General features: G+C 60.1%; 76 protein-coding genes and 1 pseudogene (1 of these 77 only partly in view). 40 read left to right on the top strand and 37 right to left on the bottom strand.

Features of this window, described 5'->3' with window-relative positions; genetic code table 11:
* Window positions 1–167 precede the first annotated feature (167 nt).
* From ABEH28_RS17885 to ABEH28_RS17865, 5 genes are all read right to left on the bottom strand, one after another.
* On the bottom strand, window positions 168–869 hold the full coding sequence (locus ABEH28_RS17885; RefSeq protein WP_192171555.1) for an ABC transporter ATP-binding protein: 702 nt from the start codon (window positions 867–869) through the stop codon (window positions 168–170).
* Entirely contained in the window at window positions 870–1,637 is a 768-nt protein-coding gene (gene livG / locus ABEH28_RS17880) for a high-affinity branched-chain amino acid ABC transporter ATP-binding protein LivG (RefSeq protein ID WP_122536637.1), read from the bottom strand.
* On the bottom strand, window positions 1,637–2,899 hold the full coding sequence (locus tag ABEH28_RS17875) for a high-affinity branched-chain amino acid ABC transporter permease LivM (RefSeq protein WP_192171554.1): 1,263 nt from the start codon (window positions 2,897–2,899) through the stop codon (window positions 1,637–1,639). The genes livG and ABEH28_RS17875 overlap by 1 nt, the downstream gene beginning before the upstream one ends.
* Complete coding sequence (gene livH, locus ABEH28_RS17870) at window positions 2,896–3,822, bottom strand: high-affinity branched-chain amino acid ABC transporter permease LivH (RefSeq protein WP_172609396.1); 927 nt, start codon at window positions 3,820–3,822, stop codon at window positions 2,896–2,898. Before livH ends, ABEH28_RS17875 begins: the two co-directional genes overlap by 4 nt.
* A gap of 215 nt (window positions 3,823–4,037) precedes the next feature.
* Complete coding sequence (locus tag ABEH28_RS17865; protein ID WP_192171553.1) at window positions 4,038–5,165, bottom strand: branched-chain amino acid ABC transporter substrate-binding protein; 1,128 nt, start codon at window positions 5,163–5,165, stop codon at window positions 4,038–4,040.
* Between the two features lie 328 nt (window positions 5,166–5,493).
* Between ABEH28_RS17865 and ABEH28_RS17860 the strand changes: the two genes are divergently transcribed.
* Complete coding sequence (locus tag ABEH28_RS17860; protein WP_192171552.1) at window positions 5,494–5,793, top strand: DUF2288 domain-containing protein; 300 nt, start codon at window positions 5,494–5,496, stop codon at window positions 5,791–5,793.
* Window positions 5,794–6,066: 273 nt separating this feature from the next.
* The gene (locus tag ABEH28_RS17855) at window positions 6,067–7,422 is read left to right on the top strand and encodes an MFS transporter (protein WP_346630699.1); all 1,356 of its coding nucleotides are present in this window, start codon (window positions 6,067–6,069) and stop codon (window positions 7,420–7,422) included.
* A 206-nt stretch (window positions 7,423–7,628) separates the two neighbouring features.
* On the opposite strand, the gene rapA is transcribed toward ABEH28_RS17855, so the two are convergent.
* Window positions 7,629–10,475, bottom strand: coding sequence for an RNA polymerase-associated protein RapA (gene rapA / locus ABEH28_RS17850; RefSeq protein WP_346630698.1), 2,847 nt, complete (start codon window positions 10,473–10,475; stop codon window positions 7,629–7,631).
* A 206-nt stretch (window positions 10,476–10,681) separates the two neighbouring features.
* Here rapA and ABEH28_RS17845 point away from each other — a divergent pair, with 206 nt between their 5' ends.
* The 3 genes from ABEH28_RS17845 to ccoM all read left to right on the top strand — a co-directional run bounded on the left by ABEH28_RS17845 (window position 10,682) and on the right by ccoM (window position 11,507).
* A complete protein-coding gene (locus ABEH28_RS17845) occupies window positions 10,682–11,029 on the top strand; it encodes an aspartate-semialdehyde dehydrogenase (RefSeq protein WP_192171549.1) in 348 nt (115 codons plus the stop codon).
* 66 nt (window positions 11,030–11,095) lie between these two features.
* Entirely contained in the window at window positions 11,096–11,257 is a 162-nt protein-coding gene (locus ABEH28_RS17840; RefSeq protein ID WP_192171548.1) for a hypothetical protein, read from the top strand.
* A gap of 133 nt (window positions 11,258–11,390) precedes the next feature.
* Entirely contained in the window at window positions 11,391–11,507 is a 117-nt protein-coding gene (gene ccoM / locus ABEH28_RS17835) for a cytochrome c oxidase subunit CcoM (protein ID WP_342345355.1), read from the top strand.
* 111 nt (window positions 11,508–11,618) lie between these two features.
* Here ccoM and ABEH28_RS17830 read toward each other — a convergent pair whose 3' ends face one another.
* Both ABEH28_RS17830 and ABEH28_RS17825 read right to left on the bottom strand, forming a co-directional pair.
* Complete coding sequence (locus ABEH28_RS17830; RefSeq protein ID WP_192171547.1) at window positions 11,619–12,089, bottom strand: MaoC family dehydratase; 471 nt, start codon at window positions 12,087–12,089, stop codon at window positions 11,619–11,621.
* A 40-nt stretch (window positions 12,090–12,129) separates the two neighbouring features.
* On the bottom strand, window positions 12,130–13,074 hold the full coding sequence (locus ABEH28_RS17825) for a lysophospholipase (protein ID WP_346630697.1): 945 nt from the start codon (window positions 13,072–13,074) through the stop codon (window positions 12,130–12,132).
* Between the two features lie 226 nt (window positions 13,075–13,300).
* Between ABEH28_RS17825 and fadD2 the strand changes: the two genes are divergently transcribed.
* The 4 genes from fadD2 to ABEH28_RS17805 all read left to right on the top strand — a co-directional run bounded on the left by fadD2 (window position 13,301) and on the right by ABEH28_RS17805 (window position 22,989).
* Window positions 13,301–14,989, top strand: coding sequence for a long-chain-fatty-acid--CoA ligase FadD2 (fadD2, locus tag ABEH28_RS17820; protein ID WP_346630696.1), 1,689 nt, complete (start codon window positions 13,301–13,303; stop codon window positions 14,987–14,989).
* A 357-nt stretch (window positions 14,990–15,346) separates the two neighbouring features.
* Window positions 15,347–17,044 carry a long-chain-fatty-acid--CoA ligase FadD1 gene (fadD1, locus tag ABEH28_RS17815; protein ID WP_192171544.1) on the top strand — a complete coding sequence of 566 codons (1,698 nt, stop codon included), beginning with the start codon at window positions 15,347–15,349 and terminating at the stop codon, window positions 17,042–17,044.
* A 684-nt stretch (window positions 17,045–17,728) separates the two neighbouring features.
* On the top strand, window positions 17,729–21,640 hold the full coding sequence (hrpA, locus tag ABEH28_RS17810; protein ID WP_346630695.1) for an ATP-dependent RNA helicase HrpA: 3,912 nt from the start codon (window positions 17,729–17,731) through the stop codon (window positions 21,638–21,640).
* Between the two features lie 227 nt (window positions 21,641–21,867).
* Entirely contained in the window at window positions 21,868–22,989 is a 1,122-nt protein-coding gene (locus ABEH28_RS17805) for a beta-ketoacyl-ACP synthase III (protein ID WP_346627522.1), read from the top strand.
* A gap of 256 nt (window positions 22,990–23,245) precedes the next feature.
* Here the strand turns inward: ABEH28_RS17805 and ABEH28_RS17800 are convergent, their stop codons facing one another.
* A complete protein-coding gene (locus tag ABEH28_RS17800; protein WP_346630694.1) occupies window positions 23,246–24,565 on the bottom strand; it encodes a putative porin in 1,320 nt (439 codons plus the stop codon).
* Window positions 24,566–24,857: 292 nt separating this feature from the next.
* On the opposite strand from ABEH28_RS17800, the gene ABEH28_RS17795 reads away from it, so the two are divergent.
* Complete coding sequence (locus ABEH28_RS17795; RefSeq protein ID WP_346630693.1) at window positions 24,858–25,982, top strand: GNAT family N-acetyltransferase; 1,125 nt, start codon at window positions 24,858–24,860, stop codon at window positions 25,980–25,982.
* A 159-nt stretch (window positions 25,983–26,141) separates the two neighbouring features.
* On the opposite strand, the gene ABEH28_RS17790 is transcribed toward ABEH28_RS17795, so the two are convergent.
* From ABEH28_RS17790 to ABEH28_RS17780, 3 genes are all read right to left on the bottom strand, one after another.
* Entirely contained in the window at window positions 26,142–27,974 is a 1,833-nt protein-coding gene (locus tag ABEH28_RS17790; RefSeq protein ID WP_346630692.1) for an ABC transporter ATP-binding protein, read from the bottom strand.
* Between the two features lie 189 nt (window positions 27,975–28,163).
* The gene (locus ABEH28_RS17785) at window positions 28,164–28,721 is read right to left on the bottom strand and encodes a peptidylprolyl isomerase (RefSeq protein WP_192171538.1); all 558 of its coding nucleotides are present in this window, start codon (window positions 28,719–28,721) and stop codon (window positions 28,164–28,166) included.
* A gap of 234 nt (window positions 28,722–28,955) precedes the next feature.
* Entirely contained in the window at window positions 28,956–29,882 is a 927-nt protein-coding gene (locus ABEH28_RS17780; protein WP_346630691.1) for a LysR family transcriptional regulator, read from the bottom strand.
* Between the two features lie 50 nt (window positions 29,883–29,932).
* On the opposite strand from ABEH28_RS17780, the gene ABEH28_RS17775 reads away from it, so the two are divergent.
* The 3 genes from ABEH28_RS17775 (at window position 29,933) to ABEH28_RS17765 (ending at window position 31,892) form a co-directional block, all read left to right on the top strand.
* On the top strand, window positions 29,933–30,247 hold the full coding sequence (locus ABEH28_RS17775; RefSeq protein WP_065992674.1) for a 3-phosphoglycerate kinase: 315 nt from the start codon (window positions 29,933–29,935) through the stop codon (window positions 30,245–30,247).
* Window positions 30,248–30,636: 389 nt separating this feature from the next.
* Window positions 30,637–31,503: a carboxylate/amino acid/amine transporter gene (locus tag ABEH28_RS17770; RefSeq protein WP_346630690.1), complete on the top strand. Its 867-nt coding sequence runs from the start codon at window positions 30,637–30,639 to the stop codon at window positions 31,501–31,503.
* A gap of 152 nt (window positions 31,504–31,655) precedes the next feature.
* Window positions 31,656–31,892: a hypothetical protein gene (locus tag ABEH28_RS17765; RefSeq protein ID WP_237254428.1), complete on the top strand. Its 237-nt coding sequence runs from the start codon at window positions 31,656–31,658 to the stop codon at window positions 31,890–31,892.
* A 71-nt stretch (window positions 31,893–31,963) separates the two neighbouring features.
* On the opposite strand, the gene ABEH28_RS17760 is transcribed toward ABEH28_RS17765, so the two are convergent.
* Window positions 31,964–32,308: an antibiotic biosynthesis monooxygenase gene (locus ABEH28_RS17760; protein ID WP_192171533.1), complete on the bottom strand. Its 345-nt coding sequence runs from the start codon at window positions 32,306–32,308 to the stop codon at window positions 31,964–31,966.
* Window positions 32,305–33,462 carry a cytochrome P450 gene (locus ABEH28_RS17755; RefSeq protein WP_346630689.1) on the bottom strand — a complete coding sequence of 386 codons (1,158 nt, stop codon included), beginning with the start codon at window positions 33,460–33,462 and terminating at the stop codon, window positions 32,305–32,307. The genes ABEH28_RS17760 and ABEH28_RS17755 overlap by 4 nt, the downstream gene beginning before the upstream one ends.
* A 74-nt stretch (window positions 33,463–33,536) precedes the next feature.
* On the opposite strand from ABEH28_RS17755, the gene ABEH28_RS17750 reads away from it, so the two are divergent.
* Window positions 33,537–34,250: a helix-turn-helix transcriptional regulator gene (locus ABEH28_RS17750; protein WP_346627528.1), complete on the top strand. Its 714-nt coding sequence runs from the start codon at window positions 33,537–33,539 to the stop codon at window positions 34,248–34,250.
* A gap of 13 nt (window positions 34,251–34,263) precedes the next feature.
* On the opposite strand, the gene ABEH28_RS17745 is transcribed toward ABEH28_RS17750, so the two are convergent.
* Complete coding sequence (locus ABEH28_RS17745) at window positions 34,264–35,553, bottom strand: mechanosensitive ion channel family protein (protein WP_346627529.1); 1,290 nt, start codon at window positions 35,551–35,553, stop codon at window positions 34,264–34,266.
* Window positions 35,554–35,733: 180 nt separating this feature from the next.
* On the opposite strand from ABEH28_RS17745, the gene ABEH28_RS17740 reads away from it, so the two are divergent.
* Window positions 35,734–37,086 (top strand): DEAD/DEAH box helicase, encoded by a 1,353-nt coding sequence (locus ABEH28_RS17740; RefSeq protein ID WP_074891698.1) that lies wholly within the window; start codon window positions 35,734–35,736, stop codon window positions 37,084–37,086.
* Between the two features lie 125 nt (window positions 37,087–37,211).
* Entirely contained in the window at window positions 37,212–37,535 is a 324-nt protein-coding gene (locus ABEH28_RS17735) for a transcriptional regulator (RefSeq protein ID WP_346627530.1), read from the top strand.
* Between the two features lie 17 nt (window positions 37,536–37,552).
* Here the strand turns inward: ABEH28_RS17735 and ABEH28_RS17730 are convergent, their stop codons facing one another.
* The 4 genes from ABEH28_RS17730 to ABEH28_RS17715 all read right to left on the bottom strand — a co-directional run bounded on the left by ABEH28_RS17730 (window position 37,553) and on the right by ABEH28_RS17715 (window position 40,245).
* Window positions 37,553–38,425 carry a DUF6279 family lipoprotein gene (locus ABEH28_RS17730; RefSeq protein WP_346627531.1) on the bottom strand — a complete coding sequence of 291 codons (873 nt, stop codon included), beginning with the start codon at window positions 38,423–38,425 and terminating at the stop codon, window positions 37,553–37,555.
* A gap of 63 nt (window positions 38,426–38,488) precedes the next feature.
* Window positions 38,489–39,232 carry a TorF family putative porin gene (locus ABEH28_RS17725; protein ID WP_192171527.1) on the bottom strand — a complete coding sequence of 248 codons (744 nt, stop codon included), beginning with the start codon at window positions 39,230–39,232 and terminating at the stop codon, window positions 38,489–38,491.
* Between the two features lie 161 nt (window positions 39,233–39,393).
* Complete coding sequence (locus ABEH28_RS17720) at window positions 39,394–39,879, bottom strand: hypothetical protein (RefSeq protein ID WP_346627532.1); 486 nt, start codon at window positions 39,877–39,879, stop codon at window positions 39,394–39,396.
* Between the two features lie 186 nt (window positions 39,880–40,065).
* The gene (locus tag ABEH28_RS17715; protein ID WP_037012170.1) at window positions 40,066–40,245 is read right to left on the bottom strand and encodes a hypothetical protein; all 180 of its coding nucleotides are present in this window, start codon (window positions 40,243–40,245) and stop codon (window positions 40,066–40,068) included.
* Window positions 40,246–40,385: 140 nt separating this feature from the next.
* Here ABEH28_RS17715 and ABEH28_RS17710 point away from each other — a divergent pair, with 140 nt between their 5' ends.
* Together ABEH28_RS17710 and ABEH28_RS17705 are read left to right on the top strand one after the other, a co-directional pair.
* Window positions 40,386–40,523 (top strand): hypothetical protein, encoded by a 138-nt coding sequence (locus ABEH28_RS17710; protein WP_346630688.1) that lies wholly within the window; start codon window positions 40,386–40,388, stop codon window positions 40,521–40,523.
* A gap of 105 nt (window positions 40,524–40,628) precedes the next feature.
* Entirely contained in the window at window positions 40,629–41,465 is an 837-nt protein-coding gene (locus tag ABEH28_RS17705; protein ID WP_346630687.1) for a S1-like domain-containing RNA-binding protein, read from the top strand.
* Window positions 41,466–41,527: 62 nt separating this feature from the next.
* On the opposite strand, the gene ABEH28_RS17700 is transcribed toward ABEH28_RS17705, so the two are convergent.
* Window positions 41,528–41,908: a hypothetical protein gene (locus ABEH28_RS17700; protein WP_346630686.1), complete on the bottom strand. Its 381-nt coding sequence runs from the start codon at window positions 41,906–41,908 to the stop codon at window positions 41,528–41,530.
* Between the two features lie 476 nt (window positions 41,909–42,384).
* Between ABEH28_RS17700 and ABEH28_RS17695 the strand changes: the two genes are divergently transcribed.
* The 3 genes from ABEH28_RS17695 (at window position 42,385) to def (ending at window position 44,442) form a co-directional block, all read left to right on the top strand.
* On the top strand, window positions 42,385–42,576 hold the full coding sequence (locus tag ABEH28_RS17695; protein ID WP_192171522.1) for a CsbD family protein: 192 nt from the start codon (window positions 42,385–42,387) through the stop codon (window positions 42,574–42,576).
* A 267-nt stretch (window positions 42,577–42,843) separates the two neighbouring features.
* On the top strand, window positions 42,844–43,842 hold the full coding sequence (locus ABEH28_RS17690; protein WP_192171521.1) for a YihY/virulence factor BrkB family protein: 999 nt from the start codon (window positions 42,844–42,846) through the stop codon (window positions 43,840–43,842).
* A gap of 60 nt (window positions 43,843–43,902) precedes the next feature.
* Entirely contained in the window at window positions 43,903–44,442 is a 540-nt protein-coding gene (gene def, locus ABEH28_RS17685) for a peptide deformylase (protein ID WP_346630685.1), read from the top strand.
* Window positions 44,443–44,672: 230 nt separating this feature from the next.
* Here the strand turns inward: def and ABEH28_RS17680 are convergent, their stop codons facing one another.
* The gene (locus ABEH28_RS17680; RefSeq protein WP_346630684.1) at window positions 44,673–45,503 is read right to left on the bottom strand and encodes a methyltransferase; all 831 of its coding nucleotides are present in this window, start codon (window positions 45,501–45,503) and stop codon (window positions 44,673–44,675) included.
* Between the two features lie 111 nt (window positions 45,504–45,614).
* Window positions 45,615–46,031 carry a GNAT family N-acetyltransferase gene (locus tag ABEH28_RS17675; RefSeq protein ID WP_346630683.1) on the bottom strand — a complete coding sequence of 139 codons (417 nt, stop codon included), beginning with the start codon at window positions 46,029–46,031 and terminating at the stop codon, window positions 45,615–45,617.
* A 123-nt stretch (window positions 46,032–46,154) separates the two neighbouring features.
* Here ABEH28_RS17675 and ABEH28_RS17670 point away from each other — a divergent pair, with 123 nt between their 5' ends.
* The 7 genes from ABEH28_RS17670 (at window position 46,155) to ABEH28_RS17640 (ending at window position 51,518) form a co-directional block, all read left to right on the top strand.
* Window positions 46,155–47,096, top strand: a complete 942-nt coding sequence (locus ABEH28_RS17670) for a fatty acid desaturase (protein ID WP_346630682.1) — start codon at window positions 46,155–46,157, stop codon at window positions 47,094–47,096.
* A gap of 15 nt (window positions 47,097–47,111) precedes the next feature.
* Window positions 47,112–47,891 (top strand): PhnD/SsuA/transferrin family substrate-binding protein, encoded by a 780-nt coding sequence (locus ABEH28_RS17665; protein ID WP_346630681.1) that lies wholly within the window; start codon window positions 47,112–47,114, stop codon window positions 47,889–47,891.
* 117 nt (window positions 47,892–48,008) lie between these two features.
* Complete coding sequence (locus tag ABEH28_RS17660) at window positions 48,009–48,518, top strand: sigma-70 family RNA polymerase sigma factor (RefSeq protein WP_346630680.1); 510 nt, start codon at window positions 48,009–48,011, stop codon at window positions 48,516–48,518.
* Window positions 48,519–48,591: 73 nt separating this feature from the next.
* Window positions 48,592–49,605, top strand: coding sequence for an ABC transporter substrate-binding protein (locus tag ABEH28_RS17655; RefSeq protein WP_282366775.1), 1,014 nt, complete (start codon window positions 48,592–48,594; stop codon window positions 49,603–49,605).
* Window positions 49,606–49,685: 80 nt separating this feature from the next.
* Window positions 49,686–50,237, top strand: coding sequence for a GNAT family N-acetyltransferase (locus ABEH28_RS17650; RefSeq protein ID WP_346630679.1), 552 nt, complete (start codon window positions 49,686–49,688; stop codon window positions 50,235–50,237).
* Window positions 50,238–50,500: 263 nt separating this feature from the next.
* The gene (locus tag ABEH28_RS17645; protein WP_346630678.1) at window positions 50,501–51,019 is read left to right on the top strand and encodes a hypothetical protein; all 519 of its coding nucleotides are present in this window, start codon (window positions 50,501–50,503) and stop codon (window positions 51,017–51,019) included.
* A 61-nt stretch (window positions 51,020–51,080) separates the two neighbouring features.
* Window positions 51,081–51,518, top strand: coding sequence for a nucleoside deaminase (locus tag ABEH28_RS17640; RefSeq protein ID WP_192171511.1), 438 nt, complete (start codon window positions 51,081–51,083; stop codon window positions 51,516–51,518).
* 6 nt (window positions 51,519–51,524) lie between these two features.
* Here the strand turns inward: ABEH28_RS17640 and ABEH28_RS17635 are convergent, their stop codons facing one another.
* The 3 genes from ABEH28_RS17635 to ABEH28_RS17625 form a co-directional block, all read right to left on the bottom strand.
* Entirely contained in the window at window positions 51,525–52,526 is a 1,002-nt protein-coding gene (locus ABEH28_RS17635) for a diaminopimelate epimerase (protein ID WP_192171510.1), read from the bottom strand.
* Window positions 52,527–52,592: 66 nt separating this feature from the next.
* Window positions 52,593–53,195: a LysE family translocator gene (locus tag ABEH28_RS17630; RefSeq protein ID WP_192171509.1), complete on the bottom strand. Its 603-nt coding sequence runs from the start codon at window positions 53,193–53,195 to the stop codon at window positions 52,593–52,595.
* Between the two features lie 54 nt (window positions 53,196–53,249).
* Complete coding sequence (locus tag ABEH28_RS17625) at window positions 53,250–54,086, bottom strand: AraC family transcriptional regulator (protein WP_192171508.1); 837 nt, start codon at window positions 54,084–54,086, stop codon at window positions 53,250–53,252.
* 260 nt (window positions 54,087–54,346) lie between these two features.
* Between ABEH28_RS17625 and ABEH28_RS17620 the strand changes: the two genes are divergently transcribed.
* The 6 genes from ABEH28_RS17620 (at window position 54,347) to ABEH28_RS17595 (ending at window position 61,612) form a co-directional block, all read left to right on the top strand.
* Window positions 54,347–54,688: a hypothetical protein gene (locus ABEH28_RS17620; RefSeq protein WP_192171882.1), complete on the top strand. Its 342-nt coding sequence runs from the start codon at window positions 54,347–54,349 to the stop codon at window positions 54,686–54,688.
* A gap of 40 nt (window positions 54,689–54,728) precedes the next feature.
* Window positions 54,729–55,895 carry a PQQ-dependent sugar dehydrogenase gene (locus ABEH28_RS17615; protein WP_346630677.1) on the top strand — a complete coding sequence of 389 codons (1,167 nt, stop codon included), beginning with the start codon at window positions 54,729–54,731 and terminating at the stop codon, window positions 55,893–55,895.
* A gap of 538 nt (window positions 55,896–56,433) precedes the next feature.
* Window positions 56,434–58,605: a TonB-dependent siderophore receptor gene (locus ABEH28_RS17610; RefSeq protein WP_346630676.1), complete on the top strand. Its 2,172-nt coding sequence runs from the start codon at window positions 56,434–56,436 to the stop codon at window positions 58,603–58,605.
* Window positions 58,606–58,720: 115 nt separating this feature from the next.
* Window positions 58,721–60,040 carry an MFS transporter gene (locus tag ABEH28_RS17605; RefSeq protein ID WP_346627546.1) on the top strand — a complete coding sequence of 440 codons (1,320 nt, stop codon included), beginning with the start codon at window positions 58,721–58,723 and terminating at the stop codon, window positions 60,038–60,040.
* A gap of 392 nt (window positions 60,041–60,432) precedes the next feature.
* Entirely contained in the window at window positions 60,433–60,705 is a 273-nt protein-coding gene (locus tag ABEH28_RS17600; RefSeq protein WP_192171504.1) for a LuxR C-terminal-related transcriptional regulator, read from the top strand.
* 187 nt (window positions 60,706–60,892) lie between these two features.
* Complete coding sequence (locus tag ABEH28_RS17595) at window positions 60,893–61,612, top strand: hypothetical protein (protein WP_346630675.1); 720 nt, start codon at window positions 60,893–60,895, stop codon at window positions 61,610–61,612.
* A gap of 19 nt (window positions 61,613–61,631) precedes the next feature.
* Here the strand turns inward: ABEH28_RS17595 and ABEH28_RS17590 are convergent, their stop codons facing one another.
* A complete protein-coding gene (locus ABEH28_RS17590) occupies window positions 61,632–62,723 on the bottom strand; it encodes a diguanylate cyclase (RefSeq protein WP_192171502.1) in 1,092 nt (363 codons plus the stop codon).
* Window positions 62,724–63,028: 305 nt separating this feature from the next.
* On the opposite strand from ABEH28_RS17590, the pseudogene ABEH28_RS17585 reads away from it, so the two are divergent.
* Window positions 63,029–63,663 (top strand): annotated as a pseudogene (locus ABEH28_RS17585) (LysE family translocator).
* A gap of 105 nt (window positions 63,664–63,768) precedes the next feature.
* Window positions 63,769–64,938: an RsiV family protein gene (locus ABEH28_RS17580; RefSeq protein ID WP_192171500.1), complete on the top strand. Its 1,170-nt coding sequence runs from the start codon at window positions 63,769–63,771 to the stop codon at window positions 64,936–64,938.
* A 78-nt stretch (window positions 64,939–65,016) separates the two neighbouring features.
* On the opposite strand, the gene ABEH28_RS17575 is transcribed toward ABEH28_RS17580, so the two are convergent.
* Entirely contained in the window at window positions 65,017–65,601 is a 585-nt protein-coding gene (locus ABEH28_RS17575; RefSeq protein WP_192171499.1) for a polyribonucleotide nucleotidyltransferase, read from the bottom strand.
* A gap of 394 nt (window positions 65,602–65,995) precedes the next feature.
* Between ABEH28_RS17575 and ABEH28_RS17570 the strand changes: the two genes are divergently transcribed.
* Window positions 65,996–67,672, top strand: a complete 1,677-nt coding sequence (locus ABEH28_RS17570) for an NAD-dependent malic enzyme (RefSeq protein ID WP_192171498.1) — start codon at window positions 65,996–65,998, stop codon at window positions 67,670–67,672.
* 62 nt (window positions 67,673–67,734) lie between these two features.
* Here ABEH28_RS17570 and ABEH28_RS17565 read toward each other — a convergent pair whose 3' ends face one another.
* From ABEH28_RS17565 to ABEH28_RS17555, 3 genes are all read right to left on the bottom strand, one after another.
* Entirely contained in the window at window positions 67,735–68,499 is a 765-nt protein-coding gene (locus tag ABEH28_RS17565) for a 2-keto-4-pentenoate hydratase (protein WP_346630674.1), read from the bottom strand.
* Window positions 68,500–68,591: 92 nt separating this feature from the next.
* Complete coding sequence (locus ABEH28_RS17560) at window positions 68,592–69,890, bottom strand: MFS transporter (RefSeq protein ID WP_346630673.1); 1,299 nt, start codon at window positions 69,888–69,890, stop codon at window positions 68,592–68,594.
* A gap of 123 nt (window positions 69,891–70,013) precedes the next feature.
* Entirely contained in the window at window positions 70,014–71,225 is a 1,212-nt protein-coding gene (locus ABEH28_RS17555) for an aminotransferase class V-fold PLP-dependent enzyme (protein WP_346630672.1), read from the bottom strand.
* Between the two features lie 164 nt (window positions 71,226–71,389).
* Here ABEH28_RS17555 and ABEH28_RS17550 point away from each other — a divergent pair, with 164 nt between their 5' ends.
* The gene (locus tag ABEH28_RS17550; RefSeq protein ID WP_346630671.1) at window positions 71,390–72,115 is read left to right on the top strand and encodes a GntR family transcriptional regulator; all 726 of its coding nucleotides are present in this window, start codon (window positions 71,390–71,392) and stop codon (window positions 72,113–72,115) included.
* A 36-nt stretch (window positions 72,116–72,151) separates the two neighbouring features.
* Window positions 72,152–73,480 (top strand): glycine hydroxymethyltransferase, encoded by a 1,329-nt coding sequence (locus ABEH28_RS17545; protein ID WP_346630670.1) that lies wholly within the window; start codon window positions 72,152–72,154, stop codon window positions 73,478–73,480.
* A gap of 315 nt (window positions 73,481–73,795) precedes the next feature.
* Here the strand turns inward: ABEH28_RS17545 and ABEH28_RS17540 are convergent, their stop codons facing one another.
* A complete protein-coding gene (locus ABEH28_RS17540; RefSeq protein WP_346630669.1) occupies window positions 73,796–74,764 on the bottom strand; it encodes a restriction endonuclease in 969 nt (322 codons plus the stop codon).
* A 363-nt stretch (window positions 74,765–75,127) separates the two neighbouring features.
* On the opposite strand from ABEH28_RS17540, the gene ABEH28_RS17535 reads away from it, so the two are divergent.
* Entirely contained in the window at window positions 75,128–75,418 is a 291-nt protein-coding gene (locus ABEH28_RS17535) for a hypothetical protein (protein WP_192171491.1), read from the top strand.
* Between the two features lie 65 nt (window positions 75,419–75,483).
* Here the strand turns inward: ABEH28_RS17535 and ABEH28_RS17530 are convergent, their stop codons facing one another.
* The 6 genes from ABEH28_RS17530 to ABEH28_RS17505 all read right to left on the bottom strand — a co-directional run.
* On the bottom strand, window positions 75,484–76,380 hold the full coding sequence (locus ABEH28_RS17530) for an HNH endonuclease (RefSeq protein WP_346630668.1): 897 nt from the start codon (window positions 76,378–76,380) through the stop codon (window positions 75,484–75,486).
* Window positions 76,381–76,537: 157 nt separating this feature from the next.
* Window positions 76,538–77,071, bottom strand: coding sequence for a transposase (locus tag ABEH28_RS17525; protein WP_192171489.1), 534 nt, complete (start codon window positions 77,069–77,071; stop codon window positions 76,538–76,540).
* A 248-nt stretch (window positions 77,072–77,319) separates the two neighbouring features.
* Window positions 77,320–78,567 carry a ribonucleotide-diphosphate reductase subunit beta gene (locus tag ABEH28_RS17520; RefSeq protein ID WP_037012114.1) on the bottom strand — a complete coding sequence of 416 codons (1,248 nt, stop codon included), beginning with the start codon at window positions 78,565–78,567 and terminating at the stop codon, window positions 77,320–77,322.
* 607 nt (window positions 78,568–79,174) lie between these two features.
* Window positions 79,175–79,798, bottom strand: coding sequence for a putative adenosine monophosphate-protein transferase Fic (locus tag ABEH28_RS17515; RefSeq protein WP_346630667.1), 624 nt, complete (start codon window positions 79,796–79,798; stop codon window positions 79,175–79,177).
* Window positions 79,798–79,968 (bottom strand): YhfG family protein, encoded by a 171-nt coding sequence (locus ABEH28_RS17510; protein WP_108120523.1) that lies wholly within the window; start codon window positions 79,966–79,968, stop codon window positions 79,798–79,800. Before ABEH28_RS17510 ends, ABEH28_RS17515 begins: the two co-directional genes overlap by 1 nt.
* Window positions 79,969–80,081: 113 nt before the next feature.
* On the bottom strand, window positions 80,082–81,506 hold the 3' portion of the coding sequence (locus ABEH28_RS17505) for a ribonucleoside-diphosphate reductase subunit alpha (RefSeq protein ID WP_346630666.1). 1,491 nt of this gene lie beyond the right edge of the window; only the last 1,425 of its 2,916 coding nucleotides appear in the window; its start codon lies beyond the right edge, outside the window; the stop codon is at window positions 80,082–80,084.

Raw genomic sequence — 81,506 nt, 5'->3', positions numbered from 1 at the left:
TGTCCGTTCGGCGCGGGCCCACGGAGCGAGACCGGAGTGAAGGAACCCTGACGAAGGAAGGGCCCAACCAGGAGCACAAAGCCCTTGGTTACTTGGGGCTTTATCAAGTAACTCGCCGAAGGCGAAACGTCTGCCCTCAGGCAGACGCTCTTGATTTTGCTCCAGATTTACCCGCCCAGATAAGCATCCCGCACTTTCGGATCGACCAGCAACTCCGCCCCCGACCCCTGCATCACCACCCGGCCATTCTCCAGAACATACGCACGATCAGCGATCTTCAACGCCTGATTCGCATTCTGCTCCACCAGAAACACCGTCACACCATCCCGCCGTAACTGCTCAACAATCTCGAAAATCTGCTGAATAATAATCGGCGCCAGACCCAGCGAAGGCTCATCCAGCAACAACAGCTTCGGCTTGCTCATCAACGCACGCCCTATCGCCAGCATCTGCTGCTCACCGCCGGACATCGTGCCGCCGCGCTGATTGAAGCGCTCCTTCAGACGCGGAAACAACTCAAGCACCTTATCCATCTGCACCTGATAATCGGCCTTGTCCGTGAAGAACCCGCCCATCGCCAGATTCTCCTCCACCGTCAGACGCGCGAACACACGACGGCCCTCCGGCACCACCGCAATACTCTTGCGCATGATCACCGACGACTCCAGACCGACCAGCTCCTCCCCCATATAGCGGATGCTGCCACTGTGCGCGCGCGGCGAACCGCACAGCGTCATCAACAGCGTCGACTTGCCCGCGCCATTGGCGCCGATCAACGTGACAATCTCACCCTGCTGCACATCGATGCTGACACCGTGCAATGCCTGGATCTTGCCGTAGAACGTGGAAACGTTATCGAACTGCAGCATTTACGCTTCCCCCAGATAGGCTTTGATCACTTCAGGATTGTCACGGATCTGCTCGGGCGTGCCATCGGCCAGCGGCGTGCCCTGATTGATCACCACGATATGGTCGGAAATGCTCATGACCAGCTTCATGTCGTGCTCGATCAGCAACACCGTCGCGTTGTGCTCGTTACGCAGCACGCCGATCAGCGCTTTCAAGTCTTCGGTTTCTTTCGGGTTCAGACCGGCAGCCGGTTCGTCGAGCATCAGGATGCGCGGGCGCGTCATCATGCAGCGGGCGATTTCCAGACGCCGCTGCTGACCGTAGGCCAGTGTGCCGGCAGGACGATTGGCGAACTCTTTTAGATCAACCGCTTCCAGCCAATGCTCGGCGTACTCCATCGCCTCGCGCTCGCTTTTGCGGTACGCCGGAGTCTTGAACAGGCCGGACAGGAAATTCGTGTTGAGGTGGCGATGCTGGGCCACCAGCAGGTTTTCCACCGCCGTCATTTCCTTGAACAGGCGCACGTTCTGGAACGTTCGCACCACGCCTTTACGGGCGATCTCATGGCCGGCCAGGCCCTGAATCGGCTCGCCATCCAGCAGAATCGTGCCGGAGGTGGGTTTGTAGAAGCCGGTCAGGCAGTTGAAAACGGTGGTCTTGCCGGCGCCGTTCGGGCCGATCATCGACACGACCTGCTTCTCGTTGACGGTCAGACCGACGCCGTTGACGGCCAGCAGACCGCCAAAGCGCATGCACAAGCCGGACGCTTGCAGAAGTGGACGGCTCATCAGCGCTCCCCCTTGAGTTTCATGACGGGACGCTGCATCGGCAGGAAGCCCTGAGGACGCCAGATCATCATCAGCACCATCAAGGCGCCGAAGCCGAGCATCCGGTATTCGCTGAATTCGCGAAGCAGTTCAGGCAACAGGATCATCACGACCGCGGCGAGGATCACGCCCAGCTGCGAGCCCATGCCGCCCAATACCACGATGGCGAGGATGATCGCCGACTCCAGAAAGGTGAACGACTCCGGTGTAATCAAACCCTGACGCGCGGCGAAGAAACTGCCGGCGAAACCGGCGAATGCAGCGCCGAGGGTGAAGGCCGACAGCTTGATGATGGTCGGATTCAGGCCCAGCGCGCGGCAGGCGATTTCGTCTTCACGCAGGGCTTCCCATGCGCGGCCGATGGGCATGCGCAACAGCCGGTTGATCACGAACAGCGCCAACAGCGCCAGCAGCAGGGCGATGAGGTAGAGAAAGATCACCTTGTTGATGGAGTTGTATTCCAGACCGAAGTATTCGTGGAAGGTCTGCATGCCTTCTGCAGCCTTGCGCTCGAACGTCAGGCCGAACAGCGTCGGTTTTTCGATGTTGCTGATGCCGTTCGGGCCGCCGGTGATGTCGGTCAGGTTACGCAGGAACAGGCGAATGATTTCACCAAAACCCAGCGTCACGATCGCCAGATAGTCGCCACGCAAACGCAGGACCGGGAAGCCCAGGAGGAAGCCGAACGTCGCCGAAGCCAGGCCGGCCAGCGGCAGGCAGATCCAGAAACCGAAGCCGAAGTAGTGCTGCAGCAGGGCGTAGGTGTACGCGCCCACGGCGTAAAAGCCGACGTAACCGAGGTCAAGCAGACCCGCCAGACCGACGACGATGTTCAGGCCCAGGCCGAGCATCACGTAGATCAGAATCAGGGTCGCGATGTCCACCGCGCCGCGCGAACCGAAGAACGGCCACACCAGCGCAGCAATCACCAGCGCGCCGAGGAACCAGCGTTGGGTGGAAGGCAGGGTCAGAAAGTTGCTGGTTTTGTCGGACATCAGCTGTTTCTGCGGACGCGAGCGCCACATGGCGCTGATCTGTTCGTTGAACAGCACGCGCAGGAACATCAGCAACGCCGCGGCAAAAATCAGCAGCACGGTGGTGGTGCTGGCGCCGACCACCGCGAGATTGATCCCGACGATGTCCAGTTTGAGCCCGAGGATCGGGTAAGCGACGGCCAGCACCAGCACTGCGCTGAAGAGGGCCGATTTGAGATTCCTGGTCATACTTTTTCAACCTCCGGACGGCCGAGCAGGCCGGTTGGCCGGAACAACAACACCAATACGAGAAGACCGAACGCCACCACATCCTTGTACTGGTCGCCAAAGATGTCGGCGCCAAAGGCTTCGGCGATGCCCAGCACCAGACCGCCGAGCATCGCGCCCGGGATACTGCCGATACCGCCCAGTACTGCGGCGGTAAAGGCTTTGATGCCGACGAGGAAACCGGCGTTGGGGTTGATCACGCCGTACTGCATGCTCAGCAGCACCGCAGCGACCGCCGCCAGGGCGGCACCGATGACGAAGGTCAGGGCGATGATGTTGTTGGTGTTGATCCCCAGCAGGTTGGCCATCTTGATGTCTTCGGCGCAGGCACGGCAGGCGCGACCCAGGCGAGAGCGGGAGATGAACCATGTCAGACCGAGCATGGCCACCAGCGTGACGATGAAGATGAGGATCTGCATGTAGGAGATCACCACTTCATGGGTGCTGCCGGGGCCGAACACGAAGTTGCCGGGAATGAGGTTGGGGATCGATTTGTCTTTCGAGTCCTGCGACAACAGCACGGTGTTCTGCAGGAAAATCGACATGCCGATGGCAGAAATCAGAGGGATCAAACGGTTGCTGCCGCGCAACGGGCGATAGGCAACTCGCTCGATGGCATAACCGTAGGCGCTGGTCACCACAATACTGGCGACGAAGGCTGCGGTAATCAGCAGGGGCAGGCTGTCCAGGCCAAGCATGGTCAGACCGGCCAGGGCGATAAACGCCACATACGAGCCGATCATGTACACCTCGCCGTGGGCGAAGTTGATCATGCCGATGATGCCGTAAACCATGGTGTAGCCAATGGCAATCAAGGCGTAAGTGCTGCCAATGGTCATCCCATTAACCAGCTGTTGAAGAAAGTGATAGAGATCTATCGGCATTGCTGAGTGCTCCTAAAAACCTGCCTGGTGTTTCACTGGTGGTGTCTTTTTCCCGCTCGCGCGTCGTGATCTACGTCCGCGTCCGGCACGAGCCCAGTGGTTCACTGGTGCGGTTTCAAGATGTTCAGGGGTCGGAATTCTTGTGAAATTCGCTGCCCAGCTAAAACAAAGCCCACTGCGGTTGCAGTGGGCTTCGGGTAAGCATGAAGGCTGCGTTATTTCACAGGGGCTTCAGTCTTGGTGCCATCTTTGTGCCAGGTGTAAACGACGAATTTGAAGTCTTTCAAGTCACCCTTGGCGTCGAAGCTCAGATCGCCGGTAGGGGTTTTGAACGTACCGGCGTGAATGGCGGCTGCCACTTTCGCGGTGTCTTCGGACTTGGCGGTCTTGATCGCTTCAGCAATCACTTCCACGGCAGCGTAGGCCGGGAACACGAACGGACCGCTCGGGTCTTCTTTCTTCGCCTTGAACGCAGCAACCAGCTCATTGTTGGCCGGGTCCTGATCGAAGGATTTCGGCAGGGTCACCAGCAGACCTTCGGACGCGTCCTGAGCGATCTGCGAGATGGAGGCGTTGCCCACGCCTTCCGGACCCATGAAGCCGGCTTTCAGGCCTTTTTCCTGCGCCTGACGCAGAATCAGACCCAGTTCAGGGTGGTAGCCGCCGTAGTAGACGAAGTCGACGTTGGCTTGCTTCATCTTGGCGATCAGCGAGGAGAAGTCCTTGTCGCCGGCATTGATGCCTTCGAACAGGGCGACCTGCACGCCGTCTTTTTCCAGGGTTTGCTTGACGGCAGTGGCGATGCCTTCACCGTATTGCTGTTTGTCGTGGATGACCGCAACGATCTTCGGCTTGACCTGCTTGGCGATGTAGTCGCCGGCAGCCGGGCCCTGTGCACTGTCCAGGCCGATGGTACGGAAGATCATTTTGTAGCCACGGGCAGTGATTTCCGGGCTGGTGGCCGCCGGGGTCACCATGATGATGCCTTCGTCTTCGTAGATGTCCGAAGCAGGCTGAGTGGAGCTGGAGCAGAGGTGACCGACCACGAACTTGACGCCGTCGTTGACCACTTTGTTGGCGATGGCGACCGCTTGTTTCGGGTCACAGGCATCATCGTAATCAACCGCTTCAAGCTTCTTGCCGTCGATGCCGCCTTTGGCGTTGATCTGGTCGATGGCCATCTTGGCGCCGCTGAACTGCATGTCGCCGTACTGGGCCACAGCACCGGTTTTAGGGCCGGCAATGCCGATCTTGATTGTGTCAGCTGCGAACGAGTGACTGGCAACCCCCGCCAGAACCAGTGCGGCAAACAGCTTGGAAATCTGATTAATACCCTTAGTCATGATGCTCCACTCTTGCGTTGTCGTTTTTATAATCCTGACGGCCAAAGCTGCAGGACCGGATTGAATTTCCAGGCCGCACCCCCAGCAACTGTACCGGAACAGTTTAGAGCGCCGGTCGATCGCTTGAATAGCTGGCTGCGGGGGGCAAAACCTGTGGATGTCGCTTAATCGACAGAAAGATACACAATCACGCCGGCTCTATAACCCTGTCGGGCAACGAACCGGTCGGCTTGGGCGAACTTCCCTGCAATCAATCACTTGAATCCGGGTTTGTCGGTACGGAGGGCGGCGCTATCATTGCGCCGATTTTCCAATACGGTGAAAACCCATGACGCAAGAACCTAGCACCCTCTATGCCAAACTGCTTGGCGAAACGGCTTCGATTACGTGGAATGAATTGCAACCATTTTTTGCGAAGGGTGCCCTGTTGTGGGTCGAGCCCAGCCTGGATTTGATCGCCGTGGCCCAGGCATTTGCCGAGAACAGTGAGGCGCAAGTGGCGGCGTGGCTCAAGAGTGGGGACGTCGGCAAGGTCTCTGAATCAAAGGCTCTGGATCTTTTCGAGCGCAATCCGCCCCTCTGGGCAGTGGTTGTCGCGCCGTGGGTATTGATCCACGAGAGGGCGTGACGCTGGTCACTGCTCAAAAATGGTGCGTCGGATGATGGCGAAGTGGGTAATGCGGTAACTGCCGGTGTGTCGTCGGTAGCGGAATGTCTCACCGACTCCATGCTTCATTTTGGGAAAACCATCAGGGTCGCTCCGGGATTTCTGGCGGACGTTCAATGGATGGGTATCAGCGGGGCGAATGTTCACAGACAGAGTGCCAAGGCGTGACTAGATTTCAGGCAAACCGGAGGCGTCAGCCGGGATAGCCTCCTATAACAAGAAAGAGAGCGCCCCATGGATCAATCGACTCAGGCAAGGAACGCTTGGCGCGTTCTGTTTCTGCTGTTTCTGGCCAACCTGTTCAATTTCTTCGACCGCACGATTCCCGCGATCATCATCGAGCCCATCCGCAAGGAATGGTCGCTGAGCGACTTTCAGCTCGGCATCATCGGCACCGCCTTCACCCTGGTGTACGCAGTGGCCGGGCTGCCGTTGGGGCGCATGGCCGACAACGGCTCACGGCGCAAGTTGATGGGCTGGGGGCTGGCGGTGTGGAGCGGCCTGACGGCGGTAAACGGTCTGGTCGGCAACTTCTGGGCGTTTCTGCTGGTGCGCATGGGCGTGGGCATTGGTGAGGCCAGCTATGCGCCCGCGGCCAACTCGTTGATCGGCGACCTGTTCCCCGCCCACCGCCGCGCCCGGGCCATGGGCATCTTTATGCTGGGATTGCCCCTGGGGCTGCTGCTGGCGTTTTTTACCATCGGCGCGATGGTGCAGGCGTTCGGCAGCTGGCGCGCGCCGTTCTTCATCGCCGCGGTGCCGGGGCTGGTGCTGGCGGTGTTCATGTTCTTCATTCGCGAGCCGGCCCGGGGCGCCGCTGAAAGCGTGGCCATTTCCCAGGAGAAAATCGACCGGCCGATCCGTCGCGTGCTGTCGATTCCTACGTTCCGCTGGCTGGTGCTCGCCGGTCTGGCGTTCAACTTCGCCACCTACGCGTGCAACTCGTTCATGGTGTCGATGCTGCAGCGCTACTTCTTACTGCCCTTGCAGGAAGCCGCGATGGCCACCGGCATGATCGTCGGCGTGACCGGTCTCATTGGCCTGACCGTCGGCGGCTGGGTGGCGGACAAGCTGCATCAACGCTGGAGCAACGGCCGCCTGATGTTTGCCGCGTTGAGCATGGTGGTTGCGACGCTGTGCACCGGTTATGCGCTGCACGCCGGGCGCATCGAGATCGGCGTGTTCGTCGGGGTGTTCAGTCTTGGCTGGCTGTTTTCCTACAACTTCTACACCTGCGTTTACACCGCGATTCAGGACGTGGTGCAGCCCCGACTGCGCGCCACGGCCATGGCGCTGTTCTTTGCCGGCCTGTATCTGCTGGGCGGCGGGTTGGGGCCGGTGGTGGTGGGGCTGTTGTCGGACCATTTCGCTCACTCGGCCATGTACGCCGCGCAGGTCGAGCAGATGACCGAACCGTTCAAGGCGGTGGGGCTGCACGATGCGATGTATTTGATACCGGTGGCGTTGTTTTTCGTGCTGGTGTTTCTGGTGCGCGCGTCGAAGTGCTTCAGCGCCGACGCGCAGCGGATGCGCGAGGGGATGGTGGCGGATGAGCCGGTGGGGCAGGGGGTGAAGCCGTCGGTGGCGTGATCCCCCGATCACTCCCACACCACAGCGGCCTACTTTAAAGTAAGTGCACATGCGCTCTGTGGGGTCTAGAAGATCCCGAGCCGAGCGCTATCCCGTGGGAGCGAGCTTGCTCGCGAAGGCTTAAGTTCAGTCAGTAGAGAAAATGGCTGAACGTCCCGGCCCCTTCGTGAGCAAGCTCACTCCCACATTTCCTGCGGCGAACCTGATTAGCCAGCGACCAGCACCCGAATCGCTTCCAGGCGCAGCGCGGCTTTTTCCAGCATCGCCAGGCCTTGCTCACGTTGTTCACGCAATGCCGCCAGTTCGCTGTCGCGCACGGTCGGGTTGACCGCTTGCAACGCGGTCAAACGTGCCAGCTCTTCTTCGGTGTCTGCCGCCAGACGTCGCTGCGCTTCCGCCACACGTTCAGCGTGCTTCGGCGCGATCTTGCTTTCGGCGGCGTTGATCTGCGGGTTGAGCACGTCGCGCTGGGCCTGAATGAACTTGTTGGCGCTGGCCCGGGGCACGCTCTCCAGCTGATCGTTCAGGGTGGTGAAGGACACGCGGCCCGACAGGTCGTTGCCGTTGCCGTCCAGCAGGCAACGCAGCGCGGCCGGCGGCAGGTAGCGGCCCAGTTGCAGCGAGCGCGGCGCGACCACTTCACTGACGTAGAGCAATTCCAGCAACACGGTGCCGGGTTTCAGCGCCTTGTTCTTGATGAGTGCCACGGCGGTGTTGCCCATCGAGCCGGACAGCACCAGATCCATGCCGCCCTGCACCATCGGGTGTTCCCAGGTAATGAACTGCATGTCCTCGCGGGCCAGCGCCTGATTACGGTCGTAGGTGATGGTCACGCCCTCGTCGTCGCCCAGCGGGAAGCTGGCGTCGAGCATCTTCTCGCTCGGCCGCAGGATCAGCGCGTTCTCCGAGTGATCCTCGCTGTCGATGCCGAACGCGTCGAACAGGGTTTCCATGTAGATCGGCAGGGTGAACTGATCGTCCTGCTCAAGGATGGCTTCCACCAGCGCTTCGCCTTCGCCCGCGCCGCCGGAATTCAGCTCCAGCAAACGGTCGCGGCCGGTGTGCAGTTCGCTTTCCAGACGCACGCGCTCGTTGCGCGCCTCGGTCACCAGGGCCTGCCAGTCGTCCTCGTCGCCGCCTTCCAGCTGCGGCAACAGGCGCGGGCCGAATGTATGTTGCAGCGCGTTGCCGGTCGGGCAAGTATTGAGGAATGCGTTGAGCGCCTCGTGATACCACTGGAACAGCCGCTCTTGCGGGCTGGTTTCCAGATACGGCACGTGCAGTTCGATGATGTGCTTCTGGCCAATCCGGTCCAGACGGCCGATCCGCTGCTCCAACAGGTCCGGGTGCGCAGGCAGGTCGAACAGCACCAGGTGGTGGGAAAACTGGAAGTTGCGGCCTTCACTGCCGATTTCCGAACAGATCAGCACCTGGGCGCCGAACTCTTCGTCGGCGAAATACGCCGCCGCGCGGTCACGCTCAAGGATGTTCATGCCTTCGTGGAAGACCGTCGCCGGGATGCCGGAACGCACGCGCAGGGCGTCTTCCAGGTCCATCGCGGTTTCGGCGTGGGCGCAGATGACCAGCACCTTCACGCGCTTGAGCATTTTCAGGGTGTCGATCAGCCAGTCAACGCGCGGATCGAAACGCCACCAGCGCTCTTCTTCGCTGAGCTCGCTTTGGGCCTGGAAGCTGACTTCCGGGTACAGGTCGGCGTGTTCGCCAATCGGCAGCTCCAGGTATTCAGCCGGGCAGGGCAGGGGATACGGGTGCAGTTTGCGCTCCGGGAACCCTTGCACGGCGGCGCGGGTGTTGCGGAACAGCACGCGGCCGGTGCCGTGACGGTCAAGCAGTTCGCGGATCAGGCGAGCGCTGGCTTCGGCGTCGCCGGCGGCAACAGCGGTCAGCAGCCCTTCGGCTTCGGCGCCGAGGAAACCACGGATGGTCTCGTTGGCTTTTGGCGACAGCGTGCCTTTGTCCAGCAGCTCCTGAACGGCTTCGGCGACCGGGCGATAGTTTTCGCTCTCGGCGCGGAAGGCGTGCAGGTCATGGAAACGGTTCGGGTCCAACAGGCGCAGACGAGCGAAGTGGCTGTCCTGGCCGAGCTGCTCGGGGGTTGCCGTCAGCAGCAGCACGCCGGGAATGACTTCGGCCAGTTGCTCGACCAGCGAGTATTCACGGCTGGCCTTTTCTTCGTGCCAGACCAGGTGGTGGGCCTCGTCGACGACCAGCAGGTCCCAGCCCGCCGCGAACAGCGCATCCTGGGCCTTCTCGTCCTCAACCAGCCATTCCAGCGACACCAGCGCCAGTTGCGTGTCTTCGAACGGGTTGCTGGCATCGCTTTCGATGAAGCGTTCGGCATCGAACAGCGCGACCTGCAGGTTGAAGCGGCGGCGCATTTCCACCAGCCACTGGTGCTGCAGGTTTTCCGGCACCAGGATCAGCACCCGGTTGGCGCGGCCCGACAGCAACTGGCGGTGGATGACCAGACCGGCTTCGATGGTTTTACCCAGCCCCACTTCGTCCGCCAGCAAAACCCGCGGCGCGATACGGTCGGCGACTTCACGGGCGATGTGCAACTGGTGAGCGATCGGTTGTGCGCGCACGCCGCCCAGGCCCCACAGCGAGGATTGCAGCTGGCGGCTGGTGTGTTCGAGGGTGTGATAACGCAGGGAGAACCACGGGAGTGGGTCGATCTGCCCGGCAAACAGGCGGTCGGTGGCCAGGCGGAACTGGATGAAGTTCGACAGCTGGGTTTCCGGCAGGGTCACGGGCTGGTTCTGCGCGTTGAGGCCGTGGTAGACCAGCAGGCCGTCGACGTCGTCGACTTCGCGGACGGTCATCTTCCAGTTTTCGAAGTGGGTGATGGTGTCACCCGGCGAGAAGCGCACCCGCGTCAGCGGCGCATTGCGCAAAGCATACTGGCGCGTGTCGCCAGTGGCCGGATAGAGCACGGTCAGCAAGCGGCCGTCCTGAGCCAGAACGGTGCCCAAACCCAGCTCGGCTTCGCTGTCGCTAATCCAGCGTTGCCCCGGTTGATACTGCTGCGACATGCTGCCTGACTCCCGCCTTGAAAAAGCCGACTATGTTAACGGAACAAGGCGCCCAGGCCAAAGCCACATTGTAAAAACGCCCGGATATATTGGGTGGCGCGCCTGAGGCGGGCACTTGCTGCGAAAAACATAGTCGAAACTCGCGCTTGAATCGGCTCAAGTCGACGAAACGGCAGCCGACAGCTTGATAACAGGAGACCATTACCATGCTGCCACCGCTGATCCCACTGAGCGCGGCCCCCGTGACTTCGCAGCTGGACCCGGTCAAACCCACCCCGGACATCCCGCCGGTAACGCCGATTCAAAAGAGTTCGAGCGAAACCAACATCGACCTGGGCGAACGTGACCGCGAGCAGGCCGAATTGCTGCTGCGCGAAGAACAACGTCGCCACCAACGCCGCCGCAGCGACCGGCGCGTGGCCGACCGTCACCCTGATCTTCAAGAAGGCCCGGCCATTCCCGGGGATTTCCTCAATGCCGACGACACCGTGCCGGTGGTGCCGATCATTGACGACGAGCCGCGCCAGGGCCTGTGGGTCGACCTGAAGGTCTGAGGCGCTGGTCAGCGCCGCCTCGATTGCGCATTATTGGCGGCAACAGCTATTCACGAGCGATACGCCATGAGCGATGACGGAAAACTGGTAGACCTGAGCGCCGAGCGCGCCAAGCGTGTTCACGACCTCAATGACAAACGCCTGAACGAAGTCCGCAGCGCTTTCGAGCAGGCTATGCCGCTGGGCAAGGGCAAGAAGAAAGCCAAGAGCAAACCAAAAAAACGCTGACCCGCCTTCCGTTCGTCCCCCGTCTGCCGGCTGCTGTTTGTGATTCACGCCGGCATTGACCTGAGTCAATTCCTCTCGTCACCCCACTGATTACTCTGCGCCCATCAAACAGCCTCGGGCAGAAGGAGTGCGCATGTTTCTTGACCACGCAGTGATAGCCGGCGTCATGACGGTGGGGCTGGCGATGGTGATTTATTCAAGCGTCGGACTGTTCATCTGGAGAGATTCACCCCGGCGCGGAAGACGCTGAGTCTTCTACACAAAGAGCACGCAAGGCATTTTGGGCAACTTCGGTTGCCCATTTTTTTTGCGTGGTGGCCATGCGTGCTGACTGCTGCGCCGGGAGGATGCTGGCGCCGGCTCAGCCCACGGTGATAGGCGGCAGGTCGGCCAGGGTCACGGTCTGCAGCTTGCGTGGCGCGAGGATCTCGGCCTCGCCATCCACCACCAGTTCATCGTTCTGATTGAACACGCGAGTGGCGATGCGCACGCGGAATTTCGGCAGTTTCTCGAGGATTTCCAGGCGCACGGTCAGGGTGTCGCCGATCTTCACCGGCTTCTGGAAGGTCATCTGCTGACCCAGGTAAATCGTGCCCGGGCCAGGCAGTTCGCAAGCCACCGCCGCGCTGATCAATGCGCCGCTGAACATGCCGTGGGCGATGCGATCCTTGAACATGCTTTTGGCCGCAAATTCAGCGTCCAGGTGCACCGGGTTGCGGTCGCCGGACATCTCGGCAAACAGCTGGATATGACGCTCTTCAACGGTTTTGCTGTAGCTGGCGGTCTGGCCGACTTCAAGGGCTTCGTACGGCGTGTTGGTGACTTGGGTCATGGGGTGTCCTGTGACAAATAAGAAAGATGAACCACTGACGTCATTCGCTGCGGCGCGGCCTTGGCTGCTGCAGCGCCTGTTCAAGCCAGGCGAGCAGATCCCGGGTGACTTCTTCGCGATTGGTCTCGATGAGGATCTCGTGACGCGCCTGCGGATAGACCTTCAGCGTAACAAACGGGTGGTCGGTGCCGATCAGAGCGTCGGCCAGATGCGTGAGACGCTTGCCATCGCTCACCGGATCACATTCGCCACCGATAATCAGGATCGGCAGTCCGGGATCGATCTGCGCCAGGTTCGAACGCTTGCTGATCTGCTGCAGGCCCCCGAGAAGGTCCATCCACAGTTGATTGGTGCAGCGGAAGCCGCACAGCGGGTCGTTGCTGTAGGCGTCAACCTCGGCCGGGTCGCGATTGAGCCAGTCATAGCAGGTGCGTGCGGGCTTGAAGCGTTTGTTGAAGGAGCCGAACGACAAGTGTTCGATCAGCGCACTGCGCCCGGTCGGGCCTTTCCGCCAGCGCTCAATACGGGCGACCAGCGCCGCCGAGCGATAGAAGGTGACGGGATGGTAATTCGAACCGCTGAGAATCACGCCCTGCAAACTGGCGCTGTGGTGCAGCAAATAACCCTGGGCGATGTAACTGCCCATGCTGTGACCCAGCAGGAACACCGGCACGCCCGGATGACGCACCGCAATCGACGCTTTCAGCGTGGCGAGGTCGCCGACCACTTTGCTCCAGCCGTCCTGATCGGCGTAATGGCCCAGGGTGCCATAGGTCGCCGAATGGCCGTGGCCACGCTGATCGGCGCCATACAGGGCGAAACCTGCCCGCATCAATGCCTTGCCCAATCTGTCATAGCGCCCGGCGTGCTCAGCCATGCCGTGGGAAAACAGAACCACCGCCCGGGCATTGCCCATCGGCCTCCAGGCATGCACATAGAGGCGACTGTGATCTTGAGCGTCCAGCCAAAAAGCTTCGTGTTCCATCGCGGTTCCCTGGCCCCTGTAAAAAGTTGTCTCAAAAAACGCGGTGGCGAGCGCTTCGCTTGAGTGTATAGCGGTAGCCGGATGGCAGGCTGGTTACCCGCAAGATTCACACCGGTGATGACGCGGCGACGACTATTTGCCTTCTATGCCATAGCTGCTAACGTCCGGCAAACGCCCGTTTAAATTCCACGGGGCCAGCACACTCAGGTAAGAGGATAAAAACAACATGCAACCTGACTTCTGGAACGACAAGCGCCCCGCTGGCGTTCTTTCTGAGGTGGACCTTCAGGCGTATAGCTCGGTGGTCGAGGTCTTCGAGCGCAGTTGCCGCAAATACGCCGATCGCCCAGCCTACAGCAACATGGGTGTCACCCTGAGCTACGCAGAGCTTGAACGCCAATCGGCGGCGTTCGCCGGTTACCTGCAACAGCAGACCGACCTCAAACCCGGCGACCGCATCGCCGTGCAGATGCCCAACCTGATCCAGTACCCCATTGCCGTGTTCGGTGCCATGCGCGCCGGGATGATCGTCGTCAACACCAACCCGCTGTACACCGCCCGGGAGATGCGCCACCAGTTCAAGGATTCCGGTGCGCGCGCACTGGTCTACCTCAATGTCTTCGGCAAGAACGTGCAGGAAGTGCTGCCGGACACCGATATTCAGTACCTCATCGAAGTGAAAATGGGCGACATGCAGTCGGCGGCCAAAGGCTGGCTGATCAACACGGTGGTCGAGAAGATCAAGAAGCTGGTGCCGGCGTACCACTTGCCCCAGGCGATCCCGTTCAAACGTGTGCTCAAGCTCGGCAAGGGCGATCGTCTGCAGCAGGTGCCGCTGGCGCTGAAAGACGTTGCTGTATTGCAGTACACCGGCGGCACCACCGGTTCGCCGAAAGGCGCGATGCTGACCCACGGCAATCTGGTCGCCAACATGCAGCAGGTCTATGCCTGCATGCAGCAGCATGGGCCGGACGGGCAGCCGATCTTCAAGCAGGGCAGCGAGATCATGGTGGCGCCGCTGCCGCTTTATCACATCTATGCGTTCACCTGTAATTGCATGTGCATGATGGTCAGCGGCAATCACAACCTGCTGATCACCAACCCGCGGGACATCGGCGGCTTCATCAAGGAACTGAAGAAGTGGAAGTTCTCGGCGATGCTCGGCCTCAATACGCTGTTCGTGGCGCTGATGGACCATCCCGAATTCAAAAACCTCGATTTCTCTACGCTGCGCCTGACCAACTCCGGTGGCACCGCGTTGGTTAAAGCCACCGCCGAGCGCTGGCTGCAACTGACCGGCTGCCCGATCGTCGAAGGCTACGGCCTGACTGAAACCTCTCCCGTCGCCACCGCCAATCCTTATGGCAATCTGTCCAGGCTGGGCACGGTGGGCATGCCGGTTCCGGGCACCACGGCGAAGGTCATCAGCGACGACGGGATCGAAATGCCCGTCGGTGAGCGCGGCGAGCTTTGCCTCAAGGGGCCGCAGATCATGCGCGGTTACTGGAACAAACCAGAGGCCACCGCCGAGGTGCTGGACAGCGAAGGCTGGCTGAAAACCGGCGATGTCGCGGTGATCGACCCGGACGGGTTCATCCGCATCGTCGATCGCAAGAAGGACCTGATCATCGTTTCGGGCTTCAATGTCTACCCGAACGAGATCGAGGACGTGGTTTCGCGGCACCCGAAAGTGGCGAACTGTGCGGTGATCGGCGTTCCCGACGACCGTTCGGGCGAAGCTGTGAAGCTGTTCGTGGTGCCGAGGGATGCAACGCTGACCAGCGAGGAGTTGAAGGCATACTGCAAGGAGAACTTCACCGGCTACAAGATCCCCAAGCAGATCGTGCTGCGTGAGTCGTTGCCGATGACGCCGGTGGGGAAAATTCTGCGGCGGGAGTTGCGGGATATCGCCTGAGGCTGCGGCGATTGCTCATCAGCTTCTAATTCAGGAAAAACGGCGTGTTGATCACGCCGTTTTTTTTGCCTGGTATTTTGCTGCTGAGTTTAATCGGACCGCGTTAAATGAACATCGACGTAGGACATTTCCGACATTTAGGTTCATTGCTCTAAACGTGACCGTCGCATATTCAAGAGTCAGATATGTGACTGGAGAGCCCGCTTTTGGCTCTAGGCGGCCTCTGGCAAAGCTGATACGCTCGCCCCGCTTTTTGTGCCATCGGTCAACAAAAAGCGGTGACTACAAAATTCCAAACACAAGAAATCATCGCATTAAGTGATGTGTAGAAACGCTGTCGCTGAGGAGTCGGCTTTTATGCTCGAAAACTTCTGGAAGGATAAATATCCGACAGGTATCGCCGCCGATATCGATCCGGATCAGTATCCGAACGTACAGGCCGTATTGAAACAGTCCTGCGAGCGTTTCGCCAACAAACCTGCGTTCAGCAATCTGGGCAAGACCCTCACCTACGGCGAAATGTACACGCTGTCCGGTGCCTTCGCTGCGTATCTGCAACAGCACACCGACCTGCAACCCGGCGACCGCATCGCCGTGCAGTTGCCCAATGTGCTGCAGTACCCGGTAGCGGTGTTCGGCGCCATTCGTGCCGGGCTCATCGTGGTCAACACCAACCCGCTGTACACCGCGCGGGAAATGGAACACCAATTCAATGACTCCGGTGCCAAGGCGCTGATCTGCCTGGCGAACATGGCGCATCTGGCCGAGAAGGTCGTGCCCAAGACCGGCGTCAAGCACATCATCGTCACCGAAGTTGCCGACCTGCTGCCGCCGCTCAAGCGCCTGCTGGTCAACAGCGTCATCAAGTACGTGAAGAAGATGGTCCCGCCGTTCCACTTGCCCAAGGCGGTCAAGTTCAACGACGTGCTGGCCAAGGGTCACGGCCAGCCGGTGCAGGATGTTTCGCCGAACGGCAACGACGTCGCGGTGCTGCAATACACAGGCGGCACCACCGGCGTGGCCAAGGGCGCGATGCTCACCCACCGCAACCTGATCGCCAACATGCTGCAATGCCGGGCGCTGATGGCGGCCAATCTCAACGAAGGCACGGAGATTCTGATCACGCCGTTGCCGCTGTACCACATCTATGCGTTCACCTTTCACTGCATGGCGATGATGCTGAGCGGCAACCACAACGTGCTGATCAGCAATCCGCGTGATCTGTCGGCGATGGTGAAAGAGCTGTCGAAGTGGAAGTTTTCCGGCTTCGTCGGGCTCAACACGCTGTTCGTTGCGCTGTGCAATAACGCCGACTTCCGCCACCTGGATTTCTCCTCGCTGAAGCTCACCCTCTCGGGCGGCATGGCCCTGCAAACCGCCGCGGCCGAGCGCTGGAAAGAAGTGACCGGCTGCTCGATCTGCGAAGGTTACGGCATGACCGAAACCAGCCCGGTGGCGTCGGTCAACCCGTTCCAGAAAATCCAGATGGGCACCATCGGCATTCCCGTGCCCTCGACCCTGTGCAAGACCATCAATGACGCTGGCGAAGAGCTGCCGTTGGGTGAAGTGGGCGAGCTGTGCATCAAGGGCCCGCAGGTGATGAAGGGTTACTGGCAGCGTCAGGACGCCACCGACGAGATGCTCGATGCCGACGGTTGGTTGAAGACCGGCGACATCGCGATCATCCAGCCGGATGGCTACATGCGCATCGTTGATCGCAAGAAAGACATGATTCTGGTCTCCGGCTTCAACGTGTACCCGAATGAACTGGAAGACGTACTGGCGACCCTGCCGGGTGTTCTGCAGTGCGCGGCCATCGGTATTCCGGACGAGAAATCCGGCGAGGCGATCAAGCTGTTCGTGGTATGCAAACCGGGCACGACCCTGAGCAAGGATCAGGTCATGGAGCACATGCGCGCCAACGTCACCGCTTATAAAGTGCCGCGCAGCGTGGAATTCCGCGACGCCCTGCCGACCACCAACGTCGGCAAGATCCTGCGCCGCGAACTGCGTGACGAAGAGCTGAAAAAACTGGCGCTGAAGAAGCCGGCGTAAGTCAGCCGTTACACCCACAGACCCCGCCAGCGTGCGGGGTTTGTTGTTTTGGCGAATCTATTGGCGTGTTCTGCTAGCTACAGCGCGGCGCGTCGGCTCCCACATGGAGGGTGTTTGCCAAAAAATTTGATGGCGGTCATGCGGGCCTCTTCCCGGCTGAAGCCGGTCCCACTGAGAGCAGCGCGTGCATTCAGTGAATGCTTGGTGATCACACCGGCCTCTTCCCGGCTAAAGCCAGTCCTACAGTGGGTCCGCGTTAGGTCTGTAGGACCGGCTTTAGCCGGGAAGCAGTTGATCTTGATCTTCGAATGCAAAAAGCCCAGGCACCACAAATCGCGACTTGGGTGCAGGCTGAACGCAGGTCTCGCGCAGTGGGCCGAGCCGCATGGATGCGGCGAGAGCGCCGTCAGGACATGGATGTCCGTTCGGCGCGGGCCCACGGAGCGAGACCGGAGTGAAGGAACCCCGAGGTACGAGGGGCCAAGCCAGGAGCAAGCACCCTTGGTTACTTGGGGTGCTTTTCCAAGTAACTCGCCGAAGGCGAAACCCGAGGCCGTTAGGCCGACGCTTTCACAGAATACAAATTGTGGCCGACGAGCGCCTTTGCTCCGCAGACCTGCCTCCACCCCACCAAATCTGCGACAATCCGCGCCCTGCATTCAGATAGAAAGATTCCGCGCCCTGATGACCGACGATTCGACTTCCATCGACCAACTCTTCAAAAACCTCGACCACGCGATGATCAGCGATCGTCATCGCTTGCGCCGGCAATTGCATGAGCTGCGCAAGAAACCGGACGAGACGAAGCGGGCGCAATGGGTCGAGCGCGTGCAGGCATCGTGCGCCCGTGTGCTCAGTCGCGCGCAAAGTGTGCCGACCCTGCGCTACGACGAAAACCTGCCCATCGCCGCCAAGCGCGACGAGATCAAGAAAGCGATTCTTGAACATCAGGTCTTGATCATTGCCGGCGAAACCGGCTCGGGCAAAACCACCCAGCTGCCGAAAATCTGCCTGGAGATCGGGCGCGGTCAGCACGGTCTGATCGGCCACACCCAGCCGCGTCGAATCGCAGCTCGCAGCGTTGGCAGCCGGGTCGCCGAAGAAATCGGCACGCCACTGGGCGGGCTGGTGGGTTATCAGGTGCGCTTCGAAGACCAGAGCGACGAAAACACCCTGATCAAGCTGATGACCGACGGCATCCTGCTCGCCGAAACCCAGCACGACCGCTATCTTGAGCGCTACGACACGATCATCGTCGACGAAGCCCACGAACGCAGTCTGAACATCGACTTCCTCCTCGGTTACCTGAAAACCCTGCTGCCCCGTCGCCCGGACCTGAAAGTCATCATCACCTCGGCGACCATCGACCTCGAACGCTTCTCCGAGCATTTCGACAAGGCGCCGGTCATCGAAGTCTCGGGCCGGACCTTCCCGGTGGAGACCTGGTACCGGCCGATGACGGCCCAGCAGGACGAAGAGGGCAACAGCATCGAGGAGGACCTGACCGTCGATCAGGCGATTCTCGCCACGCTGGACGAACTGGCCGCCTTCGAACGCAGCGAGCGCAAGTCCCCTGGCGATGTGCTGGTGTTTCTGCCCGGCGAGCGGGAAATCCGTGACGCCGCCGAGATGCTGCGCAAGGCTCAACTCAAGCACACCGAAATCCTGCCGCTGTACGCGCGCCTGTCTCCGGCCGAACAGCAGCGCATCTTCCAGTCGCACCCGGGCCGTCGCGTGGTGCTGGCGACCAACGTTGCCGAAACCTCGCTGACCGTACCGGGCATTCGCTACGTCATCGACACCGGCACCGCGCGCATCAGCCGCTACAGCTACCGCGCCAAAGTGCAGCGCCTGCCCATCGAAGCGATTTCCCAGGCCAGCGCCAACCAGCGCAAGGGCCGTTGCGGTCGGGTCGAGCCGGGCCTGTGCGTGCGCCTGTACAGCGAAGAAGATTTCCTCTCGCGGCCTGAATTCACCGATCCGGAAATCCTGCGCACCAACCTCGCGGCGGTCATCCTGCAGATGCTGCACCTGCGACTGGGCCAGATCACCGATTTCCCGTTCATCGAGCCGCCGGACGGCAAGGCAATCAGTGACGGTTTCAACCTGTTGCAGGAGCTGTCGGCGGTCGACCGCGAGAACAACCTGACGCCGATGGGTCGTCAGTTGGCGCGCCTGCCGGTGGACCCGCGCATGGGGCGCATGTTGCTGGAAGCGGCGAAACAAGGCAGCTTGCAGGAAGTGTTAATTGTCGCCAGCGCGATGTCGATTCAGGACCCGCGCGAGCGTCCGCCGGAGCGTCAGCAGGCTGCCGACCAAGCCCACGCCCAATGGAAAGATCAGGACTCCGACTTCGCCGGGCTGGTCAATCTGTGGCGTGGCTTCGAAGAACAGCGCCAGGCCTTGACCGCCAGCCCGCTGCGAAACTGGTGTCGCCGCAACTTCCTCAATTACCTGCGCCTGCGGGAATGGCGTGACTCCCATCGTCAATTGAGCCTGATCTGCCGCGACCTGCAATTAACGGTCAACAAAGAGCCAGCCGATTTTCCGAAATTCCACAAGGCGGTGCTCTCGGGCCTGCTCAGCCAGATCGGTCAGAAGACCGAAGACGGCGATTACATGGGCGCCCGCCAGCGGCGGTTCTGGGTGCATCCGTCGTCGGGGCTGGGCCGCAAGCGCCCGCAATGGATCATGGCTGCCGAGCTGGTGGAAACCACCAAGCTGTATGCGCGCATGGTGGCGAAGATCGAGCCTGACTGGATCGAACCCCTCGCCGGGCACCTGATCAAGAAAAACCACTTCGAACCCCATTGGGAAAAGAAGCGCGGCCAGGTCGTCGCCTTCGAGCAGATCACCCTGTTCGGCCTCATCGTCGTGGGGCGTCGGCCGGTGCATTTCGGGCCGATCGACCCGGTGGTGTCCCGCGAGTTCTTCATTCGCGAAGGGCTGGTGCGCGGCGAGATCCAGTCCCGGGCCAAATGCCTCACGGCCAACACCAAGCTGCTGGAGCAGCTCGACGAACTGGAAGCCAAGGCGCGGCGCCGCGACATCCTGGCTGACGAAGAAACCCTGTACCGCTACTACGACGAACGCTTGCCAGCGGATATTCACCAGACCGCGACGTTCGACGCCTGGTACCGGATGGAAAGCCAGAAGAACCCGCAGCTGCTGATCATGCGCGAGGAAGATGTGCTCGCCCGTGAAGCCAGCGAGGTCACGGCCAATCAGTACCCGGACACCTTGCGTCTCGGCGAACTGACCTTGCCGCTGACTTACCATTTCGAGCCCAACCACCCGCGCGATGGCGTGACCCTGCGGGTGCCGGCGCCGCTGCTGCTGTCGTTGCCGGCCGAGCGCCTGGAATGGCTGGTGCCGGGGCTGCTGGAAACCAAATGCGTGGCGCTGGTGCGCAATCTGCCCAAGGCGCTGCGCAAGAATTTCGTGCCGGTGCCTGACTTCGTCAAAGCCGCGTTGCAACGGATGGTCTTCGCCGAAGGCTCGTTGCCCCAGGCGTTGGGCCGTGAGCTGTTGCGCATGACCGGCGTGCGAGTGACCGACGAAGCTTGGGCCGAAGCGGCACAACAGGTGGAAAGCCACCTGAAAATGAACCTTGAAGTGGTCGACGCCAACGGCAAGTTCCTCGGTGAAGGCCGTGAGCTGGATGAGCTGACCGCCCGTTTCGCCGAGGCCGGACAAGCCGCGTTGGCGGTGCCTCAATCGGCGAAAGGTCAGCAGCCGGTCGAGGCCAAGGGCTTTGCGGCAGTGGCCGAAAAGACTCAACAGCAGATCGCCGGCCTGTCGATGACGGTGTATCCGGCGCTGGTGGAAGAGGGCGGCGCGGTCAAGGAAGGGCGTTTCTCGACCCAGGCCGAAGCCGAATACCAGCACCGTCGAGCCCTGCAACGGCTGTTGTTGCAGCAACTGGCAGAGCCGACCAAGTTCCTGCGCAGCAAGTTGCCGGGACAGACCGAGCTGGCCTTGCTGTACCGCGATCTGGGTCGGGTCGATGCATTGATCGAAGACATTCTGCTGGCGAGCCTCGACAGCTGCATTCTTGAAGGCGAAACGACGTTGCCCCGAGACGGCGCCGGCCTGCTGTCCCTGGCCGAGCGCAAGCGTGGCGGTCTGACCGAGCATGCCGAGCGGCTGGCGAGGCTGACGCTGGAAATCCTCAAGCTCTGGCACGGCCTGCAAAAGCGCTTCAAGGGCAAGATCGATCTGGCCCAGGCCGTGGCGCTGAATGACATCAAGGGTCAGTTGAGCAAGCTGGTGTATCCCGGTTTCGTCCGCGAGACGCCGGCGGTGTGGCTCAAGGAACTGCCGCGTTACCTCAAGGCCATCGAAATCCGTCTTGAGAAACTCGGCAGCCAGGCGCAGAAGGACCGGGTCTGGAGCATCGAACTGGGCAATCTCTGGGCGCAGTACCAGACCCGCGCCGACAAACACGCTCAGGAAGGCAAGCGCGACCCGGAACTGGTGGTGTATCGCTGGTGGCTGGAGGAATACCGCGTGTCGCTGTTTGCCCAGCAACTGGGTACGAAAGTGCCGATCTCGGACAAGCGCCTGAACAAGCAATGGACCCAGGTCGAGGGTTGATCCCCTCGGCCCGCAGTCCCGATTATATTACCCGATAGCGCGAAATGGCGGCCGTTATGGCAAACTTCGCGGCTAAACTTCATAGCGTCACAAACATCCGTCGTCCGCCAAGCGGGTTGCTGCCTCGTTGCATTGGGACTTTCGTCCCAGAACCACCGACGCCCCGCTTGTGCTGGCTGTTCAGCTGCTGCCGTCAATGAGCTGCTTTTATCTCGAGAGGAACGACCGTGTACGAAGTCGTGATCAGTGGCACCGGGCTTTTCACCCCCGCCAACAGTATTTCCAACGATGAGCTGGTGCAGTCTTTCAACACCTACGTTGCCCAGTTCAACGCCGAAAATGCCGCCGCGATCGAAGCGGGAGAGGTTCAGGCACTGACGGAATCCAACGCGGCGTTCATCGAAAAAGCCAGCGGCATCAAAAGCCGTTACGTGATGGACAAGGACGGCATTCTCGACCCCCAGCGCATGAAGCCGCGCCTGCCCGAGCGCTCCAATGATGAATGGTCGATTCTCTGCGAGATGGGCGTTGCCGCGGCCAAACAGGCCCTGCAGCGTGCCGGCAAGACCGCCGCTGACATCGACGGCGTTATCGTCGCTTGCTCAAACCTGCAGCGTGCTTACCCGGCGATCTCCATCGAAATCCAGGCGGCGCTGGGCATCCAGGGCTTCGGCTTTGACATGAACGTGGCGTGCTCCTCGGCCACGTTCGGCATTCAGACCGCCTGCAACAGCGTCAAGCTGGGCCAGGCCCGGGCGCTGTTGGTCATCAGCCCGGAAATCTGCACCGCGCACCTCAACTTCCGCGACCGCGACAGCCACTTCATCTTTGGCGATGCAGCCACGGCGGTGGTGGTCGAGCGCGCTGACCTGGCGACCTCCGAGCACCAGTTCGACATCGTCGGCACCAAGCTGCTGACCACGTTTTCCAATAACATCCGCAACAACTTTGGTTTCCTCAACCGCACGGCGGAAGAGGGCGAGGGCAAGGCGGACAAACTGTTCGTGCAGGAGGGCCGCAAGGTGTTCCGCGACGTCTGCCCGATGGTCGCCGAACTGGTGGCTGCGCACCTGGACGAGAACCAGCTGAACGTCGGCGACGTGCAACGGTTCTGGCTGCATCAGGCCAACCTGAGCATGAACCACCTGATCGTGAAGAAACTGCTCGGCCGCGACGCCACGGTCGAGGAAGCCCCGGTGATCCTCGATCGCTACGCCAACACCAGCTCCGCCGGTTCGGTGATCGCGTTTCACGAACACCAGGACGACCTGCCAAGCGGCGCGCTGGGCGTGCTCAGCTCGTTCGGCGCGGGGTATTCGATTGGTAGCGTGATTCTGCGCAAGAAGTGATGCGTGCGGCATGACTGCCGGCTAAACATGTGGGACTGTGCCAGCTGCGCGAGAGGGAATCTCTCGTACAGTTGTGGGATCCGCAGAAGATCCTAGAGTCCACAAAAAAAGCCCGGCGCTGCTCTGTCGGAACGGATGATGGGGATCCGACAGCGCAACGGCGGGCTTGAGGTCTATAGCGGCTTCAAACGGCAAGAACACGCCGCTTGAAGCTTTCAGCTTGTCACTTGCAGCTTATAGCTCGTAGCTGCCTTTCTTAGAACTTCGCCAGCACGTCCAGTTGCAGCGTGTTGGCATCCTGATCACGCGGCAGCGCAGAAGTCGCGAAGTCCGCTTTGGTCAGGAAGTACGTCGCGCCGACCGCGAAGTTCTTGTCGATGTCGTAGGAAATAGCCAGCTTGTGACCGCGCGAACCGGTAGTGCCGTTGGCGAAATCGGAATCGGTGAAAGCACCCACTACAGCGTTACGCTGTGTATCGCGGTAGTTGTAGTCCAGACCGAAACCGAACACCTTGGTTTTCACACCGGCCAGCCAGGCTGTGTCTTCGTCGCTGTTGGTCGCGCTGTTGACCACGTACTGACCGTACAGGCCGACCGGCACGACAAAGCCGGTCAGGTCCAGTTGCCCGAAGCCTTCATACAGACGGAAGTCAGTGGTGTTGTTGCCATTGATGCTCAAGCCACAGAACGTCGAGCTGGTGCTGGCAGCGGCCGGATTACAGTCGTTGGAGTTCTCGTAGTTGTAGACCGAACCACCGACCGTCATCTTCACGTTGTCGGTGATGGCGATCCGCGTACCCAACTGAGCGGCGTTCAGGCGCAGGTCGTTCTTGAACTGCGTCCCTTCGCCGCTGATGTTGTCCTTGAGGGTGTAGGTACCGGCGCTGCCGAACAGCTCGAAGCCCTTGTTGATCGGCAGGCTGTAAGTCGCGGCCAGACCTTCAGGGTTGATGTCGTTGTCCCAGATCACGTCGCCTTCGCTGACCCATGGCTGAGCCATCTTGCCGCCGATGACGTGCAGGTTCTGGATTGCGGTCGGGTGGTAGTCGATGAAGCCCTGATCCAGCCACAGGTCTTTCTTGGTGAAGTAGTCGTTCTGGTCAACGTTGGTGGAGTTGGCCTTGTTGTCGCCGCCGGTGGCGATACGGATACCGGTGCTGACTTGCGGGTTGATCTCGCTGTAGGCGCCGAGACGCACACGGATGCGCTGACGGTTTTTGTCCTGGCTGTTGTTCTGGTCGTCGATCTTGACCGTCTCTTGCCGAACGCGAACGTCGCCCTTGAATTGAGTCTTCGCTGCCCATGCCACTTTCTGCTCGAAGGCAGACAGTTCGGAGGACTTGGCAGCGGTGGCAGCGGCGATCTGGTCGGAGGTCGCTTTCTGGGCCTGTTGCTGGGCCAGTTGGTCTTTGGTCAGCTCGGTTTGCAGTTCGGCGTACTGGGCAGGTGAGATCGAGCCGTTGGCCTTGAGCATGTCGAGCAGTTTCGCGTCGACTGCGGCGCTGGCCGGAACGCTCATGGCCAGCAGCACACCACCACACAGGGCTGCCGCAGTTTTCGTGGAAGCAAGACGCATATCAATCTCCGTAACTGAGAAGGGATGACCGAATCATCCAAGGATCAACCGACCATTGGCGGGCGGGGAAAGGTCAGAGCGCTTAGAACCTGATGCTCTAAAAACAGGCGCCAGTATTGCGGCCGTTTATGACGAAAGAGTGGCAAGGTGGTGGCATGTGGATGACATGTGAAAATTTTGTTGAAGCCGCAGGCTAGAGCGTTCTGTCGAGTAAATTCACGTGCAGACCCTGTGAATAAGTGATACTGCGCAGACGTTAGCGCGACCACACGACTGCACCAGGAGTGGCGAAATGTCGTTACACCGTTTGGATAAATTGTCGGACCTTGCCCCTGAACAGTGGGACGCCCTGATACCTGGCGACTCACCCTTTCTGCGCCATGCCTTTCTCAGTTCGCTGGAAGACAGCGGCAGCCTCGGGTCGCGTTCCGGCTGGCGCGCCGAGCACTTGCTGCACTACGAGGGCGAGCAACTCATTGCTGCGCTGCCGGCCTACCGCAAGTGGCACTCTTACGGCGAGTACGTCTTCGATCACGCCTGGGCGGACGCTTGCCGGCGCGCCGGTCTGGCCTATTACCCCAAGCTGCTGGTGGCGGTGCCGTTCAGTCCGGTAAGCGGGCCGCGCCTGCTGGCAAAGACCCCCGAAGATGGCCGCGAACTGCTCGCCTGCCTGCCGGGCTATGCCCAAGGCGAGGAGCTGTCCAGCGTGCACGTCAACTTCACCGACCCGGTCGCCGACGCATTGCTTGGCGAACAGCCCGGCTGGCTGCAGCGCATCGGCTGCCAGTACCACTGGCAGAACCGCGGCTACCGGGATTTTCAGGATTTCCTCGATGCCTTGAGCTCACGCAAGCGCAAGCAGATGCGCAAAGAGCGCGAGCAAGTGGCGGGGCAGGGCTTTGATTTCGACTGGCTGGAAGGGCACGAGCTGAGCGAGGCGCACTGGGATTTCGTCTACGCCTGCTATTCCAATACCTACGAAGTGCGTGGGCAAACGCCGTACCTCACGCGGGAATTCTTCAGCCTTGTGGCCGAGCGCATGCCCGACGCGATTCGTGTGGTGCTGGCGCGACAGGGTTCGCGGCCGGTGGCGATGGCGTTCAGCCTGATCGGCGGCGACAGCTTTTACGGCCGCTACTGGGGCTGCCTGGCCGAGTTCGACCGGCTGCACTTCGAGACGTGTTTCTATCAGGGCATGGATTACGCGATCGCTAATGGCTTCAAGCGCTTCGACGCTGGCGCCCAAGGGGAGCACAAGTTGATTCGCGGTTTCGAGCCGGTCATCACCCACTCATGGCACTACCTGGCGCACCCGGGACTGCGAGAAGCGGTGGCGGATTTTCTGACCCAGGAACGGGCGGGGATTCTGGCGTACGCCGAAGAAGCGCGCGGGGCCTTGCCGTATCGGCAGGTGTAGCTCGATCTGTCTGGGTCCGATCAAGCGTGAACAGCTTTGTTGGCTTCGCCCTGACACCGCTGTCTCGTGGCAAGCTCAATCCTTGTGGGAGTGAGCGTGCTCACGAAGGCGGCATCGGAACCTCCCAGGACATCCGCCGCGGGCCTATTTCTTCAAGGGTCAATCCACCCCGACAAACCCACCGGTCTGATGCGCCCACAGCCGGGCATACAACCCTTTGTGCGCCAGCAGCTCGCCATGGGTCCCGCTCTCAGCGATCACGCCGTTTTCCAGCACGATCAGGCGGTCCATGCGTGCGATGGTCGACAGCCGGTGAGCAATCGCAATCACCGTCTTGCCCTGCATCAGCGTTTCCAGACTCTCCTGAATCGCCGCTTCCACCTCCGAATCCAGCGCTGACGTCGCTTCGTCCATGATCAGGATCGGCGCGTCCTTGAGCAGCACGCGGGTGATGGCGATGCGCTGACGCTGGCCACCGGACAGCTTCACGCCGCGCTCGCCCACATGGGCGTCCAGCCCGGTACGACCTTCGGAATCGGTCAGCAGCGGAATGAACTCGTCGGCGCGGGCCTTGCGCATGGCTTCCCACAATTCAGCGTCGGTCGCGTCCGGTTTGCCGTAAAGCAGGTTGTCGCGGATCGAGCGGTGTAACAGCGACGTGTCCTGGGTGATCATGCCGATGTGCGAACGCAGGCTTTCCTGGGCGACGTGGGAAATGTCCTGATCGTCGATCAGGATCCGCCCGCCCTGGACGTCATACAAACGCAGCAGCAGATTGACCAGCGTGGATTTACCGGCACCCGACGGCCCGATCAAACCAATTTTCTCGCCCGGCTTGATGTCCAGGTTCAGGCCGTGAATCACGCCCTTGCCCTTGCCGTACTGGAAGTTGAGGTCTTCGAATTTCACTTCGCCACGGCTGACGGTCAGCTTCGGCGCAGCATCCCGATCGGTGATGCCCACCGGCTGAGCGATGCTCTGCAGACCGTCCTGGACCATGCCGATGTTTTCGAAAATGCCGTTGACCACCCACATGATCCAGCCGGACATGTTGACGATGCGAATCGCCAGACCGGTCGCCAGCGCAATCGCGCCCACCGAAATCAACGACTGGGTCCACAGCCACAACGCCAGGCCCGTGGTGGTGACAATCAGAATGCCGTTGAGGGTGGTGATCACGGAGTCCATTTCGGTGATCACGCGGCCGGCCAGTTGAGTCTTCTCGGTTTGTTCGCTGATGGCCTCACGGGCGTACTGCTGCTCGGAATTGGTGTGTGCAAACAACTTGAGCGTGGCGATGTTGGTGTAGCCATCGACGATGCGGCCCATCAGTTTGGAGCGCGCATCGGAAGAGATAACGGAGCGCGCTTTCACTCGCGGCACGAAGTACCGAAGGGCAAGGATGAACGCGATGATCCAGCTCAGCAGCGGAATCATCAGGCGCCAGTCGGCTTCGGCGAACAGCACCAGCGCGCTGATCGAATAGATCAGCACGTGCCACAACGCGTCCACCGACTGCACCGCCGAATCACGCAGCGCGTTGCCGGTCTGGACGATGCGTTGAGCGATGCGCCCGGCGAAGTCGTTCTGGAAGAAATTCAGGCTCTGCTTGAGCACGTAACTGTGGTTCTGCCAGTTGATCATGCTGGTCATGCCCGGGCTGATGGTCTGATGCACCAGCAGGTCGTGCAGCGCAACGAAGATCGGCCGCAGCACCAGCGCGACGACGACCATCCACGTCAGCTCGAACGCATGTTCGCGGAAGAAATTCAGGTTGGGCGTGCCCTGGGCCAGATCGATGATGCGGCTCAGGTAGCTGAACAGCGACACCTCGATCAGCGCGCCGATCAATCCAACTACCAGCAACGCGGCAAAGCTGGGCCACACCTGACGCAGGTAATACACGTAGAACGACGTGACAGTGTTGGGCGGGGCGGCGGTGGGGGCTTCGCGGAAGATATCGATCAGCTGTTCAAAACGGCGATAGAGCATTGGCAATGACGCCCACGCTTGAGCGGGCTCTCCTTTTGGTGGGGATTGAACACAGCGGCTTGAGAGCAGCTCAATGACAGTCTTCGGTTCAGACCGCATGAAAACGCGATTGCTCACGCTGATTCAAGGGGCCGGGGCCTGAAAATGCAAAAGCCGGGCAGGCGCCCGGCTTTTGCGCTTGCGGCAGGCTTAGTTCACGCGCTTGGCCGTCTTGATCAGGATCGGGTCAACCGGCACGTTCTGCATCCCGCCTTTGTTGCCGGTCTGCACGTTGACGATCTGGTCAACGACGTCCATGCCTTTCACGACCTTGCCGAACACGGCGTAACCGTAGTCACGGGCGCCGTGGTCGAGCATTGCGTTGTCAACGACGTTGATGAAGAACTGGCTGGTGGCCGAATTCACATCCGAGGTCCGCGCCATGGCGACGGTGCCGCGCACGTTGTGCAGGCCGTTATCGGCTTCGTTCTTGATCGGGTCGTTGGTGGATTTCTGTTGCATCTGCGCGGTGAAGCCGCCGCCCTGCACCATGAAGCCCGGGATGACGCGGTGGAAAATGGTGTTGTTGTAGAAGTTGCTGTCGACGTACTTGAGGAAGTTCTGGGTGCTGACGGGCGCCTTGTCCTGGTTCAGCTCGATTTCCACATCGCCGAAGCTGGTGGTCAGCACAACGTGAGGCGCCGGAGCGGCCATCAGATTGCCGGCGAACAACACGGCAGCGGCGGAGAGGGCGATTTTCTTCAGCATGGGCAGAGTCCTGAAATTGATGTCGACTGCGAAAAAACAGGCGTAAGGGAAGCACGTTTGCGCGGGTTTGGACAGTGGGGGGTGTGGCGCGCGCCGATTTCAGTGGGACCGCACGCGTCGTTATCGTAGGACCGGCTTCAGCCGGGAAGAGGCCTGCTTTATCACCCTCAGTGTTGCGGTGTGACCCCTGACGCATTCCGGGCTAAAGCCGGTCCCACTGACTGCACGCGTTGTTTACAGCATCTGCTGCGGCGCCGGAAAGGGCGCATCCAGCGGCGCGGTGTCGAAACTCTGAATCAGCTCAATCAGGATCTGCGTCGCGGGCCCGAGCGGTTTGTCCTTGCTGGAATACAGATAGAACGTGGGATGCCGACTGCCGCCCTTATCAAGAGGCAGAATTTTCAGCACGCCCTCCTGGATCTCCCGCTCGATGATGTGGCGCGGCAACCAGGCAAAGCCCAACCCGCTGCTCACAAACGCAGCGGCCGTCGCAAGGCTGCCCACCGTCCAGCGCTGTTCGGCGCCGAGCCAGCCGACGTCGCGCGGTTGATTGCGCCCGGAGTCACGAATCACCACCTGCAACTGGCTTTCCAGGTCCTGGAAATTCAACTCACGTTGCAGTTGATGCAAGGCATGGCCGGGATGGGCCACGGCGACGAACTCCACCTTGCTCATCTCATTCCCGAGATACCCCGGAATGCTGAAGCCGCTGATGGCGAGATCGGCTACACCTTCCAGCAACACTTCCTCCACCCCCGACAGCACTTCCTCACGCAGTCGCACCCGACATCCGCGGCTTTGCGGCATAAAAGCTGTCAGCGCTCGCACCAGCCGGGCGTTCGGGTAAGCGGCGTCGACCACCAGACGCACCTCGGCCTCCCAACCCTGTTCCATATGATGGGCGAGGTCCTCCAGTTGGCTGGCGTTCTTCACCAGTTGCCGCGAGCGCCGCAACAAGACTTCACCCGCCTCGGTGAGCACGGCTTTACGGCCGTCGATGCGCAACAGCGGAACGCCGAGCTGGTCCTGCATCCTGGCGACGGTGTAGCTGACCGAGGACTGCGAACGGTGCAGCGCTTCGGCGGCCTGAGCAAAGCCGCCATGGTCGACAACGGCTTGCAGCGTGCGCCATTGATCAAGGGTCACGCGGGGCGCTTTCATCTCTCGCTCCTGTTGTCCTAAGCTGGCGGTCCCTGAATGGAGACTGCCCCATGAAAAGAATCTGTTGTGTGCTGCTGGCGATGCTGCCGCTGAGCGCGTTTGCCTACCCGATTGACGTCGAGAAAGACATCAAGGGCGTGCAGGTCGACTACAACAGTCATGACGTCGCCTACGACATCGGCAACATCACCCTGAACAACTTCGGCGATGTCCCTGCCAAGTGCAGCGTGGTCTTTCGCAACGGGCCGGAAGCCCCGCGCACGCGCCGGGTTCAGGTCGCGCCGAAAAGCAGCACCGAAGTCACCGCGAAATTCACTCGCGACATCGTCAAACTGCGCATCTCCCTGAGTTGCGAGCCTCTGTAACCCACGCATCAGCGTCGACGGAGCGTACGTCGGCTTCGTCGATAAAACAAATTCTTGGATGGGTTCGGGTCGAAAGCTGGCTTCTTTGATCGATATGCCTGCCGTCGGTACGGCGAGGGGATTGCCCTCCGAACGCTGGCGCGGCATCCGCCTGGACGCCTTAATCGCCCGTTAATCGCGCCCCTTGAAGATGCTCGCGTTCATCGACACCCCATTGGCACTCGTTCGCTCCTGAGTGCATTGCCCGATCGACCCGCAGGATTGCGCCGGGTCGATCGGGTTTTTTCTTTCCGGGTCCCGAGTCGCCGCCAACGGTGGCGAGCCGACCTGCTCAATAGACAGGCCATGGCCAACCGGCTAAGGTCGCCGCCTTCAAAAAAGGGGCAACCATGGGCTATCTACTTTTCGTGACGCTGATTCAGGCGTTTTCCTTCAGCCTGATCGGCGTCTATCTGGCCGGGCACGTCGACAGCTACTTTGCCGTGCTGCTTCGCGTCGTGCTGGCTGGGTTGGTGTTCATCCCGCTGACGCGCTGGCGTCGCGTCGAGCCTCAATTCATGCGTGGCATGCTGTTGATTGGCGCGCTTCAGTTCGGCGTCACCTACGTCTGCCTGTACCTGAGCTTTCGCGTGCTGACGGTCCCCGAAGTGCTGCTGTTTACCATCCTCACGCCGCTCCACGTCACGCTGATCGAAGACGCCCTCAATCGGCGCTTCAATCCGTGGGGCCTATTGGCGGCCATGGTCGCGGTGCTCGGCGCCGTGATCATTCGTTACGACCGGGTTGATCCGAATTTCCTCGGCGGCTTCCTGCTGCTGCAGGTGGCGAATTTCACCTACGCCGCAGGGCAGGTGCTCTACAAACACCTGGTGGCCCGTTACCCCATCGATCTCCCGCATTACCGTCGCTTCGGCTATTTCTACCTCGGCGCCCTGGCCGTGGCGTTGCCAGCGTTTCTGCTGTTCGGCAATCCGCAGCATCTGCCGGACGCGCCTCAACAGTGGGTGGTGCTGCTGTTCCTCGGCCTGTGTTCAACCGCGCTCGGCATGTATTGGTGGAACAAGGGCGCGTGCCTGGTCAACGGCGCCACACTGGCGGTGATGAATAACCTGCACGTGCCGGTGGGGCTGCTGATCAATCTGTTGATCTGGGGGCAGAACGAGGACCTGGGCAAGCTGTTTTTAGGCGGGCTGGTGATTGTTTCTTCGGTGTGGATCAGTCGGCGCGGTCTTGTTCAACGCCGGGCCATTCTCTGAAACAGCCGGGTTAGACGCCCGCGTCACCGACATCAGCGAGGGTGATGTTAGATATCTTCATGCGTGGTTTTTCATGTTGGGATCAAGCGAATAGATTGGCCCCAACGAAACGAACTAACCCACTTACCAGCAACTACGCGGAGATCTACATCATGAAAAAGTCCATTGCATTCGGTTTCGCATTGTCCATCCTGGCTGCCGGTTCTGCCTTCGCCAGCCCTGAGCACATTAACCAACGCGCCATCGTCGACGCTTCCAGCGCTACCGTTCTGGACAGCAAAGTCGCCAGCAAAGAGGCGGTCAAGCCTTTCGCCACTCAGACTTCCGGCACCGTGACCGTTGCTGAAAACCGCAAAGAGTTTGGTTCTAGCTACCAGCGTTATCAGTAAGTCTCTAGGTGTAACAAGACCCACAATAAAAGCCCGGCAGATGCCGGGCTTTTTGTTGTTTTAATTTCTTTTTATTCATGAGCGCGTCGGCTATCGCGCGGGGCTTGAGCACGATTCTCCAGACTGTAATCTCGCACCACGTCAGCAATGCGCAAGTGGTAATCACCGAATACTTGCCTACGCCCCGTAAGTTGCGCGGCACGATGCAACTCAAGGCCGCGCCATCGTTTAATGGCTTCCTCATCACGCCAAAATGACAGCGACAGAACTTTTTCTGGCTCGCTGAGGCTCTGATAACGCTCCACTGAAATGAACCCATCCAAACCTTCCAGCAATGGCTTCAGTTCAGCCGCAAGATCAAGATACCGCTGGTATTGCTCCTCATGTGGCCACGCTTCAAAAATAACAGCGATCATTGTTGAGTCTCCCGGCTGCGATGGAAATAAGGAATCCGAGCATTAAGCGAGGGCAAGTAGCGCCATTGATGAGCGCGGACAGCGGCGTTGGGCCGTCTACGCAACAGTTCTGAAACCGCTTCAGAGGCAATACGCAAAGCGAGTTGCTGGCCTGGGCATTCGTGTCTGCCTGAGCCAAAGCTGAATATTCGACGGTGTGGCCGTGTGAGCAAAAAGTTGTCGGGATCCGGGTTTGCGCAAGGATCCCTGTTCGCTGAAGCCAGTAACAAAAGAACCGTATCCCCGGGCTTCAGGACGCTGCCTTCGATAACACACTGCCCGGCAACGAACCGCCGGGTGTTTTGTATGGGGGAGTCGTGGCGCGCCGCCTCGGCTACCCACTCTGCAACACGCGCCGGTTGTTGAGGGGGTTCAAACAGGTCGGGGTTACGATGAATTGCTATGAGGGTGTTGCCGATCAAGCCTGCGGTGGCTTCGCAGGTCTGTGACAACAGGCCGATCAGATTAGCGATCAATGCGTCTCGATCTTTCCAGCCCGTCACGTCACATTCCCTCAACACGTGGCTCATGAAGCGACTTCTTTCATCCTCGCCAAGCAGCAACTCTGCGAACAGTTGACTCAACCGAGTCGCTCCGGCATCGGCCTCATCCAGCTTGGTCTTGTCGCTTATGGGGGAAAGGCAGCCCACAAAATTCTGGGTCAGGGTCACAACTTCACGTAACTGGGTGAAAGGAACGCCCATCAAGGTTGCCGTGACGGATACGGGCAACGTCCACATCAATTCGTTGAGGTCGTCAACCGGGGCATGGAGGGACTCGAACAACTGCGACACTATTTCTGCGATGTTTTGGTCATGCACAGAAGCCAAAGCGGGCGCGATGGCCATTCTTGGACACTGGTGTTCAGCTCCTTCGTTCATGCGCATAAGACGACCGAAAATACGCCCCGCGGCGCCCTGTGCAATGGCGAGAGGAACCGGCTCATCAAGAGGACGGACTCGACAGTCCGGATGTTCCAGAATGGCCTCTACGGCACTGGCATCACTGGCGATCCACATGCGTAGATCTGCATCGAACAACAGCCCCTTTCGTTGCCTTAAACCAGCGTAATAAATATAGGGGTCGGCATGGCTGGCTGCTTCAAACGGCGTCATTTCTGAAGTCCTGTTCACAAGGAACGGCTAATATCCGGCACTGCGCACGTTAACGATTCGTTCAGGAACGAAATATGGACTCCCCAGGCAATGACATCGCCATTTCAAGGGTCGCCGGCGCAATCGCCGAACCAGCCAGGACGAAGATGCTCTGTTCGTTGATGGATGGGCATGCACGTACCAGCACAGAAATGGCTGTCATCGGCGACGTAAGCGCCTCTACTGCAAGCGCGCATTTGGCGAGGCTCAAAGAGGACGGGCTGCTGAAGCTGCACACTCAGGGCAGGCATCGGTATTACAGTCTGGCCGACGCAGACGTGGCCAGGGCAATTGAGGCCCTCATGGTGATTAGCCAGAAGCCGGACACCCGGTTCGTGCCTACAACCCCGGGTCGACTTCAATTCGCACGCACCTGTTACGACCACATGGCGGGTTCATTGGCCGTAAAACTGCACGATCATTTCCTCGAGTCAGGCTGGCTGACCATGTCAGCCCCTGACGACGGTAATTATCAACTCACTGTCAGCGGCGAAAAAGCGATGGCCGACTTGGGGCTCGATGTGGGGACAGTCAGGGCGCAGCGACGTCGCTTCGCCTGCTCATGCCTGGATTGGAGCATGCGCCGCCCGCATCTCGCCGGAGCACTGGGTGCTGCCTTCCTGCACATAGCGACCAGCCGCAAATGGGTTATTCAGGACCTCGACAGTAGGGCGCTGGCGTTGACGCCCAAGGGAACGAAAGAGTTCTCCATTCGATTCGGGGTCAGCACTGAAAACAATGCGCCATAGCTGCACTTGGTCGTTAAACGCCGCCCGGTTGGTGCAGACTTTGATTCGACGACATCTTCTCCAACCCAATCCGTAAATCCGCCCCACTCGGCTGTTGATAAACCCCCAGCCCGAACTCCGGCAGCACCGCCAGCAGGTAATCGAAAATATCCCCCTGAATCCGCTCGTAGTCACCCCAGCTTGTGGTGCGGGTGAAGCAGTAGATTTCCAGCGGAACGCCCTGGGCCGTGGCTTCCATCTGACGCACCATGCAGGTCATGTCCGGGTGAATGTCGGCGTGGCTCTTCAGGTACGCCAACGCGTAGGCGCGGAACGTGCCGATGTTGGTGATGCGCCGGCGGTTGGCCGACATTTCGGCGACGTTGCCCTGGGCCTGATTCCATGCCTTGAGCTCGGCTTTCTTGCGGCCCATGTAGTCGGTCAGCAGGCGGACCTGGGTCAGCTTCTGTTCTTCTTCATCGGAGACGAACCGCACGCCGCTGGCATCGATGAACAGGCTGCGCTTGATCCTGCGCCCGCCGGACTGCTGCATCCCGCGCCAGTTCTTGAACGACTCGGACATCAGGCGCCAGGTCGGGATCGACACGATGGTCTTGTCGAAGTTCTGCACCTTGACGGTGTGCAGGGTGATGTCCACCACGTCGCCGTCGGCGCCGACTTGTGGCATTTCGATCCAGTCGCCGACGCGCAGCATGTCGTTGCTGGTCAGTTGCACGCTGGCGACGAAGGACAGCAGGGTGTCTTTGTAGACGAGCAGAATCACCGCCGACATCGCGCCGAGCCCGGAGAGCAGCAGCAACGGCGATCGATCAATCAACGTGGCGACGATGATGATCCCGGCGAACACGTACAGGATCATTTTCGTCAGCTGCACGTAGCCCTTGATCGAGCGGGTGCGGGCGTGTTCGGTGCGAGCGTAGATGTCCAGCAACGCGTTGAGCAGCGCGCCGACGGTGAGCATGAGGAAGAGGATGGTGAACGCCAGCGCGATATTGCCGAGCACATGATTGGCGGAATTGCTGAGGTTCGGGACCAGATTGAGCCCGAATTGAATGACCACCGATGGCGTGACCTGGGCCAGTCGATGGAAGACTTTGTTATGGAGAAAGTCATTGAGCCAGAACAGCGACGGCTGGCGGCTCAGGGCTTTCATGGCGTAGAGGATCATCCATCGCGCCAGCCGCCCGAGCACGAAGGCGGCGATGAGCAGTAACAGCAAGCCGGTGATCGTGCGCAGCATTGGCTGGTTTTCCAGCAGCGTCCAGATTTCCTGGGCGCGTAGCCAAAGCGAATGGGTGTCCATGGGCGCTGGATCTCCTGATCAAAAATGGGGGGCGCGATTAGAGCATTGATAGGGAAGCGAGGGCAGGGTAGGCCAAATCCGGTAACAAAATAGGCCCTTTGAGCTAAAGAGGCTCGGCGAATCCGGCTTAAACCGGTACCCTATGCGACTGTTTTTTTGTATTACGCCGAGGTAACACCCGTGTTCTCCCAATTCGCCCTGCACGAACGCCTGCTAAAAGCCGTGGCCGAACTCAATTTCGTCGAGCCTACGCCTGTGCAAACAGCGGCCATTCCGCTGGCGCTGGAAGGACACGATCTACGGGTGACGGCGCAGACCGGCAGCGGCAAGACTGCCGCGTTCGTGTTACCGATGCTCAATCGCCTGATGGGCCCGGCCAAGGTTCGCGTCGACATCCGCGCGGTGATCCTGCTGCCGACCCGCGAGCTGGCCCAGCAGACGCTCAAGGAAGTGGAGCGTTTCTCCCAGTTCACGTTCATCAAGGCCGGGCTGATCACCGGCGGCGAAGACTTCAAGGTCCAGGCCGCGATGCTGCGCAAGGTCCCGGACATCCTGATCGGTACGCCGGGCCGTCTGTTGGAGCAACTCAACGCGGGCAACCTCGACCTCAAGCAGGTTGAACTGCTGGTCCTCGACGAAGCCGACCGCATGCTCGACATGGGCTTTGCCGAAGACGTCGAGCGTCTGGCCGGCGAATGCGCCAACCGTCAGCAGACCATGCTGTTCTCGGCCACCACCGGTGGTTCGGGCCTGCGCGAAATGATCGGCAAAGTCCTGAAAGACCCGCAGCACCTGCAGGTCAACAGTGTCAGCGAACTGGCTCCGGGCACCCGTCAGCAGATCATCACTGCCGACCACAACGTGCACAAAGAGCAGGTCCTGAACTGGCTGCTGGCCAACGAGACCTACCAGAAAGCAATCATCTTCACCAACACGCGTGCCATGGCCGACCGCATCTACGGTCGCCTTGTGGCGCTCGAGTACAAGGCGTTCGTGCTGCACGGCGATAAAGACCAGAAGGATCGCAAGCTGGCGATCGATCGTCTGAAGCAGGGCGGCGTGAAGATCCTGGTGGCGACCGATGTCGCGGCCCGTGGTTTGGATGTCGACGGCCTGGACATGGTCATCAACTTCGACATGCCCCGCACCGGCGACGACTACGTTCACCGCATTGGCCGCACCGGCCGTGCGGGTGGCGAAGGTCTGGCGATCTCGCTGATCACCCACGGCGACTGGAACCTGATGTCCAGCATCGAGCGCTACCTGAAGCAGAAGTTCGAGCGCCGCACGATCAAGGAAGTCAAAGGCACCTACACCGGGCCGAAGAAGGTCAAGGCGTCGGGCAAGGCGGTCGGCGTGAAGAAGAAAAAAACCGATGGCAAAGGTGACAAGAAGGGCGACAAAAAGAAAGCCGTCGCCAAGGGCCCGACCAAGCGCAAATCGGTAAATCGTCCGAAGGCCGAGCCTTTGGTCAGCCAGGACGGGATGGCGCCGCTGAAAAAGCGCGTCACGCGTCCGCCAGTCGCTGAATAACCCCATTCTGCCTCCCGGCCAGCCCGCTGAACGGCTGGCCCTCCACTGGGTCACAACCACTGAGCATCAAGCCCGATGACCGGACGTCACGGGTATTGCCCTGTTGGCCCACTGGAGGATGAAACATGTCTAAACGATACGACTGGGACCTGATCGAGCGTCTGTTGCACCACGTACAAAACAGCGTCGCAATTGCCGATGCATCAGAAGCGTCTGCCGCAGAATTGAGAGCGTTGTTGCTCGAACGTGGGTTCATTGCCGCCCACACGAGCGGTGATGGCGGGAATGGCGAAGGCGCGACCCTTACGCCTCGAGGCGCGAGCTTGCTGGCGATGATCGACAGCAGCATTCCAGGCAACGACCATCCGCGTCAGGTGCTGGATGAACAGGCCGATGCGCTGGACCAGGCGACCTTTGATGAGGTGGCTTCAAAGGCGCAAATCGCCTGATGCTGAAAGCGTCCTGATCAGGACGCTTTTTTTATGCTCTTGTAGCAACTCAAATCTGTGAAGTCCTTGCGCACATCGGCGATTTTCGCCAGCAACTTCTGCCGTTGATCAGGGGTGCTCTGCGCCATCAGGTCCGCAATCAAAGAAATCGCTGCCTGCTCGGTATGGTCGTAGGTGGCGCGATACTCGGGCGTCCAGAAGGTCTGGCGATCCTGCAACAGACTGGCAATCTTCTGATCAAAATCACCGGCATTGCGCTGTTTCACCGCCGCCAGCAACAGCGACTGCCAGTGCGCGCGGTTGTCGATCCACAGCCGGTTCTGCTCGCCCAGCGAGGTCGACCACTGCATCACGCGAGCCTGTTGGGCTGCATTCAATTTGCCCATCCACGGCGTCAGACGTTTCTCCATCCGTTGAGCGCGTTCACTGATCTGCTTGTCCAGCGGCTGGTCGACGTATTCGTCCTCATGCTTGCGCAGGTCCTTGGCGAATGCGGCTTCCATCTCGGCCACCTGCTGATCGTCCAGCTGACGCAACAGCTCGACCGCCGAGGGCGTGATTTCTTTCGAGAGGGTGGCGATGGCTTGCCGCGCTTCGGCGGTGCGTGCCTTGAGTTGCTCTTGATTGACCTGGTTGTTTTCGACCATCCCTTGCAGACGGTCCAGCCAGTCGAGGTAACCGGGAATCTGAGTGGTGCAGTGCCAGCTCAAGTGCTCTTTCAAGCGCTCATCGAGCCAGTCTTTCTGCGAAGCGTTCATGTCCAGGTAGTCGTTGAGCGACCAGGGAATGATGAAGTCCAGATGCCGATACGTCAGACCAATCTGACTGCACCCCGCCAACAGCGTCAGGCTCAGCCACAGCGAAATAAAGGTCTTCAACACAATGCCCATGACAGCTCCTTGCCGGTTCGTCTCACCGTTATAGAGCAAGTCAGGTCATGGCGGTTCAACCCATCAGAAAAACGAGCGCACGACCTTAAGGGTAACGGTGCTTTCGCACTGGGTGTTGTGGCCGCTGTAGGCGCTGCAATCGGCGCCGGTCAGGCTCGAGCCGCTGTACATCAGGTTCATGTCCATGCCCAGAACAGGGCGCGACACGTTGAACGACCAGTCGCTGTAGGCGTTGACCACGCCGCCGCCGTCGATGATCGTGGGCGAATCGAGCTGGTGGTTGCCGTACTGCATGCGCAGGTCCAGGCCCAAGGGAATCATGCTGCCCAGGTCGAGAAACACGGTGCTGTCCTGGCGACCGGCGTCGGTGCTGAAGGCGGTGCCGATGCGGCTGTCGAAAATGCGGAAACCGGCATAAAGCTCGTGGCTGTCGAGCTGGTCGGTGTTTGGATAGCTGTAACGAATGACGCCAAGCTCGTAACCGAGGGTTTTGTCGAAGGGCTTCTTGAACCCCATATAGGAGTCGACTTCCAGCGCGGTGTCGGGCGTCAGCCCTGCGCTGGGGGACCATTGCCCGAAGTAGAAACCGCTGTCGTGGGTCAGGTCGAGCCCGCCGTGAAACTTGGTATCGGCACCGCTCGGCGTCACCAGACCTTGGGCCATGGTGCGGCTGGGCGTCGTGCCGAGCTTCAGGCTGAAGTCGCCTAGCTCCCGCTCGATGACCTGAGCGCTGGCGGCGTGATGCATAAGGGCGGCGCAGGTAAACACCGCACCGGTCCAACGGTTGAAACAGCGAGCATAAGGCATGCTTCACTCCTTTCAGGTTTCAGAGGAGTGGGTCGAAGGTTTCCATCCGAAAGCCGAATGGCCTGGCAAGAACCGCGAGCTAGAGCGGTGCAAGGATACCGCCGATTGGCGCCATCTCACGACCATTGGTCGATTCGAGGCAGATGCGCAGCGCTTTCAGATCAGTTCGCGGGGGAAATCAGCTGATTGACGACGATCAAGGCTTGAGGAAAAGACGGATAACCGCTGGTGGCTACGTCCAGTTTTTCGTACTGGGTGCGGTACTTCTGTGCCTTTTCCTGATCGTCCATTCCGGCCCTTTGCGCAAGCAGGGCGATGGCCAGGGGGTAGTTGCGATCTGCAGAATCATTGAGCCTGGCATCGATCAGCTTCGGCTCGGCGTTCTGACGCAGTAGCAGAATGGCCTGGTAAAACTCGGCTTCGCCGGTTGTGTCTTCGCGTGCTGCCCGTTCAAGAAGCGCGCTGGCGAGTTCGTCGTTTTCGGCGCGGCGTTCGTTGATCAGCAGCTTGGCCTGGAGCATGTCGTTCTGATACAGCAGATAGTCGGCACGACAGGCGCTGCCTGGTATCGAGGTGTCACATCCGTGGGTCGCACAGCCGGTGAGCCCGAGGCTGAGCAGGGCGCCAATGATCATCCGTTTGTTCATATCGGTTTCCGCAGAGACGTCAGCAGATCAGGGCATCGTCCGCTCTTTTCCATGACCCATGGGTAACAGCATCGAGGAGCAGTCATGTGACGAGAGTAAAGCAGAGCTTTGTACAGCGAGGGAGCGATAGACCTGGCGCTTTGTGATCAAAGCGCCTGGATGTCGACCGCGGAGGCGGGAGAAAATTTACTTTTTGCCGAGGGAGATCTGTTTGGATGGGCCGAAGGTCTGGCCGCTGACACCTTTGGCGATCTGTTGGATCTCGCCACCGGATTTCAGGAAAGCTGCAATTTGTGCGTTGATCGAATCGCTGGTCTCAACGGCAGGAGCTGGCTTGGCTTTCGAATTGGATGCTTTTACACGCATGGCTGCTATTGACCTATATAAATTTAATACGGCCGGCCATCCTATCGGAATTGACCGGAAATTGCTTGGGTATTATCGGACGGGGGGAGGCGTCACGGTCGCAAGGATGAGCGCAATTATTTTCCGAAAGCAGCGGCTAAATGACTGTTTTAATTGCGATGTTTAATCTGGCGTTCCGTCGATTATGCCCGGCGTTCAAGGCGGCCGAACGGCTCGACAACCTGACGAATGGCTTTAGCTCGGCACCGCTTGCGTTGCGTGGTTCATCAAGGCGTTGATTTCCAGGGCGGCGATGCCGGCGGCAGATGTCGATCCGAAATGGCCACCGGAATGCCCGCCCGAATTCGGGTAGAATGCCGCCCACGTAACGAGGGTATCTGCACATGGCTTTAGTCGGGCGCTACAACAGTTTGCAAGTGGTTAAACACACTAACTTCGGTTTATATCTGGACGGGGCACAAGACGGCGAAATTTTGCTGCCCAACCGATATATTCCCAAAGATATTCCCAGCGAAGATGAAGACTGGCTCAACGTCTTTATTTATCTGGACAGCGATGACAAGTTAATCGCCACCACCGAGAAACCCAAGGTTCAAGTGGGTGAATTTGCCAGCCTCAAAGTGGTTGAAGTCAACAGCATTGGCATCTTTCTGGATTGGGGTCTGCCCAAGGATTTGCTGCTGCCGTACTCGGAAGAGAAGCAGCCGCTGAAGGCCGGTGATTACTGCGTTGTGCATGTCTACCTCGACAAACACACGCGCCGTATCACCGCGACCACGCGTCTGGATCGTTATCTGGACAAGGTGCCGGCCAACTACACCGTGGGGCAGGAAGTGGACTTGCTGGTGGCGGAAGAAACCGCGATGGGTTTCAAGGCGATCATCAACAACAAGCACTGGGGCCTGATTCACAAGAACGAGGTGTTCAAGTTCCTGCGTTCGGGCAAACAGGAAAAAGGCTTCATCAAGGACGTGCGCAGCGACGGCAACATCAGCCTGAGTTTGCAACCGGTGGGCGAGCAGCTTGCCAGCAGCCTCAACGCGCAGATCCTCGGCAAGTTGCGTGACAACAACGGCGTATTGCCCGTCAGCGACAAGAGCGATCCGCAGGTCATCAGCAACCTGTTTGGCGTCAGCAAAGGCAACTTCAAGAAAGCGATCGGCGCACTGTACAAACAGGGCCAGATCGTCATTCACGCCGACCGTATCGAACTGGTCTGACGTGACACTCGGCTGCAGCGCGGGATGGCCTGCGCTGCGGTCGTCTGATCAGTCTTGCAAGATCACTTCTGTACGAAACTGGCGAAGCTCAGGTTCGCGCCGTTCGGGCGCGTGTCCTTCAAGTACGAATCCTTGTCAGCCGAGAGCTCCAGGCTCACGGTGGACTTGCGCTTGCCTTCATTGCGAACCACCACTGCGTCTTTCTGATCGCGCAGGAACTTGGTGGTCACCTTCAGGTGAATCAACTCATCCGTGCTCGGCGTGTGCAACAGCAGATGCAGCCACTCGTACTGACCCACCGCCAGACGGCTCATGGGCAAATCAAACCACCAGATATTGCGCTTGGGGTCGAGCACGGCGAAGTGCGTGTTATTGGTGCCGAGCACGGCGCCGCCGAGCTGTTCATTACGGCGCGCAATGGCCTGCTGCTTATCGAGTTTCATAACATTCCTGGATCACGGTCTCGTCAACCTGGCCCGACGCCCTGAGCGCCGCCGGTTCGGTCGCGCATTCTCCGGGGTTCTCGGGGAAACATAAAGGCAAAATTGGCCGGCGCGATTCGCGGGCTCTCATGGGGACGCGGAGCGTCCCGAAATGCATTACCACGCAGAGCGTGGGAACGATCGAACATCAGCGCCTGGACTGGCCTCTTCCCGGCTAAAGCCGGTCCCACTAAACGCAGCGCGTGCCGTCAGTGCAACCGGCGGCGCCTCGCGTAGGACCGGCTTCAGCCGGGAAGCTTTTGATGTGCCTGCCGCTGGTTATTAGGATGGATTCCGATCCCTCCAGGCGCATGGAAAACCCAGGCTCACAACGCCGATTCAATCCATTCGCGAAATAATTGAACCTCTGATTCACCGCTCCGGTCAGTTCTAGTGTCGAGGTAATGACAACCTATTCTCACCCTGGAGTTAACCCTATGAGCAGCACCGGCGATAAAGTCAAAGGCTTGGCCAACGAAGCGGTAGGCAACGTCAAGCAGGGCGTCGGCAAAGTGACCGACAACGACAAACTGCGTGCCGAAGGCAAAGCGCAGGAAATCAAAGGCGAAGCGCAACAAACCGTTGGCGACGCAAAAGACGCTGTGAAAAAAGGCGTCGACAAGGTCTAAATCCCTTGCGCCCGGGGCTGTCATGCTCCCGGCGACCTGATTTGCATCACCGTAACGGCCATCCTTCGATGGCCGTTATCGTTTGCGTCGCCGACCGCCTGAAACACATCAAATGTAGCCAATACCCCGGGCACCCTGTAAAAAGCCAGCCCGTTCGGGCAACTGACGGAATTTCAACGCAATTGCCCGCTCGTATGCATACCGCTTGTAGAAACGCCTGAATCAATAACCGTGCTTCGGCTACATCTGTGTCGCGAAGGAGACGCCATGATATTCCCGGACTTGCGCCAGCTCAGCATCAAGACAGTGTTGGTCAGAACGGTCAAAGAGTTTCTCGATGACGAGATGTCGACCTACGCCTCGGCACTGGCCTACCAGATGCTGTTTTCGCTGTTCCCGTTCCTGCTCTTCCTGATTGCCCTCATCGGCTTCCTGCACCTGCCGGACTTTTTCAGCTGGTTGCGGCTGCAATCCGAACTGGTCCTGCCGCCCCAGGCCCTCGACCAGGTCAATCCGGTCATTGACCAGTTGCAACAATCCAAAGGCGGCTTGCTGTCGATCGGTATCGTCATCGCACTCTGGACCGCCTCGGCTGGCGTGCGCCTGATGATGAGCGCCATGAACGCCGCGTACGACGTAGTCGAAGCGCGCCCGGCCTGGAAACGTATTCCGCTGTCGGTGTTCTATACCATCGGTATCGCCGGCATGCTGTTAACGGTTGCCGCGCTGATGGTCACCGGCCCGGTGGTCATGAACTGGCTCGCCGCGCAGATTGGCATGGAAGATTTCATCGTCACCTTATGGACGGTTCTGCGCTGGCCGTTGATCATCATCCTGCTCATGGTGGCGGTGGCGATCATGTACTACGTCATGCCCGACGTTAAACAGAGCTTCCGCTTCATTACCCCAGGCTCAGTGCTTGCGGTCGTGGTGTGGATCGTCGCTTCGCTGGGCTTTGCCTACTACGTGAAAACCTTCGCTGACTACAATGCGATGTACGGCAGCATCGGCGCGATCATCGTGCTGTTGCTGTATTTCTACATCTCGGCAGCGGTGTTGTTGCTGGGCGCCGAGATGAACGCGGTGATCGAGCACATGTCAGCCGAGGGCAAAGAGAAAGGCGAGAAGGAAGAAGGTGAGCGCGATGGCACGGCCGATTTCAATACGGTGCACCTCAAGCAGCACGTTTCGGGTCTTGGCCGCGATCACAGCCATGACCACGATTACACCCCAACGCCGCCGGTGCTGAAGACCGACAAATTCTGATCACGCTCTAGGTAGACGGCGCCCGCTTGTGGCGCCCCTGCCCGTTGCAGAGGGTCCGCAATGATTCGCGAAATTCTGAAAATGGGCGACGAGCGTCTGCTGCGCATCGCGCCACCTGTGCCCGAGTCGATGTTCGGTTCGCAAGAGCTGAAGACTCTCATCCAGGACATGTTCGAGACCATGGAAAGCGTCGGCGGTGTCGGCCTGGCAGCGCCGCAGATTGGCATTGATCTGCAACTGGTGATCTTCGGTTTCGAGAGCAGCGATCGTTATCCGGATGCGGAGGCCGTTCCCCAGACCATTCTGCTCAATCCGTTGATTACGCCGCTTGAGCAAACCCTGGAAGAGGGCTGGGAAGGCTGTCTGTCCGTGCCGGGCCTGCGCGGTGTGGTTGATCGCTACGAGCACATCCGCTACGAGGGTTTCGACCCGGACGGCAAGCTTATCCAGCGTGAAGCCCGCGGTTTTCATGCGCGGGTCGTCCAGCATGAATGCGATCACCTGATCGGCCGGTTGTACCCGTCACGCATTACCGACTTCAGCCGCTTCGGCTTCATCGAAGTGCTGTTCCCGGGGATGGACCCGAACGCGGACGAATAACGGCTTCGTTGTGCAACGAAACTTGTCGGCATATGAGTAACCCTGTGGGAGTGAGCTTGCTCGCGAAGAGGCAGGTACATCCGCTAAACATTCGGCGGCTGAGCCACCGCTTTCGTGAGCAAGCTCACTCCCACAAGTTTCGCAGCGGCATCGTAAACAACTTCGCTCCCACAGGCTTTTCAGCGTTATCAAGGGCGAACACATTCCGCCGGGACTATCTGCAGCTCATATTATTTATCTGGCTTGATGAACCGCAGGGTCATGCGGTCGGACTCGCCGATTGCCAGATACTTCGCCTTGTCCTGCCCACCCTTGACCAGCGCCGGCGGCAGTGTCCAGACGCCGTCGGGGTAGTCCTTGGTGTCTTTGAGGTTGGCGTTGATTTCGCTCTCGCCAGCCAGCTTGAAACCCGCCTGCTGCGCCAGTTTCACGACGTAGTCCGTCGGCAGGTAGCCGTTCTTTTCGTTGTCCTTGGCGGTGGTGCCGGGTTTGGCCCGGTGATCGACCACGCCCAGCGTCCCGCCCGGTTTCAATACCTCGTAAAACGCCTTGAATGTTGCCGCTTCGTTGCCGGCGTCGACCCAGTTGTGCACGTTGCGGAAGGTCAGCACGGTATCGGCCGAGCCTGGCGTGCCGAACATCGGCGCCTGAGGCACATAGGCCACGACCTCGACCTTGCCGTAATGGGCAGGGTCAGCGGCGTATTTCTGCTTCAGGCTGTCGGCGGATTTCTTCGCGTAATCGCTGATGGCGGGGTCGACGATGGCGGCAACGTAATGGCCTTTATCTTTGAGCAGCGGCGCCAACAGTTCGCTGTACCAGCCATTGCCCGGTGTGATTTCAATGACCGTCTGATCAGGGCGCAGGCCAAAAAACGTTAGCGTCTGCTCAGGGTGACGGTATTGATCGCGGGCCGCATTTTGCGGGACTCGCCAATCGCCGCTGAGGACGCTCGCGAATTCCTCGTGAGTGACAGTCGATTCAGGCGCAGCACTCGCCGCCACTGCCAAGCCCGTCGCCGAAAGTGCCGCGAGGGAGAAAACCATAAGCGCCGGCTTCATGTGCGTCCTGCCTGACCAAGAAATGATCGGCGAGGCTAGCACGCGAAGCGGGGCCTCCGATGGCACGTTTGGTTTGGTCCACCGCAGGAAAGGTTCTAAGCCGCTGTTGGGTTACGGGCCAGTCAAATGAGCCAGTGCCACCAATCGCTTGGTCTGGCGATAACGCTCCAGGCGTGAGGCCAGTGCCTGGGGCAGCTGCAATGTTTCCGAGAAACCGAGTCGCTGATAAAAGCCGCTCAGCTCAGGTTCACAGAACAACCAGATGTTTCGTTCAACCGACGTCAGCGCTGCGGCGATCAGCCCCGCCGCGACACCCCGCCCGCGTTCGGTGGGCGCAACGAACAGCCCGGTCAACCAGTGCCCACCCTCAACAGGCGTCAAGCACATACCGCCCACAATCTCCGACCTGCGCGCCACCCACATCTGTGCCTCGCCCTTGGCGCGCATGGGTGAGCGATGGGCGCGGTAGAACTTCTCCAGCAACGGGCGCTGCACGTCGGGAAGGGGCGAAAACTGGATGTCGGGCATGGGCTGCGGGCGTCGGATAAAGGGTCGATTGGGCGCATCGTTCTACCGTCATAACCAATCGATCTACAAGTTTTTCCTGCGTCGTTGCACAACCGGTTATCAGCCCGAATGCAGGAACCGGCAATGCCCCACTACCTGGACGACGCGCAGCGCGAAGAGATCAAGCGTTTGCGCGCAAGCTTTACGGGCCGCACGGAATGGCCGACCTGGTTGCTGCTGATCGGTCTGTACACAGGCTGGCCGACGTTGCTGGTTGCCAGTCCGTACTTGGGCGTGTGGCCGACGACGCTGTTGATGATCCCGCTGCTGGTGCTGTGGATGTCCGTGCAACACGAGGTGCTGCACGGACACCCGACGCGTTCGTTGCGACTGAACAAGGTGCTCGGTTACGCGCCCTTTGCGGTGTGGTACCCGTACACCCTGTATCGCGACACCCATATGCAGCACCACTGCGACGAAGACCTGACCGTTCCCGGTCTCGACCCTGAAAGCCGCTACCTGAGCCGGTCGCACTGGAAGCAGACTGGCAAAGTGATGCGTTTCTTGCGCTGGCTCGACAAGACCCCGCCGGGGCGTCTGGTGTTTGGCGTGCCGTTGGCGCTGAGCTGTCTGATCATTGGCGAAACCCGCCGATTGCTGCGTGGCGAGCGTCAGGCCTGGGCGATGTGGTCAACCCACGGTGGATTGCTGGTGCTGATGTTTTGGTTCATCGAGCATTACAGCGCGATCTCGGCCTTGCATTACGTGCTCTTCTGCAGCGTCCCGGCGCTGGCGGTGTCGATGGTTCGCTCCTACTACGAGCACCGTCCGGGCGAGCAACCCCAGGAGCGCACGGTGATCAACGAAGCCTCATGGCCGTGGGCCTGGCTGTTCCTGAATCTGAATCTGCACCTTGTGCACCACGACTTGCCCGGCTTGTCGTGGTATCACATGCCCGTCGTCTATCGGGCGCGGCGTGAGGCGTGGCTGGCACGCAGCGGCGGATTTCTGGTGGCCGGTTACGCGGAACTCTTTCGTCGCCACAGCTTCAATCCTATCGACAGCCCGCAACATCCCTACGTCTGATCAGGAATATCGAATATGCCCCAAGGCTTCGCCGAACTGTTGATGTACGTCGCGCCGCCGCGCGTTCAGCAGGCGCAGGGGCAGTGGCTGAAACGAACAATGGAAATCCTTGGCGTGCAGCGTCTCGATGCTGCGGATCTGGATCTGAAAGCGCTGTGGCTGTCGCCGCACTTGCTGCTGACGCAAACCTGCGGCTATCCGTTGATGACTGAATTGCGGGGCAAGGTTCAGGTGGTCGGCCGTCCTGTGTATCAATTGCCCCACAGCGCCAACGGCAATCACTGCAGCCTGTTGATTGCCCGCGATGATGATCCGCGTCAGGCTCTCGTCGAGTTCAAGGGCAGTCATGGCCTGCTGAATTCGCGGGATTCCAATTCCGGCATGAACCTGTTCCGCCACGCATTAGCCCCACTTCAACAGGATGGCAAGTTCTTCGCCGACACCACGCTCACCGGCGGTCATCGCGCCAGCCTTGCTGCGATCAAAGCGGGCAATGGTGATCTGGCGGCCATCGACAGCGTGACCTTCGACTACCTGGCCCGCGACGCCAGCGAGGAGGTCGCCGGGGTAAAGGTGATTGCGCGCACGGCGGAGGGGCCGTGCCTGCCCTACATCACGCGGCTCGGCGCCGATGCTGATGCCATCCGCGCGGCCATGAATCAGGCGCTGAACGAACTTCCCGATGTCGCCCACGCGTTGGCGATCAGCGACGTGTTACCGGCAAGCGAGGCGGATTACCAAGTGCTGCTCGACTACCAGCAGCAGGCTATATCCCTGGGGTTTCCGTTACTCTAGTTATTCCGTGATGATCTATAAGAATCACTTTTAAGTATTTTTACTGCATAACCGCGCTTGCTAGCATGGCCTCTCGGAAAGTCCCGATGATAAAAATTTCAGGGCAGGGGATGTCTTATGGCTGGCGCCGACGTTATGCATCGCCACTACCTCAGCGAACTCTTTGTGCAGCACCACGCGTGGCTGTGCCTGCGCTTGCGTCGACTGCTCGACTCCGAGCAGAGCGCCGAAGACGTCGCGTCCGAAACCTTCCTGCAATTGCTGGCCTCGCCCAACGTTGTGCCGATTCGCGACCCGCGGGCGTTGCTGACTACCATCGCCCAGCGACTGGTGTATGAGCGCTGGCGGCGGCGCGATCAGGAGCGCGATTATCTGGAGGGATTGGCCCTGGAAGACGCTGTTCCTTTTGCGTCCGCCGAAAGCCACGCCGCTACGCTGCAAATCCTTGACCGTCTGGATCGCCGCCTTGACCGCCTGCCTGCAAAAATCAAATCAACCTTTGTGCTCTCCCGCCGCGGCGGTCTGACCTATCCTGAAATCGCCGCGCGGCTGGGCATTTCGCAGCGTTCGGTGAGCGACTACATGGATAAGGCTGAAACCTGTTGCCGCCGCGCTTGTCTGGAATAAAGCGTGTGCTGTGCCCGGCCAACTGTGCCAAACCGATTGAGCTCCTTTCATCCCCGAGCGACGAGAGACATCCATGACACCAATCAAAAAACTGCTGGGCGGCTCGCTGCTGGCACTGGCTGCCCTGACGGGCTCGGCGTACGGCGCAGAAAAAACCGCGCCGATTCATTTCGGTGACATCACCTGGGAGAGCGGCAGCCTGATCACCGAAATCCTGCGCACCATTGTGGAAAAAGGCTACGGCTATCCCACCGACAAACTGCCCGGCAGCACGGTGAGTCTGGAAGCGGCGCTGGCGAAGAACGACATTCAGGTGATCGGCGAAGAGTGGGCGGGTCGCAGCCCTGCGTGGGTCAAGGCGGAGGCTGAAGGCAAGGTCCACGGCCTCGGCAACATCGTCAAAGGCGCGACCGAAGGTTGGTGGGTGCCGGAATTTGTCATCAAGGGCGACCCGGAACGCGGCATCAAACCGCTGGCGCCGGACCTGAAATCGGTATCCGATCTGCCCAAATACAAGGACGTGTTCAAGGACCCCGAATCCCCGGACAAGGGCCGCTTCCTCAACAGCCCGACCGGCTGGACCTCGGAAATCGTCAACACCCAGAAGCTCAAGGCCTACAAGCTCAACGACAGCTACGTGAACTTCCGCACCGGTTCGGGCGCGGCACTGGATGCTGAAGTCGCATCGTCCATCCGTCGCGGCAAGCCGGTGTTGTTCTATTACTGGTCGCCGACGCCGCTGCTGGGTCGCTTCAAGCTGATCAAGCTGGAAGAGCCACCGTTCAACGAAGCCGCCTGGAAAACCCTCGCCGACGCCAGCAATCCCAACCCGATCGGCTCCAGCTCCCTCGCTGCACACCTGGCGATTGGCGTGTCTGAACCGTTCCGTCAGCAGTACCCGGATCTGGTGAGCTTCTTCGAGAAGGTGGATCTGCCCATCGACCAGCTGAACAAAACCCTGGGCGAGATGAGTGAGAAGCGCTTGGAGCCAAGCGTTGTGGCGAAAAGCTTCCTGAAGGATCACCCGGACGTCTGGACCGCCTGGGTGCCGGCTGAGGTTGCCAGCAAGGTGAAGGCGGGCCTGTAAGCGCTTTCTCTTCAAACTGTGGGACAAGCGGGCCGCCGCTTGTCCCACAGGCAATCCCGTCCATGCACGAGTGACACTTCTTGAACCCCTCATTCATTCCTCTGCACACCGACCGCCTGATCCTGCGCGAACTCACCCCTGACGACACCCCGGCGCTGGCGCAAATCCTGGGCGATGCCGAGGTGATGCGGCATTCGGTGGCGGGCGCGTTGTCGGAAAAGGCCACCGGCGAGTTCATCGACTGGTGTCGGTTTTCCTACCGTGAACGTGGCTTTGGTCCCTGGGCGGTGGTGGAAAAATCCACCTCAACCTTGGCTGGTTTCTGCGGTCTCAACGCCGAGCTGGTGGATGAGCAGCACGAGATCGAGATTGGCTACCGGCACGCAACCGGGTTCTGGGGGAGGGGTTTTGGCACCGAAGCGGCGCGCGGTGCTCTGGCTTATGGCTTTGAACAGCTGGGCTTGTCATCGCTGATCGCCATCGTCCAGCCGACTAATTTTGCATCGGTCAATGTGATCAAAAAACTCGGGTTCGGTGGGTTCGTCCACAGCCAGTATCATCGCCAGGGCGTGAGGATTTACCGCATGACCGCACAGCAGTGGGCGCTGGGTGGCTCAGCAGAATTGGCTTGAGCCTTCCCGGCTAAAGCCGGTCCCACAAAGTACGCGATCCCCGTAGGGCCGGCTTTTTCAAGACCCCGCAGGACCGACTTTAGCCGGGAAGAGGCCAGCGCAGGCACTCTTGATTGTGTGGCGTGACATCCGGCGCCTTCCCGGCTAAAGCCAGTCCTACACGTTTCCCTGCGCAGCCGGGATGGATATCTCGCCCCTCAACTGTTAGCGTCCAGCTGACAATCAAAGCGTTGATCACCGATAAAAAGTCGCCGGGAGAGGACATGGGATATTGCAGATCGACAGCGTTGACGATGATGAAGGCGTCACTCGGACTGACGTTGATGGGCCTGATGGCCCTGCAGAACGTGACGCTGGCCGGCGAAACCGCACCTGCCCCCGTGGCCGCAGATTCCGCGCTGAGCTTCGTGCAGGATAAGCATCTGGGCGAAAGCCTGGGCTGGCTGGGTTACCAAGTCGCTTCCCACACGGTGACCTTCGCCACGATCGTCGAAACCGTCGGCCGCACCAAGGCGCAGGAAATCGTGCAGGACGAACTGCAAAGCCTGCAGCCGCAGTATCAGCAGGAATGGGACCGCAACCTTGCGGCCGCCTACGCCGCATCGTTCAGCCCCGAAGAGCTGCAAGCACTGGACGCCGCAGACCCCGCGCCAGACGTCGCCAACAAATTCCGCAACAAGCAGCGCGACGTTGGCGCTGACATGAAGGACCGTTCCAGCGAGCTGCTCAAGGTTTACGTGTCCACCGCGCTGGACAACGCGCTGAAAAAAGCCAAGCCTTGAGCGCGCGCTTGTTCTAAAGCGTTTTTTCGATCATCCCCCGTCACGAAGGAAAGGAGAGACCATGGACCCGTTCATGCAAGCGGCCATTGATGAAGCGCAGAAGGGCCTGGACGAGGGCGGTATTCCGATCGGCTCGGTCATCGTCCACGACGGCAAGATCATCGGCCGTGGCCACAATCGTCGCGTCCAGGAAGGCAGCGCTATCAAGCACGGCGAAATGGACGCCTTCGAAAACGCCGGCCGCCAGCCCGCCCGCGTCTACCGCGAAGCCACGCTCTACACCACCCTGTCGCCCTGCGCGATGTGCAGCGGCGCGATCCTGCTGTACGGCATCCGCAAAATCATCGTCGGCGAACATGAGACGTTCATGGGTGAAGAAGAGCTGCTCAAGTCCCGTGGCGTGGAGGTGAATGTGCTGCACGACGAGACCTGCGTCGGACTGATGAAGCAGTTCATTGCCGACAAGCCTGAACTATGGAATGAGGACATTGGCGAGTAGTCAGCGTCAGGCTTTGACTCGCGCCGTCCCGAACAACTGCACCTGCTGCAACTGCCCGTCGCGCTCGATCAGGCGCAACGGCGCAGTGCCGCCGGGCATCACCACTTCTACCAGGCCTGCTTCAACCCAACCGCAGAGCCACGCCGCCGATGCAACCGCGCTGGCGCTGGTGCCGGATGACGCCGTCGGGCCTTCGCCCCGTTCGAACACGCGCGCTGCGATTCGATTCGCTCCCAGGCGCGCGGCCCATTGCAGATTGACCCCGCCAGCGCAGGGATCGCCGCTTCCTGATTCCCCAGCGACGAAAGCGATGCGGGTCAGGGCAGCGTTCAACTCGGTTTGGTGAAGGTTTTCGAAGCTGGGCAGATCATCCACATCCGCCACCAGCGTGACGCAATGCGGGTTGCCCACCCTGACGAACACGCTGGTCTGCCATGCCGGGTGCAATTCCGCCACGCGCTCGACCCGGTTGACCTCCCGCTCATTGAGCATCGCTCTGCCGACACCGGTTCCTGTCGCGCCCACTGCCTGCGGGCCGAAACCGGGCGCGCCGATGTCCAGCCAGAAGCCATTCACGCCTTCGACCGTTGCCGGGACAGCTTGGGTTGCAACGGGGCTGGGCGAGTCAGCATTGTCGTGATGAACGCGCAGGGTGAACGGCGCGCTGCCGGTGATAAGGCCTGCGTCGGTCAGTGACTGGGCGAAGATGGTCAGGCCGTTGCCGCTGCGTTCGGCGAGGGTGCCGTCGGTGTTGACGATCAACAGGTCGAACGGCGCCGCGTCCTGAAACGGGCCGACCAGAAGACCGTCCGAGCGATGAGATTTGCTGCCGGGTGGGCGCTGGCCAGCAGGCCAGTCACAGATCACTGCGACGGCTTGAGCCGTCCAGGCGTGGCGGCGAGTGGCGGCTTCCGTCGGTGAGTGAGGAAGGAGAACTCCGAGGGTGCGCAGGGCATCGGGAGCAATCACCGCGTAGATATTGCCGCGAGCGTCGTAGAAACGAGCCATGGTCAGTCCGGATCAGGGAGTCAGCGCGCATTAAATCACGCCGACCCGCGCGTTGCTGCCCGCCCTTCACACCACCAACGTCAACCACGCCGATACCAGCAACAACACCGCCATTACTTGATTGAAGCGCTTCATGCTCTGCGCCGAGCGGCAGAATTTAGCGGCGCTGACGCCCAGGTAGGCCCAGGCGCTCATGCACAGGATCGACACCAGGAAGAACGCCAGCGACAGCCACATCACCCGCAGCATGCGGTCGGCGTCGGTGCCCGCAAAGACGCTGACCACGGCCAGCGCCATCATCCAGGTTTTCGGGTTGACCAGTTGCAGGCTCGCCGCGCCCCACAAGCCCAGAGTCGGACCGCTGCGGGTTTGCGTCGTGTCGACTGCTTCGGCGGGCGCGGTGAAAATCTGCCACGCCAGCCAGGTCAGCCAGCCAATGCCGACCCATGACATCAGCGTTTGCACCTGTCGATGACGGACCAGCACATCCCCCAGCCCAGTGCCGACCATCAGCACCAGCAATGCCGCACCGGCGCAGGCCCCGAGGACAATCGGCAACGTGCGGAGCAGGCCGTAGCGCGAGCTGTTGGTCAGTACGAGGATGTTCGTCGGGCCGGGCGTGATGGAAGCGACGAAGGCGAACAGCAGAAAGGGCAGGAGGGTTTGCATAAGGCCACTCGGCGGTCATTGATCGTGGAGCAATGATCGGCGCGCAGTCGGCGGTCAGTCTGGAACGTTTGAGCAGCGTCGGCGGTAGTCGGCCGGGGTCATGCGATAGGCGCGCTGGAACCAGCGGCCCAGATGGCTTTGATCCGCGAAACCCAACGCAGCCGCGACGCTGACAGGCGCCTCGCCCCGCGCCAGCAGATGGCGGGCGCGGGTCAGGCGCAGCTGGATCAGGTAGGCGTGGGGCGCCAGGCCGAACGCGGCCTTGAACGCGCGACTCAGGCGGAAGCGGTCAACGCCTGTCACCTGCGCCAGATCGTCCAGGCCGATGTCCTGATGCAAGTGGCTGTGCAGATAATCACGCGCTCGCTGGGCCACTAGTGGCAGACGCGGATCGGGATCGACCAGGGTGCGCCAACGCAAGTGACTGGTCAGGTTGGCGAGCAGGTGATCCAGCGCGGTCTGGCGAACGATGCGCAGTTCATCATGGTGCATCGCTTCGAAGGCGTCGGCGGTGGCGATGGCGAGGCGCGGGTCTTCTGCCAGCGTCGCTGCGAAGCTCAGTTGGGCGTTGTCCGGCGCTTCTTCAAACTGCGCGCGCAACTCCCGGTCCAGCCAGCGCGGGTCCAGGTACAACGTGCGGTAAGTGAAGCCGCCCGCTTCCGGTGCTGTGCCGTCGTGGATGTCGCCCGGCTCGAGCAGGAACACCTTGCCCGGCGTGCTGTTGTGCTGCTGTCGACGGCAATTGAATTGCTGCAGACCCTGTTCGGTGATGCCCACCAGATAACTGTCGTGCCAGTGCGGATCGTAGGCATGGCCCTCGAAATGCGCGCGCACTGTCTCGATGCCGGACGCGGCGTCCTGCTTGAGCTCGATCCAGTTGCGGTCGGACATTGCGGGGCCTCGGGAGGGGTGGCTGGTCAGGGCATTCAATCATTCTTGGACACGTTACCGCGCCGCTTACGGCAGGTCTGGAAGAATTGTGCAGCGGGCGACGAAGTGTCGGCGCATGGGACGGTTCCGGCAGGGCGGCGACTATTCTTGTTACAAAGCGAATCGTCCTACACGTTGCTCATCCACTGTGACAGCGCGAACCTACGCGCTCGAGCGCCATCAAAGACCGGAATCGTTACCCATCCCACAGAAGGTAAATGATGAACCCTTTTCCGCGACGCCTCGCCGTCGTCTTGCTCGGCGGGCTGTTATCCGCTGGCCTGGCGCAGGCTGATGATCACACCGCGCACTCGCCGCCGCTTCTGGCGGCCGCAGGGTATCCGAGCCGCTCGATCAATGTTCCCGACAACGGCGCCGTCCGCCGCGCCAACCCCAACAGCCGTCAGGGCACCGAATCCATCGCACCACGTGTCGGTGGGCCTAATATAGGGCCCACTCAAACCCGTCCGCCCACCCTTGAAAACGGTGGCATCGGCAACGGTTATCCGACCCGGCAACAACCTGCTCGACCTTCCAGCGATACCGAACGCCGCAGCAACTGAAACCACCGCCAGCATCTCTTCCATTTCGAAGGAATCGCCTATGTTGCGTACCACAACTCTCCGCAAAACCTTGCTAGCGACCTTATGCGCCTCCGCATTGTTGGGCCTCTCCGTGCAGGCCACTGCCGCGACCTACCAGAGCGAGACTGGCACGCTGACCGTCGATGAGGTCGTCGGCGGGTTGCAGCATCCGTGGGCCGTGGCGTTTTTGCCGAACGCCCAGGGCATGTTGGTCACCGAGCGTACGGGCAACCTGCGTCGCGTAACGCCTGACGGCAAACTGTCGGCGCCGATCTCCGGCGTGCCGAAGGTCTGGGTGCAGGGGCAGGGCGGTCTGCTGGACGTCGAGCTATCGCCGGATTTCGCCAAGGACCGCATGGTGTACCTGACCTACTCCGAGGCCGCGAGCGATGGCAAAACCGGCGGCACGGCGGCGGGGCGCGCAAGACTCTCGGAAGACATGACTCAACTGGAAGGCTTCACGCGTATCTTCCAGCAGCAACCAAAGCTGTCCGTGGGCAACCACTTCGGTTCGCGCATCGTCTTTGATCGCGACGGTTACATGTTCATCGCCCTGGGCGAAAACAACGACAAAGCCACGGCTCAGGATCTCGACAAGCTTCAGGGCAAGGTCGTGCGTCTGTACCCCGACGGCACCGTGCCCAAGGACAACCCCTTTGTCGGCCAGAAAAACGTGCGTCCGGAAATCTGGAGCTACGGCCATCGCAACCAGCAGGGGGCCGCGCTCAACCCCTGGACCGGCACGCTGTGGACCAACGAGCACGGCCCCCGTGGCGGCGACGAGATCAACATCATCGAGCGAGCCGCCAATTACGGCTGGCCGATCTCGACCTTCGGCATCGACTACAGCGGTGAGCCGATTTCCGAATCCAAAGGCAAGATCGTCGAGGGCGTGAAAAATCCCTTCCACGTGTGGGAGAAATCCCCGGGCGTGAGTGGCATGGCGTTTTACGACTCAAGCACGTTCAAGGCGTGGGACCACAACGTCTTCATTGGCGCGCTGGCGTCCGAGGAGCTGATTCGTCTGGAGCTCAAGGACGACAAGGTGGTGCACGAAGAGCGTTTGCTCGGTGAGCTCAAGTCCCGCATCCGCGACGTGCGGCAGGGGCCGGACGGGTATGTGTATGTGCTGACGGACGAGGACAACGGGAAGTTGTTGAAGGTGGGGTTGAAGGTAGAGCAATAGCCCTACCTTGAAATTATCGCCCAAACGCCTGATTAACTGCATCTAGTAGGACCCCCTTAAGCCGGGAAGGGGCCAGTACATTCGACGCATTTTTTCCGCCAATGCCGCAGTCTTCCCGGCTGAACCAGGTCCTACAAAAGCTCGTTCTTCAACATCGCGATGTCGGCCACAAGTGGACTGTGGGACCGGCTTTAGCCGGGAAGGGGCCGGTACATTCAACGCATTTGTTTCGCCAATGCCGCAGTCTTCCCGGCTGAAGCCGGTCCTACAAAAGCTCGTCCTGCTCACCATCTCTATTCCAGCCAGTAATGGACTGTGGGACCGGCTTTAGCCGGGAAGGGGCCAGTACATTCGACATATCTCTCTCATCAGTACCGCAGCCCTCCAGGCTGAAGCGGGTCCTGCAAAAATCACCTGCACACCGAATTCCAAGTCAATCCCGGTTGTAAAAACGCCGCGCAGAACGTAAAAGAGGCGCCGCCGAACTGGCTTGCGTTTCTCCCTGCCCGACTGTCCATCACCAGGAACTCACCCGCCGATGATCACCTCGTCCCGTCCCGCTGCCGGTTTCACCCGTCGGCTGTTGCCGCTGAGTATCGCTTTCGCTTCGCCGTGGCTGGCGGCTCAGGAAGCCGAGCCGGTGACGCTGGATGCGCTGCGGGTGACGGGGGAGCAGGAGTCGATCTATCAGGCGAGCAGCGCGTCGGTTGGCGGGTTCAGCGAAGCGCCGCTGCGCGATACGCCGGCCTCGATATCGGTGTTCACCGCCGAGCGGCTGAAGGACCAGCAGGCCAAGCTGCTCAGCGATGTCCTGCGCAACGACGCGTCGGTGGGCGACAGCTATGCGCCGGTGGGTTACTACGAGAATTTCGTCGTGCGCGGTTTCTCGCTCAATGCGGCCAACAGCTACCGCATCAACGGGCGCAGCATCACCGGTGAGCAGAACGTGGCACTGGAAAACAAGGAACAGGTCGAGCTGCTCAAGGGGCTGTCGGGCCTGCAGAGTGGCGTGTCGGAGCCTGGGGGTGTGATCAATTACAAGACCAAGCGGCCGGAAGACGTGCGCTCGGTGACGGTCTCGACCAACGAGCACGGCGAGCGCTACATCGCCACGGACGTCGGCGGCTGGTTCGGCAGCGAGAAACAATTCGGCCTGCGCGCCAACGTCGCCCACGAGGACATTCGCTCTTACGTCGAGCACGCCAATGGCCAACGGGATTTCGCCTCGCTGGCCTTCGACTGGAACATCAACGACCAGTCCACCCTGCAGCTCGACGTCGAATACCAGACCAAAGAACAGCGCTCGGTGCCGGGCTATCAGCTGCTGGGCGGCACCGAGCTGCCCCACGACGCCTCACCGCGCAAACTGTTGGGCTATCAAAGCGGCTCGAATCCGGTGGGCATCGACTCGCTGAACATGACCGGCCGCTACGAATACCGCCTCAGCGACGACTGGAAAGCCAGCCTCAGCGCATCTCGCAGCCGCGTGGTCATCGACGACTACAGCGCTTTCGCCTACGGCTGCTATTACCAGAGCGACTGCCCTGCCGAGCCGCTGACCGGGCACTTTACGCCGAGCGGCGGCTACGACATCTATGATTTCCGCAGCCCGGACGACACGCGGCGCAACGATGAAGTCGAAGCGTCGATGACCGGCCTGTTCGACACTGGCTGGCTGAAGCATGAGCTGACCTTCGGCAGCAGCGCGTTCCGGCGCACGGTCGACACCCGTCCGTATTTCAGCGAATACGTCGGCTCCGGCAACATCCACGGGACGCCGGACACCTTCGTGCCGTCGGACCTTTCCGTGGGCCACACCGAACGGCGCCTGGACAGCCGCCAGTACGGCCTTTTCGCCACCGATCGCATCAGCTTCAACGAGCATTGGCAAACGGTGATCGGCGGGCGTGAAGTGAAGCTCGACGAAAAAGCCTACAACGAGGACGGCAGCGAGAACCGTCACACCGAGCGCTCGATCTTCCTGCCCCAGGCTGCGCTGATCTACAAACCGATCGACAACGTTTCGCTGTACACCCGCTACAGCAAAGGCTTGTCCTTGGGCGGCACGGCGTCGGTGTTCGACAGCAACATCGGGGAAATCCTCGCGCCGACGATCTCTCGCCAGCTGGAAGCCGGGGTCAAATACGACTGGCGCCGCATGAGCTTCACCGCAGCGGTGTTTCAAACCCGTCAGGCCTATCAGTATTCGAAACCCCAGGACGACGGCAGCCTGACTTTCGTCCAGCAGGGCCAGCAGAAGAACACCGGCGTCGAGCTGAGCGCCAACGGCTACGTGACCTCCCAGCTGCAGATGTCGGCCAGCGTCGCGGCCATTCGCGCGCGGGTTGAAGACAGCGGAACAGCGGCTTACGAAGATCATCAGGCGATCAACGTGCCGAAATTCCGCGGCAGTTTGTCAGCGGATTACGCACTGCCGATTCAAGGCTTGGCGCTGTTGGGCGGCGTGCAATACAGCTCCAGCAAGTTCGCCAACCGCGAAGGCTCGGTGAAAGTCGATGACTACGCGGTGTTCAACGCGGGCAGCCGCTACACCACAAAAATCGAGGGCTACGACACGGTCTTGCGCCTGACCGTCGACAACCTGTTCGACAAGCGCTACTGGCGCGACGCGGGCGAATACCTGGGGGACGATTACCTGTTCCTCGGCGCACCGCGTACGGCGCGGGTTTCGGCGACGGTGAATTTTTAAATCAGCCGCTGAAACGCGTCAGCCGTCAGCGATCCGCCCGCAAGCCGTCAGCTTTGTTATCCTGCGCGCCTTTGTCGCACCCAAGTGCGTTTCAACCTGTGATTTGGGGTCTTTCATGACAGCCATTCTTCGACCGCGCCCACAACCCATCAGCCGGGGAGACTACAAAACCCTTGGCCTGGCGGCACTGGGCGGGGCGCTGGAAATCTACGATTTCATCATCTTCGTGTTTTTTGCCCTGACGCTCAGTCAGCTGTTCTTCCCGCCGGAAATGCCCGAGTGGCTGCGCCTGCTGCAAAGCTTTGGCATCTTCGTCACCGGCTACCTGGCGCGCCCGCTGGGCGGCATTCTGATGGCGCACTTCGCCGACAAACTGGGTCGCAAGCGCGTGTTCAGCCTCAGCATTCTGATGATGGCGCTGCCCTGTCTGCTGATCGGCGTGATGCCGACCTACGCTGAAATCGGCTACTGGGCACCGTTGATTCTGTTGGCGCTGCGCATCCTTCAGGGTGCGGCCGTCGGCGGCGAAGTGCCAAGTGCCTGGGTGTTCGTCGCCGAGCACGCACCGAAGGGCCATCGCGGTTATGCGCTGGGTGTTCTGCAAGCTGGTCTGACTTTCGGTTACCTGATCGGGGCGCTGACGGCGACCTGGCTGGCGAAAGTGTTCAGCCACGCGGAAATCCTCGATTACGCCTGGCGCATTCCGTTTCTGCTGGGCGGCGTCTTCGGCGTGATCGGCGTGTGGCTGCGACGCTGGCTCAGCGAAACGCCGGTGTTCATGGCGATGCACGCTCAGCGTGAAGGCATGACTGAATTGCCGCTGCGCGCCGTCCTACGCCAGCACCGGCAATCTCTGCTGCCGGCAGCGTTGCTGACCTGCGTGCTGACGTCCGCTGTTGTCACCTTGGTGGTCATCACGCCTACGGTGATGCAGCAGCGCTTCGGCATGAGCCCGAGCGATACCTTCGCCCTGAGCAGCGTCGGCATCGTCTTCCTCAACATCGGCTGCGTGCTGGCCGGCATGCTGGTTGATCGCATCGGCGCCTGGCGCGGCGTGGTGCTGTACAGCCTGTTGCTGCCAGTTGGTGTTGGCGTGCTCTATGCCAGTCTGGTCAGTCACTGGCTGCCGTTGAGTCTCGCCTACGCAGTGGCCGGTCTGGCCTGCGGCATTGTCGGCGTCGTGCCTTCGGTCATGGTCGGACTGTTCCCGGCGAACATTCGCGTCTCCGGCATCTCGCTGACCTACAACATCAGCTACGCGCTGTGGGCAAGCACCACGCCGCTGGCGCTGATCGCCTTGATGCCGTGGAGTCCGTGGGTGTGCGTGGGCTATTGCGTGATCATGGGCGCGGTCGGTCTGGTGACGGCCATGTTCTTCGGCCTGCGCAAGGGCATGCAGGTCGATGATCCGCGGGTGGCGCAGGCTGGAAACTGAAAGGGCGAGGGCGTCGCAATGGCGCCCGTGTAGACTCGATGGTGCGGATTTCAAATCCGTGCCATTACAACTCAGATTGACCCGCTGATTTGTAACAGATGATTGTAATTATCATTTGCAGCGTTTATTGTCCCCGTCTATACAACTGACCCGCTTTTATATATCCACACGGCCTGCACTTGGGGCGTGTTCGAATACCTTGTCTGCGTGTTTAAGTAGGGATGCTTCGCAAATATCTGTAGGAAAATTTACTTGTTATTGTTCGGTTATTAACCGGGCTTGACCGTGTAAATGATTAAAGCGTTAAAAACCTGAATATCAATAAAAACAATGTCACGGCCCTGGCAGATGTAATGCCATGGCCGGCAAGTCGCGGAGACGGTTGAGGGCCAATGTTGGAAGAAGAACGCAAGCGCAAACGGTTGAATAAAGCCACTCCCCGAGAGCAGGAAGTCCTGCTTCTATTGCTGCAGGGGCATACCAACAAGGACATCGCGCAGCGGCTGGGGATCAGTGATTACACGGCCCGCGACCACGTTTCAGCGTTGCTGCGAAAGAACGAGGTGAAGAACCGCGCACAGCTCATTGCGCTGCACATCACGGCGTCTCGAAAGAAAAAACTGCTCCCACCCCTACATCTGACGGATTGTTCCGTTGAACGGTAAGTGCATAATTAACCCAATTTGATAACCAAACTTCCAAACTGTCGGCGGCGTGATTTGCTACGGTGAAGTTTATTTCGCGAAGCGCGGTTTTCTGCGTAACTACTTCGCTGCCAGTGCTTTGATTTTTTAAATAAAAGTGCTCGGCATGGCGCACCCAAAATAACAACCAATAATAAGGATGGAATCGATGACCCTTCAAATCGCAACCTCTGAGCCCTTGAAGCAACCGTGCATCGATGCAGACTTTAATGTCGACGCCTCAACCGCGTTTCAACAATTGGTCGATGAGCAAAGCCGGCTGTCCAGAGACCAGTTGAGTGAGCTGCACAAGCAATGGCTCGGGCCCCACGGCGTGTTTGCCACCTTCAGCGCAGAGGTCGAGCGACTGGGGCGTCAGGCTCCTGCGCTGGATGATCTCTCCAGCCTTGGCAGCGCAGAGCGTATGAACGAGGCCGAACGGGCGGTGGCCTTCGCGCTGGCGCAGAGCAATCGCCGGCGCGCGGTGAACAACCCGTTCGGCTCACGCTCGCGTCAGGACCTGTGCTGCGTGGTGTTCAACGAGACCGACGCATACACCTTGGCGGAGCGATACGCCGCGTACGAAGCCATGCGTCAGAGCGACTCGGATTTCTTCATCAAACTCATCGCCACCACCCGCGGCGTCACCGAGCGGCGCATCGTCTTTCGCGGCTTGCTCGAACATTACGACCGCTTGCTGCCGATCGAAAAAAGCATCTACCCCGAGGCCTACCGCGACGTGCAGCAAACGCATCTGGATCGGGAAGAAGGGCTGTATGGGCCGCTGATATTGGGCGACAGCCTGCACAATTTGCTGTCACTCATGACACCGCTTGAGCTGCTCAAGCAGGTTAAGGCACCTACCGATGCCATGGCCTGCAGTGAATAGCGAATCTTTCGGACCTCAATTACGTCGCTGACTCACCCAGCGCAGCACCCTCGCGCGCAGCCGCTTTGCTGGACGGCTGCGCTGGCGTGACCCGATTGCGCCCGGCGCTTTTTGCGTCGTACAGCGCCATGTCGGCTTCGTGGAGCCACATGCCGGCGTCGGTCTGGTGCGCGCCGTACGCCGCGACGCCGATACTCAGGCTCAGCTTGAGATCGGGCAGGGCCGAGTGGGCGTGCTCATGGACCGTGCGGCGCAGGCGTTCGAGTATCTCGATCGCCTGGGTCAGGGTGGTGTCGGGCAGGATGACGCAGAACTCGTCGCCGCCGTAACGGCCGGCCAGATCGGTCTGCCGCAGGCTGGCGGACAGCGCGTTGCTCAGTTGCTTGAGCACGTTGTCGCCGGTGATATGGCCGTAGGTGTCGTTGATGGTCTTGAAGTGGTCGATGTCGATCAGTGCCACGCTGTGCTGGCGATTGAGCGTCTGGCATTTATCGAACTCCAGCGCCAGTCGATCCTTCCACGCGCCGTGGTTCATGAGGCCTGTGAGGCTGTCGGTGGTGCTGAGCTTTTCCAGCGCTTTCTTGCTTCTGGACAGCTGCACGGCCACGCGATAACAGACCAGCCCGATGGCCATCGGGTAGATCACCAGCATGGGCAGGCAGGCGAAGACTTGCAGCTGAGTAACATGCGGAAACAACGCCGGCAGGAATATCTTGTACGCCACCAGTGCGCCTGCTACCTGCGCCAGCGAACCCAATACAAACAGACGCAAACCACCGGACGCGATGTTGTTCATCGCCATCATTGACAGCACCGTCACGGTGGGCAGCGGACTGATCCCCATCGCCCCCGCCCAGAAGCCGCCGCCCAGCGAGTCATAAATCATGTTGCGGCGTTCGGCGGCGTACGGGTGACGTGAACGCTTGGCGAGCAGGTAAGCCAGGTGCGGCCAGCCGTAACCGTGGGCGATCATGGCGATCCACACCCAGGCCGGCGGATGGGAAGGGTACAGCGCTGCAGCCACAGCGAAGAACCCAATACCCAGACCGATACTGCGCGGCAGGTACATGCGTCTGGCGAAGGAGAGACCTTTTGGGACCGAAGTGTTCATAGCGCTTCACCGGGTTGTGACGCTGCATCCCGACTGCCACATCGGTCACGACCAACGACTCCGAGTGTCCCTCGCCAACGGGACGCTGGGAAGAGCCCTTTGCCACTATTGAGCAAATAATTCACGCCGGCTGTCGCCACAGGGTGCTGTGATGCATGTGTCGTTTGGCTCAGCGTTGGGTGTCGTCTGTCATGGCGTGTTTTCCGGGCATCTGTGTATAGACCGTTCTACAAAGGTTGGCTGAAATGGGGCGGCAATTCGGCGCGGTCCGGATGCATATTCCGTCACGCCGGCAGGAGCCCACGATGCCCGAACTCTCGAACCTCATCGCTTTTTCCCTGATAGCCCTCGGTATGGTGCTGACGCCAGGGCCGAACATGATTTACGTCATTTCGCGATCCATCTCACAAGGGCGCAAGGCGGGGCTGATCTCCCTCGGCGGCGTGGCAGTCGGCTTTATCTTCTACATGCTCTGCGCGGCCTTTGGCATCACCGGCCTGGTCATGGCGGTCCCGTATGCCTACGACACACTGCGCATGGCGGGTGTCGTGTATTTGCTTTACCTCGCCTGGCAGGCTGTGAAACCGGGCGGTCGCTCGCCGTTTCAAGTGAGGGATTTGCCTCAGGACAGTAACCGACAGCTGTTCCTGATGGGCCTGATGACCAACCTGTTCAACCCCAAAGTGGCGTGCTTTACCTGTCGCTGCTGCCGCAGTTCATCACCGTCGACAACGGCACCAGCGTGCTCAGCCAGTCGCTGATCTTGGGCAGCGCGCAGATTCTGGTGAGCCTGAGTGTGAATGCGACGGTCGCCATGGCGGCGGGCTCCATCGCCGTTTTTCTGACCCAGAAGCCCGGTTGGGCGACCGTGCAGCGTTGGCTGATGGGCACGGTGTTGTTCGGGTTTGCGGTGCGGATGGCGGCGGAGGGCAGGCGGTAACCGCGCTGTCACGCTTCGAGGAAATCACGGCTGGCCCTTGCCAGACGCTCCGCGATTCAGGAGATTACTGGCCCGACTCGTTAGCATCATCACAAGGGACGTCTGATGCCTGTTTCTCTCTCCGTTTTGCGTATCACCTGCCTCGCCGCGCTGATCGCGCCATTTACCCTGCACGCCGAGAATGCGGTCCATGTGCTGACAGGCACCTTGGGTAAATCGCCCATCGTCGTCGAGCTGGATCTCACCAGCGCTGAAGACGTGACGGGCCGCTATTTCTACGAGAAGTACCACAAGGACCTGCCGCTTTCCGGCACCTCGAAGGGCAATGACCTGATGCTGACCGAGGGCCTGAGCTACGACGACGAAGCCAAGTTGCCGAAGCTGGTCCTTCATAAAAATCCGGACGCGACCTGGACCGGGGATTGGAGCAGCAAGGGCAAGTCCTACAAGGTGCAACTGGCCGAGCGCGCCGTCACCGCACCGGATGCTTCCGCCGAACCGGGTTGGCAGGACATTTACAAACAGTCGACCTATGACTACCTGCGGCTCACACACCTGCCGCTCAAGGCAGACAAAAAAGCCACGTTCATGGGCCACGGGCTGCAATGGTGGGTGGAGCCGGAGTCGGGCGTCTCGATGTTTGAAATCACGTCGGGTTACGCGCCGGAGCGGGCCGCACGTATCAATCAGCAGCTGCGCTCGCGCTTGTGGCAGGAGGTTGTCAGCTACAACCAGTGCATGCTCAATGCCAGTCGCAACGGTGGTGATTTTGCGCAGACGGTCACGCCGCGCTTGCTGACGCCTGGCATCGTGAGCCTAAGCGTCTTCACCGATTATGATTGCGGCGGCGCGCACCCGGACTTCGGCGACTCGCCGCTGAATCTGGATGCCAGCACGGGGAAAGAGTTGACGCTGGAAGACGTGGTGTGGGTCGGCAAAGGCGCGCCGTTTCATTACGAACGTGATGAAGAAGGTGGTGTCAGTTTCGACACGTATTCGGACTACCGCGGCAAAGCCTTCGCCCCCTGGCTCGTTGAGCAGTTAAAAGCGGCGCACCCTGCAGACATGGTGAAGCCTGCTACCGAAGACGACTGCGACTACACAGACCCGTCGGTCTGGGAGTTTCCGTCGTGGTATTTCACTGAAAAAGGCATCGTGTTCGGCCCCTCTTTCGCTCGCGTCATGCGCGCGTGTGAAAGTCCCGAATGGTCGACCGTGCCTTACAGCGTGATCAAGGCGCATCCGGGCGGGACCAAACTGACGTTGCCGGAATGATCAGGCCCACGTGATCAGATTGATGATCTGACATCGCTGCTTTTTCGGCTGCAACCGCTGCCGCAAAAGCAGCAACTCTCACTTCCCGCCGGTCACACCCTTGACCACCTCGGCGTGGGCCTTGGCATCCTTCGCCAGGGAGATCACGTTCACCATCGCCGTGCGTTTGCCGTAGGCCGCGGTAATCGTCGTGCTCAGCACCCGACCGCCGTCTACGCTCCCTGAGATATCCAGCTGACGCATGCCGAGGCCTTTTCGTACGATTTTCTTCTCGCCCAGCTTCTTGAAGTCCTTGTAGCTGGACTGCTGCTGTTGCAGCGTGTCGGCGATGATGCCGTCGAGGGTTGGCTTGTCGTTGGCGCCGACCTTCTGGTCATTGGGCAGCGGCGCTTCGGTGATGATGACCACGCGCTTGGCTGGCTTGTTCATGTAGAGCGAGCCGGTGACGCCTGCAGCCCTGGCCTTGGCATCGATTTCTTCCATGGGGCCTTTGACGTAGTCCTTCGGCAGGGTGAAGGCAAATTTGCCGCCGAGCATCGCGACTTTTTGCCCAGAAGGTTTCGGCGCGGGTTTGGCTTTGGTCGCGGCCTGCGCGCCGACCATGCCCAGGCATGAAGCCAACGCGGTGCAGACCAGCAGGATTCTTAAACTGAACAAGCGCATTCCGACCACTCCTGGGGATGATTCCTACATAGGTCCGGCATTTTGCCTGAGGGTGATGGCAGGTTGATAGTCGTGAGGGTAAGGGTGTCAGCGGCAATCGTTAATGCCGGTCCGATGGGGCGAACGGGTATCTACGTAGGACCGGCTTCAGCCGGGACGAGGCCGGGATGTACAACACAAGATGTGCAGCGTGACGCCTGACGCCTTCCCGGCTAAAGCCGGTCCCACAGGGTGTGCGGCATGAGCCAATTCAATGGGTGTACGCGGTGTTTAGTGGGACCGGCTTCAGCCGGGAAGACGCCAGTTCAAGCACCGCAGATTTCCATTCGTGCATTGGCTTTCCAGGCCAAAGGTGTACATTGAATTCAAAATACAATAAGCACAGGAGACAGACATGACCCATGCCGCTGATCGCACCTTGCAAGTCCCTTTCGCCGGTCCCACGTTGTTGGGCACCCCACTTCTCAACAAAGGCACCGCGTTCAGCCTCGACGAGCGTGAAGCGCTGGCCCTGCAGGGTTTGCTCCCCGAACGCGTCGAAACCATCGAGCAACAGGCGAGCCGCGCCTACCACCAATACCAGGCCTGCGCGACCGATCTGGACAAACACATCCTCCTGCGCTCGATCCAGGATTCCAACGAAACACTCTTCTACCGCGTCGTCGACGACCACCTCGACGAGATGCTGCCGATCATCTACACCCCCACCGTCGGCAAGGTCTGCCAGGAATTTTCCCGCATCTACCGCAGCCATCGCGGCTTGTTCATCAGCATCGCCGACAAGGACCGCATCGACGAGATCCTCAACAACGTCACCAAAGACAACGTCAAAGTCATCGTCGTCAGTGATTGCGAGCGCATTCTCGGCCTCGGCGATCAGGGCGTCGGCGGCATGGGCATCCCTATCGGCAAGTTGTCGCTGTACACGGCGTGCGGCGGCATCAGCCCGGCCTACACGCTGCCGGTGGTGCTCGACGTCGGCACCAACAACCCGGCGCTGCTGGCGGATCCCCTGTATTTCGGCCGTGGCCAGGAGCGTGTTCGCGGCGCCGAATATGACGCGTTCGTGCAGGCATTCGTCGAAGGCGTCCAGCGTCGTTGGCCGGAAGCCATTCTGCAGTTCGAAGACTTCGCGCTGACCAATGCCATGCCGTTGCTCGCGCGCTTTCGCGATCAACTCTGCTGCTTCAACGATGACATTCAGGGCACCGCCGCCGTCACCGTCGGCACCTTGCTGGCCGCCTGCAAGATGAAGGGCCAGCGCTTGTCTGATCAGACTGTCGCCTTCGTCGGCGCCGGGTCAGCGGGTTGTGGGATCGCCGAGCAGATCATCGCCGCCATGCAGCTCGAAGGCTTGTCCGAAGCCCAGGCCCGCAGTCAGGTCTTTCTGCTCAACAGCAAAGGCCTGCTGACCGATCGCCAGCCGGACCTCTACGACTTCCAACAGCGACTGGCCCACTCCAGTGATTCACTCAGCGACTGGGATTTCAGCGCCGACTGGCCCTCGCTGCTTGAGGTGGTCAGCAACGCCAAACCCACGGTGCTGATTGGCGTGTCGGGCAAGGCCGGACTGTTCACCCAGCAGATCATCGAGACGATGCACAGCCACTGCCCGCAGCCGATCATCATGCCGCTGTCCAACCCCACCTCGCAGATCGAAGCGCACCCCAAGGACATTCTGCAATGGACCGACGGGCAGGCGCTGGTGGCGACGGGCAGCCCGTTTCTGCCTATTGAGGTGCTGGGCAAAACCTTTCCTATCGCGCAGTGCAACAACTCCTACATCTTCCCCGGCATTGGCCTCGGCGCCATCGCGAGCAAGGCGACCCGCGTCACCGACGGCATGCTGATGGCGTCGGCCCAGGCACTGGCTGAATGCGCAGCGACAGGGCAGATGCTGCCGCCGTTGCGGGATGTTCAAGCGGTCAGCAAACGCATCGCGTTCGCCGTCGGCATGGCGGCCCAGCGCGACAGTGTGGCGCCGCCGCAATCGGAAGATGAATTGTCAGCGGCCATCGAGAAGGACTTCTGGCAGCCGGTTTACCGGTCGTATGCCCGCCGCCCTGACTAAAAGCTTCACAGCAAAAAGAACCCGCCAGCTCGGCGGGTTTTTTATGGCAGCGAGGTAAAGCGTCAGGCCAGCGTCAATGAAACCGGTGGCAACCCGTCGATCTGTCCCAGCACCTCAGCCATGCCCTGGGCGAAATGCATGCCGGTATAAGAACCCGTGGTGACGACGAAATCCTCGGGCAACGGCAGACCGTTCAGGGTGTGATGGTTGACCAGCCACGGCAACAACCGGCGCGGGTCGCCCGCAGGATTGGCGACCTTCGACGGCACAACGCTCTCGCCATTCAGCGTGAATGAAAGCGTCGGTTCAACGAAGGGAAAGGACGCGTCGTAGGGTACGAAATCACCCACCACCAAGGCGCCGTGGTTAAGCAGATCGGCGAGTTGCGTCAGTGGCTCGATCTTCGGCCACGCCGCGAACCGGCTGGAGACCACCTCGATGGACGCTGCCATCTCGCCAATGCCGGCCATGACCTCCTCGTCGCTGTACGCCTCATCCCGAGGGCTGAAGGTGCGGTTGAAGCGGAAGGCGATCTCCAGCTCCAGACCCACTGGCGGATAGACGCTGCGGTCCAGTGTGCCGGTCGACGGGAACAGGCAGTCGCGGGGCAGGGGCGAGCCCTGAATCGGCCCGTCCGTGGACTTCGAACCAATCTTCCAGCCGCCCGCTTCAACGCCACGCAAGCGCAGGATTTTCTGTTGCGTGAGGTACGCCGCGTTGCGGTCTGTCGGGTTCAGGTCGAATTCCAGCTCGCCTAACAGGCTGCGCTTGTTCTGCGCATCGACGATCAGCTGCGCCAGGCGCGAAGGTTGGGTGTCAGTGTCCAAAAGGGTTCTCCGGTGAAGGGGTTCGATTGCAGCGTGCCGGGCTGAAGCTTCATGGATCAGATCGCCGCCCGAAGGCGGCTTCCGTTGTGGCTTTATTTACTGACCACCGGCGCCGGTTCCGCACTCGGTGTCAGAGGCGCGGCCGGCTGCCCATATTCAAACCGGTTCTGCGGCTTCATGCGGAACGACAGCACGACGCCAATCGCCAGTAGAACAATGCTGACCAGAAACGGCAGCTGCCAGTTGCCAAACTTGTCGATCAACAGACCGGCGGCCACCGGGCTGACGATGGCGGCCATGGCCGATCCGGTGTTCATCATGCCGCTCGCGGTACCGCAGTGGTCCGGCGCGATGTCCATCGGAATCGCCCACATCGGGCCGATCGTCATTTCGGAGAAGAAAAAACCGATCGCCAGACAGGCCAGGGAAATGTGCATGTCCTTGGTGAACATCAATGGCACCAGCGACAGCAGCGTCAGGCCAAGGCACACGGCGACCATCAGGCTGCGCGCCTTGTTCAGGTCCTTGGTCCGCGTATAAATGCGGTCGCTGACGATGCCGCCCAAGGTGTCGCCAACCACGCCGCCGAAGAACACCGTTGACGCGAAAATCGCGGTGCCTTTCAAATCCAGGCCCATGTTCATGAAGTACATCGGCACCCAGCTGAGCAGCAGCCACAGCGTCCAGCCGTAGCAGAAGTAAACGATGGTGACTGGGGCCATACGCTTGAACAGGCGACCCCATGGCAGCACGACGCTGGATTTCACTTTCGGCGGCGGCAGGGTGTCCAGTTCCTGCTTGGAGATGCGCGGGTGGTCTTTCGGATGCTCGGTGAACACCGCCATCCACAAGATGACCCAGACGAAGCTGGTGGCCGCGCAGACGTAAAACGATTCGCGCCAGCCATACGTGGCCATCACCGCGATCATCGCTGCCGGCGCCAATGCATTACCGAGACGGGCGAAGGCGTGGGTGATGCCTTGGGCAAAGCCGCGTTTTTCCTTGGGGATCCAGCGGGACATTGCGGCTGTTGCAGCCGGGAAGGTGGCGCCTTCACCGAGGCCGAGGAGTATCCGCGCGACGATCAGCGAGACGAAGCCGCCGGCCAGCCCGGTCAGCACCGTAGCGCTGGCCCAGATCAGTCCGCACACCACCAGCGTTCGCTTGGCGCCGAAGCGGTCGCTGACCCAGCCGCCGATGATTTGGAAGATCAGGTAGGGGTACGCGAAGGCCGAGAAGACGATGCCGATCTCGGTTTTGCTCAGATTGAATTCTTTACCGAAACCGACCGCGGCGGTGCTGACATTGACGCGGTCCAGGTACGTAATGAAATACATGGCGCACAGCATGAACAGCACCACCGTGGTGGGGCGCAGACGTAAAAACTTCATGTGCTATCTCCAGTTTCTTATTGTGTTCGCTGACAACGCGATGATTTGGGATAGTGAGGTGTGTCGGAAAAAGCTGCGGGGGTGCCGCAGCCGGGCGGAGCGGGGTGGAGACGGAGCGGCGCGTTAGTCGCGTCGCAGCGGCACCGATTGCGCTCCCAGGTAATCCATGGCCGCCAGAACGCCACTGGACTGAAGTTTTACGCCGGCCATCTGCAGGCCCATTTCGCAGCCGGTGAGGGTTGCCATCAGCATCAGGTCGTTGCAGTCGCCCAAGTGGCCAATGCGGAACATGCGGCCTTTCATCTTGCCCAGGCCGGTGCCCAGGGACATGTCGAAACGCTCATAGATGGTCTTGCGCACCTGGTCGGCGTCGATGCCTTCAGGCGTCATCACGCCGGTGAGCACGGGGCTGTAAACGCTCGGGTCGGCGCACTGGATTTCCAGGCCCCAGGCGGTTACGGCGGTGCGGCAGGCTTTTGCCAGACGGTTGTGACGGATGAACACGTTGTCCAGGCCTTCGCCGAGGATCATGTCCAGCGCTTCCGATAATCCGTACAACAAGTTGGTGTTCGGCGTGTACGGCCAGTAACCAGTCTTGTTCATCTCGATGATCTCGTCCCACGCCCAGAAACTGCGCGGCAGACCGGCGCGCTTGCTGGCCTCGATGGCTTTGGGCGAGAGGGCGTTGAAGCTGATGCCGGGTGGCAACATCAGCCCCTTCTGCGAGCCGGAAATCGTCACGTCCACGCCCCACTCGTCATGACGATAGTCGGCGGACGCCAGGCCGGAGATGGTGTCGACCAGCAGCAGGGCAGGGTGGCCCGCGGCATCAATGGCCTTGCGCACGGAAGCGATATCCGAAGTCACGCCGGTGCTGGTCTCGTTGTGCACGACGCAGACCGCCTTGATGCGATGCCCGCCGTCAGCGCGCAGGTGGTCTTGGATCATTTGCGCATCGACGCCACCGCGCCAGCCCTCAATGCCGGGCCGACCGATGAACTGCGGTTTGAGGCCGAGGCTCAGCGCCATCTTCTGCCACAGCGTCGCGAAGTGGCCGGTCTCGAACATCAACACTTCGTCGCCCGAGCTCAGGGTGTTGCACAGCGCCGCTTCCCAGGCACCGGTGCCCGACGCGGGATAAATCACCACCGGATGCACGGTCTTGAAAATCTTCTTGATGCCTTCCAGCACCTTGAGCCCCAGCGCGCCGAACTCCGGGCCGCGGTGGTCAATGGTTGGGTAACTCATCGCGCGAAGGATGCGATCCGGCACCGGGCTAGGCCCCGGAATCTGAAGGAAGTGGCGACCGGCGGGGTGGAAATCGAGCTTCAGCATCGGTGTCTCCTTGTCTTTTTATAATTTTGTATTTTGAATTCAAAATTAACCTAGCACAGGGCGATGCTGTGTCAAACGGCCTAACTGCGCTAATCTTTCCAGCGAACTGGAGCATTTTCGAATAAGGACTCGGTGCCAGAGCGGGTCCAGGAAGGATGTATTGAATGCAAAATACTGAAAAAATGAGCGCACAGCCCGACGCCCGGCCAATGCCTAAAGTCGAACGCCAGCGCCTGCACGACATCGTCATCGATCACCTGCGCGGCTTTATCACCGAAGGCGTGCTTGCCCCAGGCACCAAGCTCAACGAGCGCGAGCTGTGTGAAACCCTCGGCATCTCCCGCACGCCGTTGCGCGAAGCGCTGAAAGTGCTGGCCGTGGAAGGGCTGATCGAAATCAACCCGAACCGGGGCGCCAGCGTCGCCCGCATGTCGGAGCTGGAGATTCGCGAAACCTTCGAACTGATGAGTGGCATCGAAGCCTTCGCCGGGGAGCTGGCCTGTGAGCGCATCACCGCCCAGGAAATCGAAGACATCAAGGCGCTGCACTACGCCATGGTGGTCAGCAAAAACCAGAACGACCTGCCGGGTTACTACCAGCGCAACCGCGCCATCCACGACCTGATCAACCTGGCCGCGCGCAACTCCGCGCTGCGTCAGGTCTACCTGTCGCTGAACCGGCGCATCCACGCCTTACGCTTTCTCTCCAACCACCAGGCCCCGAAATGGGACCGCGCGTTGCACGATCACGAAGAAATGATCGAGGCCCTGCAAGCCCGGGACGGCAAGCGCTTGAGCAGCATCCTGCGCCATCACCTGCTGGAAAAACGCGACGCCCTGATGCTGCTGGTCAGGGATGAATCCGAGCACCCGGACTCCATTCGCCGTTGACTGATTGTTGATTAGCCATTAAGGGAGCTGCCGACCATGCCCCGTGATCTCGATGCCTTGCTGGCCGCTTGTGCCGACCGGTTGCCGCAACTGGAAACCCAGCGCCTGATGCTCTACGCCGGCGCCAACCTCCCCAGCGCCCGCGCCATGGCCGCCTACACCCCCGCGCTCAGCGCCTACCCGGCGATGGGCCCGACCGGTCACAAAGAACAGCCCGACACCGAGCTGGTCAGCGAGCTTGAAACCTTCACCCGTCAGGCCGCCATGACCCTGTTCGGCGCGGCATGGGCCGAAGTCCGCCTGGCCAGCTGCACCCTGGCCAACCTGGCCATCTTCCACGCCTACTGCCGACCGGGCGACAAAGTGCTGGCACCCGCTGCCGAGCACGGCGGGCATCTGAGCCAACGCCGTGGCGGCACTGCAGAATTGGCAGATCTGGTGGTTGAAGACCTGCCGTTCGACCGCAGCAACTGCCAGCTCGACGCCGAGCGCGCGGCGGAAATGATCATCCAAACTCGGCCCAGTCTCGTGGTGCTCGGACGCAGCGTCATGATCAAGGCCGACGACATCGCCCCGGTGGTCAGCGCCGCCCGCGCGGTCGGCGCCAAAACACTGTTCGACGCCTCCCACGTGCTGGGCCTGATCGCTGGCGGCACGTACCCCAATCCGTTTGACGCCGGCGTCGACCTCATCAGCAGCTCCACCTACAAAACCCTGCCCGGTCGACCGCAAGGATTGGTGCTGGGCCGCGACCCCGAAGACGCGATGGCCCTTCGCGAGTTGCTCGACACCCGGATGCTCGCCAACTACGACGCCGGCCGGCTGCCCTCTCTTGCGGTCACCCTCATCGACGCCCAGGCCGGTGGCCGCGAATATGCCGCCAGTATTGTCGGCAACAGCGCGGCGCTGCATCGCGCGCTGGTCGATACCGGGTTGCCTGTCATAGGGGCGAATGACGGCGAGGTGCATACCCATCAACTCTTACTGCCGCTGTCACTTGATGCTGATCCGCGCGCTGTGATGCACGCGTTGGAGGCGCAGGGGATTCTTATCGGGACGTGCGTCGATCCTTCCCGCGCCGGGCATCAGGCGCTGCGGTTGGGGACGCAGTTCATCACGCGGCAGGGGATGAACGCGCTGGATATGGTGGATGTGGCGCGATTGCTGAGTGATGTTTTGCACGTTGGCGCTTGCGGTCGGCTTGATGCGCGCCCGGTCGCTGATACGGCGCAGATGGCAGGTCGGATTCAGCAAATGCTGAGCAAAAAAAAAGCCGCTGGGGAGCGGCTGAAGTTTGGAGCTTGGAGGCACCACGTCGGGAGCAACGACGTAGCGAAACGACAGAAACAAAATGCTAAAAGCTGATCAGGCGTTTGACGTTCTCCGGCTTGGGTGTGGGTTTCCATCGTTCCCGCGCTGGGCGGGTTCGATGGGGTGAAGCCACTTTAGGAACGATGGGCGGCGGGGGCAAATGAAACCCGGGTAACTATTTGTTAGCGAAATTGTTATGTGCGGGGAGGGGGCGGGGCGGGAACTTTTTGGGTATGCCAGGCGGGGTTATTCGTTGGTCTCTTGTTGGTGCGGCGGTACTGCGGTGCGCTGGTTGTTGATGAGTTGGCTGTGGGCGTAAACTTTGTGGGCAAGACGTCAGGCTTGGGCTGACGTCCTATTCTGCGGTTTTTACTTCACCGTCATCGGCGCGAAAATCGGCCGGATGCCACGGCATTTTGGATAAGCCACACAGCCCCAGAAATTCCCGCCGGCGTTGGCGCCGGTTCTCGCGACACGTATCACCATGGTTTTGCGGCAGTGCGGGCAGAGGGGCGCAGCAGGTTCAGGCTCGGCTTCTCGTGTGGCGGGTTGCGTCGCTGTTGGAGTTGGCGCTTGAACCGGAGCTGGAGCGGGACTTGGAGTAACCACCACCTCCGGCTCAACGATTGCTGGCTCGACACGCTCAGCCACCACCTCGACGGTTGGCCCTGGACCAGGCTTCTTCGCCTCGGCGATCCACTGCTTCAACACCGATCCATCGACCAGTTGCACATTGCGCCCCGCCGCAAAATCCCTCGCCGGTTTGGTGAACGTCCCGCTGGTGACCACGAAACCGCCGACAGCGCCTTCAGCCGCCATCGCGCCATACAACTCCCGCACCACCGGCACACCGACCTGCACTGATCGCCATTGCTTGCACTGCACCACGTACGTCTCGCCATCCTTGCGTGCGATCAGATCAATGCCGCCGTCAGGGCCATTTTTGCCTGTTTCTCGTACTGAGTAGCCACGTCGGCGTAGGGCTTCGCCCACCAGCAATTCGAACTCGTGCCAGGTGATGCTCAGCAGAGGGTTGCCTTTGGTGGTGGCGGCGGATTCGAGGAGGTCGCGGCGTTTGCGGCGGCCGATGATTGAGGCGATGGCGCCGGCGGTGAGTATCAGGGGAACAAAGAATTGCCCGAAAGTGGCCATGCCCCGAAAGGCCGACGCGGAAACCATCTTGTCGAAATGGCGCGGATCTAGGTTTGTAGGGAGCGGAGCAATGGCCACCGAGTGCAGCCACATTGCCGACGCCACGGCGAGAACAGCACTGATCCACCAAGGGAGCTTGCTGGCGAGAAAAATGAGGGCTTCTAGATTGGAGGTTTTCTTGGCCATATCCGTGGTCTTTTCTTGAGTCCGTTGTGGTGGAAGTTTGGTGAGCGCTGCTGAACCTGTAGGAGTGAGCTTGCTCGCGATGCGGCGTGGCAGATGTCAGCGTATCGGCGAGTTGATTCGTTGCAATAGGGCTTAGGTCCTTTTGCCTATCCCTCACATCTGGAGCGCTCCACACACACCCTTCGCGTTTCGCAAATGCACCCAGGAGGAGGCTACCGGAATGAAGCAAGTCGTCTATGAAACTTACCGTAAACGGTTTACGGAAAAGTCAGAAAATCCATAGAGAAAACTCATTGTGATGGCTCAATGATGTCATGGTACAAGGCTGCACGGAATCTTCGTCCGTACAGCTAAGGAATGGCCATGAGAAATGTAGGACTCAGCTTCATTGCAGCGCTCGCGCTCCTCTCCGCTTTTACCGTCTCCGCCAAAGAAATCCGACTCACCGATGACGCGATAGCGCAGATCCTCATTGAGGACTCAATCTCTTCCTATCCCAAAAATTGTCCATGCCCTTATAACTCGGCTAGCAACGGCAGCCGCTGCGGCAAACGCAGCGCCTATAACCGTGCAGGAGGGTATGCGCCTTTGTGCTTCAAAGAAGATGTAACAAAGGGCATGGTTCAGGAGTATCGGCAGCGGATGAAGGGTTGAATTGCTAGTTAATGCAGCTTGAGCTGGATGTTCTCAATGCTGTTTGTCACTTCCTGAAACCCCGCTCAATATGATTTTAGAGCGTTGAAATGCCACCTTAGCGCATCCGCATTGGGCCGGTCGAATACGTCTTCAGGAAGACTGATCGGCTGATCTCGCAATGCCTCGTACTCGCTGCCCTCTAAACCTTCGGCTAGCTTGACGACCAGCTTGGTCGGATCTACCCAACACAAGCCAAGATCAAATAGGGTGTGAATGTCAGCGCGGAGTAGCAGGCCATTGCTGACGACGTTCGTGTCAGCTCCCTGATAAGGGACGATATGAGCAGCTTCCAGCAGGGCCTCTATTTCGCACCCCGTCACTGCGCATCTGTAGTTGTAAGCTCTGAGCAAAGTTGATCGAAATTTACTCTGTCCTTTGCGACGAACTATGGATGCAAGCACTTTCGTACGGGCATCGACGATGTTTTTAGGGTTGAATTCGCCTGCCGTTTGTAACTTCGCTTCGATAAACGAGCTGGTCAGCGTTGGGCTGCTCGCTTGAATGAGGGTGAAGCTCGTAGGGAGTGACCCTGACCGGCTTTGGTAAAGAAATTTGCCTTTATAAGTGAAGCCGGCACCCGGGTGCTCGAATTTATTCTTGCGATAAAAAAGGAGTAGTTCTAGCCCTCGTTCGACGTGCTCTTCCAAAAGATGGTCGGTGCCTCCCTGCGTCTGCCCTTCCATGTGCAGTATGTCGCCAGTAAGAAGATCATCATATTGAGTACGGTCTGCCGTTTTTTGCTCGGTGACGAAAAGCCAAACTGAATCGAACGCTGAAGGCTTAAAGATCCCGTTGTTGATACTAGAGGCAGTTATGGAGAAGAGGTCTCGCAAGTCATTTCGCGTGTAGACGTGCCCCTCTTGGAGAAGCTCCGAGGCATAGACGCCGGTGGAGACCGCAGCCGGTTTTTTTCTTGCCACAACGTAGTCCTTTTCCATGCCCTTTGTAGGAAAGGAATGTTGCGGCAATGAAGGGTCTTGTTACAACTGGTTTACACCATCTGGAATTACCAGCGAGTGTGAACATGATCGTTCCCACGCTCCGCGTGGTAATGCAGCCCGGGACGCTCCGCGTCCATCAGTACCAACGCTGCACGTCGATCAGCCCTTTCTCCCCTTGGTAATCCCGCGCACTCGAATATCGCCATTGCTCCCCCAAGTCCACATACCCTCGCTTCACCGGGTTCTGATGTATGTAGTCGAGCTTTTGCTGCATGACACTCTCGCTGTAGACCATTTCCGCATGAACGCCTTCCTGCCAGACCTGATAAACACGGTCGACCTTATGCGCGCGCTTAGCGAATCGAAGTCGCTGAAGAGTGCTTTCAGCATGCGCGAGTTGGAGGTAGTCGATGATGTTTCGCGCCGTGTAGGACTTGAAGCCAGCCACGGATTTTGCGAGGTCTGGAGACTGAGCGAGATAGTGAAGGTGATTTTCTAAAACGACATACCCATAGAGCTGTAGACCTTGATTCGCTTGTTGAAAGCGCCACGTGTTGAGCACGATATCGACCAAGGCCGGGCGGGTGAAGAGCGGTAGCCATTCAACGATTGTGCAGGTCAGGAAGTGAGGTTTGTCGATTTCAGTAATCGTGTAGCGGCTTCGGCCCATGGATTCATCCTTTAACCTGAAATGGGGGCGGAGCGTTGGAGGCTAGTGGAGGCGAGCGGTTGGTAGAACCGGGTTGGTGTTGCTGGGTGCTTCAGATTGGTTAGTTAGCTCCGGCGCGATGGACGCGGAGCGTCGAGGGCTGCATTCCCACGCGGAGCGTGGGAACGATCAGGCAGTCAGCAGCGCAATAAAAAGGGCCACCATTTCTGGCAGCCCTTTCGTGTGCAGCTCACTGAGTCGAGATCAAATCAATCCCAGCTCAAAGCCCCACCCGTCTGATACTCAATAACCCGCGTCTCAAAGAAGTTCTTCTCTTTCTTCAAGTCCATGATCTCGCTCATCCATGGGAACGGGTTGGTCGTCCCTGGATACTCTTCCTTCAACCCAATCTGGCTCAAACGACGGTTCGCGATGAACTTGAGGTAGTCCTCCATCATCGCTGCGTTCATGCCGAGTACGCCGCGGGGCATGGTGTCGCGGGCGTATTCGATTTCCAGTTGGGTCCCTTGCAGGATCATCTGGGTTGCTTCTTCCTTCATTTCGGCATCCCACAGGTGTGGGTTTTCGATTTTGATCTGGTTGATCACGTCGATGCCGAAGTTCAGGTGCATGGACTCGTCACGCAGGATGTACTGGAACTGTTCTGCGACGCCGGTCATTTTGTTGCGGCGACCCATGGAGAGGATCTGGGTGAAGCCGCAGTAGAAGAAGATACCTTCCAGGACGCAGTAGTAGGCGATCAGGTTGCGCAGCAGTTCTTTGTCGGTTTCGACGGTGCCGGTTTCGAACTTCGGATCGGAGATCGAACGGGTGTACTTCAGGCCCCAGGCTGCCTTTTTGGCGACCGACGGGATCTCGTGGTACATGTTGAAGATCTCGCCTTCGTCCATGCCCAGCGATTCGATGCAGTACTGGTAGGCGTGGGTGTGGATCGCTTCCTCGAAGGCCTGGCGCAGGATGTACTGGCGGCATTCAGGGTTGGTGATGAGGCGATACACGGCCAGCACGAGGTTGTTGGCAACCAGGGAGTCGGCGGTGGAGAAGAAGCCCAGGTTGCGCAGGACGATGCGGCGCTCGTCGTCGGTCAGGCCTTCCGGGTCTTTCCAGAGGGCGATGTCCGTGGTCATGTTGACTTCTTGCGGCATCCAGTGGTTGGCGCAGCCGTCCAGATACTTCTGCCAGGCCCAGTCGTACTTGAAAGGCACAAGCTGGTTGAGGTCGGCGCGGCAGTTGATCATGCGTTTTTCGTCGACCGCGACGCGGGCGGCGGAGCCTTCGAGTTCGGCAAGACCTTCAGCAACGTCCAGCTTGTCCAGCGCCGCTTTGGCGCGGGCAATGGCGTCGGAGTCGTTTGCGCTGACGGCGCGGGCTTCAAGCGCAGCAGCACCACCGGCGCTGTCGAGTTTGTCCATCGCGGCTTCGGAAGCGTGGCCGGCGTTGGCGCCTTTGGCGGGTTCAGCGGCGTCTTCTTTGTCGAATTCGTCCCAGCTCAGCATTGTGATGAGGCTCCTGCTTGGTGATCGCCGAAACGATCGGTGGAATTTTAAAGTATGAGATGCCAACGTCGCGTTGAGAACACTGGCAACGAATGTCTTGGTTACGCTTGGGGTCTTGTGGCTACCAGTCGGTCAGGCCGCCGGTCGCTCGTTGGTATTGCCGCTGTAGTCGCGACGGGTCAGCGCGCGGCAGGTGTATCTGAGGTTGTGTCCAGGTGAGCCGTGTTTGCTGATGCAAATCGCCATTGTCTTACCCTGGAACGAGCGCGGGATTATACAGATATCGCCCAACACTTGTTCATCCGTGAGTGGATTAAGCATGTGTGAAATCGCTTTACTTTTTAGGGTTTTGCCTGGTCTTTTTGGTTCGCCGGAAACGATGCAAAACCTATCGCAAATCGCTTATGTAGTGTTTTTTACATTTCGAAACGCAGCATATAGTGTCTTCGGTTTGCCGGCAATCGCACAGACTGTTCAAAATCTGGGCATCGTGACGTAAGTCAATTTCCCTGCTGTCCGCAGCCACTGCCTGCTTTGGAAAATATGCGTATTTCGCTGTAGCGGCGGGCAGCTGTGTCGAGAGGCATAATCGACGAACGGACGGTGATCAGGCTTCGGCTGGCGTCGGCGCTTCGCGCTCTATCGCCCCCCCAACACACCGCTCAAACACCCGCACCATCCCCTCGTAATCACACCCCACCGCATCCACATTCGCCCGTATCCATTCCTCCGCCTCCACCGGCCACCAACTGATCTCGAACCCTGCATTCACAATGATGTGCTCGAACAGAATCCGCTGAGCCCGCCCATTCCCTTCACGAAACGGATGAATCACGTTCAGATCCCCAAACAGTTCAGCACTCGCCGTAATCAAACTCCCCCGATCCAGCTCCTGAAACCAGTTCGCGTCGGCCAACACTTTGAACAGCTTGTTGGCCTCAGGCTCGATGCGGTGGGTCACGCAGAAGTGGGTTTGATCTTTGGAGATATCGACGGTGCGCAGTTCGCCCGCCCAATCGTAAAGATCGGCGAACAGCTGGCGGTGGATGGCTTGCAGGTAGGGCAGGTCGTAGGGAGGAGGGGAGAAGTCGATGAATTCGGCGGCGACTTCGGACAGGTCGCGCTCGGCTTGGGCCAGGGTTTTTGCGTCGGTGAGGTCGAGACGGTTGCGCAGCACGGTGCTGCCGGGCGGACAGTAAGGGTCTTGTCCGACGCCGTATTTGTCGACCATCAGGCCTGTTTTTTGCGGTAGCTGTTGAGCAGCTCTTCCCGGGAGGGCAGGCGGCGTTCGGAGTCGGCGGGCGAGCTCTCGAAACCTTCCAGACGCAGGCTGGCGGCGTAGTTGGAGCGGCGCGTTTTGGCGCAGTAGGCTTTTTTGGATTCTAGCGAGGCAGCTGGCATGGGCATTCTCCTGGCTGGGGATGAGGGGAGTGTAACGCAAGAAGCCCCCGCGCCCTAGGGGACGCGGAGCCTTCAATCAGGGCGTCACCCGAAGGTGACGCTTGACGCGTTGCTTACTGGCAGGCTTCGCAGTCCGGCTCGTCGATCGCGCAGGCTTTTGGCACTGGCGCTGGACCGGCCGGTGCGGCTTCGGCTGGACGCGGGGCAGTGATCGCCGAGTCGTCCGGGCCGTGGCCACCGCTGGAAACGGCGTTCAGCTTGCCGGTGTTGATGGTCGACTTCTCGGTGCTGGTCGCGGCCAGGGCACGGAGGTAGTAAGTGGTTTTCAGACCACGGTACCAGGCCATGCGGTAGGTCACGTCCAGCTTCTTGCCCGAGGCGCCAGCGATGTACAGGTTCAGCGACTGCGCCTGGTCGATCCACTTCTGACGACGGCTGGCCGCGTCAACGATCCACTTGGTGTCCACTTCGAAGGCGGTCGCGTAGAGGTCTTTCAACTCCTGCGGGATGCGCTCGATCTGCTGCACCGAACCGTCGTAGTACTTCAGGTCGTTGATCATGACCGAGTCCCACAGGTCGCGGGCTTTCAGGTCGCGAACCAGGTAGGGGTTGATCACGGTGAATTCGCCCGAGAGGTTCGATTTCACGTACAGGTTCTGGTAGGTCGGTTCGATCGACTGCGACACGCCGGTGATGTTGGCGATGGTCGCGGTCGGCGCGATGGCCATGATGTTCGAGTTACGAATGCCTTTCTGAACGCGAGCACGCACAGGCGCCCAGTCCAGGCTTTCGTTCAGGTCGACGTCGATGTACTTCTGGCCACGTTGCTCGATCAGGATCTGTTGCGAATCCAGCGGCAGGATGCCCTTGGACCACAGCGAACCCTGGAACGTCTCGTAGGCACCGCGCTCGTCCGCCAGATCGCAGGACGCCTGGATCGCGTAGTAGCTGACGGCTTCCATCGAGCGGTCGGCAAATTCAACAGCCGCATCGGAACCGTAAGGAATGTGCTGCAGGTACAGCGCGTCCTGGAAGCCCATGATGCCCAGACCGACCGGACGGTGACGGAAGTTGGAGTTCTTCGCTTGCGGCACCGAGTAGTAGTTGATGTCGATCACGTTATCGAGCATGCGCACGGCAACGTCGATGGTGCGCTTGAGCTTGTCGGTGTCCAGCTTGCCGTCGACGATGTGGTTCGGCAGGTTGATCGAGCCCAGGTTGCAGACCGCGATCTCGTCCTTGTTGGTGTTCAGGGTGATCTCGGTGCACAGGTTTGAGCTGTGAACCACGCCGACGTGCTGCTGCGGGCTGCGCAGGTTGCACGGGTCCTTGAACGTCAGCCATGGGTGGCCGGTTTCGAACAGCATGGACAGCATTTTGCGCCACAGGTCTTTGGCCTGGATGGTCTTGAACAGCTTGACCTTGCCCGGGTACTCGGTCAGCGCTTCGTAGTACTCGTAGCGCTCTTCGAAGGCTTTACCGGTGAGGTCGTGCAGATCAGGGACTTCGGACGGCGAGAACAGGGTCCATTTGCCGTC

The sequence above is a fragment of the Pseudomonas sp. Ps21-P2 genome, assembly GCF_039672565.1.
Lineage (GTDB): Bacteria > Pseudomonadota > Gammaproteobacteria > Pseudomonadales > Pseudomonadaceae > Aquipseudomonas.
Note: the sequence above shows the minus strand (reverse complement) of the source record. Positions and strands in the feature narration are given on the sequence as shown.

What these genes read in the sequence shown, in the direction of transcription:
- livG (WP_122536637.1), bottom strand. Translation starts at nt 1,637, where the DNA reads ATGAGCCGTCCACTTCTGCAAGCGTCCGGCTTGTGCATGCGCTTTGGC.
- ABEH28_RS17755 (WP_346630689.1), bottom strand. Translation starts at nt 33,462, where the DNA reads ATGACGCCGTTTGAAGCAGCCAGCCATGCCGACCCCTATATTTATTAC.
- ABEH28_RS17540 (WP_346630669.1), bottom strand. Translation starts at nt 74,764, where the DNA reads ATGGCCAAGAAAACCTCCAATCTAGAAGCCCTCATTTTTCTCGCCAGC.
- ABEH28_RS17610 (WP_346630676.1), top strand. Translation starts at nt 56,434, where the DNA reads ATGATCACCTCGTCCCGTCCCGCTGCCGGTTTCACCCGTCGGCTGTTG.
- ABEH28_RS17670 (WP_346630682.1), top strand. Translation starts at nt 46,155, where the DNA reads ATGCCCCACTACCTGGACGACGCGCAGCGCGAAGAGATCAAGCGTTTG.
- ABEH28_RS17735 (WP_346627530.1), top strand. Translation starts at nt 37,212, where the DNA reads ATGTCTAAACGATACGACTGGGACCTGATCGAGCGTCTGTTGCACCAC.
- ABEH28_RS17625 (WP_192171508.1), bottom strand. Translation starts at nt 54,086, where the DNA reads ATGTCCGACCGCAACTGGATCGAGCTCAAGCAGGACGCCGCGTCCGGC.
- ABEH28_RS17595 (WP_346630675.1), top strand. Translation starts at nt 60,893, where the DNA reads ATGACCCTTCAAATCGCAACCTCTGAGCCCTTGAAGCAACCGTGCATC.
- ABEH28_RS17795 (WP_346630693.1), top strand. Translation starts at nt 24,858, where the DNA reads ATGTCGTTACACCGTTTGGATAAATTGTCGGACCTTGCCCCTGAACAG.
- ABEH28_RS17775 (WP_065992674.1), top strand. Translation starts at nt 29,933, where the DNA reads ATGAAAAGAATCTGTTGTGTGCTGCTGGCGATGCTGCCGCTGAGCGCG.
- ABEH28_RS17855 (WP_346630699.1), top strand. Translation starts at nt 6,067, where the DNA reads ATGGATCAATCGACTCAGGCAAGGAACGCTTGGCGCGTTCTGTTTCTG.
- ABEH28_RS17705 (WP_346630687.1), top strand. Translation starts at nt 40,629, where the DNA reads ATGGCTTTAGTCGGGCGCTACAACAGTTTGCAAGTGGTTAAACACACT.
- ccoM (WP_342345355.1), top strand. Translation starts at nt 11,391, where the DNA reads ATGTTTCTTGACCACGCAGTGATAGCCGGCGTCATGACGGTGGGGCTG.
- ABEH28_RS17520 (WP_037012114.1), bottom strand. Translation starts at nt 78,567, where the DNA reads ATGCTGAGCTGGGACGAATTCGACAAAGAAGACGCCGCTGAACCCGCC.
- ABEH28_RS17630 (WP_192171509.1), bottom strand. Translation starts at nt 53,195, where the DNA reads ATGCAAACCCTCCTGCCCTTTCTGCTGTTCGCCTTCGTCGCTTCCATC.
- ABEH28_RS17575 (WP_192171499.1), bottom strand. Translation starts at nt 65,601, where the DNA reads ATGCGCTTGTTCAGTTTAAGAATCCTGCTGGTCTGCACCGCGTTGGCT.
- ABEH28_RS17675 (WP_346630683.1), bottom strand. Translation starts at nt 46,031, where the DNA reads ATGCCCGACATCCAGTTTTCGCCCCTTCCCGACGTGCAGCGCCCGTTG.
- ABEH28_RS17700 (WP_346630686.1), bottom strand. Translation starts at nt 41,908, where the DNA reads ATGAAACTCGATAAGCAGCAGGCCATTGCGCGCCGTAATGAACAGCTC.
- ABEH28_RS17515 (WP_346630667.1), bottom strand. Translation starts at nt 79,798, where the DNA reads ATGGTCGACAAATACGGCGTCGGACAAGACCCTTACTGTCCGCCCGGC.
- ABEH28_RS17750 (WP_346627528.1), top strand. Translation starts at nt 33,537, where the DNA reads ATGGACTCCCCAGGCAATGACATCGCCATTTCAAGGGTCGCCGGCGCA.
- ABEH28_RS17665 (WP_346630681.1), top strand. Translation starts at nt 47,112, where the DNA reads ATGCCCCAAGGCTTCGCCGAACTGTTGATGTACGTCGCGCCGCCGCGC.
- ABEH28_RS17840 (WP_192171548.1), top strand. Translation starts at nt 11,096, where the DNA reads ATGAGCGATGACGGAAAACTGGTAGACCTGAGCGCCGAGCGCGCCAAG.
- ABEH28_RS17535 (WP_192171491.1), top strand. Translation starts at nt 75,128, where the DNA reads ATGAGAAATGTAGGACTCAGCTTCATTGCAGCGCTCGCGCTCCTCTCC.
- ABEH28_RS17790 (WP_346630692.1), bottom strand. Translation starts at nt 27,974, where the DNA reads ATGCTCTATCGCCGTTTTGAACAGCTGATCGATATCTTCCGCGAAGCC.
- fadD1 (WP_192171544.1), top strand. Translation starts at nt 15,347, where the DNA reads ATGCTCGAAAACTTCTGGAAGGATAAATATCCGACAGGTATCGCCGCC.
- ABEH28_RS17745 (WP_346627529.1), bottom strand. Translation starts at nt 35,553, where the DNA reads ATGGACACCCATTCGCTTTGGCTACGCGCCCAGGAAATCTGGACGCTG.
- ABEH28_RS17695 (WP_192171522.1), top strand. Translation starts at nt 42,385, where the DNA reads ATGAGCAGCACCGGCGATAAAGTCAAAGGCTTGGCCAACGAAGCGGTA.
- ABEH28_RS17545 (WP_346630670.1), top strand. Translation starts at nt 72,152, where the DNA reads ATGCCCCGTGATCTCGATGCCTTGCTGGCCGCTTGTGCCGACCGGTTG.
- ABEH28_RS17615 (WP_346630677.1), top strand. Translation starts at nt 54,729, where the DNA reads ATGTTGCGTACCACAACTCTCCGCAAAACCTTGCTAGCGACCTTATGC.
- ABEH28_RS17865 (WP_192171553.1), bottom strand. Translation starts at nt 5,165, where the DNA reads ATGACTAAGGGTATTAATCAGATTTCCAAGCTGTTTGCCGCACTGGTT.
- ABEH28_RS17800 (WP_346630694.1), bottom strand. Translation starts at nt 24,565, where the DNA reads ATGCGTCTTGCTTCCACGAAAACTGCGGCAGCCCTGTGTGGTGGTGTG.
- ABEH28_RS17825 (WP_346630697.1), bottom strand. Translation starts at nt 13,074, where the DNA reads ATGGAACACGAAGCTTTTTGGCTGGACGCTCAAGATCACAGTCGCCTC.
- ABEH28_RS17655 (WP_282366775.1), top strand. Translation starts at nt 48,592, where the DNA reads ATGACACCAATCAAAAAACTGCTGGGCGGCTCGCTGCTGGCACTGGCT.
- ABEH28_RS17645 (WP_346630678.1), top strand. Translation starts at nt 50,501, where the DNA reads ATGGGATATTGCAGATCGACAGCGTTGACGATGATGAAGGCGTCACTC.
- ABEH28_RS17560 (WP_346630673.1), bottom strand. Translation starts at nt 69,890, where the DNA reads ATGAAGTTTTTACGTCTGCGCCCCACCACGGTGGTGCTGTTCATGCTG.
- ABEH28_RS17580 (WP_192171500.1), top strand. Translation starts at nt 63,769, where the DNA reads ATGCCTGTTTCTCTCTCCGTTTTGCGTATCACCTGCCTCGCCGCGCTG.
- ABEH28_RS17785 (WP_192171538.1), bottom strand. Translation starts at nt 28,721, where the DNA reads ATGCTGAAGAAAATCGCCCTCTCCGCCGCTGCCGTGTTGTTCGCCGGC.
- ABEH28_RS17570 (WP_192171498.1), top strand. Translation starts at nt 65,996, where the DNA reads ATGACCCATGCCGCTGATCGCACCTTGCAAGTCCCTTTCGCCGGTCCC.
- rapA (WP_346630698.1), bottom strand. Translation starts at nt 10,475, where the DNA reads ATGTCGCAGCAGTATCAACCGGGGCAACGCTGGATTAGCGACAGCGAA.
- ABEH28_RS17710 (WP_346630688.1), top strand. Translation starts at nt 40,386, where the DNA reads ATGACTGTTTTAATTGCGATGTTTAATCTGGCGTTCCGTCGATTATGC.
- livH (WP_172609396.1), bottom strand. Translation starts at nt 3,822, where the DNA reads ATGCCGATAGATCTCTATCACTTTCTTCAACAGCTGGTTAATGGGATG.
- ABEH28_RS17860 (WP_192171552.1), top strand. Translation starts at nt 5,494, where the DNA reads ATGACGCAAGAACCTAGCACCCTCTATGCCAAACTGCTTGGCGAAACG.
- ABEH28_RS17590 (WP_192171502.1), bottom strand. Translation starts at nt 62,723, where the DNA reads ATGAACACTTCGGTCCCAAAAGGTCTCTCCTTCGCCAGACGCATGTAC.
- ABEH28_RS17510 (WP_108120523.1), bottom strand. Translation starts at nt 79,968, where the DNA reads ATGCCAGCTGCCTCGCTAGAATCCAAAAAAGCCTACTGCGCCAAAACG.
- ABEH28_RS17725 (WP_192171527.1), bottom strand. Translation starts at nt 39,232, where the DNA reads ATGCCTTATGCTCGCTGTTTCAACCGTTGGACCGGTGCGGTGTTTACC.
- ABEH28_RS17875 (WP_192171554.1), bottom strand. Translation starts at nt 2,899, where the DNA reads ATGACCAGGAATCTCAAATCGGCCCTCTTCAGCGCAGTGCTGGTGCTG.
- def (WP_346630685.1), top strand. Translation starts at nt 43,903, where the DNA reads ATGATTCGCGAAATTCTGAAAATGGGCGACGAGCGTCTGCTGCGCATC.
- ABEH28_RS17760 (WP_192171533.1), bottom strand. Translation starts at nt 32,308, where the DNA reads ATGATCGCTGTTATTTTTGAAGCGTGGCCACATGAGGAGCAATACCAG.
- ABEH28_RS17525 (WP_192171489.1), bottom strand. Translation starts at nt 77,071, where the DNA reads ATGGGCCGAAGCCGCTACACGATTACTGAAATCGACAAACCTCACTTC.
- hrpA (WP_346630695.1), top strand. Translation starts at nt 17,729, where the DNA reads ATGACCGACGATTCGACTTCCATCGACCAACTCTTCAAAAACCTCGAC.
- ABEH28_RS17640 (WP_192171511.1), top strand. Translation starts at nt 51,081, where the DNA reads ATGGACCCGTTCATGCAAGCGGCCATTGATGAAGCGCAGAAGGGCCTG.
- ABEH28_RS17720 (WP_346627532.1), bottom strand. Translation starts at nt 39,879, where the DNA reads ATGAACAAACGGATGATCATTGGCGCCCTGCTCAGCCTCGGGCTCACC.
- ABEH28_RS17770 (WP_346630690.1), top strand. Translation starts at nt 30,637, where the DNA reads ATGGGCTATCTACTTTTCGTGACGCTGATTCAGGCGTTTTCCTTCAGC.
- ABEH28_RS17885 (WP_192171555.1), bottom strand. Translation starts at nt 869, where the DNA reads ATGCTGCAGTTCGATAACGTTTCCACGTTCTACGGCAAGATCCAGGCA.
- ABEH28_RS17845 (WP_192171549.1), top strand. Translation starts at nt 10,682, where the DNA reads ATGCTGCCACCGCTGATCCCACTGAGCGCGGCCCCCGTGACTTCGCAG.
- ABEH28_RS17635 (WP_192171510.1), bottom strand. Translation starts at nt 52,526, where the DNA reads ATGGCTCGTTTCTACGACGCTCGCGGCAATATCTACGCGGTGATTGCT.
- ABEH28_RS17715 (WP_037012170.1), bottom strand. Translation starts at nt 40,245, where the DNA reads ATGCGTGTAAAAGCATCCAATTCGAAAGCCAAGCCAGCTCCTGCCGTT.
- ABEH28_RS17690 (WP_192171521.1), top strand. Translation starts at nt 42,844, where the DNA reads ATGATATTCCCGGACTTGCGCCAGCTCAGCATCAAGACAGTGTTGGTC.
- fadD2 (WP_346630696.1), top strand. Translation starts at nt 13,301, where the DNA reads ATGCAACCTGACTTCTGGAACGACAAGCGCCCCGCTGGCGTTCTTTCT.
- ABEH28_RS17830 (WP_192171547.1), bottom strand. Translation starts at nt 12,089, where the DNA reads ATGACCCAAGTCACCAACACGCCGTACGAAGCCCTTGAAGTCGGCCAG.
- ABEH28_RS17680 (WP_346630684.1), bottom strand. Translation starts at nt 45,503, where the DNA reads ATGAAGCCGGCGCTTATGGTTTTCTCCCTCGCGGCACTTTCGGCGACG.
- ABEH28_RS17780 (WP_346630691.1), bottom strand. Translation starts at nt 29,882, where the DNA reads ATGAAAGCGCCCCGCGTGACCCTTGATCAATGGCGCACGCTGCAAGCC.
- ABEH28_RS17730 (WP_346627531.1), bottom strand. Translation starts at nt 38,425, where the DNA reads ATGGGCATTGTGTTGAAGACCTTTATTTCGCTGTGGCTGAGCCTGACG.
- ABEH28_RS17555 (WP_346630672.1), bottom strand. Translation starts at nt 71,225, where the DNA reads ATGCTGAAGCTCGATTTCCACCCCGCCGGTCGCCACTTCCTTCAGATT.
- ABEH28_RS17765 (WP_237254428.1), top strand. Translation starts at nt 31,656, where the DNA reads ATGAAAAAGTCCATTGCATTCGGTTTCGCATTGTCCATCCTGGCTGCC.
- ABEH28_RS17660 (WP_346630680.1), top strand. Translation starts at nt 48,009, where the DNA reads ATGGCTGGCGCCGACGTTATGCATCGCCACTACCTCAGCGAACTCTTT.
- ABEH28_RS17620 (WP_192171882.1), top strand. Translation starts at nt 54,347, where the DNA reads ATGAACCCTTTTCCGCGACGCCTCGCCGTCGTCTTGCTCGGCGGGCTG.
- ABEH28_RS17600 (WP_192171504.1), top strand. Translation starts at nt 60,433, where the DNA reads ATGTTGGAAGAAGAACGCAAGCGCAAACGGTTGAATAAAGCCACTCCC.
- ABEH28_RS17550 (WP_346630671.1), top strand. Translation starts at nt 71,390, where the DNA reads ATGCAAAATACTGAAAAAATGAGCGCACAGCCCGACGCCCGGCCAATG.
- ABEH28_RS17605 (WP_346627546.1), top strand. Translation starts at nt 58,721, where the DNA reads ATGACAGCCATTCTTCGACCGCGCCCACAACCCATCAGCCGGGGAGAC.